Genomic DNA, 95,684 nt, shown 5'->3' with positions numbered 1-95,684 from the left:
TAGTGTTTCGGTGGTCATAGCGTTAGGGAAACGCCCGGTTACATTCCGAACCCGGAAGCTAAGCCTTTCAGCGCCGATGGTACTGCAGGGGGGACCCTGTGGGAGAGTAGGACGCCGCCGAACAAATCTTCAACGCTGGCCCCTGAACTTCGGTTCGGGGGCCAGCGTTTTTTTGTGTCCGCTCACCTGGCGTTCATGTGGCAAGAGGACGATCCGCTGTCATGGGGATGACAGCAGCGCTCAAGTCCGCCGGGGTCGCGACGGGTGACGAGGTGATCGTGCCGGCCTACGACACGGGGGAGTTGGCCCGGGCCGTCGTCGCCGCGGGAGCGGTGCCGGTGTTCGCCGACATCGATCCGCTGACCTACTGCCTGGCGCCGGAAGCCGTACGCGGGGCCGTCACGTCCAGGACCGCCGCTGTCCTGCTCGTACGCCGCTTCGGGTATCCGGTGGTCAGGGCGCCGTTCGCCGAACTGGCCTCCGGGCACGGGCTGTTGCTTCTTGAGGAGGAGGACCGCCAGGACCTCGGTGGTGACGTGGCCCAACGGCGGACGCGGGCCGGGTACTTGGACCGGCGGCTCGTGGGAGTGGAGACGCCCGCGCCCGCCGAAGGGCATCGCTATCAGCGGTACGTGGTGCGCGTGCCCGGCAACGGGCGGCCCGACCGGGACGCGTTCGCGCGGCTGTTGCGGCGGCGAGGGGTCGCGTGCGAAGTGCCCGTGCCCATTCCCGTCCACAGGATGCGGGAGTTCAGGCGGGACGGGTGGGAGCTCGGCGAGACCGAGCGGGCTGCCGACGAAACGCTCGCGCTGCCGTCGCTCGACGTGCTTTCGGAGCCTGAATTGCGGCGGTTGGTATCCGTCTGTAACGCGCTCGGCGGCCTGCTGCAACCCGCGTAGCCGGAACCGGTGACCGTGGTTCGGAACACCGTCTGATTCGGGGTATGCTTTATCTCGTTGGTGAGGGGGAAACCCCGAAACAACAACCGGCCCCTATAGCTCAGTCGGTAGAGCGTCTCCATGGTAAGGAGAAGGTCTGCGGTTCGATTCCGCATGGGGGCTCAGCAATGTGAAAGGTCCCGCCCATTGGGCGGGGCCTTTCGCGTACCCTCTCGGCCTTATCGGTTGGTCTGCTCCGGGATGCGCATGGAGAGGATCGCCATGTCGTCGGAGGCCGGTTCGGCGGCGAACCGTTCCACGGCGCGCAGGACGCGTGCCGCGACCGCGCCCGCGGTGAGCCCCGTGCACGTGGCGAGGACGTCCGTGAGCCCGTCGTCGCCCAGCATCCTGGTGCCTTCGCGGCGCTCGGTGATCCCATCGGTCACGCAGAGCAGGACGTCGCCCGGGTCGAGGGTGATGGTCTGCTCGTACAGCTCCAGGTCGTCCATCACGCCGAGCAGCGGCTGCGGGTCCGCAGCCGGTTCCACGGTGCCGTTCTGGCGCAGGCGCAGCGGGAGGGGATGTCCGGCGCAGACGATCTTCAGGATGGCGCTGCCGTCCTCCTGGGGCCACAACTCGCCGTACAGGAGGGTCAGGAAGCGGCTGCGGGCGCCTTCGTCGAGGATGGCCGCGTTCAGGCGCTCCAGGACCGCGGGTCCGCCGAAGCCCTCGCGGGCGAGCAGGCGCAGGGCGTGCCGGGCGAGGCCGGTGACCGCGGCGGCCTCCGGGCCCGTGCCGCAGACGTCGCCGATCGCGAAGCCGTACGCGCCGTCCCGGATGGGGAAGAGGTCGTAGAAGTCGCCGCCCACCTCGTTGCCCTCGCCGGCCGCTCGGTAGATCACCTCGACCTCGACGCCCGGGATCTGCGGCAGGCCGGGCGGCAGCAGGGAGCGCTGGAGGGAGCGGCTGATGGCCATGCGCTCGGAGTACAGGCGCGCGTTGTCCAGGGCGAGGGCGGCTCGGCGGGAGAGGTCCTCGGCCAGTTCGAGAATCTCCTGACGGAAATGGTCATCTGACGGCTTGCCAAGTGTCAGCATGCCGATCACGCGGTTGCGGGCGACGAGCGGCAGGACGACGGTTTCGCCGCCGACCGCGGCCGCCGTTGACAGGGTGGTGCCGAGACCGCCGCCCGTGTGGGGGCTGCCGGAGCGGCCGAAGTCGCGCATGGACACCCGGAGCGCGGCCTGGTGGGCCGCCTCGCCGGGAGCCGTCCAGACGCGGGCGCCGGGGGTGGGCACCGGCTCCGGCGGGTTGATCTTGGAGAGGAGGGCCTTGAGGCCGTCGATGCGCTCCTCGTCCTCGTGGAGCACATAGGAGAGGTACGGGTCCGAGGCCTGGTCCGCGATCGTGTAGACGGCGCACCAGGTGGCCAGGGTGGGGACGGTCATCTGGGCCATCAGGGCCAGCGTCTGGTCGCGGTCCAGGGTGCCGGCCAGCAGGTCGGAGGCCTCTACGAGGAAGCTCAAGGAGCCCCTGCGCAGGCGTTCCAGCTCACCGAGGCGGGCCGATTCGACGGCGAGAGCGATGCGGTCGGCGGCGAACTGGAGGCGCAGGGCCTCCTCGTTGGAGTACCGGCCGGGGGATTCGGCGGCGACACCGAGCGAGCCGGTGAGGCGGCCCTCGACCTTGAGCGGCACGGTGACGACCGAGCGCATGCCGGTGCTTTCCAGGAGCGGGACGGCGCCCGGCACGGCCGCGAGGTCCTCGTGGACGGCGGGCATCCGCGCCGAGCCGTACCGTCCGGTCCCGGCCTCGACGGGCACGCGGGCGAAGCGCTGGCGGGCCGAGGGGAGGCCGGTGGTGGCCCGGACCTCCAGCTCCGTCTCGTCGTCGGTGGCGAGCAGCAGGAAGGCGGAGTCGCCGTCGAGCATGTCGCGGGCGCGTTCGACGGTGCGCTGGAGCAGGCCGTCGAGGTCGTCGGGGGCGGGGGAGCCGATGAAGACCTCGAACGGGTCGATGGTGCGGTTCTCGCCCAGCGTGGCCGGGTCGGTGGCGGGCTGGCGGGCCGGGGTCTGCAGGACCGCCCGCTCGTCGTCGCGCACCAGCAGGCAGACCGTGGAGGGCTCGCCCTCGGTGTCGCGGACGCGCAGGTGCGAGGCGTAGACCGGGACCACCCGGCCGTCGGCGCCTCTTATCCCGTACGTGCCTTCCCAGCGCGAGAGTTGGAGGGCCTCGACGATGCCGGTGGAGGTTCCGGGGGTGTGCGGCCAGGCCGCGAAGTCGGTGAGTGGCTTTCCGGTGACCTGCTCGGCGGGGTAGCCGAAGAGTTCCTCGGCGTCCTCGTTCCAGGCGCGTACGGCTCCGGCGCGGTCGATCTGGACGACCGCGACGCGGACTCTGCCGTCGGCGACCGGGAGCAGCGCGGTCGGCAGGGCGGGGCCGGCCGAGCGGGTGCCCACCGGCCGGTTGGGGAGGTCGAGTTGGAACCAGACGTTCTTTCTGGTCGGCGTGTACTCGACGCCCCAGCGGGAGGCGAGGGCGGCGCAGAGCAGCAGCCCACGGCCGTTCTCGCGATCGGGGCCCGCGATGTCGGCGGGGGAGCCGAGGAGCGGAACCTCACGTTCGGGGTAGCGGTCGGCCACTTCGACGCGTACGCCGTCGTCGGACCGCAGGCACAGGACGTCCGCCTTGGTGCCGGCGTGGACCACCGCGTTGGTGACCAGCTCGCTGGTGAGGACCACGGCGTCGTCGACGACGTCGGCGTACCCCCACCCCTGGAGGGTGTCCCGGACGAAGGCGCGGGCGGTCGCGACCGACCGCCCGACAGGGTCGAAGCTGGCTGCCGCCCGCGCGGTGATCACAGAACTCCTCGTACGCGTCTCGTCGCCCGGTTTTTCCTGCCGGGGCTCCGGAACGTGCTCTCCGGGAATCAACAATCCCATGTCGGCCCGCCCCCTCCGGTGTCCCGTGGTCGTCCTTTGTGCCGCCCTCCCCCAAGCTTTACCGAGCAGAAGGGTACGAACCGCCCCCATGCCGGGCGGACCGGGGCGGCTGGACAGCCGGAAGCCAGGTTACTTACCTTCGCTGTCCGAGCGGATGCCGGTCACCAGTGTTTCCGCCCTCCGTGGGCGGGGACGGATATGCGAAGCTGCCGAACTGTTATGGCCTGGTTCGGCCATGGTGAAACACTGGGCATGCTTCCGGAGACAGCCCGGGCAGTGCGGTCAACCCTTGCGGGAGGGACACGGTGGAGTCTGGCGCAGCGGCGCGGGGCGTAAGCACGCGCGCGAAAGACGATCAGTCCCGGACTCAACAAGGCCGGAGTCACAAGCAGCGCGGAGGCAACGGCACGACCGAGGTGGACACGGCGGCCCTGCAGCGGCTGCTGGCCGCCCTGGCGTCCATGCGGGACGGGAACTTCCGCAAGCGGCTGACGGTCTCGGGCGACGGCGTGATGGCGGAGATCGCCGCCGTCTTCAACGAGGTCGCGGACCGGAACCTGCACCTGACCGGGGAGATCGCCCGGGTGCGCAGGATGGTCGGCCGCGAGGGGAAGCTGACCGAGCGGCTGGAGAACGGGGCCTGTGAGGGCTCCTGGGCTGCCGCCATCGACGCCTCCAACGCGCTGGTGGACGATCTCGCGCGCCCGGTCTCGGAGGTCGGGCGGGTGCTCTCGGCGGTGGCCGAGGGTGATCTGGATCAGCGGATGGACCTGCGTTCGCACGGCAGTGACGGGGCCGAGCGGCCGTTGCGCGGGGAATTCCTCAAGGTCGGCAGGACCGTCAACAACCTGGTCGACCAGTTGTCCGCCTTTACCGACGAGGTGACGCGGGTCGCCCTTGAGGTCGGTACGGAGGGCAAGCTCGGCGGTCAGGCCCAGGTGCGCGGTATGTCCGGCTCCTGGAAGGATCTGACGGATTCCGTCAACACGATGGCGTACCGGCTGACGGCTCAGGTACGTGACATTGCTCTCGTCACGACGGCGGTCGCCAAGGGCGATCTGTCGCGCAAGGTCACCGTGCACGTGGCCGGCGAGATGCTCCAGCTGAAGAACACCGTCAACACGATGGTCGACCAGTTGTCCTCCTTCTCCTCCGAGGTCACCCGGGTCGCCCGTGAGGTGGGCACCGAGGGCGAGCTCGGCGGGCAGGCGCAGGTGCCGGGCGTGGCCGGGGTGTGGAAGGACCTGACCGACTCCGTCAACGTGATGGCGACGAACCTGACGGCTCAGGTGCGCGGGATCGCCCAGGTGACGACGGCCGTGGCCAACGGCGACCTGTCGCAGAAGGTGACGGTCAACGCACGCGGCGAGGTCGCGCAGCTCGCGGAGACCATCAACCAGATGACCGAGACGCTGCGTACGTTCGCCGACGAGGTCACCCGGGTGGCCAACGAGGTGGGCGCCGAGGGGCTGCTCGGCGGGCAGGCGCAGGTGCCGGGCGCGGCGGGCACCTGGAAGGACCTGACGGACTCGGTGAACACCGTGTTCCGCAATCTGACGACCCAGGTGCGGGACATCGCGCAGGTGACCACGGCGGTCGCCAGCGGTGACATGACGCAGAAGGTCACCGTGGACGTGGCCGGCGAGATGCTGGAGCTGAAGAACACCGTCAACACGATGGTCGACCAGTTGCAGTCGTTCGGTTCCGAGGTGACCCGGGTGGCGCGCGAGGTCGGCATCGAGGGCCGGCTCGGCGGGCAGGCGGAGGTGCCGGGCGCGGCGGGCACCTGGAAGGACCTCACGGATTCCGTCAACACCGCCTTCCGCAACCTCACCGGTCAGGTGCGCGACATCGCGCAGGTGACGACGGCGGTGGCCAACGGCGACCTCTCCCAGAAGGTCACCGTGGATGTCGCGGGCGAGATGCTGGAGCTGAAGAACACCGTCAACACGATGGTGGCGCAGCTGTCCTCGTTCGCCGACCAGGTCACGCGGATGGCGCGGGACGTGGGCACCGAGGGGCGGCTCGGCGGCCAGGCGCGCGTCGACGGCGTCTCGGGCACCTGGAAGGAACTGACCGACTCCGTCAACTTCATGGCGGGGAACCTGACTTCGCAGGTGCGCCAGATCGCCCAGGTGACGACGGCGGTGGCGCGGGGTGACCTGTCGCAGAAGATCGACGTGGACGCGCGCGGCGAGATGCTGGAGCTGAAGAACACCATCAACACGATGGTCGACCAGCTCTCCGCCTTCGCCGAGCAGGTCACCCGCGTTGCCCGGGAGGTGGGCACCGACGGCCGCCTCGGCGGGCAGGCGCAGGTGCCCGGCGTCGCCGGAGTGTGGCGCGATCTGACCGACTCCGTGAACGGCATGGCCGGGAACCTCACGGCCCAGGTGCGCAACATCGCCCAGGTCGCCACCGCGGTGGCCCGGGGTGACCTGTCGCAGAAGATCGACGTGGACGCGCGCGGCGAGATCCTGGAGCTGAAGAACACGCTCAACACGATGGTCGACCAGCTCTCCAACTTCGCTGAGCAGGTCACCCGGGTGGCCCGTGAGGTGGGAACCGAGGGCATCCTGGGCGGTCAGGCCGAGGTGCAGGGCGTGTCCGGCACCTGGAAGGACCTCACCCAGTCCGTCAACTTCATGGCCAACAACCTGACTTCACAGGTGCGCAACATCGCCGAGGTGACCACGGCGGTCGCCGAGGGCGACCTCTCCAAGAAGATCACCGTCGACTCCAAGGGCGAGATCCTGGAGCTGGTGACGACCGTCAACACGATGGTCGACCAGCTCTCCAACTTCGCCGACGAGGTGACCCGGGTCGCCCGTGAGGTGGGCACCGAGGGCATCCTCGGTGGTCAGGCCCGGGTGCGCGGTGTCACCGGCATCTGGAAGGACCTCAGCGACAACGTCAACCTGATGGCCGCGAACCTGACGACCCAGGTGCGCAACATCTCCCGGGTCTCGGCGGCGGTCGCCAACGGAGACCTCACCAAGAAGGTGACGGTCGAGGCGCGCGGCGAGGTCGCCGAGCTCGCCGACACCGTCAACACCATGGTGACGACGCTGTCCTCGTTCGCCGAGCAGGTCACCAAGGTGGCCCGCGAGGTGGGCACGGACGGCATCCTGGGCGGCCAGGCGCGGGTGCCCGGTGTCTCCGGCACGTGGAAGGACCTCACCGAATCGGTGAACTCCATGGCCGACAACCTCACCGGGCAGGTGCGCCAGATCGCCACCGTCACCACCGCCATCGCGCAGGGCGACCTCACCAAGAAGATCGACATCGACGCGCGCGGCGAGATCCAGGAGCTGAAGAACACCATCAACACGATGGTCGACCAGCTGTCCTCGTTCGGCCAGGAGGTCACCCGGGTCGCCCGCGAGGTGGGCACGGAGGGCCAGCTGGGCGGTCACGCCCGGGTGCGCGACGTCGACGGGACCTGGCGCGACCTCACCGAATCGGTGAACGAGATGGCCGGAAACCTGACCCGCCAGGTCCGCGCGATCGCGGCCGTCGCGACCGCGGTGACGCGCGGCGACCTCAATCTGAAGATCGACGTGGACGCGTCGGGCGAGATCCAGGCCCTCCAGGACAACATCAACACCATGATCGCCAACCTGCGCGACACCACCGTCGCGAACAAGGAGCAGGACTGGCTCAAGGGCAACCTGGCCCGCATCTCCGGCCTGATGCAGGGCCGCCGCGACCTCGACGACGTGGCCTCGCTGATCATGACCGAGCTGACCCCGGTCGTCTCGGCCCAGCACGGCGCGTTCTTCCTGGCGATGCCGACGGGCGGCGGCCCCGAGGTGAGCGCGGACGGCGACGGCTCGTACGAGCTGCGGATGCGCGGGAGTTACGGCTACTCGGCCGGGTCCATGCCGACCTCCTTCCGGCCCGGTGAGACGCTGATCGGCACGGCCGCCGAGGAGAAGCGGACGATCCTGGTGGAGAACGTCCCGCCGGGTTACCTCAAGATCTCCTCCGGTCTCGGCGAGGCGCCGCCGGCGCATGTGATCGTGCTTCCGGTGCTGTTCGAGGGCAAGGTGCTCGGCGTGATCGAACTGGCCTCGTTCCAGCCGTTCACGCAGATCCAGAAGGACTTCCTCAACCAGATCGCCGAGATGATCGCGACCAGCGTCAACACCATCTCGGTCAACTCCAAGACCGAGGTGCTGCTCAAGCAGTCGCAGGAGCTCACGGAGCAACTCCGCGAGCGTTCGGCCGAGTTGGAGAACCGGCAGCGGGCGCTTCAGGCGTCCAACGCCGAGCTGGAGGAGAAGGCCGAGCTGCTCGCCCAGCAGAACCGTGACATCGAGGTGAAGAACACCGAGATCGAGGAGGCCCGGCAGGTCCTGGAGGAGCGCGCCGAGCAGCTGGCCGTCTCCATGCGCTACAAGTCCGAGTTCCTCGCGAACATGTCGCACGAGCTGCGTACGCCGCTCAACTCGCTGCTGATCCTCGCCAAGCTGCTCGCCGACAACGCGGAGGGCAACCTCTCGCCGAAGCAGGTCGAGTTCGCTGAGACGATCCACGGGGCGGGCTCCGACCTGCTCCAGCTGATCAACGACATCCTCGACCTGTCGAAGGTCGAGGCGGGGAAGATGGACGTCTCGCCGACCCGGATCGCGCTGGTCCAGCTGGTCGACTACGTGGAGGCGACCTTCCGGCCGCTCACCGCGGAGAAGGGCCTCGACTTCTCGGTGCGGGTCTCGCCCGAGCTGCCCGCGACGCTGCACACCGACGAGCAGCGGCTGCTCCAGGTGCTGCGCAACCTGCTGTCCAACGCGGTCAAGTTCACCGACAGCGGCGCGGTCGAGCTCGTGATCCGCCCGGCCGGCTCCGACGTTCCGCACGCCATCCGCGAGCAGCTCCTGGAGGCGGGCTCGCTGCGCGACGCCGACGCCGACCTGATCGCGTTCTCGGTCACCGACACCGGCATCGGGATCGCGGCCAGCAAGATGCGGGTCATCTTCGAGGCGTTCAAGCAGGCGGACGGCACGACCAGCCGCAAGTACGGCGGCACCGGTCTCGGCCTGTCCATCAGCCGCGAGATCGCGCGGCTGCTCGGCGGCGAGATCCACGCGGCGAGCGAACCGGGCCGCGGCTCCACCTTCACCCTCTATCTCCCGCTGCACCTCAGCGAGTTGCCCGCCCAGGGCTACCCGCAGCTCGCGCCCGGCGGCATGGAGGGCGCGGTCGGGCTCGCCATCGACGCCGCACGCCCCGACCTCGCCCAGCACAACGGCGGGACGCAGGCGGGGCCCACCGTCTCGCAGCCGGGCACGGCCGGGCTGTTCCGGCGGCGGCGCAAGGCGCTCGGCACGGAAGGGCAGCGGGAAGCCGCGCCGTCCGGGCAGGCCGGGCAGGCCGTCGGCACGCAGGAGAGCTGGGAGGCGGCGGAGCCGGAGCGGACGCCCGCGCGGACGTTCCAGTTCGCCGGCGAGAAGGTCCTGATCGTCGACGACGACGTACGCAACGTCTTCGCGCTCACCAGCGTCCTGGAGCAGCACGGGCTCTCGGTGCTGTACGCGGAGAACGGGCGGGAGGGCATCGAGGTCCTCGAACAGCACGAGGACACCGCCGTGGTCCTGATGGACATCATGATGCCGGAGATGGACGGGTATGCGACGACCTCGGCGATTCGCCGGATGCCGCAGTTCGCCGGTCTGCCGATCGTCGCGCTCACCGCGAAGGCGATGAAGGGGGACCGTGAGAAGGCCATCGAGTCCGGTGCGTCGGACTACGTGACGAAGCCGGTCGACCCGGACCATCTGCTCTCCGTGATGGAGGAGTGGATGCGAGGGAAGTGATCGTCGGCCGGAGGGAACCCCGGGTGTCGTTGACTCGCTGTGGCCGAAGGCGTGTGAGGCGGCGGTATTCGGGGAACCTTCTGGTCTCCCACTGCGTTTCTGCTACGTGCACAGTGACATCGCGGTGACAGGGTGTGGCGACAGGCGGGGTGCGGCTACCATGACCGGCACAAGGACGGGCGACGCAAGGGAGTCGTCCCCTGGGGCGGCGCCCGGTGCACTGCCGGGGCGAGGAGGACGGGCCATGGTGCAGAAGGCCAAGATCCTCCTGGTCGATGACCGGCCGGAGAATCTGCTGGCGCTGGAGGCCATCCTCTCTGCGCTCGATCAGACACTGGTGCGGGCATCGTCAGGGGAGGAAGCGCTCAAAGCGCTGCTTACGGACGATTTCGCGGTCATTCTGCTGGACGTCCAGATGCCCGGAATGGACGGGTTCGAGACCGCCGCGCACATCAAGCGGCGCGAGCGGACGCGGGACATCCCGATCATCTTCCTCACGGCCATCAACCACGGGCCCCATCACACCTTCCGGGGCTACGCGGCGGGTGCCGTGGACTACATCTCGAAGCCGTTCGACCCGTGGGTGCTGCGCGCCAAGGTCTCGGTCTTCGTCGAGCTGTACATGAAGAACTGCCAGCTGCGCGAGCAGGCGGCCCTGCTGCGGCTCCAGTTGGAGGGCGGCCAGGGCGGTGCGGCCAAGGAGTCCGCGGGCCTGCTGGCCGAACTGTCCGCGCGGCTCGCGGCAGTTGAGGAGCAGGCCGAGGCGCTCTCCAAGCAACTCGACGACGACTCGGCCGACGCCGCCGCGGTCGCCACGGCCGCCCACCTGGAGCGCAAGCTCACCGGCCTGCGGCGGGCATTGGACGCGCTGGAGCCCGGCACCGGCGGCGCGCCCACGCTCCCCTCGCAGAACTGACGGCCCGGAACTGACGCCATGTCCGGCTGACATGGCGTCAGCATCCTTGGGGCGTACGACACGGACGGGTGATGCCGGAAGCACACGTGTCCACCGCCGCCGACCCAGGTAACCTCAGCACCATGGCCTCACGTACGTCCGGCAAGGGTTCCCAGGGCACGGCGGGCACCGCGAAGCGCACCGGCCGTACCCCGGCGAAGAAGGCTGCGCCCGCGAAGAAAGCCGCGGCCCCCAAGGCGCCCGCGAAGAAGACCGCACCGAGGAAGGCGCCCGCCAAGAAGGCGGTGGCGCCCAAGCCCGCTCCCAAGGCGGCGCCGTCCCCGACCGGGGGCCTGTACAGGCTGGTGCGCGCCGTCTGGCTCGGCGCCGCGCACGCCGTGGGCGCGATGTTCCGCGGCATAGGACGGGGAGCCAAGGGGCTGGACCCGGCCCACCGCAAGGACGGCGTCGCGCTGCTCCTGCTCGGGCTCGCGCTGATCGTCGCCGCCGGCACCTGGTCGAATCTGCGCGGACCGGTCGGCGACCTCGTGCAGATGCTGGTGACCGGCGCGTTCGGCCGGCTCGACGTGGTGGTGCCGCTGCTGCTCGGCGCCATCGCGATCCGGCTCATCCTCTATCCCGAGAAGCCGGAGGCCAACGGGCGGATCGTCATCGGCCTGTCCGCGCTCGTCCTCGGCATCCTCGGGCAGGTCCACATCGCCTGTGGTTCGCCCGGCCGCAACGACGGCACCGACGCCCTGCAGGACGCGGGCGGCCTGATCGGCTGGGCCGCGTCCAAGCCGCTGGAGTTCACGCTCGGCGACGTCCTGGCCGTGCCGATGCTGGTGCTGCTCACGGTCTTCGGTCTGCTGGTGGTCACCGCGACGCCGGTCAACGCCATCCCGCAGCGGCTGCGGCTGCTCGGCGTCAGGCTCGGCGTCATCGAACCGCTGCCGGAGGAGATCGGCGAGGAGGGGCTCTACGGCGACGAGTGGCGCGAGGACGAGCCCGCGCCGCGCTCCCGGCGCCGCCCCGCCGCCCCGGTCGAGCAGGACCCGGACCGGGCCGAGGAAGAGGCGCTCTCGCGGCGCCGCAAGCCGCGGCGCGCGTCGGTCCAACCGGCGTTCGAGAACGGCCTCGACCCTGTCGACGTGGCCGCCGCCGCGGCCGCGGCCCTGGACGGCGCCGTCCTCAACGGGCTGCCCCCCTCGCCCGTCGTCGCCGACCTGACGCAGGGCGTCTCCGTCGAGCGGGACCGCGAGCAGGCCACCCCGCTGCCGACCGCCCGCGCCGCCGAGACCGAGACCGAGGCCCCGGCGGCGAAGGCCGCGCCGAAGGCCACCCCGGGCGCGAAGCCCGTCGTCATGGATCTGACGAAGCCGGCGCCCCCCGCGGCCGAGTCGCTGCCCCCGCGCGCCGAGCAGCTCCAGCTCGCCGGGGACATCACGTACGCGCTGCCCTCGCTCGACCTCCTGGAGAAGGGCGGCCCCGGCAAGACGCGCAGCGCCGCCAATGACGCGGTCGTGGCTTCGCTGCAGAACGTCTTCATGGAGTTCAAGGTCGACGCGAACGTCACCGGCTTCACCCGGGGCCCGACGGTCACGCGGTACGAGGTCGAGCTCGGGCCCGCCGTCAAGGTCGAGCGGATCACCGCCCTCGCCAAGAACATCGCGTACGCGGTCGCCAGTCCGGACGTGCGGATCATCTCGCCGATTCCAGGGAAATCAGCTGTCGGTATCGAGATTCCCAATACCGACCGCGAGATGGTCAACCTCGGGGACGTGCTGCGCCTCGCGGACGCGGCCGAGGACGACCATCCGATGCTGGTGGCGCTCGGCAAGGACGTCGAGGGCGGCTACGTCATGGCCAACCTCGCCAAGATGCCGCACGTCCTGGTCGCCGGAGCCACCGGTTCCGGAAAGTCCTCCTGCATCAACTGCCTCATCACCTCGGTGATGGTGCGGGCCACGCCCGAGGACGTCCGCATGGTGCTGGTCGACCCCAAGCGCGTGGAGCTGACGGCGTACGAGGGCATTCCGCACCTGATCACGCCGATCATCACCAACCCCAAGCGGGCCGCCGAGGCGCTCCAGTGGGTGGTGCGCGAGATGGACCTGCGCTACGACGACCTCGCGGCGTTCGGGTTCCGCCACATCGACGACTTCAACGAGGCGATCCGCAACGGCAAGGTCAAGCTGCCCGAGGGCAGCGAACGCGAGCTGACGCCGTATCCCTATCTCCTGGTGATCGTCGACGAGCTCGCCGACCTGATGATGGTGGCTCCGCGCGATGTGGAGGACGCGATCGTCCGTATCACCCAGCTGGCCCGTGCGGCCGGCATCCACCTGGTGCTGGCCACCCAGCGGCCCTCGGTCGACGTCGTCACCGGCCTGATCAAGGCGAACGTGCCGTCGCGGCTCGCGTTCGCGACCTCCTCGCTCGCCGACAGCCGGGTCATCCTCGACCAGCCGGGCGCCGAGAAGCTGATCGGCAAGGGAGACGGCCTGTTCCTGCCGATGGGCGCGAACAAGCCGACCCGGCTCCAGGGTGCCTTCGTCACCGAGGACGAGATCGCGGCCGTCGTCCAGCACTGCAAGGACCAGATGGCCCCGGTCTTCCGGGACGACGTCACGGTCGGTACCAAGCAGAAGAAGGAGATCGACGAGGAGATCGGCGACGACCTGGACCTCCTGTGCCAGGCGGCCGAGCTGGTGGTGTCCACGCAGTTCGGCTCGACGTCGATGCTCCAGCGCAAGCTCCGCGTCGGCTTCGCCAAGGCGGGCCGGCTGATGGACCTGATGGAGTCGCGCAACATCGTCGGTCCCAGCGAGGGCTCCAAGGCGCGCGACGTCCTGGTCAAGCCGGACGAACTCGATGGAGTGCTGGCCGTCATCCGCGGGGAGGCTCCCTGAGTGCGGCCGTCGGCGGACGGTGTTCAACTGGCAGATTCCGACCATTGACAGCCCATATACGCCGGACGGGTCCGGTCGGCTGACCGCCGATCGGACCAAACAGCACTCGTACGGGATGCCCGAGCAACCGTTTCCCTTGGCCGTACGTCAAGTTGAGGGAGACGTGGAAGCAAGCGTGGCCAGTGTTCCGCTGTCAGGGGCGCGGCCATACCGATGGCGTACAAAGTCCGCTCTCCCGGTTGCCCCACTCTTTCGTACCCCCCCTAGACTGAACACCCAGCAGGTGGCTCACGCTCGAAAGGCGCCCCCGTGTCCATCGGCAACTCTCCCGAAGACGACCGGCCTTCGATCGAAGACGACGGGCCATCGATCGGTCGTGCACTTCAGCAGGCCCGTATCGCCGCCGGACTGACGGTCGACGAGGTCAGTTCCATCACGCGGGTGCGCATCCCCATCGTGCACGCGATCGAGCAGGACGACTTCTCGCGGTGCGGCGGTGATGTGTACGCGCGCGGGCACATCCGTACGCTCGCCCAGGCCGTCCATCTCGACCCGGATCCGCTGGTCGCACGGTACGACGCCGATCACGGCGGCCGACCCGCGCCCACCCCCGCGGCCCCCCTGTTCGAGGCCGAGCGCATCCGGCCCGAGCCGCGCCGGCCCAACTGGACCGCCGCCATGGTCGCCGCGATCGTGGTGGTCGTCGGCTTCGTGGGCTTCACGATGTTCAGCGGCGGCAGCGACAAGGGCAGGGGCGGCACCTCCGTCGCCGAGGGCCCCAGTCAGCAGAAGCCGCCCTCCCCGTCGGCCAGCCCCACTCCGTCCAAGCCCGCGCCGCCGCCCAAGCCGACCCCGTCCCCCTCGGACAGCGCGATCGCCGCCGTCCCGGGCGACAAGGTCACCGTGAAGGTCACCGCGGTCAACGACAAGAGCTGGATCTCGGCCAAGGACCACAACGGCAAGATGCTCTTCGACGGACTGCTCCAGAAGGGCGAGGCTCAGACGTTCCAGGACGGCCAGCAGGTCGACCTGATCCTCGGCAACGCCGGGGCGATCGAGCTCTACGTCAACGGAAAGAAGATCGAGAGCAAGTTCGAGGACGGCCAGGTCGAGCGCCTGAGCTACACCAAGGGCGACCCGCAGGTCGGCTGAGAGCCGGACCCGGTGACCCTCGCGGCGGGGGCGTGGGCCAGGACAAAGTAGTCTTGAGTCCATGCCCGAACGCCGCACCGTCGCCCTTGTCACTCTTGGCTGCGCCCGTAACGAGGTGGACTCGGAGGAGCTCGCAGGCCGCTTGGCAGCGGACGGCTGGGAGCTCGTCGAGGACGCATCGGACGCGGACGTCGCCGTCGTCAACACCTGCGGATTCGTCGAAGCCGCCAAGAAGGACTCCGTCGACGCCCTCCTCGAGGCCAACGATCTGAAGGACCACGGCAGGACCCAGGCCGTCGTCGCGGTCGGCTGCATGGCCGAGCGGTACGGCAAGGACCTCGCCGAGGCGCTGCCCGAGGCCGACGGAGTGCTCGGCTTCGACGACTACGCCGACATCTCCGACCGCCTCCAGACCATCCTCAACGGCGGCATCCACGCCTCGCACACCCCGCGCGACCGGCGCAAGCTGCTGCCGATCAGTCCGGCCGAGCGGCAGGCCGCCCCGGACGTGGCGCTGCCCGGCCACGCGCAGGACACCGCCCCCGAGGACCTCCCCGAAGGCCTCGCGCCCGCCTCCGGGCCGCGCGCCCCGCTGCGCCGCCGCCTGGACTCCAGCCCGGTCGCCTCCGTGAAGCTGGCCTCCGGCTGCGACCGCCGCTGCTCGTTCTGCGCCATCCCGTCCTTCCGCGGCTCCTTCATCTCGCGCCGCCCCAGCGACGTGCTCGGCGAGACCCGCTGGCTGGCCGAGCAGGGCGTCAAGGAGGTCATGCTGGTCTCCGAGAACAACACCTCGTACGGCAAGGACCTCGGCGACATCCGGCTGCTCGAGACGCTGCTTCCGGAGCTCGCGGCGGTCGACGGCATCGAGCGGGTACGCGTCAGCTACCTCCAGCCCGCCGAGATGCGGCCGGGCCTCATCGACGTCCTGACGTCGACCGAGAAGGTCGTGCCGTACTTCGACCTCTCCTTCCAGCACTCGGCGCCCGGCGTGCTGCGCGCGATGCGGCGCTTCGGCGACACCGAGCGGTTCCTCGAACTGCTTGACACGATCCGCGCCAAGGCTCCGACGGCCGGTGTGCGGTCCAACTTCATCGTCGGCTTCCCCGGCGAGACGGAGGAGGACTTCAAGGAGCTGGAACGCTTCCTCACGGCCGCCCGCCTCGATGCGATCGGCGTCTTCGGCTACTCCGACGAGGAGGGCACCGAAGCGGTCGGCTACGAGAACAAGCTGGACGCGGACACCATCGCCGAGCGGCTCGCGCACCTGTCGCGGCTCGCGGAGGAGCTCACCGCGCAGCGCGCCGAGGAGCGCATCGGCGACACCGTGCGCGTCCTGGTCGAGAGCGTCGACGAGGAGGACGGCGCGGTCGGCCGCGCGGAGCACCAGGCGCCCGAGACCGACGGCCAGGTGATCTTCACCCGGAGCGCCGGTCTTGCGCCCGGCCGTATCGTCGAGGCCAAGGTGGTCGGTACCGAAGGTGTCGACCTCGTGGTCGAGTTGCTCGATGGGGCTGAGGAGGCGGGCAGATGACCGGAGTCCCGGCATCGGCGGCGGGCGGTACCGGCCGGACGCCGGCGCCCGGCGGCAAGCTGGGTGCTGCGGCCGTCAACCAGGCCAGCCTCTGGAACATCGCCAACATCCTCACGATGATCCGGCTCGTGCTCGTGCCGGGCTTCGTCATGCTCCTGCTCGCGGACGGCGGGTACGACCCGGCGATGCGGGCGTGGGCCTGGGCGGCCTTCGCCGTCGCCATGATCACCGACATCTTCGACGGGCATCTGGCCCGCACGTACAACCTGGTCACCGACTTCGGGAAGATCGCCGACCCGATCGCCGACAAGGCGATCATGGGAGCGGCGCTGATCTGTCTCTCCCTGCTCGGCGATCTGCCGTGGTGGGTCACCGGAGTCATCCTGTTCCGGGAACTCGGCATCACGCTCATGCGTTTCTGGGTCATCAGGCATGGAGTGATTCCGGCCAGCCGCGGTGGAAAGCTCAAGACCCTCGCCCAGGGCACCGCGACCGGGATGTACGTCCTGGCGCTGACGGGTCCGCTGGCCACCCTGCGCTTCTGGGTGATGGCCGTCGCCGTGGTGCTCACGGTGGTCACGGGGCTCGACTATGTGCGCCAGGCGATCGTGCTGAGGCGCAAGGGACTTGCCGCGCAGCGCGCCGCCGGAGGGTCCGCGTCGTGAGCGAGGCGGACCGGCTCCTGCGGCTGCTCACGGAGCGTGACCAGACGCTCGCGGTCGCGGAGTCGCTGACGGGCGGCCTGGTGGCCGCCGAGCTCACCGCGGTGCCGGGTGCCTCGCGGGTTTTCCGCGGTTCCGTGACGGCGTACGCGACCGTGCTGAAGCGGGACGTCCTGGGTGTGGACGGGACCCTTCTGGCCGAGCGCGGCGCGGTCGATCCCGAGGTCGCGTCGCAGATGGCGGCGGGGGTGCGCGAGGTTCTGGGCGCCGACTGGGGGATCGCGACCACGGGTGTCGCGGGGCCCGAGCCCCAGGACGGCCGGCCGGTCGGGACGGTATACGTTTCGGCCGTTGGTCCGGCGGGAGCCAAGAAAACGGTCGCATTGCGGTTGAACGGCGACCGGGCGGAAATTCGTAGGGAGAGTGTACGCAGCGTGCTCGAACTGCTCTCCAGTGAACTCCGCAAGGATGGGCGGGCACAGGATACGGAACAGAACGGGGGGATTTGATGTTTGCAGCCCTGAGTGAACACGACATCGCTCCCCGCACGGCCGCGGCGCGAGGCGGTACGGTGGGGCGTGAAGGATGCGGCTACGCGGTCCGAGGAGGGAGCCACCGATGATTCTGCTCCGTCGCCTGCTGGGTGACGTGCTGCGTCGGCAGCGCCAGCGCCAGGGCCGTACTCTGCGCGAAGTCTCCTCGTCCGCCCGAGTCTCACTCGGCTATCTCTCCGAGGTGGAGCGGGGGCAGAAGGAGGCTTCCTCCGAACTGCTCTCCGCGATCTGCGACGCGCTTGACGTACGGATGTCCGAGCTCATGCGGGAAGTGAGCGACGAGCTGGCACTCGCCGAGCTCGCTGCCTCTGCGGCAGCGAGTGACCCGGTGCCGGTGCGTGCGCCGGTACGTCCGATGCTCAATTCGATCTCCGTGACGTCGGTGACTGGCGTGCCGACGGAGCGGGTGACGATCAAGGCGCCCGCGGAAGCGGTGGACGTCGTCGCGGCCTGATATCCAGGCTCGCACCCAGGCTTGTACTGAGCCCCGGTTGGTCACTTCGTGACCGCCGGGGCTCAGCCTTTTCCGCCGCGCCCGTTTCGGGGCTTCTGTGGCAGGGTGGTAGGAGATCGCGCATACGTCCGCATAGTCCGTACGAGCGTTCCCCTCGTGCGGATGTCCCGCGGGCGTTCCGTCCTGAGTGGAGGAAACGCATGTCCTACATCAAGAGCCCGCTGTCCGACGCCGACCTCAAGGTGGTCGGCGACGCTCTGCAGGGCGCGCTGGTGGATCTCGTGGACCTCTCGCTGGTGGCCAAGCAGGTGCACTGGAACGTGGTGGGGCCGCGCTTCCGGTCCGTCCACCTCCAGCTCGACGAGGTCGTCGACACCGCGCGACTGCATTCGGACACGGTGGCCGAGCGGGCCTCCGCCGTCGGGGTCAGCCCGGACGGACGGTCCGCGACGGTCGCGAAGTCGAGTGCGATCGACACCGTGCCGGACGGCTGGATCAAGGACACCGAGGCCGTGAAGGTCCTCGTGGACGCGCTCGGTGTGGTCATCGGCCGGATGCGCGGGCGCATCGAGGCGACCGCCGACCCGGACCCGGTCACCCAGGACATCCTCATCGGTCTCACGGCCGACCTCGAGAAGCACGCCTGGATGTTCCAGGCGGAGACGGTCTGAACCGTTGGACGTGTCCGTGCGCCGCCGCGCGGGGGTGCGCCCGCCGAGAGCGAGGTCGTACGGGGTGAGGCGCGGGGGACGCGGAGCGCCCCGGGCCTGCACCCGGTGCGCCCTCCCCGCGGCTTGTCCGGCGGTCTAGCGTCGGCCCGAGGAGGCGGCCCATGACGGTGGCGGTGCGTTGGGTGCCCGCGCTGATGGTTGCGGCGCTGTGGTGGTGGGCCGTGCTGCGCATGGTGCTGGTGCCCGGGCAGACGGGCTTCGTCGAGGGCACGATGGTCGCGGGCGGCTGGGGGCTGAGTCTGCTGCCGGTGCACGTGGCCTCCGCGTCCGGTCGGCGTCCGCGGTCTACCAGGGCATCGAGGCGCCGCCGTTCGGACGCAGGATCTGGCCCGTCGTGAACGCCGAGGCGTCCGCGGCCAGATACAGCACGGCGTGGGCGATGTCCTCGGGTTCGCCGAGCCGGCCGAGCGGCGAGAGCCGCAGCATCGTCGACTCCATCTGCTCCTGCTGCTCCGCGGCGTGCTGGGTGGTCATCGGGGTCCGCACCCAGCCGGGGGCCACGGCGTTGACGCGGATCCCGTGCGGACCCAGCTCGGAGGCGAGCGTCTTGGTGAGCTGGACGACCGCGGCCTTGGAGGCGCTGTAGCAGAACAGGCCCGGCCGCGCGGAGTCCACGGCGCCCGAGGCCATGGTGACGATGGAGCCGCGGACACCGTGGTCGATCATCGCGCGGGCCGCCTCCTGGCAGACGTGGAGCACGCCCTTGAAGTTGACGGCGAGCACCCGGTCGAGATCGGCGTCCTCGGTGTCCAGGACCGAGCTGGTGTGCATGATCCCCGCGATCGCGGCCAGCACGTCGACCGGCCCGGCGGCCGCCAGCGCCGCCCTGACCTGGGCGCGGTCCGCGACGTCGAGCGGGTGGACCCGGGCCGTGCCGCCCGCCTTGGTGACCAGCGCCCTGGTCTCGTCCAGGCCCGCCTCGTCGAGGTCCGCGCAGTGCACGGTGGCACCGGCCTCCGCGAGGAGCAGGGCGCTGGCGCGGCCTATCCCGCCGGCCGCGCCGGTGATGAAGGCGGTGCGGTAGGTGAGGTCGTACGCCGTGAGGGGCATGCCGGGACGGTACGACCAGATCTGACGGGGCGTCAATAAGTGTGCGGGGTGCTGTGCGCCTGCTTCACAGGGCGGGCGCGGGCTGGCACTTGGGGCACCAGTAGGTGGGGCGCTCGCGGCCCGCGGGATCGCGCTGGGCCGCGGTGCGGATGGGTGTCCGGCAGCGGGGGCACGGGCGGCCGGCCCGGCCGTAGATGTACGCCTGGCGGACCGGGCGGTCCTTGTTCGCCTCCAGGAGCTGCTTCGCTGTGGCCACGAGGCGCTCGGGACAAGGGAGTTCGCCGATCGGCAGCCAGGGCACCACCCGCAGGGCGAAGCAGATCTCCGACTTGAAGACATTGCCGACCCCGGCGAGGTTGCGCTGGTCGAGCAGGGCGTCGCCGATGGTGCGGTCGGGGTCCTGGAGGAGGTTGCGCAGGGCGGTGTCGGCGTCCCAGTCCGGGCCGAGGAGGTCCGGACCCAGATGCCCGACCGCCTTGGACTCGTCCTGGGTGCGCAGCAGTTCGAGCACGGGCAGCCGGTAGCCGACGGCCGTGTGCTCCGCGTTGCCGAGGATCGCCCGGATCTGGTGGGCGGGGCCGCCGCCCCAGCGCTCGCCGGGCCGGTAGATCCGCCAGGACCCGTCCATGCGCAGATGGGAGTGGAGGGTGAGGCCACCCTCGATCCGGGTCAGCAGATGCTTGCCGCGCGGGGTCACGTCGAGGACGGCCCGTCCGGTGAGATCCGCCGTGGCGAACCGCGGCACCCGCAGATCGGACCGGGTCAGCACCAGCCCGGCCAGCGCCGTGTGCAGCCGCCGCGCGGCCTGGTAGACGGTGTCGCCTTCGGGCATGGGTCCATTGTGCCGGGGCTGGTCGGGGAACGCCGCCGGGCGCGGGCCGGTCGGCGAGCGGGGCCGGCCGCGGGGCGAGCTCGCCCCGCGCGGGTCAGGGCCTCAGGCGCAGCCCTCTCGGGGTCGGGACGAAGCCCGCCGTCTCCAGGGAGCGGGCGAGGGGCGACGTCAGGGCGGGGTCGCCGTTGGCCCGCTCCACGGTGATCGTGCCGAGCCGGCCCGCCCGCGCCGCGCCCGCGAGGGCCCCGGAGGCGGCGGTCAGGGCCGGGTCGTCCGGCTCGGTCGCCCAGCAGAGCAGGGATTTGCCGCCGCGCTCCAGATACAGCACCAGCTCGCCGTCGACCAGGACAACCAGGGAGCCCGCCTTGCGGCCCGGCTTGTGCCCGGCGCCGTTGGGCGGCTCGGGCCAGGGCAGCGCGGCCCCGTAGGCGTTGGCCGGGTCGGCGGCCGCGAGGACGACCGCCTGCGGGGCGGTGTGCGCGTCGGAGGAGCGGTCCCGGGCGGTGGCGGCCGCCCGCAGCCGGTCCACCGCGCCGTCCATCGCGAACTGGGCCGCGCCGAGCCCCTCCACCACATAGCCGCGCCGGGCCTGCCCGCTGTCCTCGAACGCGGCCAGGATCCGGTACGTGGCCGAGAAGCCGCCCTCGACTCCCTCGGCCTGCACCGCGCCCCGGGTGACCACGCCGTGCCGGTCCAGGAGGGTGCGGGCCAGGGCGTGGGCGCGGTGGGTGGGGTCGGGCTCGCGCGCCGGCAGCAGGGACCAGCGGCCCGAGACCGTCGGCGGGCCGGTGCGCGAGGCCGGACGGGCCGCGGCGGTCAGGGCGCCGTAACGGCCGCGCGGGACGGGCCGCTTGGCCCGGTGGGCGGTGGAACCCGCGGTGCGCCCGGAGCCGAGCAGCGCGCGCAGGGGCGCCAGGGTGTCGTTGGTGAGCCGCCCGGACCACGCCAAGTCCCATACGGCCTCGGCCAGTTGGGGGTCGGTCGCCTCGGGGTGGGTGGTGGCGCGGACCTGATCGGCGAGCTGGCGGAAGAACAGGCCGTAGCCCGGCGCCAGCGCGGTGAGCACCGACTCGTGGAGCGCGGTCGGTTCGAGCGGATGCGGGGGCGGCAGGAGGAGCGGGGCCGCGTCGGCGAGGTAGAGGGAGATCCAGCCGTCCTTGCCGGGCAGTGCGCCCGCCCCCGCCCAGACGACCTCGCCGGTCGTGGTGAGCTCGTCGAGGAGCGCGGGGCCGTAGTCAAGGACCCGGGACGGCAGGATCAGCTTCTCCAGGGCCGAGGCGGGGACGGCGGCGCCCTGCAACTGCTCCACGGCGCGGGCCAGCCCGTCGATGCCGCGCAGGCCGCTGCCGCCGAGGTGCTGCCACTGGGGCAGGAAGGTGGCGAGGGCCGCGGGCGGCACCGGCTCCAGCTCCTGGCGCAGCGCGGCCAGGGAGCGGCGGCGCAGCCTGCGCAGGATCGTCGCGTCACACCACTCCTGGCCGATGCCCGCCGGATGGAACTCGCCCTGGACCACCCGGCCCGAGGCCGCGAGGCGTTGCAGTGCCCCCTCGGTGACCGCGGTGCCCAGGTTGAACCGGGCCGCGGCGGTGGCCGAGGTGAACGGGCCGTGCGTACGCGCGTACCGGGACAGCAGATCGCCGAGCGGGTCCTTGACCGGTTCGGTGAACGCCTCGGGGACGCCGACCGGCAGCGCCGTACCGAGCGCGTCCCGCAGCCGCCCCGCGTCCTCGATCGCCGCCCAGTGGTCGGTGCCGGCGATGCGGACCCGGATGGCGCGGCGCGCCGCGCCCAGCTCCGGGGCCCAGCCGGGCTCGGCGCCCCGGGCCGCCAACTCGGCGTCGGTGAGCGGCCCGAGGACCCGCAGCAGGTCGGCGACGCCCTCGACGTCCTTGATGCGGCGGTCCTCGGTGAGCCACTGGAGCTCCTGCTCCAGCTCGGTCAGGACCTCGGCGTCGAGCAGCTCCCGCAGCTCGGCCTGGCCCAGGAGCTCGGCGAGCAGGCGGGAGTCGAGGGAGAGCGCTGCGGCCCGCCGTTCGGCGAGCGGGGAGTCGCCCTCGTACAGGAACTGGGCGACATAGCCGAACAGAAGGGAGCGGGCGAACGGGGACGGCTCGGGCGTGGTGACCTCGACCAGACGCACCCTGCGGGCTTCGAGGTCCCCCATCAGCTCGGTCAGGCCGGGCACGTCGAAGACGTCCTGGAGGCACTCGCGGACCGCCTCCAGGACGATGGGGAACGAGCCGAACTCGCTTGCCACCTGGAGTAGTTGGGCCGCCCGCTGGCGCTGCTGCCACAGCGGGGTGCGCTTGCCCGGGTTGCGCCGGGGCAGCAGCAGGGCGCGGGCGGCGCACTCGCGGAAGCGGGAGGCGAACAGCGCGGAACTGCCCACCTGGTCGGTGACGATCTGCTCGATCTCGCCCTTGTCGAACACCGCGTCCGCGGCCCCCACGGGGGCCTGGTCGCTGTCGTACGTCGAGTCGAGGTGCGCGGGGTCCTGGTCGAGGAGGTCCAACCCCATCAGGTCGGCGTCGGGCAGCCGCAGCACGATGCCGTCGTCGGCATGCATGACCTGGGCGTCCATCCCGTACCGCTCGGCCAGGCGGGCGCCGAGCGCGAGCGCCCACGGGGCGTGCACCTGGGCGCCGAAGGGGGAGTGGATGACGACACGCCAGTCGCCGAGCTCGTCCCGGAAGCGCTCGACCAGGATCGTGCGGTCGTCCGGGATGTGGCCGCAGGCGCGGCGCTGCTCGTCGAGATAGCCGATCACATTGTCCGCGGCCCAGGCGTCGAGGCCCGCGCTCAGCAGGCGCAGCCGGGCGTCGTCGGGCGTGAGCGAGCCGACCTCGCGCAGGAACGCGCCGAGCGCGCGGCCCAGTTCGAGCGGGCGGCCCAGCTGGTCGCCCTTCCAGAAGGGCAGTCGGCCGGGCACGCCGGGCGCGGGCGAGACGAGGACCCGGTCGCGGGTGATGTCCTCGATCCGCCAGGAGGTGGTGCCGAGGGTGAAGACGTCGCCCACCCGCGACTCGTACACCATCTCCTCGTCGAGCTCGCCGACCCGGCCGCCGCCCTTCTTCGGGTCGGCTCCGGCGAGGAAGACGCCGAACAGGCCGCGGTCGGGGATGGTGCCGCCCGAGGTGACGGCGAGCCGCTGGGCGCCGGGGCGCCCGGTGACCGTGCCCGCCACCCGGTCCCACACCACCCGCGGCCGCAGCTCCGCGAAGGCGTCGGAGGGGTAGCGGCCCGCCAGCATGTCCAGGACCGCGGTGAACGCCGACTCGGGAAGCGCGGCGAACGGCGTGGCCCGGCGCACCAGCGCCATCAGGTCGTCCACCTGCCAGGTGTCCAGCGCGGTCATCGCGACCAGCTGCTGGGCCAGCACGTCCAGCGGGTTGGAGGGGATGCGCAGGGACTCGATCGCCCCCGCGCGCATCCGCTCGGTGACCACCGCCGACTGGACCAGGTCGCCGCGGTACTTGGGGAAGACCACCCCGGTGGAGACGGCGCCCACCTGGTGGCCCGCCCGGCCCACCCGCTGCAGCCCGGAGGCCACCGAGGGGGGCGACTCGACCTGGACCACCAGGTCCACCGCGCCCATGTCGATGCCCAGCTCAAGACTGGAGGTGGCCACCACCGCCGGGAGCCGCCCGGCCTTCAGGTCCTCCTCCACGAGCGCCCGCTGCTCCTTGGAGACCGAACCGTGGTGCGCCTTGGCGAGCAGTGGCGGGGCCCCGGTGGCGGCGCCCGAACCGCCCATCAGGTCCGCGGGGGAGTGCGCCTCGGGAAGCGGCGCGCCGGTGGCCCGCTCGTACGCGATCTCGTTGAGCCGGTTGCACAGACGCTCTGCGAGGCGGCGCGAGTTGGCGAACACGATGGTCGAGCGGTGTGCCTGGACCAGGTCGACGATGCGCTCCTCGACATGGGGCCAGATCGACGGCTTCTCGGCCCCCTCCTGGGCGTCGGCCGCGGGTGAGCCCGCCAGCTCGGCCAGGTCCTCCACCGGCACGACCACCGAAAGGTCGAACTCCTTGGCGGAAGGCGGCTGGACGATCTCGACCTTGCGCTGCGGGGAGAGGTAGCGCGCCACCTCGTCCACCGGACGCACCGTCGCCGACAGGCCGATGCGACGGGCGGGCTTCGGGAGCAGTTCGTCCAAGCGCTCCAGGGAGAGCGCCAGATGGGCCCCCCGCTTGGTGCCGGCCACCGCGTGCACCTCGTCCAGGATCACCGTCTCGATGCCTTCGAGCGCCTCGCGCGCGGCGGACGTGAGCATCAGGAACAGCGACTCGGGCGTGGTGATCAGGATGTCCGGCGGCCGGGTGGTCAGGGCCCGGCGCTCGGCGGCCGGGGTGTCGCCGGACCGGATGCCGACGCGGACCTCCGGCTCGGGCAGCCCGAGCCGGACCGACTCCTGGCGGATCCCGGTCAGCGGGGAGCGCAGATTGCGCTCCACGTCGACCGCGAGGGCCTTGAGGGGAGACACGTACAGCACCCGGCAGCGCTTCTTCGCCTCTGCGGGCGGAGGCGTGGCGGCCAGCCGGTCGAGCGCGGCGAGGAAGGCGGCCAGGGTCTTGCCGGACCCGGTCGGCGCCACGACCAGGACGTCCGACCCTTCCGCGATCGCCCGCCACGCGCCTTCCTGCGCTGCGGTGGGCGCGGTGAAGGCCCCCGTGAACCAGCCGCGCGTCGCGGGCGAGAAGGTGTCCAGCGCTGTCCGTGCCATGGTCCCCATCGTGCACCCACCCACTGACAATGGCCCGGACCTGCGAGGATGGAGGCGTGGACGGGGTCGAGGAATGGGCGCGGCACTGGCAGTACCCGGAGCTGCCCGGCCTGGACCTGCTCCGGGCCAGATACGTGAGCCACACCTTCCCGCGGCACGCCCACGAAGGCTTCGTCCTCGGCGCGGTCCGCACCGGGGTCGAGGACGTGGTCCTGCCCGGCGAGACGCTCCGGGCGCGCCCCGGCACCGTCGTCATGATCAATCCGGAGGTCCCGCACGCTGCGCACGCCGGAGTCCCCGAGGGCTGGGCGTACGCCACGCTCTATCCCTCGGCGCGACTCGTCGCCGACATCGCGACGGAGACCACCACCCTGCGCGGCACCGCCGGATTCGCCGAGAGCCTCGTCGAGGACCCGGACACCGCCCGGCTCATCCGGGACGTGCACCGAGCGGCCGAGCAGGGCAACGCGCTGGCCGCCGACAGCGTGCTCCGCATCGCCGTCGCCCGGCTGCTGCGCCGCCATGGGCACCCTCTGCCCGAGCGCACGGCCCGTTCGGCGGGCGCGCGTGCGGCGGTGGCCGCGAGGGCCCTCCTGGCGGAGCGGCTGGCCGGGCCGCCGTCCCTGGAACAGCTGGCGAAGGAGCTGGGCACGAGCCCGTTCGCGCTGCTGCGCGCCTTCAAGGCCGAGTACGGGCTGCCGCCGCACGCCTGGCTGACGGGCGAGCGGGTACGCCGGGCCCGCCGCCTCCTGGACGCGGGAACCGCCCCGGTCGAGGCCGCCGTCGCCGTGGGCTTCACCGACCAGCCGCACCTCAACCGGCACTTCACCCGGATCGTCGGCGTCACGCCCGGCGCCTACCGCCGCGAGCGGGCCAGCACCTGAGGGCGCAGGGGAGCGGAGGCCGCATCCGAACGGCGCCGTGCAAGAACGTACAAGAACGGGACGCCGCCTTCTTCTAACGTGCGGGGTGTGGCAGCAGAACAGACAGCACCCCCAGACATACGTCCCGAAGCCGGGGCGAAACCCGACGCGGCCGTCGTGCGCGACGCCCTGGGCGTCGGCATCGCCGTCGGACTCTCCGGGTTCGCCTTCGGAGTGACCTCGGCCGGATCGGGACTCGGCCTCCTGCAGACCTGCGCGCTCAGCCTGCTCGTGTTCACCGGCGCCTCGCAGTTCGCCCTCGTCGGCGCGCTCGCGGCGGGTGGGAACCCGTTCACCGCGGCGGCGGGCGCCTTCTTCCTCGGCACCCGCAACGCCTTCTACGGACTGCGCCTGTCCCAACTGCTCGCACTGCCGCGGGCATTGCGGCCGCTGGCGGCGCAGTGGGTGATCGACGAGACCACCGCGGTGACCCTCGCCCAGCCGACCCGGCGGGCCGCGCGCATCGGCTTCGCCGTCACCGGTCTCAGCCTGTACGTGCTGTGGAACCTGACCACGCTCGCCGGAGCCCTGGGCGCGCAGGCTCTGGGCGACACCGACGCGTGGGGGCTGGACGCCGCGAGCCCGGCGGTCTTCCTCGCGCTCCTCGCGCCCATGCTCAAGACCTCGACCGAACGCGTCACGGCCGCCCTCGCCGTCGTCTTCGTCCTGGCGCTGGTGCCGGTGCTGCCCGCCGGAGCGCCCGTCCTGCTCGCCGCGCTCGCCGCGCCCATCGTGCTCTTCCTGAAGGGGCGGAGCCCGATGGGGCGGACCAATGCGGCCGGGCCCGAGACATTCCCGTCCCAGGACGACAGGGCCCCGGAACGGACCGACGAGACCGGGAACTCCGCGAAGGGAGAAGCGCGTTGAACGTCTGGATCGCCATCGCGGCCACCGCCCTCGGCTGCTACCTCGTCAAGCTTCTGGGCCTGCTGGTCCCCGCCGGAGCCCTGGAGCGACCGCTCGTCAAGCGGCTGGCCGCGCTGCTGCCGGTGGCCCTGCTCGCCGCCCTCACCGCGCAGCAGACCTTCAGCAGCGGCCACCAGGTGCTGCTCGACGCCCGGGCGGCCGGGCTCGCGGCGGCGGCCGTCGCTCTGGTGCTGCGCGCCCCGTTCCTGGTGATCGTGGGGGCCGCAGTCCTCGTGACGGCGGGCGTACGCGCCCTCGGCGGCTGAGCGGGGCGGCTGGGACCGCCCCGCCCCTCGGCCCTGCCGTCCGCCAGGTCACCCGATGGCGCGGCCGTGGGCGCGCAGCGTGCGCAGCGCCTCGATCGTCACCATGGGGCGGCACTCCAGGGCTGTGCCGGGCGCCCAGGCGCGCCAGCGGATCGGCCAGCCGCCGTCCTCACGCTGCTCCGCCTCCAGGTGGTCGAGCGAGCGCCTCATCTCCTCGTCGGTGAACCAGCGCCGGGCCAGCGACTCGGGCACGGGCGCGTAGTCGTGCGGGAAGTGGTGCTCGCCCGGGGCGTACCCCTCGGCGACCGGATAGTCGGCGACCCGCGCCGGGTCGAGGACCGCGAGCCCCTGCTCCCTGACCAGCCGGCCGAGCCGGTCGGCGGCCGCCTCGGCGCGGGAGCGGTCGGGGGCGCCGTCCAGGAAGGCGACGGCCGCCTCGACCTCGTACGGATGTGTACGCCCCAGCGAGTCGACCGCGGCCCAGCAGAAGTCGGTGGCCCGGAACAGCCACGCGTGCCACACCTCGTTGCGGTGCAGCAGCCCGACCACCGGGCCGGTGGTCAGCAGGGCGCTGGGCGGGTCGTCGAGCACCGGGACGAACGGTGCCGCCGGATAGCCGCGCTGCGAGGGGTGCAGCGCGGGCAGCGCGCCGTCCTTGGTGGAGACGTCCGTCAGATAGCGGCACAGCCGCTCCACGCGCTGCCCGCCGACCCGGCCCACCGAGTCCAGGACCCGCAGCGCGTGCGCGGTGTGCAGGGGCTGGCTGACGGGGCCACGCAGATCGGGTTCGAGCGCGTGGCCGTAGCCGCCGTCGTCACCCTGATAGGCGGAGAGCGCCGCCTCGACGGCGTCGGCGTCCTTGCCGAGGAAGTGATAGGCGAACCGGCGCTGTTCGAGCACCCTGGCTGTCAGCCAGATGAAGTGTTCGGCGCGCGCCAGGGGTGAGTCGGGGGAGTGGGGGGATGCTCCGGAACCAGCCATGGGGGAGACGGTAGGGCCCCTGGAGCCGTGGGCAAGCCCTGCGGCCGGGGCTGCACTCTCAGGGGCGGGATACTTGAGTCATGCGGTTGACGATTTTCTGGGAGCGGATGGCCGAGCACTTCGGCGCCGGCTACGCGGACTCCTTCGCTCGGGACCATGTGATGACGGAACTGGGCGGGCGCACCGTGCACGAGGCGCTCGACGCGGGCTGGGAGGCGAAGGACGTCTGGCGGGCGGTCTGCGCCGCCATGGACGTGCCCGCCGACAGGCGGTGAGGGCAGCCTGCGGGGGGGGGTGGCCGAATCGGGACGGGTGCGTGCCGCCGCGGGAGCGCGGGACGGCCGCCTTCGGGTGAAGGACCCCGTTCCGGGTGACGGGGGCGGCACCCCGCCGGGCGGCCGGATCGGGTACGGCGGCCCGTTGTCGGACCCATGGGCGAGACTTGCTCCGTGGCACCGACTGATGAGATCGACACTGACGACCGCGGAGCCGGTCCGGCGGACGGCCTGCGCGGCGACCCGCCGGGCTCCGGCGAACCTCCGGCGAGCCCCCTGAGGGCGGGCGGCCCCGCCCGCATGCCCCGCTGGCTGCCCCGGGCCGCGGTGCTCGTCCTTGCCCTGTACGCCTGTTTCCAGCTGGGCAGTTGGGCCTTCCACCAGCTCATCGGCCTGCTGATCAACATCCTGATCGCGTTCTTCGTCGCCCTCGCCATGGAGCCCGCGGTCGGTCGGATGGCGGCCCGTGGGATGCGCCGGGGCCTGGCCACGTTCCTGGTCTTCCTCGCCCTGACGATCGCCACGGTCGGCTTCGTGGTGCTGCTCGGCTCGATGCTGGCGGGGCAGATCGTCGACATGGTCGAGCAGTTCCCCAAGTACCTCGACTCGGTGATCAACTGGGTCAACCACACCTTCCACACGGATCTCTCGAGGGTCGAGGTGCGCGACAGCGTGCTCCACTCCGACTGGCTCCAGAAGTACGTCCAGAACAGCGCGACCGGCGTGCTCGACGTCTCCGCGACCGTCCTCGGCGGCCTGTTCCGCTTGCTGACGATCTTCCTGTTCTCGTTCTACTTCGCCGCCGACGGGCCGCGGCTGCGCCGGGCGATCTGCTCCGTGCTGCCCCCGGTCCGGCAGGCAGAGGTGCTGCGGGCCTGGGAGATCGCGGTCGACAAGACCGGCGGCTACCTCTACTCGCGCGGCCTCATGGCGCTCATCTCCGGCATCGCGCACTACGTGCTGCTGGAAATCCTGGGCGTTCCGTACGCCCCGGCGCTGGCGGTCTGGGTGGGCCTGGTCTCCCAGTTCATCCCCACCATCGGCACCTACCTGGCGGGGGCGCTGCCCATGCTGATCGCCTTCACGGTGGACCCCTGGTACGCGGTGTGGGTGCTCGGGTTCGTCGTGGTCTACCAGCAGTTCGAGAACTACATGCTGCAACCCAAGCTCACGGCGAAGACCGTGGACATCCATCCGGCGGTCGCCTTCGGCTCGGTGATCGCGGGAACGGCCCTCATGGGCGCGGTCGGCGCGCTCATCGCGATCCCGGCGGTCGCCACCCTGCAGGCGTTCCTCGGCGCCTATGTGAAGCGGTACGACGTGACCGACGACCCCCGGGTCCACGGCAGGCACCAGCCGCGCGGCTCGGCCCCCGCCGACTCCGCCTGAACCGATTCCCCGAGCCGTCTCAGGAGGCGGCCTGCCGGGTCCGCGCGTAGTGGCGGCGGGCGCGGTCGCGGTTGCCGCAGTCGCCCGAACTGCACCAGCGCCGGGTGCCGCCGCGCGTCCGGTCGAGGAAGAACCAGCCACAGCCGGGGCCCGCGCAACGCCGCACCCGCGACAACTCGGGGCCGCCCAGCAGCTCCTCCGCCCGCAGCGCGAGCGCGTGCCGCAGATCCGCTGTCCGCTCGCCGCGCGGCTCCCAGCGCAGGGGCAGCGAGGGCGGCAGATCGGCCGCCTCGCGGGCGCGCAGCAGCGCCTTGCGCAAGGCCTCCCAGGCGGCTCCGGGAGGCTCCTGCCCCTGCGTGAGAGCGTCCAGAAGCGCACCCAGGCAGTCGCGCAGCGCCCGCAGCGCGGCCAGTTCGCGCTCGGTCGCGCCTCCAACAGCCGCGTCGGCCGCAGCGCGCAGCTTCGCCGCCTCGTCGGCCCCGAACAGTCCGGCCCTCGCGGCCCAGTCGAGCCAGCCCGAGAAGCCCTCCGTGACCCGCTCGGCCCGGCGGGTCCCGTCCAAGCGCCAAGCCTCGGTGTTGACGAAGTCGAGGACGGGATGGCCGCCGACGAACGAGGGCCCGACCGTGTCCTGGTCCCGGCCCTGGCCCCTCCGGTCGGCCGCGGCCCGGTCCTGAGGGCTGGTCTGCGTGTCGCTCACGGTTCCATCCTAAAGGGCCGACCGAAAAACTAACGAGCAAAGACGCTTTAGCTTGTTAGGGTCGAGGTATGGACACGGAACTGCCGGAGCGGGGCGGCGGCATGCCGCGCGAGCGTTTCCATGCCGGACTGAGGGCGGGAGCCGGGCTGGCGACGGCGTCGTTCCTGCTGGCCATCAGCTTCGGTGCGATCAGCCAGGCGCAGGGCTGGGGGCCGGTCGCCCCCATCGTCTGCTCGCTGATCGTCTTCTCCGGCTCGGCGCAGTTCGCGCTGGCCGCGACGCTCGGGGCGGGCGGCGGAGTGATCGCGGCCGTGACCGCCGCGGCGCTGGTCAACGTCAGATTCGTCCCCATGGGCATAGCCGTCGCCCGGGATCTGCGCGGCGGCCGGCTGCGCCGCGCCCTGGAGGGGCAGGCCGTGGTCGACGGGTCGTGGGCCGCCGCGCACCTGGGCGGCGGACGGTTCGACCGCCCCTTCCTCTTCGGCGCGACCGCCGCACAGTGGCCCGCCTGGGTGGCGGGCACCGCCCTGGGCGTCGCGGTGGCGCCCGACCCCGCCCTCCTGCACACCCTCGGCCTCGACGTGCTCACGCCAGGGCTGTTCGTGGTCCTGCTCCTCGACGAGGTGCGCAGAAACCGCGCGGGCCGGCTGCCCGCGGTCCTGGGCGCGGTGATCGCGGGGGCGCTGCTCTACGTGCTGCCGAGCGGCCCGGCCCTGATCGGGGCCGCGGCGGCCGCCTTCCTCGTGCAGGCCCGCCGCCCGGTCGCGGCGCCGACCGGTTCGGGCCCGGTGGAGCGGACCGGCACGAAGGAGGCCTCGCGATGATGCTCTGGACGGCCATCGGCGCCGTGGCGGTGCTCAGTTTCGTCCTGAAGGGCGTCGGCCCGGCGCTGCTCGGCGGCCGTGAACTCCCGGTCCGTACGCGCTCGGTGCTCGCCCTCCTCGCCCCTTCCCTGCTCGCCGGGTTCGTCGTCGTGGAGGTGGCGGGGGCGCGGTGGGCCGCCGTCGACGGCACGGCGCTGGCCGGTCTCGCCGCCGCCGTCGCCCTGCGGCTCGCCCGCGCGCCCCTGCCGGTCGCCCTGCTGGGCGCGGTGGCCGTCGCCGCCCTGCTGAGGTTCACCCTGGGGTGAGTCGGGGAGGGGGCGGGCTGCTTGCCGCGAGTGGGTTGCCCGGTACGAGCGGGCTCAGTGGAAGCAGAGGCAGAAGGGGTGGCCCGCCGGGTCCGCCAAGACCCGCCAGTTGGCCTCCGGGCGGAGCTGGTCCGTCCGCTCCAGCAGCGTCGCGCCGAGGGCGAGCGCCCGCTTCTCCTCCCCGTCGAGGTCGTCTACGTCGAAGTCCAGGTGAAGCTGTTGCGGGTGCCGCTGGCCGGGCCACTCGGGCGGCCGGTAGCCGTCCACCCGCTGACAGGCCAGTGGTATCCCCTCGAACCCGTGCACCTCCACCCAGTCCTCGTCGTCCTGGTCCACCACCACCCGGCCACCCAGCAGCTGCGCGTAGAACTCAGCGAGCCGTACCGGGTCGGCGCAGTCCAGCGCGACCATCTGCAGTTTTCGGATCATGTCGAACTCCTCGCTCTCCGGCCGTCTCCGCGACCTCCCCGTACGCGAGGGGAAGTACCCGTCGCAGGGTCGGCCATGTGCGCGCCGCGGCGTGTGTAGTGGGGGCCCGATCGAGCCGGAGGAGCACGGAGGGCGGGCCGGAACGGGGTGTTCCGACCCGCGTGGTGCGCTTGACACCGAAATCGAACATCCATTCTCATGGGGTTCCGGCCCTGTGTTCGCACGGGTTCCACCGCGATTCCCGTGGAGTTATCCACAGGCTGGAAGGACGTCGGGGCCCATTGTCAGTGGCAGGGGTTAGCGTCTTTGACGTGAAGCGATCGACTCAAGCAAATCGGGTGGAACCCATGGCAGGAACTGACCGCGAGAAGGCGCTCGACGCCGCGCTCGCACAGATTGAACGGCAATTCGGGAAGGGCGCGGTGATGCGCCTGGGCGAGCGGCCGAATGAGCCCATCGAGGTCATCCCCACCGGGTCGACCGCGCTCGACGTGGCGCTCGGCGTCGGCGGTCTGCCGCGCGGCCGCGTGGTGGAGGTGTACGGCCCGGAGTCCTCCGGCAAGACGACCCTGACGCTGCACGCGGTGGCCAACGCCCAGAAGGCCGGCGGCGCGGTGGCGTTCGTGGACGCGGAGCACGCCCTCGACCCCGAGTACGCGAAGAAGCTCGGCGTCGACATCGACAACCTCATCCTGTCGCAGCCGGACAACGGCGAGCAGGCGCTGGAGATCGTCGACATGCTGGTCCGCTCCGGTGCGCTCGACCTGATCGTCATCGACTCCGTGGCGGCCCTGGTGCCGCGCGCGGAAATCGAGGGCGAGATGGGTGACTCGCACGTGGGTCTGCAGGCCCGCCTGATGAGCCAGGCGCTCCGGAAGATCACCAGCGCGCTCAACCAGTCCAAGACCACCGCGATCTTCATCAACCAGCTCCGCGAGAAGATCGGCGTGATGTTCGGCTCCCCGGAGACCACGACCGGTGGCCGGGCGCTGAAGTTCTACGCCTCGGTACGTCTCGACATCCGCCGCATCGAGACGCTCAAGGACGGCACGGACGCGGTGGGCAACCGCACCCGCGTCAAGGTCGTCAAGAACAAGGTCGCGCCGCCCTTCAAGCAGGCCGAGTTCGACATCCTGTACGGCCAGGGCATCAGCCGCGAGGGCGGCCTGATCGACATGGGCGTCGAGCACGGCTTCGTCCGCAAGGCAGGTGCCTGGTACACGTACGAGGGCGACCAGCTCGGCCAGGGCAAGGAGAACGCCCGTAACTTCCTGAAGGACAACCCCGATCTCGCCAACGAGATCGAGAAGAAGATCAAGGAGAAGCTGGGCGTCGGTGTCCGGCCGGAGGAGCCGACGGCCGAGCCCGGCAAGGACGCCTCCGGCGAGAGCGCCCCGGCGGCGGACACGGCCGCTGTGCCGGCCCCTGTCACCAAGGCCAAGACGGCCAAGGCCGCCGCTGCCAAGAGCTAGCGGTGACCCGCAGGACCGAATGGGCCGACCCCGAGGAGCCGGGTCCGAAGAGGACCCGCTCCCGACGGGGCGGCCCGGATGGAACGGGCGACGGCACCGACTCGTCGAGGGCCGAGAAGGAGCCGCCGCCGCAGGACCCGGCCGAGCGGGCGCGGGCCATCTGTCTGCGCCTGCTCACCGGGACCCCCCGGACCCGCAAACAGCTCGCCGACGCCCTGAAGAAGCGGGAGATCCCCGATGAGGTCTCCGAGGAGGTCCTCTCCCGGTTCGAGGAAGTCGGACTGATCAACGACGCGGCGTTCGCCGACGCCTGGGTGGAGTCCCGCCACCACGGGCGCGGCCTCGCGCGCCGCGCGCTTGCACGCGAGCTGCGCACCAAGGGTGTGGACTCCTCGGTCATCGACGAGGCCGTCGCCCAGCTCGACTCCGACCAGGAGGAGGACACGGCACGCGAACTGGTGGCGCGCAAGCTCCGCTCCACCCGAGGCCTGGACCGCGACCGCCGGATCCGCCGCCTCGCCGGGATGCTGGCCCGCAAGGGGTACCCGGAGGGCATGGCCCTGAGAGTGGTCCGCCAGGCCCTGGAGCAGGAGGGCGAAAACGCGGACGATCTGTACGAGATGTGAGGCGTACGCCGCTTGAGCCGATGGTCGACGGGGTGCTGGGCGGGGCCGCGGCATGCGATGCGCAGGTCATGACCGGCGTGGGCGAGGCGGGGCACGCGCGGTGTGGCCTGCGAGGCATGGCCCGTGAGGTGTGACTTGTGAGGGCTCATCCCCGAGGTGTGACTTGCGGGGGTGGCGTGTGGCCTTCGGCCTGGACGCGTACGCCCCTGGTCGGTCGACCAGGGGCGCCGCTGTGCCCGGGCGGATCAGTCGACCGCAGTGGTGACCGGATCTGTGGCTGGAGCGGTGATCGGCAGACCGGCCGCGCGCCACGCCTGGTAGCCGCCGATCAGGTCGGTCGCCCGGTGCAGTCCCAACTGCCGTAGCGACACTGCCGCGAGCGATGAGGCGTATCCCTCGTTGCAGATCACCACCACCCGCAGATCGTGGCCGGTCGCCTCGGCGGCGCGGTGGCTGCCCTGCGGATCGAGCCGCCATTCCAGTTCGTTGCGCTCGACCACCAGGGCTCCGGGAATCAGCCCGTCCCGGTCTCGCAGCGCCGCATACCTGATGTCCACCAGGAGGGCGCCGTCCGCTGCTTCCGCGAAGGCTTCCTCGGCGGTCACCCGGTCGAGGTCGGCCCTGACCCGGTCGAGGAGAGCGTCGATGCCGACCGGTTGGGTACGTTCCGCGCTCACTGCCAGTCCTCCGGACGCTCGACCTGTTCGATGCGGAGCACCGCGCCCGTGCGGCTGTAGCGCCGGATGAGCGGAAGCGGCGGATAGTAGGCGTGCACGGAGATCGCATGCTCGGTGCCCGACTCGTTCCGCACCTCGTGCACATGATGCGGCCCGAACGCCCGCCCCTTCCCGGCCCCCAACTCCCTTGAACGGTCGAGCCCTTCGGCCAGTTCCAGGGTCTTCCAGCCCTCGGTGGGCAGCCGGGCCGCCAGCGAGTCCTCGCGCAGCGCGCCGGACGCGGTGGCGAAGGCACCGTGGGAGCCGCCGTGATCGTGCCACCCGGTGCCGGTCCCCGGCGGCCAGCCGATCAACCAGGCTTCGCTGCCACTCGGCCCGTCTAGGCGAATCCAGGTACGGCCCTCCGCGTCGAGGGGCAACGAGGCGACCAGTGCGGAGTCCGCGGCGGTACGTCGAACGAAGTCGAGCAACTCGGCTTCGGTCGGAGCGGAGCCGGAGCCGAGGCCCGAGTCGGGGCCAGGGGCGAGGGGGACAGGGGTACTTACGGAGAGCGACACGGCAGACCGTCCTGAGGAAGTTCGCGAATGCGCGCGTACGGCCGTCGGCGACACAGGGGCGCGGCGGCACGGCGCGAAGGAAGAAGGCGAATCAGCAGGACGGACGACACACGCAGCCCGCATAGCGGACGAGGTCCATATGGACCCTCCGCCACAGGCGCACATCGGTGTCGGTCACGCTCCGGAGTAGACCATGCGAGATGGTGTCGGTCAATCGGTGTTCAGATGGCGGCTATCGGAGGCGGGTAGGGGGTGGTGGGGTGTTGGGTGCGGTTGGCCGTCCGCCAGTCGTTGATTGTCAGCCGTCAGCCGTCAGCCGTCAGCCGTCAGCCGTCAGCCGTCAGCCGTCAGCCGTCAGCCGTCAGCCGTCAGCCGTCAGCCGTCGCGCGACCGGTCGCCGGTCGCCGGTGGCCAATGGCAGATGTCAGATGCCAGACGTCAGTTGGCCGCCGTCAGATGACAGGCACCAGCCAACGGCTGACAGATATCAACCAGGCTCCGCCAGACCTCAACCGACCGCTGACAGAGGTCAGTTGACGTCCACTGTCCGCCCCTCCGCCTCCGCCTCCGCCGCATCTGCTGCGGCGCCAGCACTCGCATCAGCGTCCTCAACACCCCCGCCGGCATCGCCCCTCCCCGTTCCGCCTCGTACCGCGTCGGCCGCGGCGCGCAGATGGGCGGGCTGTACGCCGTTGAACGCCGCGACCAAGTGCCCGTCGGGGCGCACGAGCAGGACGGCGTGGGCGGGGGCTCCGGGATAGTCCTCGGCGACCAGGAGTTCGGCGTCCAGGGGCAGGGACGACACCGCGGCGGTCAGGCGCGGCATGATGCCGGCCGTGAGCCAGTGGCGGCGGTCCCACACGCCGGTGCCCGGCGCGACCAGGACCACCAGGAGCCTGCCCTTGCCGAGCCGGTCCCGCAGGGTCACGGTCGAGCCGTCGGGGGCCGTGACGCCCACGTCGGCGACGGGTGCGCCGAGTTGCGTGCCCACCGGGATGTGCGACTCGGCGTAGGGGGGCATGAGGGGGGAGTGCGGGTAGGCGGGGGGCGCGCCGAGCGGTCCGCGCCCCAGGTGGCCGTCGGTCACGAGGGCGTCGTGGCCGCGTGCGGCGCCCGGAATCCAGCCGCGCGGCCCGGCGCCGCCGCGCAGGATCGGCAGGGACTGGTCGGCCGCGCGCAGCCGGGCCGCGACCGCTGCCCGCCGTTCCGTCTGGTAGCTGTCCAGGAGTGCCTCCGAGGCACCGTGGTGCCAGGCCTGGGCCAGCTTCCAGGCGAGGTTCTGCGCGTCCCGCATACCCTCGTCCAGCGCCTGCGTGCCGAGCGCGCCGACGAGGTGCGCGGCGTCCCCGGCCAGGAACGCGCGGCGCACCCTCCAGCGCCGTGCCAGGCGGTGGTGCACGGTGTGGACGCCGGTGTCGAGGAGCTCGTACGCCGGTGTCGACCCGCACCAGCCCGCCAGCGTGTCCCGGACACGGCCCACCAGGGCGTCGGGCGTGACCAGTTCGGCGCGGGGCGGGAGCAGCCAGTCCAGGCGCCAGACTCCGTCCCGGAGCGGGCGGGCCGTCACCTCGTCGCCACTGGCGCGCCACGGCGGAAGCCGGTGGAGCAACGCCTCACCCGGCCAAGGGAGTTCGGTGCGCAGGGCCACGACGGCCTGGCGTTCCACCGCCGTACGGCCGGCGAAGCGGATGTCGAGCAGTTTGCGGACGGTGGAGCGGGCGCCGTCGCAGCCGATGACGTAGCTGCCGCGCCACCAGGTTCCGCCGGGGCCGGAGGTGTGGACCGAGACGCCTGCCGTGTCCTGTTCCAGCGCGTCGACGCGGCTCTGCGTGACCACGCGTACGAGACCGGACGCGGCAAGGGCGTCGCGCAGCCCGCGCGTCAGGGCGTGCTGCGGCAGGTGGACCGGGGACGGGTCCGCGTCCGGGGTCTCGCCGAACGCGACGTGGCGCAGCAGTCGGCCGCGCCGCATGGACCGCCAGGCGACCCAGCGGGTGCCCGCGTCGCGCACCGTGGTGCCGCTGAGGCCCGCCACGAACGAGGCGGTGTCCGGGCGCAGTACGACGGTGCGGACCGGACGGGCTTCGTCGTCGCCCTGGCCTTCGTCGAGGACCACGGAGGGCACGCCCTGGGCGGCGAGGGAGAGTGCCAGCGCCAGTCCGACCGGACCGGCGCCGACGACGATCACCGGGTCCACGGCGTGGCTCCCGACACGGGTCGGGACGGCTTGCAGGTGGCGCGAGGAACCCGGTGCACGATCACAGAACGTATGCAACCCACTGCGCGTGCTTGCGTCAAGTGACGGAGGCAGCGACGCGAACGTCACTGCCTCATATGCCGTCAGTTCGTCGACGCGGGCGCCACGTCGGGACCATCGGCCCCTTCGGCAGCAAGGGCGGTGCCGGTGCCGGCGCCTGCGATCGGCGCGGCGGCCGCTCCCATGGCGATGCCCGTCTTCGCCCGGCGACCGCGCTTCTCGATCCAGGTGGCGAGCGCGGAGAGCACCAGACACATCGCCACGTAGATGGAGCCGATGACGACGATGGTCGAGACGTACGGGTACTGGCCGTTCACCTGGGTGTTGCTCGCGATCAGACGCGCGGTCTGGAGCAGCTCCGGGTACAGGATGATGAAGCCGAGCGAGGTGTCCTTGAGGGTGACGACGAGCTGGCTGATGATCGTCGGCAGCATCGCCCGGACGGCCTGCGGCATGAGGACGCTGGTCATGACCTGCGTCTTGCTCATGCCCAGCGCGTACGCCGCCTCGCGCTGTCCCTTGGGGACGGAGTTGACGCCCGCGCGCAGCACCTCGGCCTGGACACAGCCGTTGTAGATCGACAGGCCGAGGGCCAGCGCCCACATCGAGTAGTCGGTGAGGAACCCGACCCAGACCGCGTAGATCGTGATGAGCAGCGGGATGGAACGGAACAGCTCGATGAAGGCGGTTGCGGCCCAGCGGACCGGCTTGTGGTCGGAGAGCCGGGCCACCGCGAGCAGCACGCCGAGCACCAGCGAACCCACGGCGGCGAGGCCGAACGCCTTGAGGGTGGCGAGGACCGCGTCGGCGATGTTCTGCCGGATGCCCGCGTAGTTGAAGATGTCCCACATCGCGTAGTCGAGGTCGCCCTTGTCCGAGAGCCGGACGATCGCGACGGCGATCAGGGCGAGGAGCGCGAGGGTGCCGATGACGGCGTAGATCCGGTTGCGTACGACGGCCTTGGGGCCGGGGGCGTCGTAGAGAACGCTGGCGCTCATCGGGCGACCTCCATACGGCGCTCAAGCAGGCGGAAGAGACCGCTGATGGCGAAGGTGACGATCAGATAGCCGAGAGCCACCCAGAGGAAGACGGGGACAATGTCATATCCCTGGTCACTCATCAGTTTCTGCCAGCCGAACAGTTCGGTGACGCTGAAGGCGCCGGCGATCGCCGAGTTCTTGGTGAGGGCGATGAAGATGGAGCTCAGTGGCGGGATGACCGTCCGCGTCGCCTGCGGCAGCACGATGATGCGCAGGGTCTGCGTGAAGCTCATGCCGATCGACCGCGCGGCCTCGGCCTGGCCCAGCGGCACCGTGCTGATACCGGACCTGACGGCCTCGCAGACGAACGACGCGGTGTAGAAGCCGAGCGCGAGCGAACCCAGCAGGAACGGGCTCATCCCGGGGAAGAGGATCTCCGGTACGACGAAGAAGAAGACCAGGAACAGCAGCGTCAGCGGGGTGTTGCGGAGCAGCGTCACCCAGGCGGTGCCGAAGAAGCGCAGCGGCGGCACGGGAGAGACCCGGAATCCGGCGAGCAGCAGGCCGAGCACCAGGGCGATGACCGAGCTGATGGCCGTGATCTCCACGGTGCCTATGAAGCCGTCGCGGAAGTCCGCGAAATGGTCGAGCAGTACGTTCATGAGGTCTCCGCGTCGGCGGGCAGCGGCTGGGTCATCGGGTGGCGGCAGGGCCTTGGCGCCCCGTACCGGGTACGGGGCGCTTCAAGCGGCGTCGATCAGTAGCGGACGACGGCCGGCGGGGCCTGGTAGGTGGAGCCGGACAGGCCGAGCGTGGCGTCGTAGATCTTCTTGTAGGTGCCGTCCTGCTCGTGCTTCTCGAGGGCGGCGTTGATGAAGTCGCGCAGCGCCTTGTCGTCCTTGTTCATGCCGATGCCGTACGGCTCCTCGGTGAACGGCTTGCCGACCACCCGGAGCTTGCCGGAGTTCTTGGCGGCGTAGCCCTTGAGGATCGCGTCGTCGGTGGTGACCGCGTCGACCTGCTTGGACAGGAGCTGCTGCACGCAGTCCGAGTACTTGGAGAGCTCGACGACGGAGGCGCCGTACTCGGGCTTCTTGATCTCCTGCAGCGGCGTGGAGCCGACGATCGAGCAGACCTTCTTGCCCTTGACGGAGTCCTTGCCGGTGATGGAGGTGTCGTCCTTGCGGACGAGCAGGTCGGCACCGGCCTTGTAGTACGGGCCGGCGAAGCCGACGAGCTTCTTGCGCTTGTCGTTGATCGTGTAGGTGCCGACGTAGTAGTCGACCTGTCCCTTGGAGATCGCGGTCTCGCGCACGCCGGAGTCGACGGTCTTCCACTCGATCTGGTCGGCCTTGAAGCCCAGGTCGGCGGCGATCATCTTGGCGATCTCGACGTCGAAGCCGGAGCGCTCCTTGGTCGACTGGTCCTCGAAGCCGAGGTAGGGCTGGTCGGCCTTGGAGCCGATGATCAGCTTGCCGCGCGACTTGGCCGCCTTGAAGGTCGCCGAGTCGAGTGTGACGTTCGAGGCGACGGTGTAGGTCGGCAGCTGCGGTGCGCCGCTGGAGCCCGGCTGGGCCGACTGCTTGTCACCGGCGGAGCCGGACTTGCCGCCACAGGCGGTCGCGGTCAGGGCGAGCGCGGCGATCGCCGCGACGGCGGCGGACTTGCGGAGCATCATGGCGAACATTCCTTGCGTCGTGGGTCGTTGGTCGTCATCGGTCGGCCGACAATTGCCAGGCGTCGAGAGTCAGTTGACATCGGACCTCTGCCGTCTGTCATCTCTTATCTGCCATCTGACAGTTGCGATCCGGTGACTGTCAGGCGTCGGCCGCCGGACGGCGGGCGTCGGGCGGTAGCCGTCGGCCCGGCGGACGTCGGCCGTCAGGCAGCCGGTCGATGTCCGGCATCTGCCGTCTGACATCCCGGCATCCGCCATCCGTCATCTGTCGGCTGCCGTCGGCCAGTCGGTGTCTGCCGGCCGACGGTCGTCAGTGGTGCAGGATCTTCGACAGGAAGTCCTTGGCCCGGTCGCTGCGCGGGTTGCTGAAGAACTGGTCCGGCGTGGCCTCTTCGACGATCTTGCCGTCGGCCATGAAGACGACCCGGTTCGCGGCGGAGCGGGCGAAGCCCATCTCGTGGGTGACGACGACCATGGTCATCCCGTCCCGCGCCAGCTGCTGCATGACCTCGAGGACCTCGTTGATCATCTCGGGGTCGAGCGCCGACGTGGGCTCGTCGAAGAGCATCACCTTCGGGTCCATCGCCAACGCCCGGGCGATCGCGACGCGTTGCTGCTGGCCTCCGGAGAGCTGCGCCGGGTACTTGTCGGCCTGGGTACCGACGCCGACCCGGTCGAGCAGGGTGCGGGCCTTCTGCTCGGCCTCCTGCTTGTCGGCCTTGCGGACCTTCACCTGGCCCAGCATCACGTTCTCCAGCACCGTCTTGTGCGCGAAGAGGTTGAACGACTGGAAGACCATGCCGACATCGGCACGCAGCCGCGCCAGCTCCCTGCCCTCCTGGGGCAGCGGCTTGCCGTCGATCGAGATCGCCCCGGAATCGATCGTCTCCAGGCGGTTGATGGTGCGGCACAGCGTGGACTTCCCGGACCCTGAGGGCCCGATGACGACGACGACCTCGCCACGGGCGATGGTCAGGTCGATGTCCTGGAGCACATGCAGCGCGCCGAAGTGTTTGTTGACGTTGTTCAGCACGACCAGGTCACCCGACGCGGGTACGGCGTCCTCGGTCCCCTTGGCCACTGATACTCCGCTCATCGGCTTCTTGCTCCGTCCTCCTCGGTTGGGGAGGACCGTAGTGGGGAGTCGTGACCAGCGTCATTACATCTGAGCGGAACTTGAGCATAACGATCCGGTTGCGTGGAAGCACTCTGGGTGAGCGGGCACCCCGGGGGAATACCGGCTCCGTAACGGATGGTGCGCAAGGGCGGGCGCCCCCTTGACCGAAGTGGCGCCCATGGGCATGGATTCGGGGGTACATGCCGTGACGCGGCCGATGATCGTTCAGGCCTGTGGGCCGGGGAACGTCCGCGAAATCCAGGAAGGGGGGCCATGAGACTGCTGCTCGTCGAGGACGACGACCATGTCGCCGCCGCCCTGTCCGCCGTGCTCGGCAAGCACGGCTTCGAGGTGAAGCACGCCCGCAACGGCGAGGAGGCGCTCCAGGCCCTCCTTCCTGACGACCGCAGTGCCAAACCGCCCTTCGGTGTGGTCCTGCTCGACCTCGGGCTGCCCGACCAGGACGGCTACGAGGTCTGCGGCAAGATCCGCAAGCGCACCGCCACCCCAGTGATCATGGTGACCGCCCGCGCCGACGTCCGTTCGCGCATCCACGGCCTGAACCTGGGCGCCGATGACTACGTGGTCAAGCCGTACGACACCGGCGAACTCATCGCCCGTATCCACGCGGTGATCCGGCGCCCGCCGCCGGGCGCCCGGCCCGAGTCCGTCGAGGCCGAACTGCGGCTAGGCCGCGTGCAGATCGAACTTCCCACCCGCCGGGTCAGCGTCGACGGCGAGAGCGTGCAGCTGACCCGCAAGGAGTTCGACCTGCTCGCGCTGCTGGCCCAGCGGCCAGGCGTCGTGTTCCGCCGGGAACAGATCATCAGTGAGGTGTGGCGCACCAGTTGGGAAGGGACCGGCCGCACCCTCGAAGTGCACGTCGCCTCCCTGCGCTCCAAGTTGCGCATGCCTGCACTGATCGAGACCGTGCGCGGCGTCGGCTACCGGCTCGTCGCGCCGGCCGCCCACTGAGGTCCGAGAGCCCCGGTGCGCACCCGCCTTCTCCCGCTCCTCATCTTCCTGCTCGCGCTCGTACTGGTCGCGTTCGGCTTTCCGCTCGCCCTGAGCGTGGCCCGCGCGCAGCAGCAGCGGGTGGTCGTGGACCGCATCGACGACACGGCGCGCTTCGCCGCGCTGGCCCAGTTCGTCACGGCCCCCGACGGCAACGACACCAACAGCGCGGAACGCCTGACCACGCTGGAGGAGGAGCTCACCCGCTATTCGACCCTGTACGGGATCAACGCGGGCGTGTTCTTCCGCAACGGCACGGCCATGGCGAGCGCCCCCCACGGCTGGCACATGCCCGACAGGGGCGAGGGCTACATGGCCTTCCACGAGGCCCTCGCTGGACGCCGCAGCCACGACCCGGCCCAGGTGTGGCCCTGGCAGCGAGGCCGTCTGGTGGTGGCCTCGCCCGTGGTGCGCGAGGGCGATGTGATCGCGGTCGTGGTCACCGAGTCACCCACCGGAAGCATGCGGTCCGGCACCCTGCACGGCTGGCTCCTCATCGGAGCGGGCGAGCTCGCGGCCATGCTGCTCGCGGTCGGCGCGGCGTTCCGGCTGACCGGCTGGGTGCTCAGGCCCGTACGCGTCCTGGACGCCGTCACCCACGACATCGCGACCGGACGCATGAACTCGCGCGTCGCGGCGGCCGGCGGGCCCCCGGAACTCCGAAGGCTGGCCCACTCGTTCAACGAGATGGCCGACAACGTCGAAGAGGTGCTCGAACAGCAGCGCGCCTTCGTCGCCGACGCCTCGCACCAACTGCGCAACCCGCTGTCCGCCCTGCTGCTCCGCATCGAGCTCCTCGCACTCGAACTCCCGGAAGGGAACGAGGAGATCGCCTCGGTACGCACGGAGGGCAAGCGCCTCGCCCAGGTGCTCGACGACCTGCTGGGCCTCGCGCTGGCCGAACACGCCGCGGCCGACCTCCAACTCACCGACATCGGGGCACTGGTGGGGGAGCGGGTCGCCGCGTGGCGGCCGCTCGCCGAGGACAAGGGCGTACGCCTGATCGCGGACGGCTCGGCCGCGGCCACCGGCTGGGCGGACCCGGTGGCGCTCTCCAGTGCCCTGGACGCCGTGATCGACAACGCGCTGAAGTTCACCCCGGAAGGCGAGGACGTGCGGGTCACCGTCGCGGTCGACGGCCCCAGGGCCACCGTGACGGTGACCGACCTCGGCCCTGGCCTCTCGGACGAGGAACTGGGCCGCATCGGCGACCGCTTCTGGCGAGCGGGCCGCCACCAGAACGTCAAGGGCTCCGGCCTCGGCCTCTCCATCTCCCGCGCCCTGCTCGCGGCAGGCGGCGGAACCATCGCCTACGCCCACAACACCCCGCACGGCCTGCGCGTGACCGTCACGGTGCCGCGTACGCAACCGGGGGCGTGAGGGCGGGAGGTCGTCGTGCGCGGCGGGGTGTTGGGTCGACGGCTGACAGATTTCAAATGTCAGCGGTCATCCTCTGGCTGACGGCTGACGGCTGACGGCTGACGGCTGACGGCTGACGGCTGACAGATTTCAGAGATCGGAGATCAGAGTTCAGCGGTCATCATCTGACCGACGACCGACGACCGACGACCGACGACCGACGACCGACGACCGACGACCGACGGTCAAACGGTCACGGCTTGACCGACCGGTAGTAGTCCCGCGCCCCGTCGTGCAGCGGCAGCGGATCCGTGTAGATCGCCGTGCGGAGGTCCACCAGCTGGGCCGCGTGCACCTCGCGTCCAATGCGGTCGCGGCTGTTTATGACCGTGCGGGTGAAGCCCTCGGTCAGGGCGGCGTTCGTGCGGTCGGTGGTGACGAGCAGGTTCGCCACGGCGATGGTCGGCACCGGGACTCCCCGCTGGGCCTTGGGGTAGGCGTCGGCGGGCATGGTCGCCGCCCGGTAGTAGCCGGTGCTGCCGTCCGCCTTGTGCAGGGCCGACACCAGATCCGCGAGCGGGATCAACCGGATCGGGTACGCCTCGGAGAGTTTGAGGACGGCCGTTGTCGGCAGCCCCCCGGACCAGAAGAAGGCGTCGATCTGCTTGTTCCGCAGCAGGTCGGGCATGGTGTCGATGCCCGCGGGGATGGGGGTGATGTCCTTCCGCGGGTTGAGTCCGGCGGCCGGGAGCAGGCGCTCGGCGAGCAGGCGTACCCCGGAACCGTCCTGCCCGACGGCGACCCGCTTGCCGCGCAGGTCCGCGACGGAGCGCACCGGGGAGTCCTGGGGCACCACCAGCTGCACGTAGTCGTCGTACAGCCGGGCGCAGCCGCGCAGCCGGTCCGCGCCCGGTTTGTTGTCCCGGCGGAACTTGTCGACGGAGTCCGCCGTGGCGACGGTGAAGTCGGAGATCCCGTCGGCCAGGCGCTCCAGGTTCTGCTGCGAGCCCTGGCTCGTGCGGAGATTGACGTGCACGTCCGGGAGATCGCTCGCGAGTGCCTGCTCCAGCAGCTCGCCGTACCGCTGGTAGACCCCGGTGCGCACGCCCGTGCTGAAGTCGATGGTCCCCGCGGGCGACGGGCTGCCGAAGGGAAAGAGCCACCACACGAGCAGCCCGACGGCCACCACGGCGGCCGCGGACCCTTGCAGGACGCGGTTGCGGGCGAGCCGGGACAGAGCGGGGAGCATGGCTGGATCCTGCCAGTTCATCGCCCGCGAGGACCAGGGGGTGGCGGGCCCCGTACCCTGGTGTACGAGATGAGTGCGAAGACCTACGAGGTGCGCACCTACGGGTGCCAGATGAACGTCCACGACTCCGAGCGGCTGTCCGGCCTCCTTGAGGGGGCCGGTTATGTCCGCGCGCCCGAGGGCGCCGACGGTGATGCCGATGTCGTCGTCTTCAACACCTGCGCGGTGCGGGAGAACGCCGACAACAAGCTGTACGGCAATCTCGGCAGGCTCGCCCCGATGAAGACGAAGCGGCCCGGCATGCAGATCGCCGTCGGCGGCTGCCTCGCCCAGAAGGACCGCGACACCATCGTGCAGCGGGCCCCCTGGGTCGATGTCGTCTTCGGCACGCACAACATCGGCAAGCTGCCGGTGCTCCTGGAGCGCGCCCGCATCCAGGAGGAGGCGCAGGTCGAGATCGCCGAGTCCCTGGAGGCGTTCCCGTCCACGCTGCCGACCCGCCGCGAGTCGGCGTACGCGGCCTGGGTGTCCATCTCGGTGGGCTGCAACAACACGTGCACCTTCTGCATCGTCCCGGCGCTGCGCGGCAAGGAGAAGGACCGCCGTCCCGGCGACATCCTGGCCGAGATCGAGGCGCTGGTCGCCGAGGGCGTCTCCGAGATCACGCTGCTCGGGCAGAACGTCAACGCCTACGGTTCGGACATCGGTGACCGGGAGGCCTTCAGCAAGCTGCTGCGCGCCTGCGGCACCATCGAGGGCCTGGAGCGGGTCCGCTTCACCTCGCCGCACCCGCGTGACTTCACGGACGACGTGATCGCCGCGATGGCCGAGACCCCGAACGTGATGCCGCAGCTGCACATGCCCCTGCAGTCCGGTTCGGACACAGTGCTCAAGGCGATGCGCCGCTCGTACCGGCAGGAGCGTTTCCTCGGGATCATCGAGAAGGTGCGTGCCGCCATTCCGCACGCCGCCATCTCCACCGACATCATCGTGGGCTTCCCCGGCGAGACCGAGGAGGACTTCGAGCAGACCATGCACACGGTCCGCGAGGCCCGCTTCGCGAACGCGTTCACCTTCCAGTACTCCAAGCGCCCCGGGACCCCGGCGGCGACCATGGACGGGCAGATTCCCAAGGAGGTCGTGCAGGACCGCTACATGCGCCTGTCCGCCCTTCAGGAGGAGATCTCCTGGGAGGAGAACAAGAAGCAGGTCGGTCGCGTCCTGGAGGTCATGGTCGCCGAGGGCGAGGGCCGCAAGGACGGCTCCACGCAGCGCCTCTCCGGCCGCGCCCCCGACAACCGCCTGGTGCACTTCACCAAGCCGGACGAAGAGGTGCGCCCGGGCGACGTGGTGACCGTCGAGATCACCTACGCCGCCCCGCACCACCTGCTCGCCGAGGGCCCGACGACGGCCGTACGCCGGACCCGCGCGGGCGACGCCTGGGAGAAGCGCAACGCCGCGCCCGCGCAGAAGCCCGCCGGTGTGATGCTCGGCCTGCCGTCGATCGGCGTTCCCGCGCCGCTCCCGGAGCCCACCGGCGGCTGTTCGGTGCTCTGATCCCGGACCGCAGGGCCGGGGCGCCGGAAGCGGACTAGGCTGCGGATCATGCTCGTAGCCGCCGCTGTCTGCCCCTGCCCGCCTCTTCTCGTGCCGGAGGTCGCCGCCGGTGCCGCGCCGGAACTCGACGCGGCGCGCGACGCCTGCGCCGATGCCGTCGGCGTCCTCGCCGCGTCCCGGCCCGACCTCCTGGTCGTGGTCGGCCCCGCGGAGCACGGGGGCGCCTTCCGGCAAGGGGCAGTTGGCTCGTTCGCCGGGTACGGCGTGGACGTGTCCGTACGCCTCGGGCCGGGCGAAGCCGGGGAGCAGCAGCTTCCGCTGTCGCTCACGGTGGGCGCCTGGCTCCTGGAACGGGCCGGGTGGGCGGACGCGCCCGTCGAGGGACTTGCCGTCGCCGAGACGCTGGAGCCCAAGTTCTGCATCGCCGCCGGAGAGGAACTGGCCGCCAGGGGCAGCCGGGTCGCGCTCCTCGTCATGGGCGACGGCAGCGCCTGCCGCACCCTGAAGGCGCCGGGCTACCTGGACGAGCGGGCCGCCGGCTTCGACGAGGTCGCGTCCGCGGCCCTCGGCGCCGCCGACACCGGCACCCTGATGGGCCTGGACGACAAGCTGGCGTACGAGCTGAAGGCCGCGGGACGCGCGCCCTGGCAGGTCCTCGCCGGGGCGGCCCGGGACGCGGGCCTCGCCGGACGCCTGCTTCATGAGGACGCGCCGTACGGAGTCGGCTACTTCGTCGGCGTCTGGTCCTGAAACCTGGCAGAGGGGACGAGCACACGCCGGAGGGCCGTGGAGCGGACAGCTCCACGGCCCTCCGGCACGCGTGGTTCAGGACGTGGACGCGGGCGGCGTGCCCCCGTCGTCCTTGTGGGACATGCGGTCCAGGGCTTCCTTGGCCTTTCCCGTACCTGACTGGATCTGGTCGCTGTACTTGCCCTTGGTCTTCTCGTCGACCAGCCTGGCGGCCTTCTCCAGGCCCTGGTCGATCTTGTCCCCGTGCTGCTGCGCGAGGTCGGAGACCTTGTCCCTGGCAGGGGCCAGCTTGGCTTTCAATTGCTCCAGGAAACCCATGGGGCACCTTCCCTGTGAAACTACTTCCGAGCGCTTTCGCCGGCCTCGTTGTCCGCCGCTTCCTCGGCCGACTGCTGCTTGGGGATCTCGACCCCCTCCGCCGCGGCCTCGGCGGGCTCCGCCGCCCCGGTCCGCTCGTCCGCCTCGACGTCGGAAGCCTCGGCCGCCGGGGCGTCGGCCGGGGCGTCGGTGTCGCCCTCGGTCTCCGTCTCCGGGTCCGCCGTCAGGGTGGCGGCCTTCACTTCCTCGGTCGACTCCGCGACAGCCTCGTCGGCCTTACGGCGAAACCTTGAAAAAACGCCCATATCTACTCCATAGCGTACTCGTGTGGGCGAAATCCCGTGCCAATCGGAGCGCCTCATTGCGTCGCCCGGCGGCACCGGTCAACAAACCGGCGTTCGGAACCTCGCAACAGGCAACGAACCCGGCCATGCCCCGTCACGTAGCTCGTTCGAGGAGGGGCGGGGAGGTTTGCGAGACTGTGACAGTGAGAAGTGCAGCTCCCGCACCGCGGGTCATCGCCGTCGTCGGTCCGACAGCGGCCGGAAAGTCCGATCTGGGCGTCTTCCTCGCCCAGCAGCTGGGCGGCGAGGTCGTCAACGCCGACTCCATGCAGCTCTACCGGGGGATGGACATCGGTACCGCCAAGCTGACGCTCGACGAGCGCGGCGGCGTCCCGCACCACCTCCTCGACATCTGGGACGTGACCGAACCGGCCAACGTGGCCACCTACCAGAAGCTGGCCCGCGCCGAGATCGACCGGCTGCTCGCCGAGGGGCGGACCCCGGTCCTCGTCGGCGGGTCCGGGCTCTATGTGCGCGGCGCGATCGACGTGCTGGACTTCCCCGGCACCGACCCGGCCGTACGCGCGCGCCTGGAGAGCGAACTGGACGCCGAGGGCCCCGGCGCCCTGCACCTGCGCCTCGCCGCCGCCGACCCCGAGGCGGCCCGGGCGATCCTGCCGAGCAATGGCCGCCGCATCGTCCGCGCCCTCGAGGTGATCGAGATCACCGGCCGGCCGTTCACGGCCAACCTCCCCACCCACGAGTCGGTGTACGACACCGTCCAGATCGGTGTCGATGTCGGCAGGCCGGAGCTCGACGAGCGGATCACGGTGCGCGTCGACCGGATGTGGGAAGCGGGACTGATCGACGAGGTGCGGGCGCTGGAGGAGCGCGGACTGCGCGAGGGGCGCACCGCCTCACGGGCGCTCGGCTACCAGCAGGTTCTCGCCGCGTTCGCCGGTGAGTGCACCGAGGACGAGGCGCGCGCCGAAACCGTGCGCGCCACCAAGCGCTTCGCACGCCGTCAGGACTCCTGGTTTCGACGCGACCCGCGCGTCCACTGGTTGAGCGGAGCCGCGGACCACCGGGCGGAACTCCCGCACCAGGCGCTGGCGTTGGTCGAACGAGCGGTTACAGCCTGATCACGTGATGGCATCGGGACGCTCCGCCGGTCAATGCGGCACTCTTGCGCGTGCCATCATCAAACGTCGATCGACCAGTGGAGTCCGAGTTGGGAGGGCGCGTGGCGATGGAGGCCGGCCCTCGGGACAGAGAGCAAGGATCGCGGCAGGACGCCGCGCGCCCGGGCTCGACGGATCACGGTGCGACGGTGCCGAACCCCGCGCAAGCGGAATCCGCCGAAGGGGCGGCGGACGCCGCCGGGACGATGCCCTCGGCACTCGGCTCCGGCGTGCTCGGCGCCTCGGGACTGAGCCCCGACGGGCCGGAGGACGGCTCGGTCGGAGCGGTGTCCGACGGCGGTGAGGTCGAGGTCGAGCTGCGCCCCCAGCGCCGGTTGAGGATCTGGCAGCTCGCCCCCATCGTGATGCTCGCGGCGGTCGGCTCGCTCATGTTCGCCTTCCCGCTGGCCTTCGAGTTCGGTGACGGCGGACCGGTCGTGGCCATGCTCGGACTGCTCATCAGCTGCTGCGCGGCGGGCTGGGGCATGATGGCCGCCCGCCGGGTCGGCCACACCTGGCCGGGGCTGCCCGGCAGGGGTTCCAAGGAGCGCCCGGACTGGCGCGTCCTCGCCCTGTACGTGGGTGTCGCCGGCGTGGTCGTCGCCCTCGCGATCTGGCGCGTGGCCCGGCTCCGCTGAGCCCGACCGCGGTTCGGGGCGGCCGTCCCGGCCGACTGTCGGTGCGCCCCCGTACGATTGACGCGTGAACACTTCGCCGATCGCCTTCCTCAAGGGCCACGGGACCGAGAACGACTTCGTGATCGTCCCGGACCCGGACAACACCCTCGATCTGCCCGCGTCCGCCGTCGCCAGGCTCTGCGACCGCCGGGCCGGAATCGGCGGCGACGGCCTGCTCCACGTGGTGCGCAGCGCGGCCCACCCGGAGGCGAAGGCCATGGCCGGGGAAGCCGAGTGGTTCATGGACTACCGCAACGGCGACGGTTCGATCGCCGAGATGTGCGGCAACGGGGTGCGCGTGTTCGCGGGCTATCTGCAGCGTGCCGGGCTCGTCGAAGACGGCGACCTGGCCGTCGCCACCCGGGGCGGCGTCAAGAAGGTGCACCTCGCCAAGGGCGGTGACATCACGGTCTCCATGGGACGCGCCCTGCTCCCCGAGGCCGGGGTCACGGTGAGCGTGGACGGCCGCAGCTGGCCCGCGCGCAACGTGAACATGGGCAACCCGCACGCCGTCGCCTTCGTGGCCGATCTGGACCACGCGGGCGAGCTGCGTTCGGTGCCCCCGTTCAGCCCGGCGGACGTCTACCCGGACGGTGTGAACATCGAGTTCGTCGTGGACCGCGGCCCCGGGCACGTGGCGATGCGGGTCCACGAGCGGGGTGCGGGCGAGACCCGCTCCTGCGGCACGGGCGCCTGCGCGGTCGCCGTCGCGGCCGCCCGCAGGGACGGGGCCGACCCGGCGCTCACCGGTACCCCGGCCACGTACACCGTCGACCTGCCCGGCGGCACCCTGGTCATCACCGAGTACCCGGACGGTGAGATCGAGATGACCGGGCCCGCGGTGATCGTCGCCGAGGGCGTCATCGACCCGTCGTTGCTGGCCGGCTGACCGCGCCGCGCGAGGGCGCTCGGGTCACCTTGATCGGCGCGGTCGGGATCGAAACGGCTGTGTCCCGGACCTTCGCTCGAATGGGTGATCCGGTTCACGCTGAGCGAGAGCGGGACTGCGCCACGTGGTGGGCTCGGTAGCATCAAGCACCGGTCCGGAGGGGCACGCCGGTCCCTCCACCACCGGTCGATGCTGCCGGAGGTGCCCCCATGAGTGCAGAGGCCACAAATCCTGGTGCGCAGAGCCGCCGACGCGGCCGCCCCCGGATCGACCTCCGCCGACTGGGTCGCGCGGCACTGCTCGGCCCGGTCTCCCGGGACCGGCTGCCCGACGCGATCGGCCACGTGGCCGACGCCCACCGGGCCCACCACCCCGACGCCGACCTGGCCGTGCTGCACCGGGCGTACGTGCTCGCCGAAACGTCCCACCGCGGCCAGTTCCGCAAGAGCGGCGAGCCCTACATCACGCATCCGCTCGCCGTCACGCTGATCCTCGCCGAACTGGGCGCCGAGACCACCACGTTGACCGCCTCGCTCCTCCACGACACCGTCGAGGACACCGAAGTGACGCTCGATCAGGTGCGGGCCGAGTTCGGTGAGGAAGTCACCTATCTGGTGGACGGCGTCACCAAGCTGGAGAAGGTCGACTACGGAGCCGCGGCCGAGCCGGAGACCTTCCGCAAGATGCTGGTCGCCACCGGCGACGACGTACGCGTCATGTCGATCAAGCTGGCCGACCGGCTGCACAACATGCGCACCCTCGGCGTGATGCGACCCGAGAAACAGGCCCGGATCGCCAAGGTGACCAGGGACGTTCTGATCCCGCTCGCCGAACGGCTCGGCGTCCAGGCCCTCAAGTCCGAACTGGAGGACCTGGTCTTCGCGATCCTGCACCCCGAGGAGTACGAGCGCACCAGGCTCCTGATCGCGGCCAACTCCGGCACCGTCGACCCGCTCACCGGCATCGCCGACGGGGTGCGCGGTGTGCTGCGCGAGGCCGGGATCAACGCCGAAGTCCTGATCAGGCCACGCCACTTCGTCTCCGTGCACCGGGTGCAGCTCAAGCGGGGCGAGCTGCGCGGCAGCGACTTCGGCCGACTGCTCGTCCTGGTCGCCGAGGATGCCGACTGCTACGCGGTCCTGGGCGAACTGCACACCTGTTTCACGCCGGTGGTCTCCGAGTTCAAGGACTTCATCGCGTCCCCCAAGTTCAACCTGTACCAGTCGCTCCACACGGCGGTCGTCGGCCCCGGCGGCGAGGTGGCCGAAGTCCTCATCCGTACGCACCAGATGCACAAGGTCGCCGAAGCCGGGGTCATCGCACTCGGCAACCCGTACGCGCAGGCACCGGGCGACGGGGCCCAGCAGCCGGGAGACGAACGCGAGGACCCCACGCGGCCCGGCTGGCTCTCGCGCCTCCTGGACTGGCAGCAGAACGCCCCCGACCCCGACACCTTCTGGTCCTCCCTGCGCGAGGAACTGGCGGGGGACAGCGAGATCACGGTCTTCAGCGCCGACGGCCACACCCTGGTCCTGCCGTCCGGCGCGAGCTGTGTGGACGCCGCCTACGCGCAGTACGGCGAGGATGCCCACAGCTGCATCGGGGCGCGCGTCAACGGCCGTCTGGCGACGCTCAGTACGGTCCTGAACGACGGCGACACCGTGCAGCCGCTGCTCGCCCAGGACGCCACCTCGGGCCCTTCCTCCGAGTGGCTCGACCACGCCAGGACACCCGCCGCCCGGATCGCGATCAGCGGTTGGCTCGCGGCCAACCCGGAAGGCGTCAAGGTGCCGGCCGCCGCGCCCCGGCCGCAGGTCAACGTCCCGGCCGACCGGCGCGCGGCCGCCAACGCGGTGACCGACCTGCCCGATGTGACCGTACGGCTCGCCGGTTGCTGCACCCCCGTGCCGCCCGACGAGGTCACCGGTTTCTCGGTGCGCGGGGCGGCGGTGACCGTCCACCGCGAGGAGTGTCCGGCCGTCGCCCGCATGAAGGCCCTGGGCCGCGCACCCGTGGAGGTGCGGTGGGGGGACGCCGCGGAGTGCAGGGTCACCCTGGTCGCCGAGGCCTTCGGGCGCCCCCGCCTCCTGGCCGACCTCACCGAGGCCATCGCCACCGCGGGCGCGGCCATCGTCTCCGCGACCGTGGAGCCCCCCAGCGAGCAACGGGTCCGGCACACCTACACCCTCCAACTCCCGGACGCCGCGGGTCTGCCCGCCCTCATGCGGACCATGCGCGACGTGGCGGGGGTCTACGACGTGAGCCGCGCCCAGCATCCGGCGGCCGCGGGCTGAGCCGAGGCGGTTACCGTCCGGCCTGCGCCTCCCGCCAGCCCCCGTTCGGGTGGCCTCCATGCGAGTCGGCGGACCCGCGACCCCGCGCGCTGGTAGCCGTAGGGCATGCCGCTCACCCCCCGCCCCCGTTCCCGCCGCCTGCGTGCCGTGCTGCTGGCCGCAGCCGCGGCCTCCGTAGTCGCCGCGGCCCTGCCCGCCCCGGTGCCCCTGGGAATCGGGGACCCCCTGTTCCCGACGCTGGGCAACCCCGGCTACGACGTGCTCTCGTACGACATCGGGCTCACCTATCTGGGCGACAACAGGAAACCGTTGGAGGCCGTCACCACCATCGACGCCGTGGCGACGGGCGACCTGGAGCGGATCAACCTCGACTTCGCCCGGGGCACGGTGCACGGTGTCGAGGTCAACGGGCGGCCGGCGGAGTTCGCGAGCGCCGACGAGGACCTGGTGCTCACCCCGCACAGCCCCGTCCACGCCGGCGAACCCCTGCGCATCGTCGTACGGCACACCAGCGACCCGAACGCGGCGCACGACGGCGGCTGGGTGCGGACCACCGACGGTCTGGTGATGGCCAATCAGGCCGACGCCGCCCACCGGGTCTTCCCCTGCAACGACCATCCCTCGGACAAGGCGTACTTCACCTTCCGGGTGACCGCGCCGGCGGACGTGACGGTCGTGGCCAACGGGCTGCCCACCGCGCGCGAGCGCCACGGCGGGCAGATCGTCTCCACGTACCGCAGCGGCCACCCCATGGCGACCGAGCTGGCCCAGGTGTCGATCGGGCACTCGGCGGTGCTGCACCGCGAGGGGCCGCACGGGCTGCCCGTCCGCGACGTGGTCCCGGCGGCCGACCAGGCCAAGCTGGAGCCCTGGCTGAAGAAGACGCCCGGGCAGATCGAGTGGATGGAGCGGCAGGTCGGGCGCTACCCCTTCGAGACGTACGGGGTATTGATCGCGGGCGCCGAGACCGGCTTCGAGCTCGAAACGCAGACCCTGTCCCTGTTCGAGCGGTCGCTGTTCGTCCGGCCGGCATTCCCCGAGTGGTACGTCGACTCGGTCATGGTGCACGAGCTGGCGCACCACTGGTTCGGGGACAGCGTCTCGCCGCACGGCTGGTCGGACCTCTGGCTGAACGAGGGGCACGCCACCTGGTACGAGGCGCGCTATGCCGAAGAATTCGGCAAGCGGCCGATGGAGCAGCGGATGCGGGCCGCCTACGCCCTGTCCGACGGCTGGCGCGCCGCGGGCGGCCCGCCCGCGGCGCCCCGGGCGGCCGCCCCCGGCCAGAAGATCGGCATCTTCCGTCCGGTCGTCTACGACGGCAGCGCCCTGGTGCTCTACGCGCTCCGCGAGGAGATCGGCACGAGCGCCTTCGAGCGCCTGGAGCGGCACTGGGTGCGCGACCACCGGGACGGCACCGCCTCGACCGCCGACTTCTCCGCGCTGGCCTCAGGGATCGCCGGGCGTGACCTGTCCGGGTTCTTCAAGGCGTGGCTGTACGGGGAGAAGACGCCGCCGATGCCCGGCCACCCGGACTGGCGCAGCCAGACACCGAAGAAGTCCTGACGCCGGGCGCGGGGGCGGGGCCGGCCGGGGCCCCGCCCCCGGCCGGGCAGGGCCCGAAAACCGGGGTGACGCTCCCGGAGGCCCCGTGCGACCATCGTTCACGTCGGCGGCGCGGCCGGGGCCGGACCTTCCTCCGGGAATCATTGGGGCCCATTACGCGTTGTGACCGACACAGCCGGACTCCCGCGCGGATTCCGGTCCGGAATTCCAACGACGTAAAGGATCCAATGACCTCCTCTTCATCCCCTTCCCAGGACGAGCAGAGCTTCGCGGACACGCACCGCACCGAGAGCCTTCGGGCCGATGCCCTGATGGAAGAGGACGTCGCCTGGAGCCACGAGATCGACGGAGCGCGCGACGGCGAACAGCTGGACCGCTCCGAGCGTGCCGCGCTGCGGCGCGTGGCGGGCCTCTCCACCGAGCTCGAGGACGTCACCGAGGTCGAGTACCGGCAGCTGCGCCTGGAGCGTGTGGTGCTGGTCGGCGTATGGACCACGGGGACGCTCAAGGACGCGGAGAACTCGCTGGCGGAGCTCGCGGCCCTCGCCGAGACGGCGGGCGCCCTGGTGCTCGACGGCGTCTACCAGCGCCGTGACAAGCCCGACCCGGCCACCTACATCGGCTCCGGCAAGGCGCAGGAGCTGCGGGACATCGTGCTCGAGACCGGCGCGGACACCGTGGTCTGCGACGGTGAGCTGAGCCCGGGCCAGCTGATCCACCTCGAAGACGTCGTCAAGGTCAAGGTGGTCGACCGGACCGCGCTGATCCTCGACATCTTCGCCCAGCACGCCAAGTCCCGTGAGGGCAAGGCGCAGGTCTCGCTGGCGCAGATGCAGTACATGCTGCCGCGCCTGCGCGGCTGGGGTCAGTCGCTGTCGCGTCAGATGGGCGGCGGCGGGTCCAGCGGTGGCGGCGGCATGGCCACCCGTGGTCCCGGTGAGACCAAGATCGAGACCGACCGTCGGCGGATCCGCGAGAAGATGGCGAAGATGCGCCGTGAGATCGCGGAGATGAAGACCGGCCGCGAGATCAAGCGCCAGGAGCGCCGCCGCAACAAGGTGCCCTCGGTCGCCATCGCCGGGTACACCAACGCCGGAAAGTCCTCGCTGCTCAACCGCCTCACGGGCGCGGGCGTGCTGGTGGAGAACGCGCTGTTCGCCACCCTCGACCCGACCGTGCGCCGGGCCGAGACGCCCAGCGGGCGGCTGTACACGCTGGCCGACACCGTCGGCTTCGTACGGCATCTGCCGCACCACCTCGTCGAAGCGTTCCGCTCCACCATGGAGGAGGTCGGTGACTCCGATCTGATCCTGCACGTGGTGGACGGCGCGCACCCCGATCCCGAGGAGCAGCTGGCGGCCGTGCGCGAGGTCATCCGCGATGTGGGCGCGGTCGACGTGCCCGAGATCGTGGTGATCAACAAGGCGGACGCGGCGGACCCGCTGGTGCTCCAGCGGCTGCTGCGGATCGAGCGGCACTCCATCGCCGTCTCGGCCCGCACCGGCGAAGGCATCGAGGAGCTGCTCGCGCTCATCGACAGCGAACTGCCGCGCCCCGAGATCGAGATCGAGGCGCTGGTGCCGTACACGCACGGACAGCTGGTCGCCCGGGCGCACGCCGAGGGCGAGGTGATCTCCGAGGAGCACGTGGCGGAGGGCACCGTGCTCAAGGCCCGGGTGCACGAGGTGCTCGCCGCCGAGCTCGCTCCCTATGTGCCGGCCGCGCACTGACGGAACGCACCGCCGCTGAACGTACGACACAGGGCCCGCCCCCTCTCCGGAGGGGGCGGGCCCTGTGGGCGTCCGGGATTACTGGCCGCCGTACTTCGCGCTCATCGAGTCGAAGAGCGCCTTCGCGCCCGCGCCGAGCTGCGGGCCCGCCAGCCAGCCCGAAGTGACCGGGCCGATCGAGGTGTTGGAGACCAGCTGTGACGTGCCGTCGGGGCCGTTCATGAACCAGCCGCCGCCGGAGGAGCCGCCCGTCATGGTGCAGCCGATCCGGTACATCGGGGGAGTGCCGGGGCTGATGGACAGCTGGCCGGGACGGTCGACGCACTTGAACATCTGCAGACCGTCGTACGGCGGGGCCGCCGGATAGCCCCAGGCGCCCATCGCGCCCACGGAGTGGGCCTGCGGGGCCGAGAAGTTGACCGTCAGTGCGTTGCCGACCGTCTCCTCGAGGGACTTCGAGCCGTTCTGCGGCTTCACGTGCAGCACCGCGTAGTCGTACGGGGCGCCGGTGCCGCCGGTCGGGCCGCCGTCCTTGATCCACTCGCCGGAGGTCGAGGCCCAGTCGGCCCAGTAGACGCCGTAGGGCGCGACTTCCTGCGGCTGCGCGTTGTTCAGCGCGGCGGCCGACTTGCCCTGGTCGTTGTACGAGGGCACGAAGGCGATGTTGCGGTACCAGCCGCCGGAGCCGCCCTGGTGGACGCAGTGGCCCGCGGTCCACACCATGTTGGACCTGCCGGGGTGCGCCGGGTCCTTCACGACGGTGCCCGAGCACACCATGGGGCCCTCGGGGGAGTCGAAGAACACCTTGCCGACCGGGGCCGCGAACTTGTGGTAGGGCAGCTTCTCCTGGACGGCCCTGACGGGCGCCGGCTCGGGGTCGGAGATGCCCGTACCGCCGTTGACGTCACCGGCGGCCATGGTCTTCTGCGGGTCCTTGGCGGACTTCATCCGGTCGGGCTTCCACAAGCCGTCGATCACCGGGTTGACGAAGTCCTTGGCCTCACGAAGCCACTTGTCCTTGTCCCAGTTCTTCCATCCGCCGTCCTTCCACTTGGTGAGGTCGACCCCGTGCTTCTTGAGGGTGTCGGCCAGGGAGGCGGAAGAGGCGGGGTCGGCCTGGGCCGAGTTGGAGGCGGACGGCTTGCTGTCCGCGTCGTTCCCGCCCGGACCGCACGCGGTGGCGGTCAGCGCGAGAGCCGCGGCGAGGCCGGAAGCGGCCAGCAACGGACGTATGGATCGCATGAAAACGATTCCCCCTGATGAGCCTGCCCGTCGAGAGCAGGTTTTGCCATGTACTTGTCAGTACGGTGGGCGGGTCTCTGCCCGTCCGCCACCGTGCAGCCCCCTACTATGCCTGCTCGGCACGGGGGGTACGAACGGGGGCCCCGGCGTTCACAGGACCCCCGCAAAGCACTACTGCCCGGCGTACTTGGTGCTCACCGAGTCGTAGACACCCTTGGCCTCCTTGCCGAGCCGCGGCCCGGCCAGCCAGCCCGCCGTGACCGGGCCGATGGAGGTGTTGGAGACGAGCGACGGCTTGCCGTCCGAGCCGGTGGCGATCCAGCCGCCGCCGGAGGAGCCGCCGGTCATGGTGCAGCCGATGCGGTACATCGTCGGCAGACTCGCGTCGAGGGACAGCCGGCCCGGCCTGTCCTTGCACTGGTACAGCTTCTGGCCGTCGTAAGGCGGCGCGGCCGGGAAGCCGTTGGCCGTCATGGCGCTGATCCTCGGCACGGCCGGGGCGTCGAAGTCCACCGCGAGCGCCCCGCCGACCGTCTCCTCCAGGGACTTGCCGTTGGAGCCCTTCTCCGGCGTCACGTGCAGCACCGCGAAGTCGTACGGAGCGCCCTGGCCGCCGGTCGGGCCGCCTCCCTCGATCCACTGCTGCGAGGTCTGCGCCCAGTCCGCCCAGTAGACGCCGTACGGGGCGATCTGCTGCTTGGTGGCCTTCTGCAGCTGAGCCATCGGCAGGTTGGAGTTGTTGTACGAGGGGACGAAGGCGATGTTGCGGTACCAGCCGCCCTTGGCGCCCGCGTGCACGCAGTGGCCCGCGGTCCACACCATGTTGGACTTGCCGGGGTGCGCCGGGTCCTTCACGACTGTGGCGGAGCACACCATCGAGCCCTCGGGGCTGTCGAAGAACAGCTTGCCCAGCTCCGGCAGGCTCTGGTGGTACGGAGCCTTCACCGCGGCGGCCCTGACGGGCAGCGGCGTCTGGTCCGTGACGCCCTTGTCGCCGGAGATGTCATTGGGGACGGCCTTCTCCGGGGGCTTGTCCGCCTTGCGCATCCGGTCCGGGTCCCACAGGTCCTGGATGATCGGGTTGACGTAGTCCTTGGCCTCGCGCAGCCACTTGGCGCGGTCCCAGTTGTGCCACTCGCCGTTCTTCCACTTGTCCGGGTCGATCCCGTGCTTCTTGAGCTGGTCCTTGACGTCGTCCGGGATCTGGAGCCCGCCGCTGTCGCCGGTGGCCGCGGCGGTCGGCTTGGCGTCTGCGGTGGAGTCGCCGGGCCCGCACGCGGTGGCGGTCAGCGCCAGCGCGGCCGTGAGGCCGAGGGCGGCGAGCACGGAGGAGGCCCCGCGCGGCGTTCTCCTCCCCGTGCGCTCGGCGCTGGACGGGCGTGTCGGTCGCATCTCGCATTCCCCCTGGAACTTCGTCATCAAAGCGTTTTCGTCTTCCGAGCTCGTGAACGCGCTCGTGAACCGCGGCGCCGTGGGCCGGTGCCGTCGGTGCGGCCCCCACTATGCCGGTGCCGAGGGGGACGGTGCGCGGCAGGGCCGCGGTTCCGTCCCGCCGGGACCCCGGGCCCGCCCTGGTAAGGCGAACCTTGCCTGAAGCCAAGGAACTTGGTGTCAGGCCGTGATCCCGCGGTGCCGGCGTCGTTGGTACGTACGGGGGACATCAGGTCAGCGTTCAGCGTGGGAGTACGCACCGCGCAACGGACGCGATACGGAACCGTCACAGCGGGAGGACCAGCAGTCGTGGCCGTGACCGAACCAGCTCCGGCGGCGCCGCTCAGCACCCCGGAGGGCATTCTGCGCAGGCAGTCCCTCAGGGAGTCGGCGGCGCGCACCTATGCCCGCTCGCTGCCCATCGTGCCGGTGCGGGCGCGCGGGCTGACGATCGAGGGCGCGGACGGACGGCGCTATCTCGACTGCCTCTCGGGCGCCGGAACACTGGCCCTCGGGCACAACCACCCCGTGGTCCTCGAAGCGATCCGCAAGGTCCTCGACTCGGGGGCGCCGCTGCACGTCCTCGATCTCGCGACGCCGGTCAAGGACGCCTTCACCACCGAGCTGTTCGCCACCCTGCCGCGCGAACTCGCCGAGCACGGACGGATCCAGTTCTGCGGGCCGGCCGGCACGGACGCGGTGGAGGCCGCCCTGAAACTGGTCCGCGTCGCGACCGGCCGCACCGGGATGCTCGCCTTCACCGGCGCCTACCACGGCATGACCGCGGGAGCCCTCGCCGTCTCCGGCGGCGGCCGGGACGACGGGGTGACCCGGCTGCCCTATCCGCAGAACTACCGCTGCCCGTTCGGGATCGGCGGCGAACGCGGGGCCGAGACCGCCGCCCGCTGGACCGAGAACCTCCTGGACGACCCCAAGGGCGGGATCCCCGCCCCCGCCGGAATGATCCTCGAACCGGTGCAGGGCGAGGGCGGGGTGGTCCCGGCGCCGGACACCTGGATGCGCCGCATGCGCGAGATCACCGCGAGCCGCTCCATCCCGCTGATCGCCGACGAGGTGCAGACGGGCGTCGGACGGACCGGGGCCTTCTGGGCGGTCGAGCACAGCGGGGTGGTGCCCGACGTCATGGTGCTCTCCAAGGCCATCGGCGGCTCGCTGCCCCTGGCCGTGATCGTCTACCGGGACGGCCTCGACGCCTGGGGACCGGGCGCGCACGCCGGGACGTTCCGCGGCAACCAGCTCGCCATGGCGGCGGGCGCGGCCACCCTCGCCTTCGTCCGTGAGAACCGGCTGGCCGACCGCGCGGCCGTGCTCGGCGCCCGGATGCTCGGCCAGTTGCAGGGCCTCGCCGCCGATCACCCCTGCATCGGCGACGTACGCGGCCGGGGACTGATGATCGGCGTCGAGCTCGTCGACCCGGAGCGCGAGGACCTCACCACCGGAAACCCGCCGCCGCCCGCGCCCGCCCTCGCCTCGGCCGTGCAGCAGGAGTGCCTGCGGCGCGGCCTCATCGTCGAACTCGGCGGGCGCCACTCCGGCGTCGTACGGCTGCTGCCCCCGCTCACCCTCACCGACGAACAGGCCGTGGCCGTCCTCGACCGGCTCGCCGACGCGCTGGCCGCCGCCGCGCGCTCCGCGCAGCCGGGCGCACGCCCCGGGACCGCCGCCGCGCACCACCGGGCCGAGACCGGGCCGTCCCACTGACCCAGGACCACCCCACGAGCTCCCAAGGAAGACCGCCGTGAACCCCACTCCCGCATCCGACGCGCACGAGGCCGACGGCCCTGTCACCGCCCACCGCGGCCCGCTGGTGGCCGAGCCGACGACGGTGCCGCGCCAGAAGGCCGGGATCCACGGCGAACGACTGACCGCCCGCCTCGACCCGGACCCCCTGGACGCGGCCGACCCGCGCACCGCCGCCGAAGCGGCCGCCGTCGAGAACCTGCTGCGCTGCTGGGTGCGGGAGAACGACCTGGCCGCGCCGGACGGCCCGGTGCTGCGCATCCCGCTCCCCGCCAGCGGCACCGCCCTGCTCGTGCCGGTGCCGTACTGGTCGGCCACCGGCTGGCACCGCTTCGGCCGGCCCGCCCTGGAAGGCGGCTCCGCCGGAGCGCCGCCCGCCGACGCCGTCACCGTCGCCGCCCTGCTCGGCCGCGAGGCGGGCCAGAGCGAGGGCGCCGACCTCGTGGGACGCGTCGCCGACTCGGTGCGCCGCACCGCCGACTTCATCGCCGACCGGCGCACCCGCCCCGGCCCCCGGGAGACGGCCGATCTCTTCCTCACCGCGGAACAGTCCCTCCTCCTGGGGCACCCGCTGCACCCCACTCCCAAGAGCCGCGAGGGCCTCTCGGAGAGCGAAGTGCGCCGCTACTCGCCCGAGTTGCACGGCTCCTTCCCGTTGCACTGGATGGCCGTCGACCCCTCGGTGCTGGCCGCCGACTCGGCGTGGACCGAGGGCGGCCGCACCGTCGCCGCCGGAGCGCTGACCCAGCGGTTCGCGGAGGGTCTGCAACTCCCGCCCGGCACCGTCGCGTTGCCCCTCCACCCCTGGCAGGCCCGCGACGTCGTCCAGCGCCCGGCCGTCGCGGCCCTCCTCGCCGCCGGACTCCTGCACGACCTGGGCCCCCACGGCGACGACTGGCACCCCACGTCGTCGGTCCGCACCGTCCACCGCCCCGGCGCCGACGCCATGCTCAAGCTGTCGCTCGGTGTACGCATCACCAACTCCCGCCGCGAGAACCTCCGCAAGGAACTGCACCGGGGCGTGGAGGTCCACCGGCTGCTGCGGGCGGGCCTCGGGGAGGAGTGGCAGTCCGCTCATCCCTGCTTCGACATCGTCCGCGACCCCGCCTGGCTCGCCGTCGACACCCCGGAGGGCGAACCGGTTCCGGGGCTCGACGTCGTGGTCCGCCACAACCCCTTCACCACCACCGACGACGCCGTCTGCATCGCCGCGCTCACCGCCCCGCGCCCCCTGCCGGGCCGACCCGGGACGCATTCGCGCCTGGCGGATCTCGTGGGCCGGCTCGCCGCCCGCACTGGCCGGCCCACCACGGCCGTGTCCGCCGAGTGGTTCCTGCGCTACCTCGACCAGGTCGTACGCCCGCTGCTCTGGCTGGACGGCACGGCGGGCATCGCCCTGGAGGCCCACCAGCAGAACACCATCGTCCTGCTCGACCCCAACGGCTGGCCCGTGGGCGGCCGTTACCGCGACAACCAGGGCTACTACTTCCGCGAGTCGCACCGCGCGGCACTGGAGCGGCGGCTGCCCGGCATCGGCGCAACCAGCGACACCTTCGTGGCCGACGCCGTCACCGACGAGCGCTTCGCCTACTACCTCGGCATCAACAACGTCCTCGGCCTCGTCGGAGCCTTCGGCGCCCAGCACCTCGCCGACGAACGCGTACTCCTCGCCGCCCTGCGCCAGTTCCTCACCAAGGCCGCCGGCCTCGGCTCACCCCTGCCCGCCCAGTTGCTGGACAGCGCCACGCTGCGCTGCAAGGCCAACCTGCTGACCCGGCTGCACGGCCTCGACGAACTCGTCGGCCCGGTCGACACCCAGTCCGTCTACGTCACCATCGCCAACCCCCTCCACACCGACGGAACTTGACCCTTACGAACTGCTGAGAGGAGCGTCGCCGTGCCTCCCACCGATGCGAGCACCGACGCCGGCACCGGCCCGGCCCCCCAACCGGGGGAGGCGGCCGAGGACACCCTGGACCTGAAGCTGCCCGGCGAACTGGTCGCCCTGTTCCGCGACCCGGCCGCCGGTCCGGGCGGTCCGGGCACCGGCGGGTCCGGCCGCGTCGGCGGGCAGGGCGTCGCCGCGGCTCCGGCGGACCCGGCGGTCCCGCACCCGACCGCGGCGCCCCTCCCGGCCGATGGCCCACGCCCCGGCGACGACCCCTCGGCGCCGCCGGACGGCGGCGCCCGGTGGGCGCATCCCGTCGCGGAGGACCTGCTCGATTCCCCCGGCGACTGGGCGCCCGCCGCCACCCCCCTCGGAGCGTTCCGCCTGGTCCCCGTACGTCTCGACCGCGACCTGACCCTCCTCACCCAGTGGATGAACGACCCGGCCGTGGCCGCCTTCTGGGACCTGGCGGGCCCCGCCTCGGTCACCGCCGCCCATGTGCGGGGCCAACTGGACGGCGACGGCCGCAGCGTGCCCTGCCTGGGCGTTCTCGGCGCCACCCCCATGAGCTACTGGGAGATCTACCGGGCGGACCTGGACCCGCTGGCCCGCCACTATCCGGCCCGCCCGCACGACACCGGGATCCATCTGCTCATCGGCGGCGTCGCCGACCGCGGACGAGGTGTCGGGACCACCCTGCTCAGGGCCGTCGCCGACCTGGTCATCGACAACCGCCCGCACTGCCCCCGTGTGATCGCCGAACCCGATCTGCGCAACACCCCCTCCATCTCCGCGTTCCTCAGCGCCGGCTTCCGTTTCCACGCGGAGGTCGACCTGCCCGACAAGCGAGCCGCCCTGATGGTCCGCGACCGCGCGCTCAGGAACCTGCTGTGAACGCCCCGCCGCTCCGCCCGCACCCCTTACCCCGAATCGGTTCCACTCCGAGGAGTCTCCGTGCCGAACCCTCCTTCCCCCCATGACTCCCGCGGCCTTCCCGACCCCGAGGCCCTGCCCGGGCTGCTGGCCCCGCCCGAGCTGAACCGCGAGGCCTGGGACCGTGCGGCACGCCTCCTCCTGGCGAAGATGATCGGCGCCTTCGCCTACGAGGACATCGTGCAACCAACGGTAGGTCCCGCCACTGACAACGCCGGTCCGGACGGCAAAGGCGCAGGTCAGTACGGATTCACGTTGGACGACGGCAGCACCTTGACCTTCCTGGCCCGGCGCGGCGCCTACGGCGGCTGGCGGGTGCAGCCCGACTCCGTACGGCTCGTCGAGCCGAGCCCCCCGCCCGCCCAGGAGCCCGGCGCCCCGGACGCGTCCGGCCCGCTCCCGCCCCGGGGCCGGCCCTTCGGCGACCCGGTCCGCTTCCTCGCCCTCGCCCGCCGGACCCTCGGCGTGGACGGCGCCACCTTCGGCCACCTCGTACGGGAGCTCACCGCCACCCTGGCCGCGGACACCCGACTGCACACCACCGCCCTGTCGGCGGCCCAGCTCGCCGACCTGGGCTACGCGGAGCTGGAGGGCCACCAGACCGGCCACCCCTGGCTGGTGCTCAACAAGGGCCGGCTCGGCTTCTCCGCGGACGACGCCGCACGCTGGAGCCCGGAAGCCCGCACCCCGGCCAGGCTGCCCTGGATCGCGGTGCGCACCGACCTCGCCACCTACCGGGGCGTCCAGACCCTGGCCACGCCGGAGCGGCTCTACGCCCGCGAGCTCGACGCCACCGTCCGCGACGCCTTCGCCGCCGCGCTGCGGGCCCGGGGCCTGGATCCGGCGGCGTACCTCTATCTGCCCGTCCACCCCTGGCAGTGGACCGAAATGATCCTTCCGCTCTTCGCCCCGGCCGTCGCCGACAACGCCGTGGTGCCGCTCCCCACCGACGGCGACGTACGGCTCGCGCAGCAGTCCATCCGCACCTTCCTCAACCTCTCGCGGCCCGAGCGCCACACGGTGAAGCTCCCGCTGTCGATCCTGAACACCCTGGTCTGGCGGGGCCTGCCCACCGAGCGCACCGTCGCCGCGCCCGCCGTCACCACCTGGGTGCAGGGCCTGTGCGAGACGGACCCCTTCCTGCGGGACGAATGCCGGGTGATCCTCCTCGGCGAGGTCGCCTCGGTCGCCGTGGAGCACCCGCTGTACGACCGCATCGGAGAAGTGCCCTACCAGTACAAGGAGTTGCTGGGCGCGATCTGGCGCGAGCCGCTGCTGCCGCGGCTCGCCGCGGGCGAACGGGCCCGCACCCTCGCCGCGTTGCTGCACACCGACCCCGACGGCCGTGCCTTCACCGCCGAGCTCGTCGCCCGCTCCGGGCTCGCGCCCCGGGTGTGGCTGCGCCGGCTGTTCAACGCCATGCTGCCGCCGCTGCTCCACTTCCTCTACCGCTACGGAACGGTCTTCTCGCCGCACGGCGAGAACGCCATCGTCGTCTTCGACGAGCAGGACGTGCCCGTACGCCTGGCGATCAAGGACTTCGTCGACGACATCAACGTGAGCGCCGAGCACCTTCCCGAGCACGACTCGATGCCCGAGGACGTACGGAACATCCTGCTCACCGAGGCGCCCTCCTTCCTCACCCAGTTCATCCACTCGGGCCTCTTCGTGGGGGTCTACCGCTTCCTGGCGCCGCTGTGCGAGGACCAACTGGGCGTCGCCGAGGCCGACTTCTGGGCGCTGGTGCGCGAGGAGATCCTGCGGCACCAGGCGCGCTTCCCCCACGAGAAGGACCGCTACGAGACGTTCGATCTGCTCACGCCCCGGATCGACCGGCTCTGCCTCAACCGCAACCGGCTGCACACCGACGGCTACCGGGACCGCTCCGAGCGGCCGCACGCCGCCGTTCACGGCACCGTGGCGAACCCCCTCGCACCGGCGGAGTGATCGGATTGTCAGTGGCGAGCCTTAGGGTGGTCTGGCTATGACAAAGCCTTCACTCCCCGAGCTCCTGCACGCCGCCGTCACCGCCGTCGGCGGCGTGGAGCGGCCTGGCCAGGTCACCATGGCCACGGCTGTCGCCGACGCCGTCGACGACAGCTCCCACCTGCTGGTCCAGGCCGGGACGGGCACCGGAAAGTCCCTCGGCTACCTGGTGCCGGCCCTGGCGCACGGGGAGCGCGTCGTGATCGCCACGGCCACGCTGGCGCTCCAGCGGCAGCTCGTCGAGCGCGACCTGCCCCGCACCGTGGAGGCGCTGCATCCGCTGCTGCGCAGACGCCCGCAGTTCGCCATGCTGAAGGGCCGCTCCAATTACCTGTGCCTGCACCGCCTGCACGAGGGCGCGCCGCAGGACGAGGAGGAGGGGCTCTTCGACCAGTTCGAGGCGGCCACCCCCACCAGCAAGCTCGGCCAGGACCTGCTCAGGATGCGGGACTGGGCGGACGAGACCGAGACCGGCGACCGCGACGACCTGACCCCGGGCGTCTCGGACAAGGCGTGGGCACAGGCCTCGGTGTCCTCCCGCGAATGCCTGGGCGCCACGAAGTGCGCGTACGGGGCGGAGTGCTTCGCGGAGATGGCCCGCGAGCGCGCCAAGCTCTCCGACGTCGTCGTCACCAACCACGCCCTGCTCGCCATCGACGCGATCGAGGGCGCCCCGGTGCTGCCGCAGCACGAGGTGCTGATCGTCGACGAGGCCCATGAGCTGGTCTCCCGGGTCACCGGCGTCGCCACCGGCGAGCTCACCCCCGGCCAGGTCAACCGGGCCGTGCGGCGCAGCGCCAAGCTGGTCAACGAGAAGGTGGCCGACGGGCTCCAGACGGCCGCCGAGGGGTTCGAGCGGGTGATGGAGCTGGCCCTGCCGGGCCGCCTCGAGGAGATCCCGGAGGACCTGGGCTACGCGCTGATGGCGCTGCGCGACGCCGCCCGCGAGGTGGTCTCCGCGCTCGGCTCCACCCGCGACAAGTCCGTCCAGGACGAGGACGCGGTGCGCAAGCAGGCCCTCGCCATGGTGGAGACGGTGCACAGCGTGGCGGAGCGCATCACCAACGGCTCCGAGTGGGACGTCGTCTGGTACGAGCGCCACGACCGCTTCGGCGCGTCCCTGCGGGTCGCCCCGCTGTCGGTGTCGGGCCTGCTCAGGGAGAAGCTCTTCACGGACCGCTCGGTGATTCTGACGTCGGCGACGCTCAAGCTGGGCGGGGACTTCAACGGCGTGGGCGCCTCCCTCGGGCTCTCCCCGGAGGGCACCCCCGGCGAGGACGTCCCGCAGTGGAAGGGCCTGGACGTCGGCTCGCCCTTCGACTATCCCAAGCAGGGCATCCTCTATGTCGCCAAGCATCTGGCCACGCCGGGCCGGGAGGGTTCGCGCGGCGACATGATGGACGAGCTGGCCGAGCTGGTGGAGGCGGCCGGCGGCCGCACCCTCGGCCTGTTCTCCTCGATGCGGGCGGCCCAGGCCGCCGCCGAGGAGCTGCGCGGGCGCCTGGACAACCCGATCCTGCTCCAGGGCGAGGAGACGCTGGGCGAGCTGATCAAGTCCTTCGCCGCGGATCCGGAGACCTGCCTGTTCGGCACGCTGTCGCTGTGGCAGGGCGTCGACGTGCCCGGGCCGAGCTGCCAGCTGGTGATCATGGACCGGATCCCGTTCCCGCGTCCCGACGATCCGCTGATGAGCGCCCGCCAGAAGGCGGTGGAGGAGGGCGGCGGCAATGGCTTCATGGCCGTGGCGGCCACGCATGCCGCGCTCCTGATGGCCCAGGGCGCGGGTCGTCTCGTACGGGCGACGGGCGACCGGGGTGTGGTCGCGGTGCTCGATCCCCGGCTGGCCAACGCCCGCTACGGCAGCTATCTGCGAGCCTCACTGCCCGACTTCTGGTACACCACGGACCGTAACCAGGCGCGTCGTTCGCTCGCGGCCATCGACGCGGCGGCCAAGGCCGACGGCAAGTAGGCCGGTGCTCCGCCCGTGCGCGGCGGGTGGAGCACCAAGGGCCCGGGACACAGCGGGGCCCCGAGACCGGCGCAGAGGGTCCCGGGGCCCGGTCGGAGCCGGCGGAGGGGTCAGACCCGCCGGAGCACTGCCACGACCTTGCCCAGGATGGTCGCGTCGTCGCCGGGGATCGGCTGGTAGGCGGCGTTGTGCGGGAGCAGCCAGATGTGGTTGTCCTCGCGCTTGAAGCGCTTGACGGTGGCCTCGCCGTCGAGCATCGCGGCGACGATGTCGCCGTTCTCGGCGACCGGCTGGCGGCGCACCGTGACCCAGTCGCCGTCACAGATCGCGGCCTCGATCATCGAGTCGCCGACGACCTTCAGGACGAAGAGCTCGCCGTCACCGACCAGCTGGCGGGGGAGCGGGAAAACGTCCTCGACCGACTCCTCGGCGAGGATCGGGCCACCGGCGGCGATCCGGCCGACCAGCGGCACGTACGACGCGGCGGGCTTGCCCGCGGTGTCGGTGGGCTGGCTGCTCGGCTGGTCGGAGCCGCGGACCTCGTACGCGCGCGGCCGGTGCGGGTCGCGGCGCAGGAAGCCCTTGCGCTCCAGGGCCATCAGCTGGTGGGCGACGGACGAGGTGCTGGAGAGGCCGACGGCCTGGCCGATCTCCCGCATCGACGGCGGGTAGCCACGCCGCTGCACGGAGTCCCGGATGACCTCGATGACCCGGCGCTGCCGGTCGGTGAGCCCCGAGCTGTCCGCGCGGATCCCTGGAGGTCGGCCTGGCAGGGAGCGGGCAGGCCGCCCGGCGTCCGCCCCCTGGTTCGTGACTGCGTCATTCATGGCATGCACCGGCTCAAGTCGGGTCTGGGAGCGGTCCTGGGCAGTGATGGTGGCACTGTCTGCGGTGGTGGTCACGTCGGCCCCTCTCGAAATGGTCTCCCTAGCTGGACAACGGTAGTTGCTTTCGAAAGGTTGCGCCAAACACACGTTCGAGTGAAAAATCGCAGAACGCGCTCCGTGGTCTTGCGGGTGGGTGTATGTGCGAGTCCCGATTGGGGGCCCGTCGAACGGCAATTCGGTCGATTACGGTACCCTTCACCGCCGGGGCGGACGCTCGGCGTCCTCCCCTTCGGGGACCGTTCCGCCGACCGCCGCGTGTCGCTCGCGAGGACGCCGCACCGGCGCCCAGTCTGTCATCCAGCACCCCGCGATCCGGCGTTGCCACGCGCTTCCCGTAACCTCTTGGGCGGCCGGAAATCGCCGGGCCGCGGCCGGGGTTCGCCGACACGCGGTAGGGCTGGATAAACGGCAAAACCCTAGATCTAGTGGTTGGATTGGTGCAGCCACCCAGAAGTTGTGGTCCATGGTCTTTCAAGGCCCTGGCCATCGCCTATGCTTGTGGTCGCTTCGCGGGGAGGTTTCCGGGCCCGGTGAGGCTATTCAGTCGTGCTGTGAAGGAGGGTTGGGAACCATGCACTGCCCCTTCTGCAGGCACCCCGACAGCCGTGTCGTCGACAGCCGTACGACCGACGACGGTACGTCGATCCGCCGGCGCCGCCAGTGCCCCGACTGCTCCCGTCGCTTCACGACGGTGGAGACGGCCTCGCTGATGGTCATCAAGCGATCCGGCGTCACCGAACCCTTCAGCCGTACCAAGGTCATCTCCGGCGTCCGCAAGGCATGCCAGGGGCGGCCCGTCACCGAGGACGCCCTCGCCAAGCTCGGCCAGCGGGTCGAAGAGGCGGTGCGCGCCACCGGCAGCGCCGAGCTGACCACCCACGACGTGGGGCTCGCCATACTCGGCCCGTTGCAGGAGCTCGACCTCGTCGCGTACCTGCGCTTCGCGTCCGTTTACCGGGCTTTCGACACGCTCGAAGACTTCGAGGCCGCCATCGTGGAACTCCGCGAGCGGCGGCCTCCCGCAGGCCAATCAGACGAGTGCGTGGCCGGCGCGACCCCCGAGGTCCCCGTGCCCGCCACCGCCGCCGACTGACCGAAGGGCCCGGACGGGCCCGCGGTCGCCGATCGGCGGCAATCCAGGACCTGCCAGGGGTGAGCTTCCGCTGCGCCCATGGCAACAGACAAACACCGTGCCTCGGGAACATTCAGGCACTTTTGGGCGTTTTTGCCCGCGTATGGGAGGCGGCAATGACAGAGACGGCGAGCGGCCCGGCACGAGGCTCCCGAGCCAAGGGATCCAAGGCCACCAAGGGTCTGCGCATCGAGCGCATCCACACCACCCCCGGCGTGCATCCGTACGACGAGGTGGCCTGGGAGCGCCGTGACGTCGTCATGACCAACTGGCGCGACGGCTCGGTCAACTTCGAGCAGCGTGGCGTCGAGTTCCCCGACTTCTGGTCGGTGAACGCGGTCAACATCGTCACCAGCAAGTACTTCCGCGGGGCCGTCGGCACCCCGCAGCGCGAGACCGGTCTCAAGCAGCTCATCGACCGGATCGTGAAGACCTACACGAAGGCCGGCGAGGAGTACGGCTACTTCGCCTCGCCCGCCGACGCCGAGATCTTCGAGCACGAGCTGGCGTACGCACTCCTGCACCAGATCTTCAGCTTCAACTCGCCGGTGTGGTTCAACGTCGGCACGCCCCAGCCGCAGCAGGTCTCGGCCTGCTTCATCCTGTCCGTCGACGACTCCATGGAGTCGATCCTCGACTGGTACAAGGAAGAGGGCATGATCTTCAAGGGCGGCTCCGGCGCCGGCCTGAACCTCTCCCGCATCCGCTCCTCCAAGGAGCTGCTGTCCTCCGGCGGCAACGCCTCGGGCCCCGTCTCCTTCATGCGCGGTGCCGACGCCTCCGCCGGAACCATCAAGTCCGGCGGCGCCACCCGCCGCGCGGCCAAGATGGTCATCCTCGACGTCGACCACCCCGACATCGAGAACTTCATCGAGACCAAGGTGAAGGAAGAGGAGAAGATCCGCGCGCTGCGCGACGCGGGCTTCGACATGGACCTGGGCGGCGACGACATCACGTCCGTCCAGTACCAGAACGCCAACAACTCGGTCCGCGTGAACGACGAGTTCATGAAGGCCGTCGAGACCGGCGGCAAGTTCGGGCTGCGGGCCCGCATGACCGGTGACGTCATCGAAGAGGTCGACGCCAAGTCGCTCTTCCGCAAGATGGCCGAGGCCGCCTGGGCCTGCGCCGACCCCGGCATCCAGTACGACGACACCATCAACCACTGGCACACCTGCCCCGAGTCCGGCCGCATCAACGGCTCGAACCCGTGCAGCGAGTACATGCACCTGGACAACACGTCCTGCAACCTCGCGTCCCTGAACCTGATGAAGTTCCTCAAGGACGACGGCAAGGGCCACCAGTCCTTCGAGGTCGAGCGCTTCGCCAAGGTCGTCGAGCTCGTCATCACGGCGATGGACATCTCCATCTGCTTCGCGGACTTCCCGACCCAGAAGATCGGCGAGAACACCCGCGCCTACCGCCAGCTGGGCATCGGCTACGCCAACCTCGGCGCCCTGCTGATGGCCACGGGCCACGCGTACGACTCCGACGGCGGCCGCGCGCTCGCCGGCGCCATCACCTCCCTGATGACCGGCACCTCGTACAAGCGCTCGGCCGAGCTCGCCGCGGTCGTCGGCGCGTACGACGGTTACGCCCGCAACGCCGAGCCGCACCAGCGCGTCATGAAGCAGCACGCCGACGCCAACGCCGCGGCCGTCCACATGGACGACCTGGACAACCCGATCTGGGCCGCCGCCACGGAGGCCTGGCAGGACGTGATCCGGCTCGGCGCGAAGAACGGTTTCCGCAACGCGCAGGCCTCGGTCATCGCGCCGACCGGCACCATCGGTCTCGCCATGTCGTGCGACACCACCGGCCTGGAGCCCGACCTCGCCCTGGTCAAGTTCAAGAAGCTCGTCGGCGGCGGCTCGATGCAGATCGTCAACGGCACGGTGCCCCAGGCGCTGCGCCGCCTCGGCTACCAGGAGGAGGCGATCGAGGCGATCGTCGCCCACATCGCCGAGAACGGGAACGTCATCGACGCCCCGGGCCTGAAGACCGAGCACTACGAGGTCTTCGACTGCGCCATGGGCGAGCGTTCCATCTCCGCGATGGGCCACGTCCGCATGATGGCCGCCATCCAGCCGTGGATCTCGGGCGCCCTGTCCAAGACGGTCAACCTGCCGGAGACGGCGACCGTCGAGGACGTCGAGGAGGTCTACTTCGAGGCGTGGAAGATGGGCGTCAAGGCGCTCGCCATCTACCGCGACAACTGCAAGGTCGGCCAGCCCCTCTCCGCGAAGACCAAGGAGAAGGAGAAGGAGGCGGTCACCGCCAAGGCCGAGGAGACCATCCGCACCGCGGTCGAGAAGGTCGTCGAGTACCGCCCGGTCCGCAAGCGCCTCCCCAAGGGCCGCCCGGGGATCACCACCTCCTTCACGGTGGGTGGCGCCGAGGGCTACATGACCGCCAACTCCTACCCGGACGACGGTCTCGGCGAGGTCTTCCTCAAGATGTCCAAGCAGGGCTCCACCCTCGCGGGCATGATGGACGCCTTCTCCATCGCCGTCTCCGTCGGCCTCCAGTACGGCGTGCCGCTGGAGACCTACGTCTCGAAGTTCACCAACATGCGCTTCGAGCCGGCCGGCATGACGGACGACCCGGACGTGCGGATGGCGCAGTCGATCGTCGACTACATCTTCCGCCGCCTGGCGCTCGACTTCCTGCCGTTCGAGACCCGCTCGGCCCTCGGCATCCACTCCGCCGAGGAGCGCCAGCGCCACCTGGACACCGGCTCGTACGAGCCGACCCTGGAGGACGACGAGCTGGACGTGGAGAGCCTGGCCCAGTCGGCCCCGCGCCAGACGGAGCCCCTGAAGGCCGTCTCCTCGCCGGTGCCGGCCGCCGTCGAGGCCCCGAAGGTCGCGCACAACTCGGCCGAGCTCGTCGAGATGCAGCTCGGCGTCAGCGCGGACGCGCCGCTCTGCTTCTCCTGCGGTACGAAGATGCAGCGGGCCGGCTCCTGCTACATCTGCGAGGGCTGCGGCTCGACCAGCGGCTGCAGCTGACACCGCGGCTCCGCCGGACGGTCCGTCCGGCGGAGCCCGTAGGTCTGGCTGACCAGTGACGTGCTGAGGGGACCGGCGACCGCCGGTCCCCTCAGGCGTGTTCGCTGGGCGCGGGCCCGGCTCAGGCGGTCGCGGAGCCCATGGCCGCGATGAAGGCGTCCGGGTCGAGGTCGAAACCGCGGACGTCCTCGCGGAACTCCCACGTGCCCGCCGCGTTCCGGGTGAACTCCGCGACCGTCGCCGCTCTGGCCCCCGCCACCTCGGCGAAGCCGTGCCGGGACAGCTCGGTGTATCCGTGCCGGACGCGGACGCCCGGGTCGGCCACGTCGCCGAAGACGAGTCGTCCCGACCCCTGCTGGATGACGACGCCGACCAGCACGCGCCCGTGCTCGGCGGGCATGCGGCCGAGGTCCAGGGTCATGACCTCGTCGTAGCCGAGGCCCTGGCCGGTCCGGCTGTCGCGGTCCAGCCAGATCGTGCCGTCGGGGGAGCGGTGGTCGAAGTACACGCAGTAGTCGGGCGGTCCGCAGGGGGCTGCCGCCGGATAGACGCCCGCGACCAGATCGAGGTCGTGGGCGGGTGAGCCGAGCGGGCTGGGGTCCCAGCGCAGCGCCACCTCGACCGTGCCGAGCCCTTTGCCGATGCCGCTCATGCAAACCCCTCCCCGTGCCTGCCCTGCCGCCCCCGCGCCCCTCCCATGCTGTCACGGCCGTGCGGGAAAGTCGTTCGGTCAACGGGTTGGCGCCCGGCGTCCTGGCGGCGATCATGGTGCCGGGCGGGGGCCGCGAGGGCCCCCGGACCGGCAACGGGGGATCATGATGTGGAACGGTCAAGAGGTCGATCTGGACGCCTACTTCGCGCGGATCGGCTACGACGGTGACGGGGCGCCCACCCTGGACACCTTGCGGGAGCTGCACCGGGCGCACGTGGCGACGATCCCCTTCGAGAACCTGGACGTGGCCCTCGGCCGGCCCGTGCGGCTGGACGTGAAGAGCCTCCTGGCCAAGCTCGTCGGGCAGGCTCGCGGCGGCTACTGCTACGAGCAGAACTCGCTGTTCGCCGCCGTGCTGGAACGGCTGGGCTTCGAATGCACCGCACGCGGCGCCCGCGTCCGGGCCCGGGGCACTGTCCTGCCCCCGATGACCCACGCACTCCTCGCGGTCCCCGCCGAGGGTCAACTCTGGCTCTGCGACACGGGGTTCGGGCATCAGGGCCCGCTGGAGCCGGTCCCGCTGCGGGACGGCGCGGTCGTGGAGCAGGGCGGCTGGACCTTCGGCGTCGTCACCGAGGAGGACGGCACCCACGTCCTGCGGTCGCGGCGCCGCGAGGGATGGCTGGACCTCTACGCCTTCGCCCCGCAGGCGATCAACCCGGCCGACTTCACGGTCATGAACCACTACAGCTCCTCGCACCCCCGCTCCCGTTTCGTGGGCCAGGTGGTGGCGCAGCGGACCGCGCCCGGCGTGCGCCGGGCGCTGGTCCGGGACGAGTTCACCACCATTCGTACGGACGGCACCGAGGAGCGGCGCCGGGTGGCCGCCGATGAGCTCGGAACGCTGTTGTCAGAGGCCTTCGATATCGTGATGGAGCGGGAAGAAGTCGCACAACTGGGCGCGCTGGCGCAGGGGTTGAAGGAGCGAGGGCCTCGCTCCGGCGTTCGGGGGTGAACTGGGTTTCGAGGCGTACGGCGTTCTCCCCTGGAAGTACGCCGCCGGAGCCTGACCGGGGCGTGGCCGCGCGCCGTACGATGGCGCGGTGCTGGTCAAGTGGATTCGCTGCACCGTGGTGGACCGCCGCGGTTTCGAGCGGGGGCAGCGGAAATGGGCGGGGTTACTCGGCGAGCCCGGTTTCCGGGGGCAGGGCGGCGGCTGGAGCCGGAGGCGGCCGGAAGTGGCCCATGTCTTCGGCTTCTGGGAGAGCCGTGCGTTCTACGACTCCTTCATGGCCCGCGCGCACGACCGGCTCGCTGCCACCCAGTCCGGCACGTACAAGGACATCGAGGTGAAGCTCTTCGACCACCGCTTCGATGTGAAGACCGGCTTCGAGCCGCGCTTCACCGACGCGGACGTGGTCCGCGTCGCGCACTGCACGGTGCACCAGGAGCGGGTCGAGCACTTCGCGCTGATGCAGGAGAAGGTCTGGAACCCCGCGATGGCGGGGTCCCCGGGCATGCTGCGCGGGCTGTTCGCCGAGGCGCCCGGCCAGGAGTTCCTGGTGCTCTCGATGTGGCAGTCGGCGGCCGAGCACGGCAAGTACCGGGCCGACCGGGTGGAGCGGCTCTCGCTGCGTGCCCAGACCGAGACCGACGTCGCGGCCCTGACCGGCGACGTCGTCGAGCTCGACCAGGACTGGACGGTCTGAGGCGGCCCGCCGCGCGCCTACGCCGGATGGAGGCCGGACAAGTGCTCGATCGGGGCGCCGGCGATCTAGTGTTTGGGCATGGCACGACCACGGCGCATCGTCCTCGTCCGGCACGGCGAGTCGGAAGGCAATGCCGACGACACCGTGTACGAGCGCGAACCCGACCACGCGCTGAGACTCACCGAGGCGGGCCTGCGCCAGGCCGAGGCGACCGGTGAGCGACTGCGCGCGATGTTCGGGAACGAGAAGGTCAGCGTCTACGTCTCGCCCTACCGGCGCACCCACGAGACGTTCCGCGCGTTCGGCCTCGACCCGGAGCAGGTACGGATCCGGGAGGAGCCCCGGCTGCGCGAGCAGGACTGGGGGAACTGGCAGGACCGGGACGACGTCAAGCTCCAGAAGGCGTACCGGGACGCCTACGGTCACTTCTTCTACCGGTTCGCGCAGGGCGAGTCGGGGGCCGACGTGTACGACCGGGTGGGGGCGTTCCTGGAGAGCCTCTACCGGAGCTTCGAGGCGCCGGACCATCCGCCCAACGTGCTCCTCGTGACCCATGGGCTCACCATGAGGCTGTTCTGCATGCGCTGGTTCCACTGGAGCGTGGCGGACTTCGAATCGCTGTCCAATCCGGGGAACGCCGAGACCAGGACGCTGCTCCTCGGCGCCGACGGGCGGTACTCGCTGGACCGCCCGTTTCAGCGGTGGCGTGCCCCGGAGCCGTACGGGATCACCGGATAGAGTGGCTGTGAGATGACCGCTGACTCCGCCACCGAATCACTCGACCCGCGTTTCACACGCGCGCTGGGCAGCCTGCGCGGGCTGTCCGTCGGCGACGCACTGGGCTCCCAGTTCTTCGTCCCCGTCAACTACCCCCTCCTCAAGCGGCGCGAACTGCCCGACGGCCCCTGGCAGTGGACCGACGACACCGAGATGGCCTGTTCGGTCCTTGCCGTGCTCGTCTCGCACGGCCGCGTCGACCAGGACGCGCTCGCGCTGTCCTTCGCCCACCACCACGACTTCGACCGGGGCTACGGGCCCGCGGTCAACCGGATGCTCCGCCTGGTCAGGGAGGGCGGGGACTGGCGAGAACTGGCCTCCGCGCTGTTCAAGGGCCAGGGTTCCTGGGGCAACGGCTCCGCCATGCGGATCGCGCCGCTCGGCGCCTGGTACGCCGATGACCCCGAGCAGGCCACCCACCAGGCCGAGATCTCCTCGTACACCACCCACCAGCACCGCGAGGCTGTGGTCGGCGCCATGGCGGTCGCCGCGGCCGCGGCCCTGGCGGCCGCCCCCGCCGGGCCGCCCGAGGCGGGCGAACTGCTCGACTCGGTGATCGCGCTGGTGCCGCGCAGCGCGGTCGGTGCGGGGCTGCGACGGGCGCGCGACATGCTGGACTACGACGACGCGGCGACGGTGGCCGCGGTGCTCGGCTCCGGACGGCGCACCAGCGCGCACGACACCGTGCCGTTCGCCCTCTGGTCGGCGGCGCGCGGGCTCGGCGACTACGAGCGCACGTTCTGGACGACCGCGCAGGTGGGCGGCGACGTCGACACGACCTGTGCGATCGCCGGGGGAGTGGTCGCGGCCGCCAAGGCCGGGGCCCCGCCCGCCGCCTGGCTGGAGCGCACCGAACACCTCCCGGACTGGGTCCCGGCGACCCCCGTCGGCTGAGCCGTCCCCGGCCGGTGCCGTACCGGCGGAAGGTGTGCGGGAGCGAAGGGAACGTGGCCGCGAAGACCGCCCCCATCACGGCGCCGCAGCGCGTTCTCGCACCGCCCGCGCGGGGCTTGCCGACGGTGTTGGAGGACCTGGGTGTCGCGGGCGGCACCCGGCGGCGTAACCTTGCAGGCGCCATGCCGTACGAACCACCCACCCACAGCGTCGAGCGCTCGATTCGCGCCACCACCGGGGCCAAGATCGTCGCCGGTGTCGACGAAGTCGGACGCGGGGCGTGGGCCGGTCCCGTCACGGTCTGCGCCGCGATCACCGGACTGCGGCGCCCGCCCGCCGGGCTCACCGACTCCAAGCTGCTCAGCCCCAAGCGCCGCACCGAGCTCGCCGCGGTCCTCGAAGGCTGGGTCACCGCCTACGCGCTCGGCGACTCCTCGCCGGAGGAGATCGACGAGCTGGGCATGACGGAGGCCCTGCGCCTGGCCGCCGTGCGGGCCCTTGAGGCCCTGCCGGTCCGGCCGGACGCGGTCATCCTCGACGGCAAGCACGACTACCTCGGGCTGCCGTGGCGGGTCCGTACGGTGATCAAGGGCGATCAGTCCTGCATCGCGGTCTCGGCGGCCTCGGTGATCGCCAAGGTGCGCCGGGACGCGATGATGGCCGAACTCCTGGGCGCCCAGGGGGAGTACGCGGGATTCGGCTTCGCCGAGAACGCCGGGTATCCCTCGCCCGTGCACAAGGCGGCGCTGGCGGAGCTGGGGCCCACCCCGTACCACCGGCTGTCCTGGTCGTACCTCGACACGCTGCCCCAGTGGCGGCACCTGAAGAAGACGCGGCTCTCCGCGGAGGCGGCCGCACTCGAAAGCGGGGGACAGCTCGGCTTCGACTTCTGACCCGGATCACGGCCGAGTCCCGGAGGTTCTCCGTCCGTTGTCCGCACGGTGCGGCCCCGTTCCCGGAGCCTTCCGGTCCGCTTCGCGGACGGGCGAAAGTACGGGCCCGCGTCCTGAAATCCCTGGACTTTCCCGCCCAGTTGCGGGGAGACTCCGCCCCGATCGCACCTTTGTGCCCACCCGCCGGTGACGCCTTCACCGGCATTTGATAGACATCAACTCATGCCTCTCATCCCCGAGGAGCCTCAGATTCACGAGAGTGCCCAGGGTCCCCGCGTCACCCCGGCCGCCGGCCGCACCGCGCAGACCCCTCACCCCGTACCCGGTCCGCGTTCCGCGGCCACACCGCGACCCGGACGTCCGGGCCCCGGCCCGGCCCGGCCCACGCCTCCCGCGCAGCGGTCCCACGGCTCCGCCGCGCAGACCCCGCCCACCCCGCCGCCGGCCTCGTCCGGCCCGCAGATCCAGCTGATCCCGGCTCCGGCCGAGGGCGCGCTGGACGCCGCGGGCGAAGCGGTGGACCTGCTGCTCGACTCCGGCCGCGCGCCGGGCGACATCCTGGTCCTCACCACCGGTGAGCCGCACCCGTGGGCGGCGCACGAGCTGTCCTTCGGCGAGGACGCCTACTGGGCCCAGCACGACGCCCGGGACGACGTCTTCTACGCCGGTGCCGCCGCCGTGGACCGGGCCTCCGCTCGGCCCGTGGTCGTCGTCGCCGTCAACGACGCCGCGGCCGACGACGCCGGTCGCGCGCTGCCGCTCGCCCTGGCCCGCGCCGAGGCGCTGCTCATCGTGTGCGGTGACCCGCAGCGGATCAACGCGGCGCTCGGCGCCGGAGTCTGAGCACCGACGCAGCCAGTTCGGCCCCGCGCACGATGGTCCGTGCGCGCGGGACCGGGTCGGGAATCCGGGGCGAGCGCTCCGGAGCCCGAAGCCCAGAGGCCGTGCCGCCCTGCCCCGGGCCGGATCCGTCCGGCGGGGCGGCGGGCGGACCCCATCAGGCCGGGCCCGGGATTGCGCCCGTGGCTGTGCCGGAACGGTTCAGCGCGCGGCCGTGCGCCGCAGCATCTCCACCGCGCCGGCGCCGGAGCGCAGCCGCAGCGGCTCGGCCAGTTCGGACTCGGCCTCGGCCAGGGAGCCCGGACCGGCGAGCGAGCTGGGGCGGCGGCCGCCGCGCCCCTCGCCGAGCACCTGCCAGCCGCCGCGCGTGAGCGTGATGTACGCGCCGCAGCGCAGCCCGTGCAGGGTGCAGGCGTCGCGCAGACCCCACATCCAGGCGCCGTCCTCCTCCGTCCAGCGCTCGTCGCCGTCGCGGCAGTAGAGCAGCACGGCGGTGCGCACCGGGGCCCGGCGGCGCAGATCGTGCGGGATCACCCGGCGCAGGTGCGCGAGCAGCGCGTTGCGGAACTCCCAGCCGTCGGCCGGTGCGGCGCGGCGCGCGAACGAGGCGCTGGCCGCGAGCCGTTCCTCGTGGTCCAGGACCGCGACGACGGCGGTCGTGGGCGTCGGCCGGTGCCGGGCGTGCAGCCCGCTGACGACCTCGCGGGGATTGCGCAGCAGCGGAATGCCGGCCGCGGCCCACTCGGCGGGTTCCAGAATCCTGCCGAGACGGTTCGCGGAGTCGGCCGACATGGGGGCGGAGGCTGCTGCCGAGGCTGCGGACGGAGCGAATCCGAAGGTCACGGTCCTCCCTTCCGGATACGCGCCCACAGAGCGGGCAGGGTCGGGTGAGGGCGCACCACGGCACAGCCCTTCCGGACCACAGGGGGGCCGTGCGGGGGTGGCTCCAATTCTTGCCGCCGCGCGGTCAGGCGGCAACGAGCAATTGACGACGCTGACCTGAATCGACGGGTATGGCACTCATATCCCTGCCCAGCGGCACCGCCGGCCACCCCTGCGGTCACGACTGGATCGCGAGGACCAGGGGGAACACCCCCTTGGCCCCGGAGCGGCGCAGCAGCCGGGCCGCCACCGCCAGCGTCCAGCCCGTGTCGGACGCATCGTCGATCAGCAACACCGGCCCTTGGGCCTCGACCAGCGCCGCCGCCAGCGGCTCCGGGACCGTGAAGGCGTGGTGCAGGGCACGGACCCGCTGGGCGCTGTTGGACTGCGCGATCCGCTCACCCTCGACCCCCGGCGCATAGGCGAGGGAGCCGAGCAGGGGCATCCGGCCGATCTCGGCGATCCGCGCGCCCAGCGAGGAGACCAGCGCAGGCCGGGTGCGCGAGGGCAGGGTCACCACACCGGCGGGCCGGGGCGGTGCGTCGGGACCGCCCGAGGCCCAGCCGCCGGGCCCCTTCGCCCAGTCGGCCAACACGCTCACCACCGCCTGCACCACGTCGTCCGGCACCGGACCGTCCGGGGCGCCCGGCGCGAGCATCGGGCGCAGCCGGTTGCCCCAGCCGATGTCCGATAGCCTCCCCAACGCCCGGCCCGAAAAGGCCAGTTCGCCCGCCGGGATGCGGCCCTTCAGGTCGATGCCGATCGCCGCGAGACCCGTGGGCCACATCTTGCGGGGCTCCACCTCCACGCCCGGCCGGGTCAGCTCGCCGCGCGCCACGTCCAGGGCCGCGCCGGAGACGTCCGCGGTGAAGCGCGCGCCCGCGCAGTTGTCGCAGCGCCCGCACGGGGCTGCCTGCTCGTCGTCCAGCTGGCGGCGCAGGAACTCCATCCGGCACCCCGTCGTGGAGGCGTAGTCGCGCATCGCCTGCTGCTCGGCGGCGCGCTGGCGAGCGACCCACGCGTACCGCTCGGTGTCGTACACCCAGGGCTCGCCCGTGGTCGTCCAGCCGCCCTTGACGCGGCGTACCGCGCCGTCCACGTCCAGCACCTTGAGCATCGTCTCCAGTCGGGTGCGCCGCAGCTCCACCAGCGGTTCCAGGGCGGGCAGCGACAGTGGCCGACCGGCCTGCGCCAGCACGTCGAGCGTGCGCCGGACCTGCTCCTCGGGCGGGAAGGCCACCGACGCGAAGTACTTCCAGATCGCCTCGTCCTCGCGGCCCGGCAGCAGCAGCACCTCCGCGTGCGCCACACCGCGGCCCGCGCGGCCGACCTGCTGGTAGTAGGCGATGGGGGAGGAGGGCGAGCCCAGGTGGACGACGAAGCCCAGGTCCGGCTTGTCGAAGCCCATGCCGAGCGCTGAGGTGGCGACCAGCGCCTTGACGCGGTTGGCCAGCAGGTCGTCCTCGGCATGCTGGCGGTCCGCGTTCTCCGTCTTGCCGGTGTACGAGGCGACCGTGTGCCCGCTCCGGCGCAGGTACGCGGTGATCTCCTCGGCCGCCGCGACCGTGAGCGTGTAGATGATCCCCGAGCCCGGCAGCTCGTCGAGGTGGTCGGCGAGCCAGCCGAGGCGGTGCGCCGCGTCGGGCAGCGCGAGCACGTTGAGGCTGAGGCTCTCGCGGTCCAGCGGGCCGCGCAGCACCAGCGCGTCCGAGCCGCCGCCGGTGCCGAGCTGCTCGGCGACGTCCGCCGTCACCCGCGCGTTGGCGGTGGCCGTGGTCGCCAACACCGGCACGCCCGGCGACAGTTCGGCCAGCATGGTGCGCAGCCGGCGGTAGTCCGGCCGGAAGTCGTGGCCCCAGTCGGAGATGCAGTGCGCCTCGTCCACCACGAGCAGGCCCGTGGCCGCGGACAGCTTCGGCAGCACGTTGTCCCGGAAATCCGGATTGTTGAGCCGCTCCGGCGACACCAGCAGCACGTCCACCGCGCCCGCGGCGACCTCCTCCTGGATGGTGTCCCACTCCTCCGGGTTGGCCGAATTGATCGTCCGGGCGCTGATGCCCGCCCGGGCCGCCGCCTCGACCTGGTTGCGCATCAGGGCGAGCAGCGGCGAGACGATCACCGTGGGCCCCGCGCCCTGGGCCCGCAGCAGTGCGGTCGCCACGAAGTACACCGCCGACTTGCCCCACCCGGTGCGCTGCACGACGAGCGCCCGCCGCTTGTCGGCGACCAGCGCCTCGATGGCCCGCCACTGGTCCTCGCGCAGCCGCGCGGTGCCGGTGGCGTCCCCGACGAGACGGGCGAGGACCGTGTCGGCCTCCATGCGCAGTTCCGCGTTGCTCGTGTGCTCCATGCCCCCATACAACAGGACGGGTCCGACAATCGCGGAACGAACCGTTCCTGATCAGCCGCCCCCGCTGGTCACCGAGGCGCGCGGGCCCTCGCGCGACCGGCATGGAGACGGTGTGGGAACGACCGTGTCGGTCTGCGCACGGAGGGAGACGTGCACCTCCGCCTCCCGGGTCGGAGTCGGTCTGGGGGACCGTCTCCAGCGGGCCCGAGTCAGGTCGTCGGTGGGCTGTGCGCCGCTTCCGCGCAACGTGGTGGCGGCGGCTCATCGGTGCCGGACTGCCCCGGGCGGCAACGGCGCGGGTTCCTCACCCGTCGCGCGGGGTGGGCAGGACACCCTGGCGTGGCTCACCGTCCCGGCCTGGGCGACGCGCCCTTTCCTGAGGCGCGGTTGAGGGGCTGCGCCACGTCCGTCGCACTTGTATGACCGGCGTCTTCGGCCTGTGGACAACGTTATCCACAGGGGTGGCAGGGGACCCGTGGTCGCGAAACCCTCGGGACATGCGAGACATGAGCGAACACCACGAATCGGAACCCTGCAATCCCGAACCCCGCGACTGCGAATCCCGCGAGGCCGAATCCCGCGGCTTCGAGACCACCGGCCTCGGGCCAAGTGATGCCGCATCCTGCCACTCGGAGGCCCATGAACCCGAGGCCCCCTCATCCGAATCCCACGGCTCGGCGGGCGAGCCCCGGATCACCTTGCGCGGTCCGGCCGAACTGGCGGACGCGCTGCCGTACTTGATGGGCTTCTATCCGACCGACTCGGTCGTGCTGGTCGCGTTGCACGGCGAGAGCGGACGGTTCGGGGGCCGGGTCAGGGTGGGGCTGCCCGCCTCGCCCCAGGAGTGGCCGGACATCTCCGATCAGCTCGCCGACTGTCTGGTCACCGGAAGCGAGCGGCGCGGTCAACGGCCCGACGGAATTGTCGTCTTCCTCTGCCAGGACCCGTCGGGTGGCGGCAGTGGGCACGAAGTGATGGAGCGATTGCGGCCGTTGGCCCAGCGGCTCCGCACGGCGTGCGGCGTCCTCGACGTGCCCGTACTCGAAGCGCTCTGCATTTCCGACGGGCGCTACTGGTCGTACTGCTGCCCCGACGCCCGCTGCTGTCCACCGGAAGGCAGCGTGCTGGCCCTGCCGGGCACGTCCGTCATGGCGGCCGCCGCCACCTACGCGGGCATCCAAGTCCGGGGCTCCCTGCGGGAGATGGAGGCCCGGTTCGCGCCGTGGGTGACCGAGGCGGCGGCCGAGCAGGAGCGGGCCCTGGACGCCGCGGCCGCGGAGATGTTCCCCCGCATCCTCAGCGAGGGCGACCGGCGCACCGTGGCGGACGAGACGCTCGACCTGGCGGCCCGTCTCATGCGCCGGATCGCGGAGGCACCCGCTCCGACCCGCGGTCCCGACCTCGTCCCCGCGGGCAGGCGGGGGACGGGCACGCTGCTTGTCGGCAGGAACGCGGAGGACGACCAGGACGACGGACTCATCGCCCACGACGAGGCGGCGGCCGTGATCCTCGGCCTCCAGGACCGCACGACCCGGGACTGGGCGGCGGAGTGGATGGAGGGGGCCGAAGCGGGGCCCGCGCTGCGCCTGTGGCGAGCGCTGGCCCGCCGTTGCGTCGGCCCGTACGGCGACCACGCCGCCGCGCTGCTCACCCTGGCGGGCTGGGTCTCCTGGTCGACCGGCGACGACCCCCACGCCAGGGTGGCCTTCAGCCTCGCCCTGCGGGCCGACCCCGACTACCGCTTCGCCCGGCTGCTTCACCAGGCCTGCAACGGCGGCCTCGACCCGGAGGACCTGCGCATCTGCCTGCGCGAGGAGCGCGCCGCGAGGCTTGCGGAACCGGCCGCCCCCAAGGGCGAGCAGAGGGATGGGGTTCCGGCCGGGGGCACGGTGGAATCCCCGGAGCTCGCCGCGGTGGCGGAGGCGGATGCCACGGTGGCCGAAGGTGCTGTCGAGGCCGCGGCCGGGGATGCCCAGACCTCCGCGGCCGGGTCGGTGGCCGCCTTCGCGCCCGAGGGTGCGCAGGCCGCCGCAACCGAGGGGACGCACACCGACGCAACGGAGGATGTGCGCGTCACCGCACCCCGGAGTTCGGACTCCCTCGTGTCCGAGGACGGGCATGCCGCCGCGTGCGAGGCTTCGCCAGGGCCGGTGGAGCCGTCCGCCCCTCGGGCAGCCCGTCCGAAGTCCCGCCGCACGACACCGGCCGCGTCGCCACAGGCGAACGCCAACGAGGCGTCACGCCGCGGGAGTTCCGGCAGCTCGGAGTCCTCTCGCCCCGAGCCGACACGTCCCGATCCGGCTCGACCGGACTCCGCTCGGTCCGACTCCACTCGACCCAACCCCGGTCGTCCCGATTCCGCTCGTGTGGACTCACGCCGTCCGAACTCCGGGAATGGGCGAGCGCGTGTGCGTCGCCGGGGTGGAGAGCCGGTCGAGCGGAAGGGCTCATGAAGAAGGCGCCGTCGTTCGGCCGGACAGGACAGGACATACAGAAGCGCCGCCGTTCGGCCCGGTGCGACGGGACACAGACGCCCGGACAGGGATCCGGGGGAAGGTCGACGCGGCGGTGTGCGGCCGAGGCGACGGTGATGTGCGGCTGGCGCGTCGGGAGGGCGTGGAGGCGAGGCGCGCCGGGGCGGAAGTGATCGGAGGGGAGCGAGATGAGGGTGAGGCGTGGCAGTGGGAGCCGTACGGCCCTGGGGTGGAGGCGGGCGGGCGATCCGTCCGTGACCCGGTCGTGGGCCATGACGTTCACCTGGGTGGCAGCGCGGCACCGGGCGCCGCGCCGCGTGGGCGGCGGGATCCGTCCGGGCTTGCCTCCGTCGCCCGGCCCACGCAGAAGGGTACGTATGGCGCCCACCGCATCTCCCCGCACCGGCAGCACCGTGAGCACACCGGGGCCGGTTCCGCCCAGAGCGGCCGGGCCGCTCGGCGAGCTTCCGGCCGTGCACGCGGCGGTGATCTGCGTGGCGCTGCCCGGCCTCGCGATGTCGCCGGAGCACGGCCAGCTGACCGGGTACGGCCTCGAAGGCTTCTACCAGCACGGCCGACGGCTGCTGTCCCGCTGCCAGTTGAGAGTGGCGGGCCGCGACCCGATCGCCGTCCAGGGCAGGTCGATATCGGCCGACCGGGCCCGCTTCCTCGCGGTGGTCCGCACGGCGGCGGACGCGGGCCCCGACCCCGAGATCGCCGTGGAGCGCCTCCGGCAGGCGGACGGGACCGAACGGATCACCCTGAGTAGTTCGTCGGCCCGCCCGATGCGCCTCCCGGTGGAGATCGCCCTCGGCACCGACCTGGCCGAGCTGGGCGCGGTCGCGGCAGGCCGCGCCGGGCCCGAACTGCCCGCCAGCGTGCACGGCTCGGGCATGCGCTGGGCCTCGGGCGGCGCCCACAGTGCGGTGACCGCCCAGCCGCCGCCGACCGACGCGCTCGCCTCCGCCGGGGTGCTGCGCTGGGCCGTGGAGCTGCCTCCGGGCGGCTCCTGCACGATCCAGTTGCGCGTCAGCAGCGATCGGCCGGTGCGCCCGTCCGGCCACGCCGCGAGCCCGCTGCCCTCACCCGAGGAGGCCAGGGCCGAGGGGGACGATCCGCGGGTGGCGGCGCTGCTCCAGCACAGCGTCGACGATCTCCGGGCCCTGCTGATCCGCGACCCGGCCCGCCCGGCCGACCTGTACGCGGCGGCCGGGGTCCCCTGGCGGTGCGGGGCGGCGCCTGCCGAGGCGCTGTGGGCGGCGCGGATGGCGCTGCCGCTGTCCACCCGGCTCGCCGCGGCCACTCTCCGCACCCTGGCGCGCACTCAACTCCCAGGTCCCGAGGCAGAGTTGGGGCGCATTCCGGGCCCGTTCAGGGACGCGGGACCCTACCTGCCGCCGGGGTGCACGGGGGTGGAAGCCACCCTTGCCTTTCCGGTGGTGCTCGCGGAGGCGCGCCGCTGGGGGCTGCCCGAGCAGGAGGTGACCGAGCTGCTGCCCGCCGCGGAGCGCTGTCTGCACTGGCTGGCCGCCACCCTGGACGGTGACGGCTACCTCGCCGAGACGGGTCCGGGGGCCGCCGGGTTCGTCCGCGCGGAGACCCAGGCCCATGTCCACCGGGCCGCGCTGCTCGGCGCCGAGCTGCTGCGGGAGTGTGGGCGCCCCGGGGCAGACGCCTGGATCGCACGGGCCGGAGCGCTCAGGGAGCGGTTCCGGGCGGACTTCTGGCTGGACGACCTCGGCGGCGGCCGCCCCGCCGCCGGCCGCACCGCCGACGGGAGACCGGTGCCGCTGCTCGGCGCGGGCGCCGCCCACCTGCTGGACACGGGGCTGCTCGGCGGCGGCCGTCTCGCCCCCGGGCTGCTCGACAAGGTGCAGACGGAGCAGCTGGCCCGGCTGCTCGGTGGCCCCGCGATGGACTCGGGCTGGGGGCTGCGCGGGCTCGCGGTCCGGGAGCCCGGGTACAACCCGTTCGGACACCGGGCCGGGGCGGTGCGGGTGCACGAGAGCGCCGTGGCAGTCGCGGGGCTGGCGGCGGCCGGCTACGAGAAGGAGGCCGTCGGCCTGCTGCGGGGCGTCCTGGCCGCGGCGGAGGCGTTCCGCCACCGGCTGCCCGAGATGTACGCGGGGGAGCAGCGCACCGCCGACAGTGCGCCCGTTCCGCATCCGGCCGCCTGCCGCCCCGCGGCGGTGGCGGCCGCGGCGGGCATCCAGTTGCTGACCACCCTCGCCGGGATCCGCCCGGACGCCCCGGCCGGAACGGTCGCCCTGCACCCGATGAGGTCGGCCCCGCTTGGCGCGGTCCGGCTCGCGGGCCTCAGTGTGGCGGGGGCGCCGTTCACCGTACGGATCAGCAGGCTCGGCGTCGCCATGGTCGAGCAGGCCGCCGAGTGGCTCCAGTTGGGAGGGTGAGCCGGATGGGCACCCCGGGAGGTGCGCCAGGAGAAGAAGTGTCCGGCGGTGTCGAAGGGAGTGTTTATCGTCAGGCAGACGACTATGATCGCCGCATGTCGCCCTACGACCCGTCGGCCTTTCCGCCCTTCGCCGTGACCGTCGACCTGGTCGTGCTGACCGTGCGCCGTCACGCGCTCTGCGCGCTCGTGGTGCGCCGCGGGGAGCCACCGTTCCAGGGGCGCTGGGCGCTGCCCGGCGGATTCGTCCGCGGCGACGAGGACCTCTCCGCCGCCGCGGCCAGGGAGCTCGGCGAGGAGACGGGGCTGTGCGCCTCGGACCCGTCGGCTCCGGCGCCCGCCAACGGTGCCCACCTCGAACAGCTCGCCACCTACGGCGATCCCCGGCGCGACCCCCGGATGCGGGTGGTCAGTGTGGCCCACCTCGCCCTCGCGCCCGACCTGCCCGCGCCGCGCGCAGGCGGCGACGCGCACAGCGCGCGGTGGGCCCCCGTCGAGGACCTGCTCGGCCAGGAGGGCGGATTCGGCCGGGACGGCGAGCAGCCCGCCCCGCTCGCCTTCGACCACGCCCAGATCCTGGCGGACGGGGTGGAACGCGCCCGCTCGAAGATCGAGTACTCCTCGCTGGCCACCGCCTTCTGTCCGGCCGAGTTCACCGTCGGCGAGCTGCGCCGGGTGTACGAGGCCGTGTGGGGCGTGGCCCTGGACCCGCGCAACTTTCATCGCAAGGTGACCGGCACCCCGGGCTTCCTCGTCCCGGCCGGCGGCACCACGACCCGGCAGGGCGGACGCCCCGCCCAGCTGTTCCGGGCCGGCGGCGCGACGCTGCTCAACCCGCCCATGCTGCGGCCCGAGGTCTGAAGCCGGGACGACGAGAAGCGGCGAGCCGGTCCAAGTCCGTTGGAATCCAAAGGAGTTGGGCCTGGTGCGGGTGATCTGCGCACTCCGGGTCAGGGGGGCGGGTTGCCGCGCCGAACGGATGCGGAACATGCCCTTCGGGGGTCCTCCCTACCTTCCATGGGCCCGCTGGCCGGACCTCGGACAGGGCCACTGACCGGATGGATCGGTTCCTCTTGATCGCGGAGGCTGAGCACGTCGAACATGCTCGCCCGATCGGAGAACTAGTGTTCAGCTTGAAGTCCTCGCGTCGCATGGTGGCGCGTACCGCCGCGGTGGCGCTGGCCGGGACCGTGTGCGCCGCCATGATGTCCGGCAGCGCCCAAGCCATCGTCAACGGGAAGGATTCAACGCAGCGTTACCCGGCCATGGTGTCGATCCCGGTGACCGTGGTGGACGACCCCACGCGCAAGGGTGTCTGCGGGGGATCGCTGATCGACTCGGAATGGGTGCTCACGGCCGCCCACTGCGTGGACCCGAAGCTCGTCACCCTGGACGGCACCGTGCGGATCGGCAGTGAATGGAGGAACTCCGGGGGCACGGTCCGGTCGGTGGCGAAGACGGTGTCCCACCCGGGGTACCGGAACGGCGAAGGCAGCTTCAACCGCGACGACCTCGCTCTGCTCCGGCTGAACCGCCCCGTCGCGGAGAAGCCCATCCGCATCGCCGACAAGCCCGGCCGGCCCGGCACCCCGACCCGGCTCCTGGGCTTCGGCAGGACCGACGACGCCCCCGACGTCCCGTGGGTCTTCCCCGACCGGCTCCAGGAACTCGACACGCGCAGGGGTGCCGTCTCCGAGTGCGCGCCGGGCTGGGCGGACCACACCCGCCTGTGCACGATCAGCCAGGTGCCCAAGGCCATGGCGTGTCACGGTGACTCGGGCGGCCCCCAGATCCAGCGGGACCGGACGGGGCGCTGGGAGCTCATCGGTGTGACCTCCGGCCCAGGTGCCCCGGGAGTGCGCTGCAGCGAGGGCCCGGGGCTCTACACCAGCGCGCCCGCCTATGCGGGCTGGATCCACAAGGTGATCGCCCGCAACAGCTGAGGCGGGACGCGGCCTCGCCGCCCGGTGCCACTCGCCAGGGCAAGGCTCTTGTCGCTGCGCGGCTGTCACCGGCCCTGGCCGCGGCACGCCCAAAGGCCTGACGTCCGGGGGCGCATCGCCCCAGGCCTGCGTCAAAAGTCCTAAATGTCGCGTTATCTTGCTGCGGTACCCGCCCCCTGCCGCCGAGCGGTCTCACCTACCGCGAGAGAAGCGATGCTCCAGGCAATCGGACTCACCAGCGCCCCCCGTCGAGACCTTCCGCCCGTCGTCGACGACCTCACCTTCGAGGCGAGACCCGGGCAGCTCACCGCCCTGCTCGGCGCGCCGGGCTCGGGCCGGACGACGGCCCTGCGCCTGATGCTCGAACTCGAACCGGGCCGGGGCGTCACCTACTTCCGCGGCCGCACCATGCACGAACTCGCCCACCCGGCCCGCGAGGTGGGCACCCTCCTCGGCGACGTGCCCGGTCACCCCGCCCGCACCACCCGGGGTCAGCTCAAGCTGATGTGCACCGTGGCCGGTGTGCCGGTGTCGCGCGCCGACGAGATGCTGGAGGTCGTCGGCCTCTCCGGCCTCGCCGACCAGCGCCTGGGCACCCTCTCGCTCGGCATGCACCGCCGCCTGGGCCTCGCCGCCGCCCTGCTCGGCGACCCGCACACCCTCCTCCTCGACGAGCCCGCCGAGGGCCTCTCGCCCCGCGAGATCGCCTGGCTCCACGGGTTGTTGCGCGGTCACGCCGACCACGGCGGCACCGTCCTGTGCACGTTCTCCGACCCCAAGGAGGCGGCACGGATCGCCGACCGTGTGGTCACGATCGACGGCGGCCGGCTCGTCGCCGACCAGGACGCCACCGCCTTCGCCCGCACCCGGCTGCGGCCGCGCGTCGCCGTCGCCACCCCGCACGCCGCCCGCCTCGGCGACCTGGTCAGCCGCGAGGCACGCGCCGCCCAGCGCTCCGTGGAGGTGGTCGCCGAGGACGGCAGCCACCTGTCCGTGTACGGCAGCAGCTGCGCGGAGGTCGGGGAGACGGCCTTCCGCAACGGCGTGCTGCTGCACCGGCTCGCGGACGAGATCGGCGACACCGGCCCGAGCGTCACCGTCCCACCCCAGGAACGCACCGCCCCGCCCCGTGGTTCCCAACCACCCATCACCCGCCGACCCGCCCGCACCCCGCTGCGCCCCCTGCGGTACGAACTGCGCAGGCTCCTCGGCGTACGGACAACCTTCTTGCTCGCGGCGGGCGTTCTGGCGCTGTCTGCGGTCCTCTCCGTGCTGCTCGCCCGCGGCGGGCACACCCCGCTGCCGCGGCTCCTCGCCGCCTGGCCCGGGCTGCTTCCGCTGCCGCCCGCCGCGCTCGGCTCGGGCCTGTTCGGCGCGCTCGCCTTCGGGGACGAGTACCGCTATCCGGCGCTCGCCGCGGACCGCGGCACCGTTCCGCGGCGGCTCGGCCTGCTCTGCGCCAAGCTCGCCGTGAGTGCCGCGGTGGCCCTCCTGATCGCCGCCCTCACGGTCGCCGTCGACCATGAGACTCTGCGGCTGGTGTACGGGGGCGACATGGCGGAGGTGCCTGCCGAATGGCCTGCGCTGGGCGCCAGTTGGGCCGGACTCGCGGTCGGCTGTGCCTGGGCCGGGCTGCTCGCCGCGGGGATCTTCCGGGCCACCACCGCGGGCCTCGCGGCGGTGCTGGCCGTGCCGGTCCTCGTCGTACCGCTCCTGAGGAAGGCGGTGGAGGGGCGTTCGGTGCGCTCGGCCGCCGGGCTCCCCGACCGGCTGCGCGACCTGGCGTTGGTGCGGTGGCCGCACGCGTTCGACCACTGGCTCGTCGCCGCCCTGCATCTGCTCGCCGAACCGGTCGGAGCCGCGCTCGCGTTGTCCCTCACCGTTCTGATCTGCGCATACCTGGTCACCGGCCTGCGTGCCAGGGCCCGTTGGTGAGCCGCTGGCGACCAGAGAGCGAGGATCTGCCCACAACTCCCTTGGGTATGCCCGCTTCTTTCCGATAAAGCGTCAATTGCGGGGTGGGCGGTGATCACCCTTTCGTGTGCTTTTCACCAAAGACCTCAAGGGGTGCCGCGGTCCCGCCGACAAAGGGTGCATGAGCACCCTTGCGCACACCATGATGACCGCCCGCACCGCCGACTCCGGCCTCTCCGCCCCGGGCGAACTCGACCGCTATCCCTACGGGGAGGCGCGCCCGTCCGACCGGATCGGCACCCCCTCCTGGGACGGCGGGGACGCGGAGCTCGGCCGGGTGGGCCGGCGCGCGGCGGGCAGCCGGGGCCGGGGTCTGCACGGTCAACTCGTCCAGCAGCTCGGCCAGATGATCGTTTCCGGCGACCTGGGCGCGGACCGCCCGCTCGTGCCCGAGGAGATCGGCCAGCGGTTCGAGGTCTCCCGCACGGTCGTCCGCGAGTCCCTGCGCGTGCTCGAGGCCAAGGGGCTGGTCAGCGCCCGGCCCAACGTCGGCACCCGGGTCCGTCCGGTCAGCGACTGGAACCTGCTGGATCCCGACATCATCGAGTGGCGCGCCTTCGGCCCCCAGCGCGACGACCAGCGGCGCGAGCTGGCCGAGCTGCGCTGGACCATCGAGCCGCTCGCCGCGCGCCTGGCCGCGGGCCACGGCCGCGAGGACGTTCAGCAGCGCCTCGGCGACATGGTGGAGATCATGGGCCACGCCCTGGGGCAGGGGGACGCGATCACGTTCTCCCGCGCCGACGCCGAGTTCCACTCCCTGCTGATCCAGCTCGCGGGCAACCGGATGCTGGAGCACCTCTCCGGCATCGTCTCGGCCGCGCTCCAGGTCTCCGGGGCCCCGGTCACCGGCTGTGACCGCCCCTCGGACGCCTCCCTCGCGCACCACGGGCGGATCGTGGACGCCCTCGCCAACGGCGACCCCATCGCGGCCGAGACCGCCGTGCGTCAACTGCTCACCGTCCACCCGGAGGTGGAGCGGGTCGTTCCCGCGCCGCGTGAGCACTGACCCGGGCCTCCGCCGGACACGCTGTGCCGCCGGATCTCGGAGGGGGTCCGGCGCGCTCGATTACGGGGTATCCGTCCCTTGTGACCCCTTAGTCGCCTTTGGGGTGTGACTCGGGCCACGAAGATTGCCCGTAACACTCCTCGGAACCATGCGATGACTTAAGAGGTAACAGCCGAGGAGGGAATACAGCCGCCATGCGTGGCGCTGTGCAGCTCCGAGGTTCAGCCCGCGCCCCCGGCACATCCCCAGCCGGTGGTCGTCGGCTCCGGCCCGATCCTGGGCGGGGCCGGAAGCCGTTTTCCATCGTTTCGAGAGGTTGTTCGTGTCGGCCAGCACATCCCGTACGCTCCCGCCGGAGATCGCCGAGTCCGAGTCTGTGATGGCGCTCATCGAGCGGGGAAAGGCTGATGGACAGATCGCCGGCGATGACGTGCGTCGGGCCTTCGAAGCCGACCAGATTCCGCCGACCCAGTGGAAGAATGTTCTGCGCAGCCTCAACCAGATCCTCGAGGAAGAGGGTGTGACGCTGATGGTCAGTGCCGCGGAATCACCGAAGCGCACACGGAAGAGCGTCGCAGCGAAGAGCCCGGCGAAGCGCACCGCCACCAAGACGGTCGCGGCCAAGACGACCGTGACCACCACCAGGACCGTCGCCGCCTCCGCGGCTCCGGCCGAGACCGTGGACGTGCCGGCCGACGAGGCCGAGGACGCCCCCAAGAAGGCCGTCGCCAAGAAGGCGGCCGTCAAGAAGACCGCCGCCAAGAAGACGGTGGCCAAGAAGGCCACGGCGAAGAAGACCGCCGCCAAGAAGGGCGACGACGAAGAGGTCGTCGAGGGCGACGAGCTCCTTGAGGACGCCGCGCCCGGCAAGGGTGACGAAGAGGAGCCCGAGGGCGAGAGCAAGGGCTTCGTCCTGTCCGACGAGGACGAGGACGACGCTCCCGCTCAGCAGGTCGCCGTCGCCGGTGCCACCGCCGACCCGGTCAAGGACTACCTGAAGCAGATCGGCAAGGTCCCGCTCCTCAACGCCGAGCAGGAGGTCGAGCTCGCCAAGCGCATCGAGGCCGGCCTGTTCGCCGAGGACAAGCTGGCGAACGCCGACAAGCTGGCGCCGAAGCTCAAGCGCGAGCTGGAGATCATCGCCGAGGACGGGCGCCGCGCCAAGAACCACCTCCTGGAGGCCAACCTCCGTCTGGTGGTCTCGCTGGCCAAGCGCTACACCGGCCGCGGCATGCTCTTCCTGGACCTCATCCAGGAGGGCAACCTCGGTCTGATCCGCGCGGTGGAGAAGTTCGACTACACCAAGGGCTACAAGTTCTCCACGTACGCCACCTGGTGGATCCGCCAGGCGATCACCCGCGCCATGGCCGACCAGGCCCGCACCATCCGTATCCCGGTGCACATGGTCGAGGTCATCAACAAGCTCGCGCGCGTCCAGCGCCAGATGCTCCAGGACCTGGGCCGCGAGCCCACCCCGGAGGAGCTGGCCAAGGAGCTCGACATGACCCCCGAGAAGGTCATCGAGGTCCAGAAGTACGGTCGTGAGCCCATCTCGCTGCACACCCCCCTGGGTGAGGACGGCGACAGCGAGTTCGGTGACCTCATCGAGGACTCCGAGGCCGTCGTCCCCGCCGACGCGGTCAGCTTCACGCTCCTCCAGGAGCAGCTGCACTCGGTGCTCGACACCCTGTCCGAGCGTGAGGCGGGCGTGGTCTCCATGCGCTTCGGCCTCACCGACGGCCAGCCCAAGACGCTGGACGAGATCGGCAAGGTCTACGGCGTGACCCGCGAGCGGATCCGCCAGATCGAGTCCAAGACCATGTCGAAGCTGCGCCACCCGTCGCGTTCGCAGGTCCTGCGCGACTACCTCGACTAGGTCGCGGTCGTACGTCACCGAGGGTGCGGTGCGCGGTCGGCTGAATGACTCTGGGTGTGCCTGTGTCACCGAGAGTCAGGAGACCGTATGCGCCGCTTGATCGCCCGAGCCGTCACGGGGACGGCCGCCCTTGCGGTCACCGCCCTGGGCGCGCCGCCGTCCGCGACCGCCGACGAGGTCGTCATCGGCGGGCAGCAGGTCGGGATCTCCGACAGCCCCTGGGTGGTGGCGCTCTCCAGCCGTGACCGGTTCGGGGGTACGCGCGCGGGCCAGTTCTGCGGGGGAGCCGTGGTCTCGCCCACCAAGGTCCTGACCGCGGCGCACTGCCTGCGCAGTGACGTGCTGGGCGTGGACGTGTCGCGGGTGCGGGACCTCAAGGTGATCGCGGGCCGCACGGAGCTGCGGTCGAACGCGGGGCAGGAGATCGCGGTGAGCGCCACGTGGATCAACCCCGGCTACGACGCGGGGACCAACGCGGGCGATCTGGCGGTGCTGACCCTGGCCAGTCCGCTGCCCGCCTCCTCCGTGATCGCCCCGGCTCCGGCCGGGGACCCCGGGTACCAGCCGGGCATGCGGGCCACGGTCTACGGCTGGGGCGACACCACGGGCGGCGGCAACTATCCGACGGCGCTGCGCTCGGCCCCGGTCCAGGTCCTCCAGGACGGGGTCTGTGAGCGCGCCTACCCGGCGAACTCCGACGGAACGTACCTGCGGTCCACCATGCTGTGCGCGGGCGATCCTGCGGGCGGCCACGACGCCTGCCAGGGCGACAGCGGCGGGCCGCTGGTGGCCCAGGGCCGGCTCATCGGCCTGGTGTCCTGGGGGAACGGATGCGGGCAGGCGGAGAACCCCGGCGTCTACACCCGGATGTCGGCCGTGCCGTGGTCCTCGGGCCTCTGATCGTCCCGCACCGCGGGCGGGCATGAAACGGGCGGTCGCTTCCCCTGCACGGGAAGCGACCGCCCGTCGCCGGTCCTGGACCGGCCCTGGCTCGTCGTGATGCGAGGTCTCAGCGATCCTCGTCGCCTGCGGACTCGGGCACCGCCGTGAGGCGGTCCGTCTCGTCCTGTATGTCAGCGGCGATCTTCTTCAGTTCCGGCTCGAACTTACGTCCGTGATGAGCGCAGAAGAGCAGTTCGCCGCCGCTGGTCAGGACTACGCGAAGGTAGGCCTGTGCGCCGCAGCGGTCGCAACGGTCGGCGGCCGTCAGGGGGCTCGCGGGGGTCAGAACAGTAGTCACGTCGCCTCTTCTCTAGCTCGACGAGCTGTCGTACCAGGGTCAACATCCAACCAGGCCGAAAACGTTCCCGCTCGTGGCTTTTCCTCGAAAGTTCTTGGTCAAGGTGGCTGTCTGCTGCCGGTTGGCGGCGAATGAGCCGTATTGCGGAGCTTTACGGGTTTCGCGTTGCTTGTCTCGTTTGGCCCTCCCGGCGGGGTTGCCGGTTGTTCATGAGGACGTGCCCGGAGCCTAAATGGTTCATGCCTGAATGGGAACGTGATATCCGCATCACCCGCACGAGGGATCGAACACGCTTGCGATGCTGGACTAGCATGAGGATTCGCGAGGGTGGCGTTACAACGGCTCTACCAGGCCTCGGTACCCTCTGACCGGCGACCGACGCCGGCCCCTTACCCACAGGGGCGCAATTGAAATTCAGCGAGGAGCGAACTGCGTGACCGCCGAGACGTCCGTTCCGTCCACTGCGCTGCTGAGCGGGGCAGACCGCGACGGCTCCAACTACACCGCTCGGCATCTGCTCGTACTCGAAGGCCTCGAAGCGGTCCGCAAGCGACCTGGCATGTACATCGGGTCCACGGACAGTCGCGGCCTGATGCACTGCCTCTGGGAGATCATCGACAACTCCGTCGACGAGGCCCTGGGCGGCTACTGCGACCACATCGAAGTGATCCTGCACGACGACGCCTCCGTCGAGGTGCGTGACAACGGGCGGGGCATCCCCGTCGACGTCGAGCCCAAGACCGGGCTCTCGGGCGTCGAGGTCGTCATGACCAAGCTGCACGCCGGCGGAAAGTTCGGCGGCGGCTCCTACGCGGCGTCCGGTGGTCTGCACGGGGTGGGCGCCTCCGTGGTGAACGCCCTGTCGGCCCGCCTCGACGTGGAGGTCGACCGCAACAGCGCCACGCACGCGATCAGCTTCCGGCGCGGCGTGCCCGGCATCTTCACCGAGCAGGGCCCCGACTCGCCGTTCGACCCGGGCAACGGCCTGCTCAAGGGCAAGCGCGTGCCCAAGAACCGCACCGGCACGCGTGTGCGCTACTGGGCCGATCGCCAGATTTTCCTCAAGGACGCGAAGCTGTCGCTGGAGACGCTGTATCAGCGGGCGCGGCAGACGGCTTTTCTGGTGCCGGGTCTGACGATCGTGGTGCGGGACGAGCGGGGTCTG

At 71.6% G+C, this 95,684-nt stretch carries 76 protein-coding genes, 1 tRNA gene, 1 rRNA gene and 1 pseudogene; 54 read left to right on the top strand and 25 right to left on the bottom strand.

Annotated features, from left to right (window positions below):
• Positions 1-6 precede the first annotated feature (6 nt).
• From rrf to DT019_RS34775, 3 genes are all read left to right on the top strand, one after another.
• Positions 7-123: ribosomal RNA gene (gene rrf, locus DT019_RS34785) — 5S ribosomal RNA — on the top strand.
• A gap of 98 nt (positions 124-221) precedes the next feature.
• Positions 222-899 carry a DegT/DnrJ/EryC1/StrS family aminotransferase gene (locus DT019_RS34780; protein WP_114040981.1) on the top strand — a complete coding sequence of 226 codons (678 nt, stop codon included), beginning with the start codon at positions 222-224 and terminating at the stop codon, positions 897-899.
• An 89-nt stretch (positions 900-988) separates the two neighbouring features.
• A tRNA-Thr gene (locus DT019_RS34775) sits at positions 989-1,061 on the top strand.
• A gap of 56 nt (positions 1,062-1,117) precedes the next feature.
• Here the strand turns inward: DT019_RS34775 and DT019_RS34770 are convergent.
• On the bottom strand, positions 1,118-3,820 hold the full coding sequence (locus tag DT019_RS34770; RefSeq protein WP_114040980.1) for a SpoIIE family protein phosphatase: 2,703 nt from the start codon (positions 3,818-3,820) through the stop codon (positions 1,118-1,120).
• A 305-nt stretch (positions 3,821-4,125) separates the two neighbouring features.
• On the opposite strand from DT019_RS34770, the gene DT019_RS34765 reads away from it, so the two are divergent.
• The 10 genes from DT019_RS34765 to DT019_RS40525 all read left to right on the top strand — a co-directional run bounded on the left by DT019_RS34765 (position 4,126) and on the right by DT019_RS40525 (position 18,865).
• Positions 4,126-9,636, top strand: a complete 5,511-nt coding sequence (locus DT019_RS34765; protein WP_189390205.1) for a HAMP domain-containing protein — start codon at positions 4,126-4,128, stop codon at positions 9,634-9,636.
• 244 nt (positions 9,637-9,880) lie between these two features.
• Entirely contained in the window at positions 9,881-10,552 is a 672-nt protein-coding gene (locus DT019_RS34760; protein WP_114040978.1) for a two-component system response regulator, read from the top strand.
• Positions 10,553-10,674: 122 nt separating this feature from the next.
• A complete protein-coding gene (locus tag DT019_RS34755; protein ID WP_114040992.1) occupies positions 10,675-13,443 on the top strand; it encodes a DNA translocase FtsK in 2,769 nt (922 codons plus the stop codon).
• 309 nt (positions 13,444-13,752) lie between these two features.
• The gene (locus DT019_RS34750) at positions 13,753-14,595 is read left to right on the top strand and encodes a helix-turn-helix domain-containing protein (RefSeq protein WP_114040977.1); all 843 of its coding nucleotides are present in this window, start codon (positions 13,753-13,755) and stop codon (positions 14,593-14,595) included.
• A 61-nt stretch (positions 14,596-14,656) separates the two neighbouring features.
• A complete protein-coding gene (gene rimO / locus DT019_RS34745; protein WP_114040976.1) occupies positions 14,657-16,126 on the top strand; it encodes a 30S ribosomal protein S12 methylthiotransferase RimO in 1,470 nt (489 codons plus the stop codon).
• Positions 16,123-16,791, top strand: a complete 669-nt coding sequence (pgsA, locus tag DT019_RS34740) for a CDP-diacylglycerol--glycerol-3-phosphate 3-phosphatidyltransferase (protein ID WP_114040975.1) — start codon at positions 16,123-16,125, stop codon at positions 16,789-16,791. The genes rimO and pgsA overlap by 4 nt, the downstream gene beginning before the upstream one ends.
• The gene (locus tag DT019_RS34735) at positions 16,788-17,297 is read left to right on the top strand and encodes a CinA family protein (protein WP_114040974.1); all 510 of its coding nucleotides are present in this window, start codon (positions 16,788-16,790) and stop codon (positions 17,295-17,297) included. Before pgsA ends, DT019_RS34735 begins: the two co-directional genes overlap by 4 nt.
• 109 nt (positions 17,298-17,406) lie before the next feature.
• On the top strand, positions 17,407-17,796 hold the full coding sequence (locus DT019_RS34730) for a helix-turn-helix domain-containing protein (RefSeq protein WP_053726410.1): 390 nt from the start codon (positions 17,407-17,409) through the stop codon (positions 17,794-17,796).
• A gap of 200 nt (positions 17,797-17,996) precedes the next feature.
• The gene (locus tag DT019_RS34725) at positions 17,997-18,467 is read left to right on the top strand and encodes a Dps family protein (protein WP_114040973.1); all 471 of its coding nucleotides are present in this window, start codon (positions 17,997-17,999) and stop codon (positions 18,465-18,467) included.
• A 167-nt stretch (positions 18,468-18,634) separates the two neighbouring features.
• On the top strand, positions 18,635-18,865 hold the full coding sequence (locus tag DT019_RS40525; RefSeq protein ID WP_114040991.1) for a hypothetical protein: 231 nt from the start codon (positions 18,635-18,637) through the stop codon (positions 18,863-18,865).
• On the opposite strand, the gene DT019_RS34715 is transcribed toward DT019_RS40525, so the two are convergent.
• The 3 genes from DT019_RS34715 to DT019_RS34705 form a co-directional block, all read right to left on the bottom strand.
• A complete protein-coding gene (locus DT019_RS34715; RefSeq protein ID WP_114040972.1) occupies positions 18,813-19,577 on the bottom strand; it encodes an SDR family NAD(P)-dependent oxidoreductase in 765 nt (254 codons plus the stop codon). The two genes, DT019_RS40525 and DT019_RS34715, sit on opposite strands and share 53 nt — an antisense overlap.
• Before the next feature lie 64 nt (positions 19,578-19,641).
• Positions 19,642-20,409 carry a DNA-formamidopyrimidine glycosylase family protein gene (locus DT019_RS34710; RefSeq protein ID WP_114040971.1) on the bottom strand — a complete coding sequence of 256 codons (768 nt, stop codon included), beginning with the start codon at positions 20,407-20,409 and terminating at the stop codon, positions 19,642-19,644.
• A gap of 94 nt (positions 20,410-20,503) precedes the next feature.
• Positions 20,504-25,129 (bottom strand): ATP-dependent helicase, encoded by a 4,626-nt coding sequence (locus tag DT019_RS34705; RefSeq protein ID WP_114040970.1) that lies wholly within the window; start codon positions 25,127-25,129, stop codon positions 20,504-20,506.
• Positions 25,130-25,158: 29 nt separating this feature from the next.
• On the opposite strand from DT019_RS34705, the gene DT019_RS34700 reads away from it, so the two are divergent.
• The 3 genes from DT019_RS34700 to DT019_RS34690 all read left to right on the top strand — a co-directional run bounded on the left by DT019_RS34700 (position 25,159) and on the right by DT019_RS34690 (position 27,224).
• The gene (locus tag DT019_RS34700; RefSeq protein ID WP_114040969.1) at positions 25,159-26,013 is read left to right on the top strand and encodes an AraC family transcriptional regulator; all 855 of its coding nucleotides are present in this window, start codon (positions 25,159-25,161) and stop codon (positions 26,011-26,013) included.
• Positions 26,014-26,100: 87 nt separating this feature from the next.
• Positions 26,101-26,919: an AzlC family ABC transporter permease gene (locus DT019_RS34695; protein ID WP_317617841.1), complete on the top strand. Its 819-nt coding sequence runs from the start codon at positions 26,101-26,103 to the stop codon at positions 26,917-26,919.
• Positions 26,916-27,224 (top strand): AzlD domain-containing protein, encoded by a 309-nt coding sequence (locus tag DT019_RS34690; protein WP_114040967.1) that lies wholly within the window; start codon positions 26,916-26,918, stop codon positions 27,222-27,224. Before DT019_RS34695 ends, DT019_RS34690 begins: the two co-directional genes overlap by 4 nt.
• A 48-nt stretch (positions 27,225-27,272) precedes the next feature.
• Here the strand turns inward: DT019_RS34690 and DT019_RS34685 are convergent, their stop codons facing one another.
• The gene (locus DT019_RS34685; RefSeq protein ID WP_114040966.1) at positions 27,273-28,205 is read right to left on the bottom strand and encodes a hypothetical protein; all 933 of its coding nucleotides are present in this window, start codon (positions 28,203-28,205) and stop codon (positions 27,273-27,275) included.
• Positions 28,206-28,285: 80 nt separating this feature from the next.
• Here DT019_RS34685 and DT019_RS34680 point away from each other — a divergent pair, with 80 nt between their 5' ends.
• Positions 28,286-28,480, top strand: a complete 195-nt coding sequence (locus tag DT019_RS34680; RefSeq protein WP_114040965.1) for a DUF3046 domain-containing protein — start codon at positions 28,286-28,288, stop codon at positions 28,478-28,480.
• A 174-nt stretch (positions 28,481-28,654) separates the two neighbouring features.
• Entirely contained in the window at positions 28,655-29,869 is a 1,215-nt protein-coding gene (locus DT019_RS34675; protein WP_388983519.1) for an AI-2E family transporter, read from the top strand.
• Positions 29,870-29,888: 19 nt separating this feature from the next.
• On the opposite strand, the gene DT019_RS34670 is transcribed toward DT019_RS34675, so the two are convergent.
• Entirely contained in the window at positions 29,889-30,569 is a 681-nt protein-coding gene (locus DT019_RS34670) for a CGNR zinc finger domain-containing protein (RefSeq protein ID WP_114040964.1), read from the bottom strand.
• A gap of 68 nt (positions 30,570-30,637) precedes the next feature.
• On the opposite strand from DT019_RS34670, the gene DT019_RS34665 reads away from it, so the two are divergent.
• Together DT019_RS34665 and DT019_RS34660 are read left to right on the top strand one after the other, a co-directional pair.
• Positions 30,638-31,393, top strand: a complete 756-nt coding sequence (locus DT019_RS34665) for an AzlC family ABC transporter permease (RefSeq protein ID WP_223279907.1) — start codon at positions 30,638-30,640, stop codon at positions 31,391-31,393.
• Positions 31,390-31,698: an AzlD domain-containing protein gene (locus tag DT019_RS34660; protein WP_114040963.1), complete on the top strand. Its 309-nt coding sequence runs from the start codon at positions 31,390-31,392 to the stop codon at positions 31,696-31,698. Before DT019_RS34665 ends, DT019_RS34660 begins: the two co-directional genes overlap by 4 nt.
• A gap of 54 nt (positions 31,699-31,752) precedes the next feature.
• Here DT019_RS34660 and DT019_RS34655 read toward each other — a convergent pair whose 3' ends face one another.
• A complete protein-coding gene (locus DT019_RS34655) occupies positions 31,753-32,127 on the bottom strand; it encodes a VOC family protein (RefSeq protein ID WP_114040962.1) in 375 nt (124 codons plus the stop codon).
• Positions 32,128-32,474: 347 nt separating this feature from the next.
• On the opposite strand from DT019_RS34655, the gene recA reads away from it, so the two are divergent.
• Both recA and recX read left to right on the top strand, forming a co-directional pair.
• Positions 32,475-33,599: a recombinase RecA gene (gene recA, locus DT019_RS34650; RefSeq protein WP_114040961.1), complete on the top strand. Its 1,125-nt coding sequence runs from the start codon at positions 32,475-32,477 to the stop codon at positions 33,597-33,599.
• Positions 33,566-34,225: pseudogene (gene recX, locus DT019_RS34645) on the top strand (recombination regulator RecX); the annotation flags it as partial. The gene recA and the pseudogene recX, both read left to right, overlap by 34 nt.
• A 245-nt stretch (positions 34,226-34,470) precedes the next feature.
• On the opposite strand, the gene DT019_RS34640 reads toward recX, so the two are convergent.
• The 8 genes from DT019_RS34640 to DT019_RS34610 form a co-directional block, all read right to left on the bottom strand.
• Positions 34,471-34,902 carry a rhodanese-like domain-containing protein gene (locus tag DT019_RS34640; RefSeq protein ID WP_114040960.1) on the bottom strand — a complete coding sequence of 144 codons (432 nt, stop codon included), beginning with the start codon at positions 34,900-34,902 and terminating at the stop codon, positions 34,471-34,473.
• Positions 34,899-35,459 carry a cysteine dioxygenase family protein gene (locus DT019_RS34635; protein WP_223279906.1) on the bottom strand — a complete coding sequence of 187 codons (561 nt, stop codon included), beginning with the start codon at positions 35,457-35,459 and terminating at the stop codon, positions 34,899-34,901. Before DT019_RS34635 ends, DT019_RS34640 begins: the two co-directional genes overlap by 4 nt.
• A gap of 91 nt (positions 35,460-35,550) precedes the next feature.
• Positions 35,551-35,598, bottom strand: a complete 48-nt coding sequence (locus DT019_RS40970; RefSeq protein ID WP_309506048.1) for a hypothetical protein — start codon at positions 35,596-35,598, stop codon at positions 35,551-35,553.
• A 390-nt stretch (positions 35,599-35,988) separates the two neighbouring features.
• Positions 35,989-37,656 carry an FAD-dependent monooxygenase gene (locus DT019_RS34630; RefSeq protein WP_114040958.1) on the bottom strand — a complete coding sequence of 556 codons (1,668 nt, stop codon included), beginning with the start codon at positions 37,654-37,656 and terminating at the stop codon, positions 35,989-35,991.
• A gap of 143 nt (positions 37,657-37,799) precedes the next feature.
• Positions 37,800-38,714, bottom strand: coding sequence for an amino acid ABC transporter permease (locus DT019_RS34625; RefSeq protein ID WP_223279905.1), 915 nt, complete (start codon positions 38,712-38,714; stop codon positions 37,800-37,802).
• The gene (locus DT019_RS34620; protein WP_114040957.1) at positions 38,711-39,358 is read right to left on the bottom strand and encodes an amino acid ABC transporter permease; all 648 of its coding nucleotides are present in this window, start codon (positions 39,356-39,358) and stop codon (positions 38,711-38,713) included. The genes DT019_RS34625 and DT019_RS34620 overlap by 4 nt, the downstream gene beginning before the upstream one ends.
• A gap of 95 nt (positions 39,359-39,453) precedes the next feature.
• The gene (locus DT019_RS34615; RefSeq protein ID WP_114040956.1) at positions 39,454-40,374 is read right to left on the bottom strand and encodes a glutamate ABC transporter substrate-binding protein; all 921 of its coding nucleotides are present in this window, start codon (positions 40,372-40,374) and stop codon (positions 39,454-39,456) included.
• Between the two features lie 310 nt (positions 40,375-40,684).
• Positions 40,685-41,470: an amino acid ABC transporter ATP-binding protein gene (locus tag DT019_RS34610; RefSeq protein ID WP_114040955.1), complete on the bottom strand. Its 786-nt coding sequence runs from the start codon at positions 41,468-41,470 to the stop codon at positions 40,685-40,687.
• A 294-nt stretch (positions 41,471-41,764) separates the two neighbouring features.
• On the opposite strand from DT019_RS34610, the gene DT019_RS34605 reads away from it, so the two are divergent.
• On the top strand, positions 41,765-42,466 hold the full coding sequence (locus DT019_RS34605) for a response regulator transcription factor (RefSeq protein WP_114040954.1): 702 nt from the start codon (positions 41,765-41,767) through the stop codon (positions 42,464-42,466).
• 15 nt (positions 42,467-42,481) lie between these two features.
• On the top strand, positions 42,482-43,885 hold the full coding sequence (locus tag DT019_RS34600) for a sensor histidine kinase (RefSeq protein ID WP_114040953.1): 1,404 nt from the start codon (positions 42,482-42,484) through the stop codon (positions 43,883-43,885).
• Between the two features lie 232 nt (positions 43,886-44,117).
• Here the strand turns inward: DT019_RS34600 and DT019_RS34595 are convergent, their stop codons facing one another.
• Positions 44,118-45,113: a TAXI family TRAP transporter solute-binding subunit gene (locus tag DT019_RS34595; RefSeq protein WP_114040952.1), complete on the bottom strand. Its 996-nt coding sequence runs from the start codon at positions 45,111-45,113 to the stop codon at positions 44,118-44,120.
• A 69-nt stretch (positions 45,114-45,182) separates the two neighbouring features.
• Here DT019_RS34595 and miaB point away from each other — a divergent pair, with 69 nt between their 5' ends.
• Positions 45,183-46,670 (top strand): tRNA (N6-isopentenyl adenosine(37)-C2)-methylthiotransferase MiaB, encoded by a 1,488-nt coding sequence (gene miaB, locus DT019_RS34590; protein WP_114040988.1) that lies wholly within the window; start codon positions 45,183-45,185, stop codon positions 46,668-46,670.
• A 48-nt stretch (positions 46,671-46,718) separates the two neighbouring features.
• Entirely contained in the window at positions 46,719-47,420 is a 702-nt protein-coding gene (locus tag DT019_RS34585; protein WP_114040951.1) for a class III extradiol dioxygenase subunit B-like domain-containing protein, read from the top strand.
• Between the two features lie 75 nt (positions 47,421-47,495).
• Here the strand turns inward: DT019_RS34585 and DT019_RS34580 are convergent, their stop codons facing one another.
• Positions 47,496-47,738 carry an antitoxin gene (locus tag DT019_RS34580; protein ID WP_114040950.1) on the bottom strand — a complete coding sequence of 81 codons (243 nt, stop codon included), beginning with the start codon at positions 47,736-47,738 and terminating at the stop codon, positions 47,496-47,498.
• A gap of 20 nt (positions 47,739-47,758) precedes the next feature.
• On the bottom strand, positions 47,759-48,043 hold the full coding sequence (locus DT019_RS34575; RefSeq protein WP_114040949.1) for a hypothetical protein: 285 nt from the start codon (positions 48,041-48,043) through the stop codon (positions 47,759-47,761).
• A 182-nt stretch (positions 48,044-48,225) separates the two neighbouring features.
• Between DT019_RS34575 and miaA the strand changes: the two genes are divergently transcribed.
• The 6 genes from miaA to hflX all read left to right on the top strand — a co-directional run bounded on the left by miaA (position 48,226) and on the right by hflX (position 56,359).
• Entirely contained in the window at positions 48,226-49,164 is a 939-nt protein-coding gene (gene miaA, locus DT019_RS34570; protein ID WP_114040948.1) for a tRNA (adenosine(37)-N6)-dimethylallyltransferase MiaA, read from the top strand.
• Positions 49,165-49,409: 245 nt separating this feature from the next.
• The gene (locus tag DT019_RS34565) at positions 49,410-49,841 is read left to right on the top strand and encodes a hypothetical protein (RefSeq protein WP_223279911.1); all 432 of its coding nucleotides are present in this window, start codon (positions 49,410-49,412) and stop codon (positions 49,839-49,841) included.
• Positions 49,842-49,905: 64 nt separating this feature from the next.
• The gene (dapF, locus tag DT019_RS34560; protein WP_114040946.1) at positions 49,906-50,769 is read left to right on the top strand and encodes a diaminopimelate epimerase; all 864 of its coding nucleotides are present in this window, start codon (positions 49,906-49,908) and stop codon (positions 50,767-50,769) included.
• 209 nt (positions 50,770-50,978) lie between these two features.
• A complete protein-coding gene (locus DT019_RS34555; RefSeq protein WP_114040945.1) occupies positions 50,979-53,063 on the top strand; it encodes a RelA/SpoT family protein in 2,085 nt (694 codons plus the stop codon).
• Between the two features lie 105 nt (positions 53,064-53,168).
• Positions 53,169-54,629, top strand: coding sequence for a M1 family metallopeptidase (locus DT019_RS34550; protein ID WP_114040944.1), 1,461 nt, complete (start codon positions 53,169-53,171; stop codon positions 54,627-54,629).
• Positions 54,630-54,856: 227 nt separating this feature from the next.
• Positions 54,857-56,359 carry a GTPase HflX gene (gene hflX / locus DT019_RS34545; RefSeq protein ID WP_114040943.1) on the top strand — a complete coding sequence of 501 codons (1,503 nt, stop codon included), beginning with the start codon at positions 54,857-54,859 and terminating at the stop codon, positions 56,357-56,359.
• Between the two features lie 78 nt (positions 56,360-56,437).
• On the opposite strand, the gene DT019_RS34540 is transcribed toward hflX, so the two are convergent.
• Both DT019_RS34540 and DT019_RS34535 read right to left on the bottom strand, forming a co-directional pair.
• Entirely contained in the window at positions 56,438-57,601 is a 1,164-nt protein-coding gene (locus tag DT019_RS34540) for a trypsin-like serine peptidase (RefSeq protein ID WP_114040942.1), read from the bottom strand.
• Between the two features lie 171 nt (positions 57,602-57,772).
• Entirely contained in the window at positions 57,773-58,993 is a 1,221-nt protein-coding gene (locus DT019_RS34535) for a trypsin-like serine peptidase (protein ID WP_114040987.1), read from the bottom strand.
• Between the two features lie 348 nt (positions 58,994-59,341).
• Here DT019_RS34535 and DT019_RS34530 point away from each other — a divergent pair, with 348 nt between their 5' ends.
• From DT019_RS34530 to DT019_RS34510, 5 genes are read left to right on the top strand one after another with little or no spacing between them, the layout of a single operon-like run.
• The gene (locus tag DT019_RS34530) at positions 59,342-60,754 is read left to right on the top strand and encodes a diaminobutyrate--2-oxoglutarate transaminase family protein (protein ID WP_114040941.1); all 1,413 of its coding nucleotides are present in this window, start codon (positions 59,342-59,344) and stop codon (positions 60,752-60,754) included.
• Between the two features lie 37 nt (positions 60,755-60,791).
• Positions 60,792-62,660, top strand: coding sequence for an IucA/IucC family protein (locus tag DT019_RS34525; protein WP_114040940.1), 1,869 nt, complete (start codon positions 60,792-60,794; stop codon positions 62,658-62,660).
• 30 nt (positions 62,661-62,690) lie between these two features.
• Positions 62,691-63,575: a GNAT family N-acetyltransferase gene (locus DT019_RS34520; RefSeq protein ID WP_114040939.1), complete on the top strand. Its 885-nt coding sequence runs from the start codon at positions 62,691-62,693 to the stop codon at positions 63,573-63,575.
• A gap of 60 nt (positions 63,576-63,635) precedes the next feature.
• Entirely contained in the window at positions 63,636-65,561 is a 1,926-nt protein-coding gene (locus DT019_RS34515; protein WP_411292766.1) for an IucA/IucC family protein, read from the top strand.
• A 37-nt stretch (positions 65,562-65,598) separates the two neighbouring features.
• Positions 65,599-67,569: an ATP-dependent DNA helicase gene (locus DT019_RS34510; RefSeq protein WP_114040938.1), complete on the top strand. Its 1,971-nt coding sequence runs from the start codon at positions 65,599-65,601 to the stop codon at positions 67,567-67,569.
• Between the two features lie 110 nt (positions 67,570-67,679).
• Here the strand turns inward: DT019_RS34510 and lexA are convergent, their stop codons facing one another.
• A complete protein-coding gene (gene lexA / locus DT019_RS34505; RefSeq protein ID WP_114040937.1) occupies positions 67,680-68,471 on the bottom strand; it encodes a transcriptional repressor LexA in 792 nt (263 codons plus the stop codon).
• A gap of 556 nt (positions 68,472-69,027) precedes the next feature.
• Between lexA and nrdR the strand changes: the two genes are divergently transcribed.
• Together nrdR and DT019_RS34495 are read left to right on the top strand one after the other, a co-directional pair.
• Positions 69,028-69,549, top strand: coding sequence for a transcriptional regulator NrdR (nrdR, locus tag DT019_RS34500; protein ID WP_114040936.1), 522 nt, complete (start codon positions 69,028-69,030; stop codon positions 69,547-69,549).
• Between the two features lie 155 nt (positions 69,550-69,704).
• Positions 69,705-72,599, top strand: a complete 2,895-nt coding sequence (locus DT019_RS34495; RefSeq protein ID WP_114040935.1) for a vitamin B12-dependent ribonucleotide reductase — start codon at positions 69,705-69,707, stop codon at positions 72,597-72,599.
• A 121-nt stretch (positions 72,600-72,720) separates the two neighbouring features.
• Here DT019_RS34495 and DT019_RS34490 read toward each other — a convergent pair whose 3' ends face one another.
• Complete coding sequence (locus DT019_RS34490) at positions 72,721-73,251, bottom strand: TerD family protein (RefSeq protein ID WP_114040934.1); 531 nt, start codon at positions 73,249-73,251, stop codon at positions 72,721-72,723.
• 163 nt (positions 73,252-73,414) lie between these two features.
• Here DT019_RS34490 and DT019_RS34485 point away from each other — a divergent pair, with 163 nt between their 5' ends.
• From DT019_RS34485 to DT019_RS34460, 6 genes are all read left to right on the top strand, one after another.
• Positions 73,415-74,266, top strand: coding sequence for an arylamine N-acetyltransferase family protein (locus tag DT019_RS34485; RefSeq protein WP_223279904.1), 852 nt, complete (start codon positions 73,415-73,417; stop codon positions 74,264-74,266).
• Positions 74,267-74,354: 88 nt separating this feature from the next.
• Complete coding sequence (locus DT019_RS34480) at positions 74,355-74,960, top strand: YdbC family protein (RefSeq protein ID WP_114040932.1); 606 nt, start codon at positions 74,355-74,357, stop codon at positions 74,958-74,960.
• 78 nt (positions 74,961-75,038) lie between these two features.
• Positions 75,039-75,698 (top strand): histidine phosphatase family protein, encoded by a 660-nt coding sequence (locus DT019_RS34475; protein ID WP_114040985.1) that lies wholly within the window; start codon positions 75,039-75,041, stop codon positions 75,696-75,698.
• A 12-nt stretch (positions 75,699-75,710) separates the two neighbouring features.
• Positions 75,711-76,631, top strand: a complete 921-nt coding sequence (locus DT019_RS34470) for an ADP-ribosylglycohydrolase family protein (protein ID WP_114040931.1) — start codon at positions 75,711-75,713, stop codon at positions 76,629-76,631.
• A 182-nt stretch (positions 76,632-76,813) separates the two neighbouring features.
• Positions 76,814-77,524: a ribonuclease HII gene (locus tag DT019_RS34465; RefSeq protein ID WP_114040984.1), complete on the top strand. Its 711-nt coding sequence runs from the start codon at positions 76,814-76,816 to the stop codon at positions 77,522-77,524.
• Positions 77,525-77,746: 222 nt separating this feature from the next.
• Positions 77,747-78,367 (top strand): hypothetical protein, encoded by a 621-nt coding sequence (locus DT019_RS34460; RefSeq protein ID WP_114040930.1) that lies wholly within the window; start codon positions 77,747-77,749, stop codon positions 78,365-78,367.
• Between the two features lie 198 nt (positions 78,368-78,565).
• Here DT019_RS34460 and DT019_RS34455 read toward each other — a convergent pair whose 3' ends face one another.
• Entirely contained in the window at positions 78,566-79,207 is a 642-nt protein-coding gene (locus DT019_RS34455) for a hypothetical protein (protein ID WP_114040929.1), read from the bottom strand.
• A gap of 217 nt (positions 79,208-79,424) precedes the next feature.
• A complete protein-coding gene (locus DT019_RS34450) occupies positions 79,425-81,596 on the bottom strand; it encodes a RecQ family ATP-dependent DNA helicase (protein ID WP_223279903.1) in 2,172 nt (723 codons plus the stop codon).
• A gap of 497 nt (positions 81,597-82,093) precedes the next feature.
• Between DT019_RS34450 and DT019_RS34445 the strand changes: the two genes are divergently transcribed.
• From DT019_RS34445 to DT019_RS34410, 8 genes are all read left to right on the top strand, one after another.
• Positions 82,094-84,049, top strand: coding sequence for a DUF4192 family protein (locus DT019_RS34445; RefSeq protein ID WP_223279902.1), 1,956 nt, complete (start codon positions 82,094-82,096; stop codon positions 84,047-84,049).
• Positions 84,050-84,447: 398 nt separating this feature from the next.
• Positions 84,448-86,481, top strand: a complete 2,034-nt coding sequence (locus DT019_RS34440) for a glycogen debranching N-terminal domain-containing protein (protein WP_114040927.1) — start codon at positions 84,448-84,450, stop codon at positions 86,479-86,481.
• A gap of 95 nt (positions 86,482-86,576) precedes the next feature.
• Complete coding sequence (locus DT019_RS34435; RefSeq protein WP_114040926.1) at positions 86,577-87,341, top strand: NUDIX hydrolase; 765 nt, start codon at positions 86,577-86,579, stop codon at positions 87,339-87,341.
• 197 nt (positions 87,342-87,538) lie between these two features.
• A complete protein-coding gene (locus DT019_RS34430) occupies positions 87,539-88,423 on the top strand; it encodes a S1 family peptidase (RefSeq protein ID WP_114040925.1) in 885 nt (294 codons plus the stop codon).
• Between the two features lie 213 nt (positions 88,424-88,636).
• Positions 88,637-90,358 carry an ATP-binding cassette domain-containing protein gene (locus tag DT019_RS34425; protein ID WP_114040924.1) on the top strand — a complete coding sequence of 574 codons (1,722 nt, stop codon included), beginning with the start codon at positions 88,637-88,639 and terminating at the stop codon, positions 90,356-90,358.
• Between the two features lie 160 nt (positions 90,359-90,518).
• Positions 90,519-91,403 carry a FadR/GntR family transcriptional regulator gene (locus DT019_RS34420; RefSeq protein ID WP_114040923.1) on the top strand — a complete coding sequence of 295 codons (885 nt, stop codon included), beginning with the start codon at positions 90,519-90,521 and terminating at the stop codon, positions 91,401-91,403.
• Positions 91,404-91,725: 322 nt separating this feature from the next.
• Entirely contained in the window at positions 91,726-93,279 is a 1,554-nt protein-coding gene (locus DT019_RS34415; protein WP_114040982.1) for an RNA polymerase sigma factor, read from the top strand.
• An 87-nt stretch (positions 93,280-93,366) separates the two neighbouring features.
• Complete coding sequence (locus tag DT019_RS34410) at positions 93,367-94,179, top strand: S1 family peptidase (RefSeq protein WP_114040922.1); 813 nt, start codon at positions 93,367-93,369, stop codon at positions 94,177-94,179.
• A 109-nt stretch (positions 94,180-94,288) separates the two neighbouring features.
• Here DT019_RS34410 and DT019_RS34405 read toward each other — a convergent pair whose 3' ends face one another.
• Positions 94,289-94,519, bottom strand: coding sequence for a hypothetical protein (locus DT019_RS34405; RefSeq protein ID WP_053725523.1), 231 nt, complete (start codon positions 94,517-94,519; stop codon positions 94,289-94,291).
• 433 nt (positions 94,520-94,952) lie between these two features.
• Between DT019_RS34405 and DT019_RS34400 the strand changes: the two genes are divergently transcribed.
• Positions 94,953-95,684: ATP-binding protein (locus DT019_RS34400; RefSeq protein WP_262985362.1), on the top strand; the 732-nt coding region annotated here is incomplete at its 3' end.

Source organism: Streptomyces sp. SDr-06 (assembly GCF_003324565.1).
In the GTDB taxonomy this organism is placed as follows: Bacteria; Actinomycetota; Actinomycetes; order Streptomycetales; family Streptomycetaceae; genus Streptomyces.
The sequence above is the reverse complement of the archived record's forward strand: the minus strand, read 5'-3'. Positions and strand labels throughout refer to the sequence as shown.

What these genes read in the sequence shown, in the direction of transcription:
- DT019_RS34755 (WP_114040992.1), top strand. Translation starts at nt 10,675, where the DNA reads ATGGCCTCACGTACGTCCGGCAAGGGTTCCCAGGGCACGGCGGGCACC.
- DT019_RS34620 (WP_114040957.1), bottom strand. Translation starts at nt 39,358, where the DNA reads ATGAACGTACTGCTCGACCATTTCGCGGACTTCCGCGACGGCTTCATA.
- DT019_RS34610 (WP_114040955.1), bottom strand. Translation starts at nt 41,470, where the DNA reads ATGAGCGGAGTATCAGTGGCCAAGGGGACCGAGGACGCCGTACCCGCG.
- DT019_RS34660 (WP_114040963.1), top strand. Translation starts at nt 31,390, where the DNA reads ATGATGCTCTGGACGGCCATCGGCGCCGTGGCGGTGCTCAGTTTCGTC.
- DT019_RS34550 (WP_114040944.1), top strand. Translation starts at nt 53,169, where the DNA reads ATGCCGCTCACCCCCCGCCCCCGTTCCCGCCGCCTGCGTGCCGTGCTG.
- DT019_RS34535 (WP_114040987.1), bottom strand. Translation starts at nt 58,993, where the DNA reads ATGCGACCGACACGCCCGTCCAGCGCCGAGCGCACGGGGAGGAGAACG.
- DT019_RS34760 (WP_114040978.1), top strand. Translation starts at nt 9,881, where the DNA reads ATGGTGCAGAAGGCCAAGATCCTCCTGGTCGATGACCGGCCGGAGAAT.
- DT019_RS34425 (WP_114040924.1), top strand. Translation starts at nt 88,637, where the DNA reads ATGCTCCAGGCAATCGGACTCACCAGCGCCCCCCGTCGAGACCTTCCG.
- DT019_RS34710 (WP_114040971.1), bottom strand. Translation starts at nt 20,409, where the DNA reads ATGCCCGAAGGCGACACCGTCTACCAGGCCGCGCGGCGGCTGCACACG.
- DT019_RS34580 (WP_114040950.1), bottom strand. Translation starts at nt 47,738, where the DNA reads ATGGGTTTCCTGGAGCAATTGAAAGCCAAGCTGGCCCCTGCCAGGGAC.
- nrdR (WP_114040936.1), top strand. Translation starts at nt 69,028, where the DNA reads ATGCACTGCCCCTTCTGCAGGCACCCCGACAGCCGTGTCGTCGACAGC.
- DT019_RS34665 (WP_223279907.1), top strand. Translation starts at nt 30,638, where the DNA reads ATGGACACGGAACTGCCGGAGCGGGGCGGCGGCATGCCGCGCGAGCGT.
- DT019_RS34625 (WP_223279905.1), bottom strand. Translation starts at nt 38,714, where the DNA reads ATGAGCGCCAGCGTTCTCTACGACGCCCCCGGCCCCAAGGCCGTCGTA.
- DT019_RS34445 (WP_223279902.1), top strand. Translation starts at nt 82,094, where the DNA reads ATGCGAGACATGAGCGAACACCACGAATCGGAACCCTGCAATCCCGAA.
- DT019_RS34465 (WP_114040984.1), top strand. Translation starts at nt 76,814, where the DNA reads ATGCCGTACGAACCACCCACCCACAGCGTCGAGCGCTCGATTCGCGCC.
- DT019_RS34770 (WP_114040980.1), bottom strand. Translation starts at nt 3,820, where the DNA reads ATGGGATTGTTGATTCCCGGAGAGCACGTTCCGGAGCCCCGGCAGGAA.
- DT019_RS34440 (WP_114040927.1), top strand. Translation starts at nt 84,448, where the DNA reads ATGGCGCCCACCGCATCTCCCCGCACCGGCAGCACCGTGAGCACACCG.
- rimO (WP_114040976.1), top strand. Translation starts at nt 14,657, where the DNA reads ATGCCCGAACGCCGCACCGTCGCCCTTGTCACTCTTGGCTGCGCCCGT.
- DT019_RS34680 (WP_114040965.1), top strand. Translation starts at nt 28,286, where the DNA reads ATGCGGTTGACGATTTTCTGGGAGCGGATGGCCGAGCACTTCGGCGCC.
- DT019_RS34700 (WP_114040969.1), top strand. Translation starts at nt 25,159, where the DNA reads ATGGCCCGGACCTGCGAGGATGGAGGCGTGGACGGGGTCGAGGAATGG.
- DT019_RS34725 (WP_114040973.1), top strand. Translation starts at nt 17,997, where the DNA reads ATGTCCTACATCAAGAGCCCGCTGTCCGACGCCGACCTCAAGGTGGTC.
- DT019_RS34435 (WP_114040926.1), top strand. Translation starts at nt 86,577, where the DNA reads ATGTCGCCCTACGACCCGTCGGCCTTTCCGCCCTTCGCCGTGACCGTC.
- DT019_RS34450 (WP_223279903.1), bottom strand. Translation starts at nt 81,596, where the DNA reads ATGGAGCACACGAGCAACGCGGAACTGCGCATGGAGGCCGACACGGTC.
- DT019_RS34615 (WP_114040956.1), bottom strand. Translation starts at nt 40,374, where the DNA reads ATGATGCTCCGCAAGTCCGCCGCCGTCGCGGCGATCGCCGCGCTCGCC.
- miaB (WP_114040988.1), top strand. Translation starts at nt 45,183, where the DNA reads ATGAGTGCGAAGACCTACGAGGTGCGCACCTACGGGTGCCAGATGAAC.
- DT019_RS34555 (WP_114040945.1), top strand. Translation starts at nt 50,979, where the DNA reads ATGAGTGCAGAGGCCACAAATCCTGGTGCGCAGAGCCGCCGACGCGGC.
- DT019_RS34565 (WP_223279911.1), top strand. Translation starts at nt 49,410, where the DNA reads ATGCCCTCGGCACTCGGCTCCGGCGTGCTCGGCGCCTCGGGACTGAGC.
- DT019_RS34715 (WP_114040972.1), bottom strand. Translation starts at nt 19,577, where the DNA reads ATGCCCCTCACGGCGTACGACCTCACCTACCGCACCGCCTTCATCACC.
- DT019_RS34730 (WP_053726410.1), top strand. Translation starts at nt 17,407, where the DNA reads ATGATTCTGCTCCGTCGCCTGCTGGGTGACGTGCTGCGTCGGCAGCGC.
- DT019_RS34705 (WP_114040970.1), bottom strand. Translation starts at nt 25,129, where the DNA reads ATGGCACGGACAGCGCTGGACACCTTCTCGCCCGCGACGCGCGGCTGG.
- DT019_RS34475 (WP_114040985.1), top strand. Translation starts at nt 75,039, where the DNA reads ATGGCACGACCACGGCGCATCGTCCTCGTCCGGCACGGCGAGTCGGAA.
- DT019_RS34430 (WP_114040925.1), top strand. Translation starts at nt 87,539, where the DNA reads ATGGATCGGTTCCTCTTGATCGCGGAGGCTGAGCACGTCGAACATGCT.
- DT019_RS34540 (WP_114040942.1), bottom strand. Translation starts at nt 57,601, where the DNA reads ATGCGATCCATACGTCCGTTGCTGGCCGCTTCCGGCCTCGCCGCGGCT.
- DT019_RS34460 (WP_114040930.1), top strand. Translation starts at nt 77,747, where the DNA reads ATGCCTCTCATCCCCGAGGAGCCTCAGATTCACGAGAGTGCCCAGGGT.
- pgsA (WP_114040975.1), top strand. Translation starts at nt 16,123, where the DNA reads ATGACCGGAGTCCCGGCATCGGCGGCGGGCGGTACCGGCCGGACGCCG.
- DT019_RS34410 (WP_114040922.1), top strand. Translation starts at nt 93,367, where the DNA reads ATGCGCCGCTTGATCGCCCGAGCCGTCACGGGGACGGCCGCCCTTGCG.
- DT019_RS34595 (WP_114040952.1), bottom strand. Translation starts at nt 45,113, where the DNA reads ATGCTCCCCGCTCTGTCCCGGCTCGCCCGCAACCGCGTCCTGCAAGGG.
- DT019_RS34605 (WP_114040954.1), top strand. Translation starts at nt 41,765, where the DNA reads ATGAGACTGCTGCTCGTCGAGGACGACGACCATGTCGCCGCCGCCCTG.
- DT019_RS34575 (WP_114040949.1), bottom strand. Translation starts at nt 48,043, where the DNA reads ATGGGCGTTTTTTCAAGGTTTCGCCGTAAGGCCGACGAGGCTGTCGCG.
- DT019_RS34510 (WP_114040938.1), top strand. Translation starts at nt 65,599, where the DNA reads ATGACAAAGCCTTCACTCCCCGAGCTCCTGCACGCCGCCGTCACCGCC.
- DT019_RS34495 (WP_114040935.1), top strand. Translation starts at nt 69,705, where the DNA reads ATGACAGAGACGGCGAGCGGCCCGGCACGAGGCTCCCGAGCCAAGGGA.
- DT019_RS34685 (WP_114040966.1), bottom strand. Translation starts at nt 28,205, where the DNA reads ATGGCTGGTTCCGGAGCATCCCCCCACTCCCCCGACTCACCCCTGGCG.
- recA (WP_114040961.1), top strand. Translation starts at nt 32,475, where the DNA reads ATGGCAGGAACTGACCGCGAGAAGGCGCTCGACGCCGCGCTCGCACAG.
- DT019_RS34485 (WP_223279904.1), top strand. Translation starts at nt 73,415, where the DNA reads ATGATGTGGAACGGTCAAGAGGTCGATCTGGACGCCTACTTCGCGCGG.
- DT019_RS34655 (WP_114040962.1), bottom strand. Translation starts at nt 32,127, where the DNA reads ATGATCCGAAAACTGCAGATGGTCGCGCTGGACTGCGCCGACCCGGTA.
- DT019_RS34490 (WP_114040934.1), bottom strand. Translation starts at nt 73,251, where the DNA reads ATGAGCGGCATCGGCAAAGGGCTCGGCACGGTCGAGGTGGCGCTGCGC.
- DT019_RS34420 (WP_114040923.1), top strand. Translation starts at nt 90,519, where the DNA reads ATGAGCACCCTTGCGCACACCATGATGACCGCCCGCACCGCCGACTCC.
- hflX (WP_114040943.1), top strand. Translation starts at nt 54,857, where the DNA reads ATGACCTCCTCTTCATCCCCTTCCCAGGACGAGCAGAGCTTCGCGGAC.
- DT019_RS34780 (WP_114040981.1), top strand. Translation starts at nt 222, where the DNA reads ATGGGGATGACAGCAGCGCTCAAGTCCGCCGGGGTCGCGACGGGTGAC.
- DT019_RS34470 (WP_114040931.1), top strand. Translation starts at nt 75,711, where the DNA reads ATGACCGCTGACTCCGCCACCGAATCACTCGACCCGCGTTTCACACGC.
- DT019_RS34585 (WP_114040951.1), top strand. Translation starts at nt 46,719, where the DNA reads ATGCTCGTAGCCGCCGCTGTCTGCCCCTGCCCGCCTCTTCTCGTGCCG.